This window comes from Kitasatospora sp. NPDC048298 (assembly GCF_043201465.1).
Classification (GTDB): domain Bacteria; phylum Actinomycetota; class Actinomycetes; order Streptomycetales; family Streptomycetaceae; genus Kitasatospora.
In genome coordinates this window covers 1-115,343 of the sequence record NZ_JBICYZ010000017.1, presented here as the reverse complement: position 1 = coordinate 115,343, position 115,343 = coordinate 1, and the positions used below count along the sequence as shown (strand labels likewise).

The window sequence follows — 115,343 nt, the reverse complement described above, 5'->3', positions numbered from 1 at the left end:
TCGTCCAGGAGCCCTCCGCCGCCGCCTGCACCGGCCTGCGCGCCGTGCTCTGCTCCGGCGAGGCCCTGCCCGCCGAGCTGCGCGACCGCTTCCTCGACCTGCTGCCGGACGTGCCGCTGCACAACCTCTACGGGCCGACCGAGGCCTCGGTGGACGTCACCGCCTGGGACTGCCGCACCCCGGCGGCCGGCGCCGGCGTGCCGATCGGGCGCCCGGTCTGGAACACCCGGGTCCACGTGCTGGACGGCGCGCTGCGGCCGGTGGCCCCCGGGGTGCCGGGAGAGCTCTACCTGGCCGGCGTGCAGCTGGCCCGCGGCTACCTGGGCCGCCCCGGCCTGACCGCCGAGCGCTTCACCGCCGACCCGTACGGACCGGCCGGCTCCCGGATGTACCGCACCGGCGACATCGCCAAGTGGACCGCCGGGGGCGCGCTGGTCTTCCTCGGCCGGGCCGACGACCAGGTGAAGATCCGCGGCTTCCGGATCGAACTCGGCGAGATCGAGGCCGCGTTGGCCGCCCACCCGGACGTCGCGCACGCCGCCGTCGTGGTCCGCGAGGACCAGCCGGGCGAGTCGAGGATCGTCGGCTACCTCGTCACCCGCGCCGGGGAGATCGAGCTCGCGGGCGTCCGCAAGCACCTCGCCGCCACCCTGCCCGAGCACATGCTCCCCGCCGCACTGGTCGTCCTCGACGCCCTGCCCGTCACCGCCAACGGCAAGCTCGACCGCCGGGCCCTGCCCGCCCCCGCCCTGAGCGCGGACCCGGCCGGACGCGCCCCGCGCACCGAGCGCGAGGCCCTGCTGGTGGCGCTGTTCGCGGAGCTGCTCGGCGTGGACGGCATCGGCATCGACGACGGCTTCTTCGACCTCGGCGGGCACTCCCTGCTGGCCACCCGCCTGGTCAGCCGGATCAGGACCGTCCTCGGGGTGGAACTGCCCGTCCGCGAGCTGTTCGAGGCACCGACCGTCGCCGCCCTGGCGGAGCGGCTGGACCGCGCCCGGGCGGCGCGCCGTCCGCTGCTGCGCGCCGAGCGGCCGCAGCTGGTGCCGGTCTCCTCCGCGCAGCGCCGGCTCTGGTTCCTCAACCGCCTGGAGGCGGGCGCCGCGTACCACATGCCGCTGGCCGTCCGCCTGACCGGACCGCTGGACCCCGCGGCCCTGGAGTCGGCGCTGGCCGACGTGGCCGGGCGCCACGAGACGCTGCGCACCGTCTTCGTCGAGGGACCGGACGGCTCGCCGTACCAGCGGGTGCCGGCGCGGGCCGCCGTACCGCTGGCCTTCCACCCGGCCACGGAGAAGGAGCTGCCGGGCGCCCTGCGCGCCGAGGCCGCCCGCGCCTTCGACCTGGCCGCCGAACCGCCGCTGCGCGCCGCGCTGTTCGCACTCGGCGCGGAGCAGCACGTGCTGCTGCTGACGCTGCACCACATCGCCGGTGACGGCTGGTCGCTGGCGCCGCTGGCCCGCGACGTCTCCGCCGCGTACGCCGCCCGGCTCGTCGGCACGGCCCCGGTGTGGCAGGAACTCCCCGTGCAGTACGCCGACTTCGCGCTCTGGCAGGAGGAGCTGCTCGGCCGCGAGGAGGACGCCGACAGCCTGCTCTCCCGGCAGCTGGACCACTGGCGGCAGGCCCTGGCCGGCCTGCCGGAGGAGCTGGCCCTGCCCACCGACCGGCCGCGCCCGCCGGTGGCGAGCCACCGGGGCGAGCCGAGCGCCGTGGAGATCCCGGCCGAGGTGCACGCCCGGCTGGTGGAGGTGGCCCGGGAGCACGGCGTCACCGTGTTCATGGTGCTGCAGGCCGCCCTGGCCGCGCTGCTCACCCGCCTCGGCGCGGGCGAGGACATCCCGCTGGGCACGCCCGTCGCCGGGCGCACCGACGAGGCCCTCGACGAACTGGTCGGCTTCTTCGTCAACACCCTCGTGCTGCGCACCGACACCAGCGGCGACCCGAGCTTCACCGAACTCCTCGGCCGCGTAAGGGAGGCCAACCTCGCCGCCCACCAGCACCAGGACGTCCCCTTCGAGCAGCTGGTCGACGCCCTCAACCCGACCCGCTCGCTGGCCCGCCACCCGCTGTTCCAGATCATGCTGGCACTGCAGAACAACACCCGGGCCGTCCTCGACCTGCCGGGCCTGGAGTGCGAGGTCCAGCCGGTCGCGGCCGACACCGCGATGTTCGACCTCTTCCTCAACCTCTCCGAGCACACCGGCCCCGACGGCCGCCCGCAGGGCATCCGGGGCGCCGTCGAGTACGCCACCGACCTCTACGACCGCGCCACCGCCGAGACGCTGACCACCCGCTGGGTCCGGCTGCTGACCGCGCTGGTCGAGGCGCCGCAGCGGCCGATCGGCGAGGCCGAGCTGCTGACCGCCGCCGAGCGCTCCCGCGTCCTCGCCGACTGGAACGCCACCGGGCGCACCGTCCCGGCCACCCCGCTGCCGGAGCTGTTCCGGCGGCAGGCCGCCCGCACCCCGCGGGCCGTCGCCCTCTCCTGCGAGGGCGCGGAGCTGAGCTACGCCGAGCTGGACGCCCGGGTCGAGCGGCTCGCCCGGCTGCTGGCCGCCCGGGGCGCCGGGCCGGAGCGGCGGGTCGCGCTCGCGCTGCCGCGCACCGCCGAGCTGGTGGTGGCGCTGCTCGCGGTGCTCAGGTCCGGTGCGGCGTACGTCCCGGTGGACCCGGAGTACCCGGCCGAGCGGATCGCCCATGTGCTGGAGGACTCCGCCCCGGTGCTGGTCCTCGCCACCGCCGGGACCGCCGACCGGCTGCCCGCCGGCCTCTCCTGCCCCGTCCTGCTGCTGGACCGCACGGACGAGGAGCCCGTCGAGGCCGAACTCCCCGTGCCGCTGCCCGCGCACCCGGCGTACGTCATCTACACCTCCGGCTCCACCGGCCGCCCCAAGGGCGTGGTGCTCTCGCACGCCAACCTGGCGAACTTCCTCGCCGACATGGCCGAGCGCTTCCCGCTCACCGGGCGGGACCGCTGGGCGGCCGTCACCACGGTCTCCTTCGACATCGCCGCGCTGGAGCTGTACCTGCCGCTGATCTCCGGCGCCCGGGTGGAGCTCGTCCCGCGCGCCACCGTGCTCGACCCGGGCGCGCTGGCCGCCCTGCTCACCCGCTCGGGCGCCACCGTGCTGCAGGCCACCCCGTCGCTGTGGCGGGCACTGGCCGAGCGGGCGGGCGAACTGCCGCCGCTGCGGGTGCTGGTGGGCGGCGAGGCGCTGCCCGCGCCGCTGGCCGCCGAGCTGTGCCGGATCGGCGAGACCGTCAACCTGTACGGCCCGACCGAGACCACCGTCTGGTCCACCACCGCGCCCGTCACCCCGGGCACGGACCCGACCATCGGCCGGCCGATCGCCAACACCCGGGCGTACGTCCTGGACGACCGGCTGCGGCCCGTCCCGCCGGGCGTCGCCGGGGAACTCTGCCTGGCCGGTGACGGCCTGGCCCGCGGCTACCACGACCGGCCGGCCCTGACCGCCGAGCGCTTCACCGCCGACCCGTACGGCCCGGCCGGCTCGCGGATGTACCGCACCGGCGACCGGGCCCGCTGGAACGAGCGCGGCGAGCTGGTCTTCCTCGGCCGCGCCGACGCCCAGGTGAAGATCCGCGGCCACCGGATCGAGCCCGGCGAGGTCGAGGCCGCGCTGCTGGCCCACCCCGCCGTCGGCCAGGCCGCCGTGGTGGCCCGCGAGGACCTGCCCGGAGACGTCCGGCTGGTCGGCTACGTGGTGCCCGCCGCCGGTGCGGCCGACCGCGACCGGGGCCGGGAGGCCGAGCAGGTCGGCGGCTGGCAGCAGGTCTTCGACGCCGAGTACCGGCAGAGCGCCGGGCAGGCGCTGGGCGCCGACTTCGCGCTCTGGAAGAGCGGCTACGACGGCCTGCCGATCCCGGCCGAGCAGATGGCCGAGTGGCGGGACACCACCGTCGCCCGCGTCCTCGGGCTGCGGCCGCGCCGGGTGCTGGAGATCGGCGTCGGCAGCGGACTGCTGCTGGCACAGCTCGCGCCGCACTGCGAGGCGTACTGGGGCACCGACGTGTCCGGCGGCGTGATCGGCTCGCTGCGCGCCAAGGTGGCGGCCGAGCCGTCCCTGGCCGGGAAGGTCGAGCTCACGGCGCAGCCGGCGCACGTCCTGGACGGCCTGCCGACCGGGTGCTTCGACACCGTCGTGATCAACTCCGTCGCCCAGTACTTCCCCGGCGCCGACTACCTGGTGGACGTCCTGCGGCAGGCGCTGGAGCTGGTGGTGCCCGGCGGCACGGTGTTCCTGGGCGACCTGCGGGACCTGCGGCTGCAGCGCTGCTTCCAGACCGCGGTCCGGCTGGGCCGGGCGGCGGACGACACCGACCCGGCGCAGCTGCGCCGGGAGGTGGAGCAGGCGGTGGCCGGCGAGGAGGAACTGCTGGTCGACCCGGCGCTGTTCGCCATCCTGGCCGGCCGGCTGCCCGAGCTGGCCGGCGTCGAGGTGCTGCTGCGGCGCGGACGCCACCACAACGAGCTGAGCCGCTACCGCTACGACGCGGTGCTGCGCCGGCGGCCGGCCGGGGGCGGCTCCCCCGCCCCGACCCTGCGCCACCGCTGGGCGGGCGAACTCGACGGGATCGCCGCGCTGTTGGACGGGCAGCGGCCCGAGCGGCTGCGGGTGACCGGCGTCCCCAACGGGCGGATCGCGGCGGAGCTGGCGGCGCTGCGCGTCCTGGACGGCGGCGGATCCGTCGCCGCCGCGAAGGCCGCGGCCGCCACCGGGTCCGCGCCGGATCCGGAGGAGTTCCACGCGCTCGGCGAGCGGCTCGGCTACCGGACCGCCGTCACCTGGGCGCCCGGGGACCCGGGCGCCGTGGAGGTCGTGTTCTCCGCCCCGGGCGTCACCCCGGAGGCCCCCGAGGCCTGGGCGGCCCCCGAGGCTCCCGCGACCTCCGCGGCCCCCGAGGCCGCCGCGGCCTGGGCGGCCGCCCCCGCCGCCGTCTTCACCAACGTCCCGGCGGGCGCCCGTGACCTCGCGGCGCTGGTCCGCGAGCTGCGCGACCACCTCGCCGGGCAGCTGCCCGCCCACCTCGTCCCGAGCGTCCTGATGACCGTCGACGCGATGCCGCTGACGCCCAACGGCAAGCTGGACCGCAAGGCGCTGCCCGCCCCGGACGCCACCGCCGCCGCCACCGGCCGGGCGCCCCGGAACGAACGCGAGGAGCTGCTCTGCGCGGTCTTCGCCGAGGTGCTCGGGCTGGCCTCGGTCGGCATCGACGACGGCTTCTTCGAGCTCGGTGGGCACTCCCTGCTGGCCACCCGCCTGGTCAGCCGGGTCCGCGCCGTCCTGGGCGCCGAACTCGCCATCCGCGACCTCTTCGAGGCACCCACCGTCGCCGCCCTCGCCACCCGCCTCGACCACGCCGGCACCGCCCGCCCCGCCCTCCTCGCGGGCGAGCGCCCGGCCGCGCTGCCCGTCTCCTACGCCCAGCGCCGGCTCTGGTTCCTCGACCGGCTGGACACCGCCGGGACGGCCTACCACCTGCCGCTGGCCGTCCGGCTGCGCGGTCGCCTGGACGCACGGGCCCTGGAGGCCGCGCTGGGCGACGTGGTGGCCCGGCACGAGGCGCTGCGCACCGTCTTCGCCGAGGGCCCGGACGGGGAGCCGCTGCAGCGCGTCCTCACCGAGGCCGCCGTCCCGCTGACCGTCCACCCGGCGACGGAGGAGGAACTGCCCGCCGCGCTCGCCGCCGAGGCCGCCCACCCCTTCGACCTGGCCGCCGAACTCCCGCTGCGGGCCGCTCTGTTCACCGTCGGCACGGAGGAGCACGTACTGCTGCTGACCGTGCACCACATCGCCGCCGACGGCTGGTCGATGGCCCCGCTGGCCCGGGACGTCTCCACCGCGTACGCGGCCCGGCTCGACGGCTCGGCCCCGGCGTGGACGCAACTCCCCGCCCAGTACGCCGACTACGCGCTGTGGCAGCGCGCCCTGCTGGACGGCGGCACCGCCGAACGGCAGCTGGACCACTGGCGGCAGGCCCTGGCCGGCCTGCCGGAGGAGCTGGCCCTGCCCACCGACCGGCCGCGCCCGGCGGCGGCGAGCCACCGCGGCGGCGCCGTCCGGCTCACCGTGCCCGCCGAACTGCACCGCGCCCTGGCCGAGTTGTCCCGGAGCCACGGTGTCACCCTGTTCATGACCCTACAGGCCGCGCTGGCCGCACTGCTCACCCGCCACGGCGCGGGCGAGGACATCCCCGTCGGCACGCCCGTCGCCGGGCGCACGGACCAGGCGCTGGACGAGCTGGTCGGCTTCTTCGTCAACACCCTCGTGCTGCGCACCGACACCGGCGGCGACCCGAGCTTCACCGAACTCCTCGGCCGGGTCCGGGAGAACAACCTCGCGGCCTTCGCCCACCAGGACCTGCCCTTCGAGCAGCTGGTCGACGCCCTCAACCCGACCCGCTCGCTGGCCCGCCACCCGCTGTTCCAGATCATGCTGACCCTGCAGAACAACGCCGAGGCGGTGCTGGAACTGCCGGGCGTGCGGGGCACGGTGGAGCCGATGCCCGCGCCGGACAGCAAGTTCAACCTGTCCCTGCGGCTCGCCGAACTGCCCGGCGGCCAGGGCCTGGAGGGCGCGCTGGAGTTCGCCGCCGACCTCTTCGACCGGGAGACCGTCGAGCGGCTGGCCGAGCGCTGGCTGCGGCTGCTGGCCGCCGTCGCCGCCGAGCCCGCGCGGCGGATCGGCGAGGTCGAGCTGCTGGACGCCGCCGAGCGCCGCCGCATCCTCACCGAGTGGAGCACCGGCGCCCCGGCCTCCGCCCCCGGCGGCACCCTGGCCGAACTGTTCGAGCGGCAGGCCGCCCGCACCCCGGAGGCGACCGCCCTGCTCGCCGCCGGCCGGGAGCTGAGCTACGCCGAGCTGAACGCCCGCGCCAACCGCCTGGCCCGGCTGCTGATCGCGCACGGCGTCGGCCCGGAGCGGATCGTCGCCCTCGCCCTGCCGCGCACCCCCGACCTGGTGGTGGCGCTGCTCGCGGTGGCCAAGGCCGGCGGCGCCTACCAGCCGGTGGACCCGTCCTACCCGGCCGAGCGGATCGCCTACCTGCTGGCCGACGCCGCACCGGTGCTGCTGCTCACCGACCGGGCCACCGCCTGCGTCGTCCCGGCCGGGGCCACCGTGCCGCGGCTGCTGCTGGACTCCGCGTCCACCGTCGACCGGCTCGCCGCGCTGCCCGACACCGACCCGGCCGACGCGGAGCGCACCGAGCCGCTGCGCCCCGGCCACCCGGTGTACGTCATCCACACCTCGGGCTCCACCGGCCGCCCCAAGGGCGTCGTGGTCGAGCACCGCTCACTGGTCAACTACCTGCGCTGGAGCGGCCCGTCCTACGCCGCCGCGCGGGGCACCGCCCTGGTGCACTCACCGGTCTCCTTCGACCTGACGGTGGTCGGCCTCTACACCCCGCTCACCACCGGCGGCACCGTGCACCTCGCGGCGCTGGAGGAGGACGAGGCCACCCTGCGCGCCGTCACCGCGCACCCCACCACCTTCATGAAGTGCACCCCCAGCCACCTGCCGATGCTGGAGGACCTCCCGGCCGGGTACTCGCCGACCGGGCAGCTGCTGCTCGGCGGCGAGGCGCTCACCGCCGAGGCGCTGGCCGCCTGGCGTCGGCTCCACCCGCGGGCCGAGGTGGTGCAGCACTACGGGCCCACCGAGGCGACCGTCCACTGCACCGAGAAGCGGATCGCACCCGGCCGGGAGCTCCCGCCCGGCCCGGTGCCGCTGGGCCGCCCGATCGCCGGCGCCCGGCTGTACGTGCTGGACGACCGGCTGCGGCCCGTCCCGGCCGGTGTGCCCGGCGAGCTGTACATCGCCGGGGCCGGGCTGGCCCGCGGCTACCTGGAGCGGCGCTCGCTGACCGCCGAGCGCTTCACCGCCGACCCGTACGGCCCGGCCGGCGCCCGGATGTACCGCACCGGCGACGTGGTCCGCTGGACGGCCGAAGGCGAGCTGGTCTTCCTCGGCCGGGCCGACGACCAGGTGAAGATCCGCGGCTTCCGGATCGAACTCGGCGAGGTGGAGGCCGCGTTGGGCCGCCTGCCGCAGGTGCGCCGGGCCGCGGTGGTGGTCCGCGAGGACCGCCCGGGCGACAAGCGCCTGGTCGGCTACGTGGTGCCGGCCGAGGGCCCGCGGCCCGAGCCGGCGGCGCTGCGCCGGGACCTCGCCGCCGGACTGCCGGAGTACCTGGTGCCGGCCGCGATCGTGGTACTGGACGCCCTGCCGACCACCGGCAACGGCAAGCTCGACCGGCGCGCCCTGCCCGCTCCCGACTGGTCGGCCGGCGCCACCGCCGGCCGGGCGCCGCGCACCCCGCGCGAGGAGGTGCTCTGCGCGCTGTTCGCCGAGGTGCTCGGGGTGTCCGAGGTGTCCGCGGAGGACGACTTCTTCGCCCTCGGCGGGCACTCCCTGCTGGCCACCCGCCTGGTCAGCAGGGTCCGGGCCGTGCTGGGCGCCGAACTCGCCATCCGCGACCTCTTCGAGGCACCCACCGTCGCCGCCCTCGCCACCCGCCTCGACCACGCCGGCACCGCCCGCCCCGCCCTCCTCGCGGGCGAGCGCCCGGCCGACCTCCCCGCCTCGTACGCCCAGCGCCGGCTCTGGCTGCTGGACCGGCTGGGGAACGGCGGAGCCGCCTACCACCTGCCGATGGCCGTCCGGCTCTCTGGGCCGCTGGACGTCGCCGCCCTGGCAGCCGCCGTCGGCGACCTGGCCGACCGGCACGAGGCGCTGCGCACGGTGTTCACCGAGGGCCCGGACGGGCTCCCGTACCAGCGGATGCTCGCCGAGGCCGCCGTCCCGCTGACCGTCCACCGGGTGCGGGAGGAGGAGCTGCCCGCCGCGCTCGCCGCCGAGGCCGCCCGCCCCTTCGACCTGGCCGCCGAACCGCCGCTGCGCGCCGCCCTGTTCGCCCTCGGCGAGGGCGACCACGCGGTGCTGCTCACCCTGCACCACATCGCGGGCGACGGCTGGTCGATGGCCCCGCTCGCCCGGGACCTCTCCACCGCCTACGCGGCCCGCGCCGAGGGCACGGAACCCGCCTGGGCGCCACTGCCGGTGCAGTACGCCGACTACGCGCTCTGGCAGCACGGGCTGCTCGAAGGCGACCTGACGGGACATCAGATCACCTACTGGCGCGAGGCACTGGCCGAACTGCCGGAGGAGCTGGCGCTGCCCGCGGACCGGCCGCGCCCGCTGGAGGCGAGCCACCGCGGCGCCACCGTCGCCTTCACCGTCCCGGCCGAGGTCCACCGCGGCCTGGCCGAACTGTCCCGCGCCCACGGGGTCACCCTCTTCATGGCCCTGCAGGCCGCTCTCGCCACCCTGCTCTCCCGCCTCGGCGCGGGCGAGGACATCCCGCTCGGCACCCCCGTCGCCGGGCGCACGGACCAGGCGCTGGACGAGCTGGTCGGCTTCTTCGTCAACACCCTGGTGCTGCGCACCGACCTCTCCGGGGACCCGAGCTTCGCCGAGCTCCTCGGCCGGGTCCGGGAGTCCGATCTCGCGGCCTTCGCCCACCAGGACGTCCCCTTCGAGCAGCTGGTGGACGCGCTCAACCCGACCCGCTCACTGGCCCGCCACCCGCTGTTCCAGGTGATGCTGGCACTGCGCAACAACGCCGAGGCGGAGCTCGCCCTGCCGGGCCTGACCGCCACCACCCTGGCCCCCCAGGGCGGTTCGGCCAAGTTCGACCTCTCGCTCTTCCTCACCGAGGAGTTCACCGACGAGTTCACCGAGGAGTTCACCGAGCGCCCGGGCGAGGGCCGCACCCCGGCCGGGCTGCGCGGCGAACTGGAGTACGCCACCGACCTGTTCGACCACGCGAGCGCCGAGCTGCTGGCCGAGCGCCTGGTCCGGGTGCTCGCCGCCGTCGCGGCCGACCCGGCGCAGCGGATCGGCGCGGTGGAGGTCCTCGCCGAGGAGGAGCGCGAGCGCATCCTCACCGGCTGGAACGACACCGCCGGCGAACTGCCCGACACCACCCTCCCGGCGCTGTTCGAGGCCCAGGCCGCGCGCACCCCGGAGGCGACCGCGCTGGTCGTGGAGGGCGTCGAGCTGAGCTACGCCGAGCTCAACGCCCGGGCCAACCGCCTCGCCCACCTGCTGGTCGAGCAGGGCGCCGGTCCGGAGCGGACGGTGGCCCTGGTGCTGGAGCGCTCGACCGACATGGTCGTCTCACTGCTGGCCGTGCTGAAGTCCGGCGCGGCCTACCTACCCATCGACCCGGAGTACCCCGCCGACCGGATCGGCTACGTCCTGGCCGACGGCGCCCCCGCCCTCGTCCTCACCACCACCGCGACCGCCGCCGTGCTGCCGGGCGGTGTCGAGGTGCCGATCGTGGCCCTCGACCGGGCCGCGCTCGACGAGTACCCGGCCACCGACCAGGCGACCCGGGCCCGCCCCGACCACCCGGCGTACGTCATCTACACCTCGGGCTCCACCGGCCGCCCCAAGGGCGTCGCCGTCCCGCACCGCGGGGTGGTCAACCGGCTCGCCTGGATGCAGGCCGACCACGTGCTGCGCCCGGCGGACCGGGTGCTGCAGAAGACCCCGTTCGGCTTCGACGTCTCCGTCTGGGAGTTCTTCTGGCCGCTGCTGACCGGCGGCACCCTGGTGCTCGCCAAGCCCGGCGGGCACAAGGACCCGGCCTACCTGGCCGAGCTGATCCGCCGCGAGCGGATCACCGTCACCCACTTCGTGCCCTCGATGCTCCAGGCCTTCGTCCAGGAGCCCACCGCCGCCGCCTGCACCGGCCTGCGCGGGGTGTTCTGCTCCGGCGAGGCCCTGCCGGCCGAGCTGCGGGACCGCTTCTTCGGCGTCCTGCCGGGCGTGCCGCTGCACAACCTGTACGGGCCGACCGAGGCGTCCGTGGAGGTCACCGCCTGGCACTGCGAGCCGGGCGCGGACGGGGCGGCGGTACCGATCGGCCGCCCGGTGGCCAACACCCGGGTGTACGTGCTGGACGGCGCGCTGCGGCCGGTGGCCCCCGGGGTGCCCGGGGAGCTCTACCTGGCCGGTGTGCAGCTGGCCCGCGGCTACCTGAACCGTCCCGGCCTGACCGCCGAGCGCTTCACCGCCGACCCGTACGGACCGGCCGGCGCCCGGATGTACCGCACCGGCGACGTGGTCCGCTGGACGGCCGAGGGCGCGCTGGTGTTCGTCGGCCGGGCCGACGACCAGGTGAAGATCCGCGGCTTCCGGATCGAACTCGGGGAGATCGAGGCCGCGTTGGCCGCGCACCCGGACGTCGTGCACGCCGCCGTCGTGGTCCGCGAGGACCGCCCCGGGGACAAGAGGATCGTCGGCTACGCCGTCACCCGGACCGGGGAGCTGGACCAGGCGGACGTCCGTACGCGGCTCGGCGCCACGCTGCCCGACTACATGGTCCCGAGCGCCCTGGTGGTGCTGGCGGCGCTGCCGCTCACCGCGAGCGGCAAGCTGGACCGCCGGGCGCTGCCCGCGCCCGACTACTCGGCGGCGGTCACCGAGCGCGCCGCCGCCGGCGGACGCGAGGAGCTGCTGGCCGAGCTGTTCGCGGAGCTGCTCGGCCTGGAGCGGGTCGGCGTCGACGACGGCTTCTTCGAGCTGGGCGGCGACTCCATCACCTCCATCCAGCTGGTCGCCCGGGCGCGCGCCGCCGGTCTGGTGTTCACCGCCCGGGACGTGTTCACCCGGCAGACCGTCGCCGAACTAGCGCTGATCGCCGAGGAGGCCGGACAGGCCGTCACCGAGGACGACGGCACCGGCGACCTCCCCGCCACCCCGATCATGCACTGGCTGCGCGAACGCGGCGGCCCGGTCGACGGCTTCCACCAGGCGATGCTGCTCCAGGTGCCCGCCGACCTGGGCCCGGAGCGCCTCACCGGCGCGCTGCGCGCCCTGCTGGACCACCACGACGCGCTGCGCGCCCGGCTGGTGGTCGCCGAGGACGGCGGCTGGAGCCTGCACGTCCCGCCGCGCGGCAGCGCCGAACCCCGGATCGCCCGGGTCGACGCCACCGGCCTGGACGCCAGCGCGCTGCGCGCCCGCTTCGAGGAGCAGGCCAGGGCCGCCCAGGCCCGGCTCGACCCGGCGGCCGGCGAGATGGTGCAGCTGGTCTGGTTCGACGCCGGACCCGACACCCCCGGCCGACTGCTGGTGATGATCCACCACCTGGTCGTGGACGGCGTCTCCTGGCGCATCCTGCTGCCCGACCTCGCCGCCGCCTGGCACGGCGAGGCCCTCCAGCCCACCGGCACCTCCTTCCGCCACTGGGCCCACCTCCTCCAGCGGGAGGCCGGGGAGCGTGCCGCCGAACTGCCGTACTGGCGTGACACCCTGGCCGGCCCGGACGCCCTGCTCGGCGGCCGCCCGCTCGACCCGCGGCGGGACACCCGGGCCACCGTCGGCCACCTGGAGCTGGCCCTGCCGCCCGAGCTGACCGAGCCGCTGCTGACCACCGTCCCCGCGCTGTTCCACGCCGAGGTCAACGACGTACTGCTGACCGCCCTCGCCCTGGCCGTCCAGCGGCAGCGCGCGGAGTCCGGCGGGGTGCTGGTCGAGCTGGAGGCGCACGGCCGCGAGGAGTTCACCGACGGCGTGGACCTCTCCCGGACGGCCGGCTGGTTCACCGTCGCCCACCCCGTCCGGCTGGACCCGGGCGCCCTGGACTGGGCCGAGGTCACCGAGGCCGGGCCCGCCCTCGGCCGCGCGCTGAAGGCCGTGAAGGACCAGCTGCGCACCATCCGGGACCACGGCCTCGGCTACGGGCTGCTGCGCCATCTCAACCCGGAGACCGCCCCCGTACTGGCCGAACTCCCGGCCCCGCAGCTCGGGTTCAACTACCTCGGCCGCTTCGCCACCGCCACCGCCACCGGCGGCGGCGAGGACTGGGGCCCCGCGCCCGAGCTCGGCGCGATGTTCGGTGGCGCCGACGACGCGGCCCCGCTGGCACACACCGCCACCGTCAACGCGCGGACCGAGGACCGCGCCGACGGCCCCCACTTCGTCGCCGCCTGGTCCTGGGCCACCGGGGTGCTCTCCGAACCGGAGGTGCGCCGGATCGGCGAGTCGTGGTTCGAGGCGCTGACCGCCCTGGTGCGGCACGCCGGCAACGACGGCGTCGGAGGTCTGAGCACCTCCGACGTCTCCCTGGTCGAACTGAGCCAGGACGAGATCGACCTGTTCGAAGACGAGTTCGCGGATTGGGACCTGTAAGCACCATGGTTAACGCACGTATCCAGGACATCCTCCCGCTCTCGCGGCTCCAGGAAGGGCTGTTCTTCCACAGCCGGTTCGAGGAGGAGGGCGTCGACGTCTACTCCTCCCAGCTCACCCTGCAGTTGGACGGCCCGCTGGACGCGGCCGCGCTGCAGGCCGCCGGGCTCGCCCTGCTGGAGCGCCACCCGAACCTCAAGGCGGCCTTCCGCCAGGCGGATTCGGGCAAGGCGGTGCAGGTGATCCCGCGCCGGATCAAGCTGCCCTGGCAGGAGGTCGACCTCACCCACCTGCCCGCCGGCGAGCAGGCCGCCGAGGCCGAGCGGCTGCGCGCCGAGGACCGCGAGCGCCGCTTCGACCTGGCCAAGCCGCCCGCGCTGCGCTTCCTGCTGCTGAAGCTGGCCGCCGAACGGCACGTGCTGATCCTCAACCACCACCACATCCTGTGGGACGGCTGGTCCAACGCCCTGCTGATGGGCGAGCTGTTCGCGCTCTACCAGAGCGGCGGGGACGCCACCGGACTGCCGCGGGTCGCCCCGTACAAGAGCTACCTGTCCTGGGCGGCCGCCCAGGACCGCGGCGCCGCCGAGACGGCCTGGCGCTCGGCGCTCGCCGGGCTGGAGGAGCCGAGCCTGGTGGCGCCCGCCCAGGACCGGGACGAGCGCGCCGCCGTGCTGCCCGGGCGTGTGAAGCGCGACCTCGCCGAGGCGACCACCGCCGAACTGGGCGCGCTGGCCCGCCGCCTGGGCGTGACCGTCAACACCGTGGTGCAGGCCGCCTGGGGCCTGCTGGTCTCCCGGCTGACCGGCCGCGCGGACGTGGTGTTCGGCGCGACCGTCTCCGGCCGCCCGCCGGAGCTGCCCGGCGTGGAGCGGATGGTCGGCCTGTTCATCAACACCCTGCCGGTGCGGGTGTCCACCGCCGCGGCCGAGCCGGTCGCCGCGCTGATCACCCGGCTGCAGGCCGAGCAGTCGGCGCTGCTGGCGCACCAGCACGTCGGCCTGTCCGAGGTGCAGCGCTGGGGCGGGCTGGGCGAACTCTTCGACACCAACGTGGTGTTCGAGAACTACCCGCTGGACGCCCAGTCGCTGTCCACGGCCTCCTCGGCGGTGCGGGTGACCGCCGCGGACAGCCGGGAGGCCACCCACTACGCGCTCAACCTCGCGGTCGTCCCCGGCGCCCGGCTCAGCCTGCGGCTGGACCACCGGCCGGACCTCTTCGACGAGCCGGCCGCCCGCCGGCTGCTCGCCCGACTCGCGGACCTGCTCGGCGACTTCGCCGCGGACCCGGAGCAGCCGGTGGGCCGGCTGCGGCTGCTGGACGCCGAGGAGGAGCATCGCCTGGTCGTCGCCTGCAACGAGACCTCCGCCGAACTGCCCGGCCGCACCCTGGCCGAGCTGTTCCAGGCCCGGGTGGCCGAGACGCCCGACGCCGTCGCCCTGCTCTTCGACGGCGGCGAGCTCAGCTACCGCGAGCTGGACGCCCGGGCCAACCGCCTGGCCCGCCACCTGGTCGAGCGGGGCGTGCGCCCGGAGACCGGCGTCGCGCTGCTGCTGCGCCGCTCCCCCGACCTGGTGGTGGCGATCCTCGCCGTGGTCAAGGCCGGCGGCTTCTACGTGCCGCTGGACTCCCGCTACCCGCTCGCCCACCGCCGGCACATCCTCGCCGAGACCGCCGCCCGGGTGCTGCTGACCGACCGCGCCCTCGCCGAGGAGGCCCGCGGCCTGGACGAGAGCGGCGCGCTGCCCGTCGTGGTGGTCGAGGAGGTGCCCGCCGAGGGCGACGCGAGCGCCCCGGACGTCCCGGCCGCCGGGGACCGGCTCGCCTACGTGATGTACACCTCCGGCTCCACCGGCCGCCCCAAGGGCGTGGCCGCCACCCACGAGGGCGTGGTCGCCCTCGCCACCGACCGCCGCTTCCTCGGCGGCGCCTACGAGCGCGTGCTGCTACACGCCCCGTACTCCTTCGACGCCTCCACCGCCGAGCTGTGGGTGCCGCTGCTGGCCGGCGGCCGGCTGGTCGTCGCCCCGGACGGCCTGCTGTCCGCGCAGGACCTGGAGCGCCTGCTCGGCGAGTACGGCGTCACCGGGGTGTTCGTCACCGCCGGCCTGTTCGGGCTGGTCGCCGAGGAGCGACCGGAGTGCTTCCGGGGCGTGCGCGAGATCCTCACCGGCGGCGACGTGGTCTCCCCGACCGCCGTCGCCCGGGTCCGCGCGGTGAGCCCGGAGACCTCGGTGGTGATCGGCTACGGCCCGACCGAGGTCACCATGCTCGGCACCACCCACCTGGTGGACGGCACCGAGCCCGGCGCCATGCCGATCGGCCGCCCGCTCGACAACACCCAGGCGTACGTGCTGGACGCGGCGCTGCGGCCGGTCCCGGCCGGCGTCACCGGGGAGCTGTACCTCGCGGGCATCGGTACCGCCCGGGGCTACCTGAACCGGCCCGCGCTGAGCGCCGAGCGCTTCGTCGCCGACCCGTACGGCCCGCCCGGCTCCCGGATGTACCGCACCGGAGACCTGGTGCGCCGGGAGCCGTTGGGGTCCCCCCAGCCGGAGGCCGGGGGAGGCGTGCTGGCCTTCGTCGGCCGGGCCGACGAGCAGGTGAAGATCCGCGGCTTCCGGATCGAACTGGGCGGCGTCGAGGCCGTCCTGGCCGCCCACCCGGCGGTGGCCCGGGCCGTGGTGGTGGTCCGCGAGGACCGCCCCGGGGACAAGCGCCTGGTCGGCTACGCGGTGCCCGCGCCGGGAGCCGCCGTGGACGCGGCCGAGCTGCGCGCGCACCTCGGCGAGGCGCTGCCCGAGTACATGGTGCCGAGCGCGGTCGTGCTGCTGGAGACCCTCCCGCTGACCCCCAACGACAAGGTCGACCGCCGCGCCCTGCCCGCCCCCGACTTCGGCCCCGCCGCCCCCGGCCGCGGCGCCCGCACCGCCCGCGAGGAACTGCTCGCCGGTCTGTTCGGCCAGGTGCTCGGGCGCGCCGAGGTCGGCATCGACGACGGCTTCTTCGAGCTGGGCGGCGACTCCATCACCTCCATCCAGCTGGTCGCCCGCGCCCGCAAGGCCGGGCTGGTGTTCAGCGCCCGGGACGTCTTCACCCGGCAGACGGTCGCCGAGCTGGCCCAGGTGGCGCGCGGCGCCGAGGAGGCGGTGGCCGCCGACGGCGAGGCCGCGCTGGGCGAGGCGCCCGCGCTGCCGATCCTGCACGCCCTGCGCGAACGCGGCGGCGAGGTGGACGGCTTCCACCAGGCGGTGCTGCTCCAGGTGCCCGCCGACCTCGGCCCGGAGCGGCTGACCGCCGCCGTCCAGAGCGTGCTCGACCACCACGACGCCCTGCGCGCCCGGCTGGTCACCGCCGCCGACGGCACCTGGGCGCTGCACGTGCCGCCGAGCGGCGAGGTGCGGGCCGCGGGCTGCGTCACCCGGGTCGAGGTGACCGGCGCCGGGCCCGAGGAGCTGCGGGCCGCCGTCACGGCCCAGGCCCGGGCCGCCCGGGCCCGGCTGGCCCCGCGCGCCGGGGTGATGCTGCAGGTGGTCTGGTTCGACGCCGGCCCCGACACCCCCGGCCGCCTGCTGGTGACGGCCAACCACCTGGTGGTGGACGGCGTCTCCTGGCGCGTCCTGCTGCCCGACCTGGCCACCGCCTGGCAGGGCGGCGAGCTGCAGCCCGTCGCCACCTCGCTGCGCGGCTGGGCCCGGCTGCTGACCGCCGAGGCCGACCGCCGCACCTCCGAACTCCCCTACTGGCAGGGCGTACCGGCCGCGGAGGAGCCGCTGTTCGCCCAGCCGGCGCCGGGTGCCGCCACCGCCGGCCGGGTGGAGCTGACCCTGCCCGCCGAGCTCACCGCGCCGCTGCTGACCACCCTGCCGGCGCTGTTCCACGCCGAGGTCAACGACGTACTGCTGACCGGCCTCGCGCTGGCCGTCAACCGGGTGCGCGAGCGCACCGGCGGGGTGCTGATCGAGCTGGAGGGCCACGGCCGCGAGGAGTTCGCCGAGGGCGTCGACCTCTCCCGCACCGTCGGCTGGTTCACCACCGCCTTCCCGGTCCGGCTGGAGCCGGGCACCACCGAGCCGGGCGCCGCGCTGAAGGCCGTCAAGGAACAGCTGCGCGCCCTGCCGGACCACGGCCTCGGCTACGGGCTGCTGCGCCACCTGAACCCCGCCACCACCCCGGTCCTGGCCGAACTCCCCAAGCCGCAGCTGGGGTTCAACTACCTCGGCCGGATCTCCGCCGGCCACCCCGCCGGCGCCGACTGGTCCCCGGCCCCCGAACTCGCCGCCGAGGGCGTCGAGCCGGGCGCCGCCGCCCACGCCGTCACCGTCAACGCCTGGACGCAGGACTGCGAGAGCGGCCCGCGGCTGACCGCCGCCTGGACCTGGGCCGAGGGCGCGCTCACCGAGACCGAGGCCCGCGCGCTGGGCCGGGCCTGGTTCGACGCGCTGGCGGCGCTCACGGAGCACGCCCGGCAGCCGGGGGCGGGCGGGCTGACGCCCTCGGACGTCCCGCTGGCCGGCGTCACCCAGGCCGACCTCGACCACCTGGCCGGCGTCACCCAGGCCGGCCTCGACCACCTGGCCGCCGGGCACCCCGCCACCGGGCGGGCGGCCGTCGAGCCGCTCGCCGACGTCCTGCCGCTGGCCCCGCTCCAGGAGGGCCTCTACTTCCACGCCCGCTACGACACCGAGGGCCCGGACGTCTACACCACCCAGCTGGCCCTCGGCCTGGACGGCCCGCTGGACGCCGCCCGGCTGCGCGCGGCGACCGCCGCCCTGCTGGAGCGCCACCCGCAACTGCGCGCCGCCGTACGGACCCTGCCGGACGGCCGGGCGGTGCAGGTGATCCCGCGCGAGGTCGAGCTGCCCTGGCGGGAGGTGGACCTCACCCGCCTCGACGAGCCGGCCCGGGAGGCCGCGCTCCAGGAGCTGCGCACCGAGGAACGCGGCCGCCGCTTCGACCTCGCCACGGCGCCGCTGCTGCGCGTCGTCCTGGTCCGGCTGGCCGAGGAGCAGCACGCCCTGATACTGACGAACCATCACATTCTGTGGGACGGCTGGTCGGTGGGCGTCCTCGTCGAGGAGCTGTTCACCCTCTACCGGGCGGACGGCGACGCCGATCTGCCCCGGGTCGCGCCGCTGCGCGACTACCTCGCCTGGGCCGCCGCCCAGGACGCGGACACCGCCCGCGCCGCCTGGCGCACCGCGCTCGCCGGGGTCGAGGAGGCGACCCTGGTGGCGGGCGGCGACCACGGCCCGGCCGTGCTGCCCGAGCGGCTGCGGACCCTGCTGCCCGCCGAGCTCACCGAGCGCCTGACCGCCGCCGCCCGCCGCCGGGGCGTCACCGTCAACACCGTGCTGCAGGCCGCCTGGGGCCTGGTGCTGGCCCACCACACCGGCCGCGAGGACGTGGTCTTCGGCGCGGTGGTCTCCGGCCGCCCGGCCGAACTGCCCGGCGTGGAGCGGATGGTCGGCCTGCTGATCAACACCCTGCCGGTCCGGCTGCGCACCACCCCGGCCGAGCCGCTGGGGCGGCTGATCGACCGGCTCCAGCAGGAGCAGTCCGTCCTGCTGGCGCACCAGCACGTCGGCCTGGCCGAGATCAGCGGCTGGACCGGCATCGGTGAACTCTTCGACACCGCCCTGGCCTTCGAGAACTACCCGGTGGACGCACAGGCGCTGGCCGCCCCCGCCGACGGGCTGCGGATCTCCTCGGCCGGCATCCAGGACGCCACCCACTACCCGCTCACCCTGGTGGTGATCCCCGGCCCGCACCTGGACCTCCGGCTCGCCTACCGGCCCGACCTCTTCGACCGGGCCGGCGCCGAACAGCTGTCGGCCCGGATCGAGCGGGTGCTGTCGGCCTTCGTCACCGACGCCGAACTGCCCACCGGGCGCCTGGAGTTGCTCACCACCGCCGAGCGCGCCGCCGTCCTGCCGGCGACCCGCCCGCAGGCCGCGCCGGACCCGGCCACCCTGCCGCGGCTCTTCGAGGCCCGGGCCGCCCGCACCCCGTCCGCCGTCGCCGTCACCTGCGAGGGCCGCGAGCTGACCTACCGGGAGCTGAACGCCGCCGCCAACCGGCTCGCCCGCCGCCTGGTCGCGCTCGGCGCCGGGCCCGAGCGGACCGTGGCACTGGCCCTGCCGCGCTCCGCCGACCTGGTGGTCGCGCTGCTCGCCGTCCTCAAGTCCGGCGCCTGCTACATCCCGGTGGACCCGGACTCCCCGGCCGAGCGGACCGACTACATCCTCGCCGACGCGGCCCCGGCCCTGCTGCTCACCGACGCGGCCACCGCCGACCGGCTGCCCGCGTCCGCCGTGCCCGTCGTCCTGCTCGACGCGGACAGCCCGGACGGCCCTGACAGCCCGGGCCGCGCGACCGACGCCGACCTGACCGACGCCGAGCTGCGCTCCCCGCTGCTGGCCGCGCACCCGGCGTACGTCATCTACACCTCCGGCTCCACCGGCCGCCCCAAGGGCGTCACCGTCCCGCACCGCAACGTGGTCCGGCTGCTCACCACCACCGAGCCGCTGTTCGGCTTCGGCCCGCAGGACGTCTGGGCGCTGTTTCACTCCTACGCCTTCGACTTCTCGGTCTGGGAACTCTGGGGCCCGCTGCTGCACGGCGGCCGGCTGGTCGTCGTGCCCCACCTGGTCAGCCGCTCCCCCGCCGAGGTGCTGGAGCTGCTGCGGCGCGAGCGGGTGACGGTGCTCAACCAGACCCCGTCCGCCTTCTACCAGCTGCTCGACGCCGAGCGCGAGCACCGCACCGGCGCGATCGCCGGCCTGCGCACCGTCGTCTTCGGCGGCGAGGCCCTCGACCCGGGCCGCCTGGCGGACTGGTACCGCGAGCACCCGGCGGACGGCCCGCGCCTGGTCAACATGTACGGCATCACCGAGACCACCGTGCACGCCACCCACCACCCGCTCGACCCGGCCCGCGCCACCGCCGCCGACGCGGTCAGCGCGATCGGCCGCGCCCTGCCGGACCTCGACCTGTACGTGCTGGACGGCGCCCTGCGGCCGGTCCCGGCCGGTGTGCCGGGCGAGCTGTACGTGGCCGGGCCCGGCCTGGCCCGCGGCTACCGCGGCCGACCCGGGCTGACCGCCGAGCGCTTCCTCGCCGACCCGTTCGGCGCGCCCGGCACCCGGATGTACCGCTCCGGCGACGTGGTCCGGCGCACCGCCGACGGCGGCCTGGAGTACCTCGGCCGGGCCGACGAGCAGGTGAAGGTCCGCGGCTTCCGGATCGAGCTCGGCGAGATCGAGGCGGCGCTGCTGCGCCACCCGGCCGTCCGCCAGGCCGCCGTGCTGGTCCGCGAGGACCGCCCCGGGGACAAGCGCCTGGTCGGCTACCTGGTGCCGGCCGAGGGCGCCGACCCGGTGTCCGTCCACGAGCAGTCCGTCCGGGAGCGGTCCGTCCAGGAGCAGTCCGTCCGGGAGCGGTCCGTCCACGAGCAGTCCGTCCAGGAGCGGTCCGCCCGCGAGCAGTCCGTCCGGGAGCACTTGGCCGCCACCCTGCCCGGCTACATGGTGCCCGCCGCCCTGGTCGAGCTGGCCGCGCTGCCGCTGACCGGCAACGGCAAGCTGGACCGCCGCGCCCTGCCCGCGCCCGAGCTGCCCGCCGGCCCGGCCGGCCGTGCGCCGCGCACCGAGTGCGAGCGGGAGCTGTGCACCCTGTTCGCCGAGGTGCTGGGCCTGCCCGAGGTCGGGGTGGACGGCGACTTCTTCGCCCTCGGCGGGCACTCGCTGCTCGCCACCCGGCTGGTCAGCCGGATCCGCTCGGTGCTCGGCGCCGAACTCGCCGTCCGCACCCTGTTCGAGGCGCCGACCGTCGCCGCGCTGGCCGAGCGCCTCGCGCAGGAGTCGCCGCAGGCCGGCCAGGCCGTCCGCCCGGCCGTCCGCCGCGCCGCGCGGCCCGAGCGGCTGCCGCTGTCCTTCGCCCAGCAGCGGCTCTGGTTCCTCGGCGCGCTCGAAGGCGTCAGCGCCGCCTACAACATCCCGCTGGCCGTCCGGCTCACCGGCCCGCTGGACCGCGCGGCGCTGGGCCGGGCGCTCGACGACGTGCTCGCCCGCCACGAGGCGCTGCGCACCGTCTTCCCGCAGGGCGCCGACGGCACGCCGGAGCAGCTGGTCACGGACGCCCCGGTCGGGCTGGAGGTGGTGGAGACCACGGCGGAGCTGCTGCCGGGCCTGCTCGCCGACGCGGCCGGGCGCGGCTTCGACCTCGCCCGCGAGCTGCCGCTGCGCGCCACCCTGCTCGCCACCGGCCCGCGGGAGCACGTGCTGCTGCTGACCGTGCACCACATCGCCGGCGACGGCTGGTCGATGGGCCCGCTGGCCCGGGACCTCTCCGCCGCCTACGCCGCCCGGCTCGCCGGCACGGCCCCGGCCTGGGCGCCACTGCCCGTCCAGTACGCCGACTACACGCTGTGGCAGCGCGAGCTGCTGGGCTCGGCGCAGGACGGGGAGAGCCTGCAGAGCCGCCAGCTCGACTACTGGCGGCAGGCGCTGGCCGGCGCCCCGCAGGAGCTGGAGCTGCCCACCGACCGGCCGCGTCCCGCCGTGGCGAGCCACCGCGGCGAGCGGATCGGCTTCGCCGCCGACGCCGCGCTGCACCGGGCGCTCACCGAACTGGCCGCCGAGCACGGCGCGACCGTCTTCATGGTGGTGCAGGCGGCGCTGGCCGCCCTGCTCTCCCGCCTCGGCGCGGGCGAGGACGTGCCGCTCGGCACCCCGGTCGCCGGGCGCACCGACGAGGCGCTGGACGAGCTGGTCGGCTTCTTCGTCAACACCCTGGTGCTGCGCACCGACCTGAGCGGCGACCCGAGCTTCGCCGAGCTGATCGGCCGGGTGCGGGAGTCCGTTCTGGGCGCCTACGCCCACCAGGACGTCCCGTTCGAGCAGGTGGTCGAGGCGGTCAACCCGGCCCGTTCGATGGGCCGGCACCCGCTCGTCCAGACCATGATCGCCTGGCAGAACAACGCCGGGCCCCGGCTGGAGCTGCCCGGGCTGCGGGCCGAGGCGGTGGCCACCGGCGCGGTGGCGGCCCGCTTCGACCTCTCGGTCAGCCTGGGCGAACTCACCGCCGAGGACGGCAGCCCGGCCGGCCTGGAGGGCAGCTTCGAGTACGCGACCGACCTGTTCGACCGCGCGAGCGTCGAGCTGCTCGCCGAGCGCTTCCGCCGGCTGCTCACGGCCGTCACCGCGGCGCCGGACACCCCGATCGGCGCGATCCAGCTGCTGGACGGGCCCGAGCGCGCCCGGCTGCTGGACGGCTGGGGCACCGGCGGCGCGCCGCTCGCCCCGGCCACCCTGCCCGAGCTCTTCGCGGCGCAGGCCGCCCGCACCCCGTCCGCCGTCGCCGTCGCCTGCGAGGGCCGGGAGCTGACGTACCGGGAGCTGGACGCCGCCGCCAACCGGCTCGCCCGCCACCTGGTCGGGCTCGGCCTCGGCCCCGAGCAGCGCGTCGCCATCGCGCTGCCCCGCTCCGAGCGGTTCCCGGTGGCGCTGCTCGCCGTGCTCAAGGCGGGCGCGGCCTACCTCCCGGTGGACCCGGCGTACCCGGCGGAGCGGATCTCCTACCTGCTGACGGACTCGGCCGCGGCCCTGCTGCTGACCGACGGCGCCACCGCGCTGCCGGCGCACGACGTCCCGGTCCTCGACCTGGACGCGCTCGACCTCGCGGACGTGCCGGCCCACGAGCTGACGGACGCCGAGCGCCGCACGCCGCTGCTCCCCGCGCACCCCGCCTACGTGATCTACACCTCGGGCTCCACCGGCCGCCCCAAGGGAGTCGTGGTGCCCCACCACGGTCTGGCGGGCCTGGCCGCCGCGCAGATCGAGCGCTTCGCGGTGACGGCCGGCAGCCGGGTGCTGCAGTTCGCCTCGACCAGCTTCGACGCGGCCGTCTCCGAGCTGGCGATGGCGCTGCTGTCCGGGGCCACCGCCGTGATCGCCCCGCAGGAGCGGCTCGCCCCGGGCACCCCGCTGGTGGAGCTGGCCGCCGAGCAGCGGATCACCCATGTCACGCTGCCCCCGGCCGCCCTCGCCGCGCTGGACCCGGCGGACCTGCCCTCGGTGACCACCCTGGTCACCGCCGGCGAGGCCTGCCCGGCGGGCCTGGCCGAGCGCTGGTCCCGCGGCCGGCGTCTGGTCAACGCGTACGGCCCGACCGAGGCGACCGTCTGCGCCACCATGAGCGAGCCGCTCACCGGCGCCGGCGCCCCGCCGATCGGCCGCCCGATCCGGGGCACCCGGGTGTACGTGCTGGACGCGCGGCTGCGGCCGGTGCCGGCGGGCGTGCCCGGGGAGCTGTACCTGGCCGGTGACGGTCTGGCCCGCGGCTACCTGGGCCGGCCCGGCCTGACCGCCGAGCGCTTCCTCGCCGACCCGTTCGGCGCCCCCGGCAGCCGGATGTACCGCACCGGCGACCTGGTGCGCTGGACGGCGGACGGCGCGCTCGACTACCTGGGCCGCACCGACGACCAGGTCAAGCTGCGCGGCTTCCGGATCGAACTCGGCGAGGTGGAGGCCGCGTTGGCCGACCAGCCGGCCGTCCGGCAGTCGGCGGCGGCGGTCCGCGAGGGCCGGCTGACCGGGTACGCCGTCCCGGCCGAGGGCGCGGCCCTCGACCCGGCCGCGCTGCGCGCAGCGCTGGCCGAGCGGCTGCCGCAGCACCTCGTCCCCGCCGCGGTGGTGGTGCTGGCGGCGCTGCCGCTGACCCCGAACGGCAAGGTGGACCGCCGGGCGCTGCCCGCGCCCGACTTCGCCGCGGCCGCCTCCGGGCGCGCCCCCGGCAGCGAGCGGGAGGAGCTGCTGGCCGCGCTGTTCGCGGAGCTGCTCGGCCTGGAGCGGGTCGGCGTCGACGACGGCTTCTTCGAGCTGGGCGGCGACTCCATCACCTCCATCCAGCTGGTCGCCAGGGCCCGCGCCGCCGGTCTGGTCTTCTCCGCCCGGGACGTCTTCACCCGCCAGACCGTCGCCGAACTCGCTCTCGCCGCCCGGGAGGTGGACTCCGCCACCACCGGGGACGACGGCACCGGCGACCTCCCCGCCACCCCGATCATGCACTGGCTGCGCGGGCACGGCGGCCGGATCGACGGCTTCCAGCAGGCCATGCTGGTGCAGCTGCCGCCGGGCGCCGACCTCGACCGCCTGACCGGCGCGCTGCGCACCCTGCTGGACCACCACGACGCGCTGCGCGCCCGGCTGGTCACCACCGAAGGCGGCGACTGGACCCTGCACGTCCCGCCGCGCGGCAGCGCCGAACCCCGGATCACCCGGGTCGACGCCACCGGCCCGGACGCCGCCGACCAGCCGGGGCTGCTCCGGCGCGAGGCGCTCGCCGCCCAGGGCCGGCTCGACCCGGCGGCCGGCGAGATGGTGCAGCTGGTCTGGTTCGACGCCGGCCCCGACACCCCCGGCCGAATGCTGGTGATGATCCACCACCTGGTCGTGGACGGCGTCTCCTGGCGCATCCTGCTGCCCGACCTCGCCGCCGCCTGGCACGGCGAGACCCTCCAGCCCACCGGCACCTCCTTCCGCCACTGGGCCCACCTCCTCCAGCGGGAGGCCGCCGAACGCACCGCCGAACTCCCCTACTGGCAGGCCGTTTCGGCCGAACCGGACGCCCTGCTCGGAAGCCGCCCGCTCGACCCGGAGCGGGACACCGCGGACACCGCGGGCCGCCTCGACCTCGCGCTGCCCGCCGAGGTCACCGCCCCGCTGCTGTCCCGCGTCCCGGCCCGCTTCCACGCCGAGGTCAACGACGTCCTGCTGACCGCCCTCGCCCTCGCCGTCCGGCGCCGGCGCGGCCACGGCGGCGGCCTGCTGGTGGAACTGGAGGGCCACGGCCGCCAGGAGTTCACCGGAGGCGTCGACCTCTCCCGTACGGTCGGCTGGTTCACCACCGCGCACCCGGTCCGGCTGGACCCGGGGGCCGGCGGCCTCGGCGAGGCACTGAAGGCCGTCAAGGAGCAGCTGCGCTCCGCGCCGGACCACGGTCTCGGCCACGGCCTGCTGCGTCACCTCGACCCGTCGACCGCCGCTGTCCTGGCCGAACTGCCCACCCCCCAGCTCGGGTTCAACTACCTCGGCCGCTTCGGCGACGCCCCGGACGGACCGGCGGCGCCGTGGTCGGCCCTGCCGGTCGGCACCGAGCACGGCGGCCTGGACCGGCACGCCCCGCTGGCCCAGGCGCTGACCGTCAACACCCGTACCGAGGACCGGCCCGAGGGCCCGACCCTGGTCGCGGCCTGGACCTGGGCCACCGGCGTCCTGGACGAGGCCGAGGTCCGCGAGCTCGGCACGCTCTGGTTCCAGGCGCTGCGCGACCTCGTCGCCTACGCCGAACAGCCGGGCGCGAACGCGCTCACCCCGTCCGACGTGCCCCTGGCCGGGCTGACCCAGGCCGAACTGGACGCGCTCGCCGTCGAACCGCTCGCCGAGGTGCTGCCGCCCGCGCCGCTCCAGGAGGGCCTGTACTTCCACGCCCGCTACGAGGAGCGCGGCCCGGACGTCTACACCGCCCAGCTGGCGCTCCGGCTGGCCGGGCCGCTGGACGCCGCGGCGCTGCACCGGGCCGCCACCGGCCTGCTGGAGCGGCACCCGCACCTGCGGGCGGGCTTCCGGCAGTCCACCCAGGGCCGGCTGCTCCAGGTGATCCCGCGCGAGGTCGAACTCCCCTGGCGGGAACTCGACCTGAGCGGCCTGCCGGAGTCCGAGCAGCAGAGCGCGCTGGACGGGCTGCGGGCCGAGGAGCGGGCCCGCCGCTTCGACCTCGCCGCGCCGCCGCTGCTGCGCCTGGCCCTGGTCCGCCTGGCCGCCGAACGGCACGTACTGGTGCTGACCAACCACCACATCCTCTGGGACGGCTGGTCGATCGGGGTCCTGATCGGCGAGCTGGCCGAGCTGTACCGGGCCGGCACCGGCGGGTCCGGGCTGCCCCGCCCGACACCGCTGCGCGACTACCTCGACTGGCTGGCCGGGCAGGACCGGGCGGCCGCCCGGGCGGCCTGGCAGGTCTCGCTGGCCGGGGTCGAGGAGCCCACCCTGCTGGCCGGGGCCGGGCGCCCGACCGGGGCGGAACTGCCCGAACAGCTGCACGAGCGGCTGTCGCCGCAGCTCACCGCCGCCGTGGAGGCCGCCGCCCGCCGCCTGGGCGTGACCGTCAACACCGTGCTCCAGAGCGCCTGGGCCCTGGTGCTCGCCCAGCTGACCGGCCGCGAGGACGTCGTCTTCGGCGCCGTGGTCTCCGGCCGCCCGGCCGAACTGCCCGGCGTGGAACGGCTGGTCGGCCTGCTGATCAACACCCTGCCGGTGCGCCTGCGGCTCGACCCGGCAGAACCGCTGGCTGCCCTCCTGGCGCGGCTCCAGCGGGAGCAGTCGGCGCTGCTCGCCCACCAGCACCTGGGCCTGGCGGAGCTGCAGCGCCTCGCCGGGGTCGGCGAACTCTTCGACACCACCTACGTGTTCGAGAACTACCCGGTGGACCCGTCCGCGCTCGCCGAGGCCCCCGGCGGGGGCCTGCGGATCACCGGCGCGGACGGCCTGGACGGCACCCACTACCCCGTCACCCTGGCCGTCCTGCCCGGCGAGCGGCTCGGGCTGCGGGTGGACCACCGGCCGTCGCTGGTCGACCGGACCACCGCCGAACGGATCCTCACCGGCCTGCGCGCGGTGCTGACCGCCCTCGCCGCCGACCCGCTGCTCCCGGTCGGCCGGCTGGCCCTGCTGGACGAGGCGACCACCCGTACCGTGCTCACCGCCTGGAACGACACCGCCGCCGAGACCCCGACCGGCAGCCTGCCCGAGCTGTTCGCGGCGCAGGCCGCCCGCACGCCCTTCGCCCCGGCCGTGGTCTGCGGCGAGGTCGAACTCGGCTACCGGGAGCTGGACGAGCGGGCGGACCGGCTCGCCGAGCGGCTGCGGCTGCTCGGCGTCGGCCCGGAGAGCCCCGTCGCCGTGCTGATGGACCGCTCCGCCGACCTGGTGGTGGCCGTCCTCGCCGTGCTCAAGGCGGGCGGCTGCTACGTCCCGCTGGACGCACGCTACCCGCTGGCGCACCGACGGCTGATCCTCGACGACACCGGCACCGGGGTCGTCCTCACCGACCGGGCGCTGCGCGCCGAGGCCGACCTGCTCGGTCTGCCGACGCTGCTCGCCGACGAGGTGCCGGACGGCCCGGCCGCCCGCCCGGCCGCCCCGGTGCCGCCGGACGCGCTGGCCTACCTGATGTACACCTCCGGCTCCACCGGCCGGCCCAAGGGCGTGGCGGTCACCCACCGCAACGTCGCCGAGCTGGCCGCCGACCGGCGCTGGCAGGGCGGGGCGCACCGGAGGGTGCTGCTGCACTCCTCCCCCGCCTTCGACGCCTCCACCTACGAACTGTGGGTGCCGCTGCTGTCCGGCGGCACCGTCGTGGTGGCGCCGCCGGAAGCACGCACCCCGGCCGAGCTGGCCGAGGTGCTGGCCGCCCACCGGGTGACGGCGCTGTGGGCGACGGCCGGGCTGTTCGCGCTGATCGCCGAGGAGCGGCCGCAGGCCCTGGCCGGAGTGCGCGAGGTCCTGGCCGGCGGTGACGTGGTGTCACCGGCGGCGGTGGCCGCCGTCCAGCGGGCCTGCCCGGGCACCCGGGTGGTGATCGGCTACGGCCCGACCGAGACGACCACCTTCGCCACCCGCGCCGCCCTGGCCCCCGTCACCGACCCCGGCGCGGCGCTGCCGATCGGCCGCCCGCTGGACAACACCCGGATCCGGGTGCTCGACGGCGCGCTGCGCCCGGTGCCGCCCGGCACGGTCGGCGAGCTGTACGTGGCCGGCACCGGCCTGGCCCGGGGCTACCTGGGGCGCGCCGAGCTGACCGCCGAGCGCTTCGTCGCCGACCCGTACGGCCCGCCCGGCGCCCGGATGTACCGCACCGGCGACCTCGCCCGGTGGACCGGGCAGGGCGAGCTGCAGTTCGCCGGCCGCGCCGACCAGCAGGTGAAGCTGCGCGGCTTCCGGATCGAACTCGGCGAGGTGGAGGCCGCGTTGACCGCCCATCCGGCGGTGGCCGGGGCCTGCGCCGTGGTCCGCGAGGACCGGCCCGGCGACCGGCGCCTGGTGGCCTACCTGGTGCCGGCCGAGCAGGAGCGGCCCGACCCCGGGGTGCTGCGCAAGCAGCTCACCGAGGACCTGCCCGGCTACCTGGTGCCGAGCGCGCTGGTGCTGCTGGACGCGCTGCCGCTGACCCCGAACGGCAAGGTGGACCGGCGGGCACTGCCCGCCCCGGAGGAGGGCCCGCGCCCGGCCGGACGCGAGCCCGCCGAGGGCGTCGAGCGGCAGCTGTGCGAGCTGTTCGCGCAGGCGCTGGGCCGGCCGGAGGTCGGGGTCGAGGAGGACTTCTTCGGCCTCGGCGGCGACTCCCTGCTCGCCACCCGCCTGGCGGGCCGGCTGCGCGCGCTCGGCCACCGGGCCGGCGTCCGCGACCTGTTCGAGGCGCCGACGCCCGCCGCGCTGGCCGCCCGACTGGGCGCGCAGGAGCCGCAGGCACCGTCCGCCGACCCCTTCGACGTGCTGCTGCCGCTGCGCACCGGCGGCACGCTGCCGCCGCTGTTCTGCGTCCACCCGGGCTTCGGCCTCGGCTGGTCCTTCCGCGGACTGGCCGGGCACCTGCCGGCCGAGCGGCCGCTGTACGCCCTCCAGGCGCGCGGGCTGCGGGAGACGGACGGCCTGCCGGGAAGCGTCGAGGAGATGGCCGCCGAGTACGTCGCCCGGATCCGCGCGGTGCAGCCGAGCGGCCCGTACCACCTGCTCGGCTGGTCCTTCGGCGGCGCGGTCGCCCATGCGATGGCCACGCGGCTGCAGGCGGCGGGCGAGCGGGTCGACCTGCTGGCCGTGCTGGACTGCTACCCCGGCACCCCGGTGGCCCGGCCTGACACCGCCGAGCTGCGCCGGGAGCTGCTCGGCACGCTGCTGCGGACGCTCGACGGCCCGGCGGGCGAGCAGGTGCGGGACGAGCGTTCGTCGGACGAGCGGGCCCTGGACGAGCGCGAGGCCGCCGCCGTCGTGGAGACCTTCGTCCGCAGCACGATTCTGCTGGACAAGTTCACCCCGGCGACGTTCCACGGCGACCTGCTGTTCTTCACCGCCGATCATGGTCGGTCGGACACCGCGCCCACCGCCGAGGTGTGGCGGGACCACTGCACCGGGCGGGTGGTCGACACGGCCGTCGCCGCCGACCACCACGGCATGACCCTGCCCGCCCCCCTGGCCGTCATCGGCCGGGCCGTGGCGACCGCCCTCGACGCGGCCGGCGACGCGCCCGGCGGCACGGCCGCGGTGAACGGCTGACCACCCGCCGCCCGTACGTACACCGGAACACCCAGAGAAAAGGAAGACACCCCATGGCGAACCCCTTCGAGGACGCGGACGGCACCTACCTGGTGCTGGTCAACGACGAGAACCAGCACTCCCTGTGGCCCGCCTTCGCCGAGGTACCGGCCGGCTGGACCGTCGCCCACGGCCCCGACACCCGCCAGGCGTGCCTGGACCACGTCGAGGCCAACTGGACGGACATGCGGCCCGCGAGCCTGGTCCGCGCGATGGCCGAGGCCGGCTGACCGGCCGCACCGCTCCAGGGGCCCGGGACACCGGGCCCCTGGACACCGGAACCCCTGTTCGCCGGGCCCCTGTTCGCCGGGCCCCTGGACACGGCTAGCGCGCCTCGACGCGCCGGGCCTCCAGGTACTCCTCGCGGATCTCCCTGGGGCCGAACGGCCAGGCGCCCTCGACCTTCGACCAGACCAGGTAGGCGAGGCCGCCGAGGCCGACCCAGGCCAGCGACCACTCGATGGGGTGGACACCGTCGTTGGCCTTGTCCGCATAGCCGTAGATGACCAGCCAGCCGACGGCGGCCAGGATGCTCGGCAGCGGGTAGAGCACCATCTTGTACGGGCGGGCGAGGTCCGGCTGCCGCTTGCGGAGCACCGTGACGGCGGCGATCTGGGCGAGCGCCTGGACGATCACCATGACGCTGGTCAGCAGGGCGATCAGGACGCTGAGCGGCGGGTGCGCGGCGGAGCTGCCGACGTGCCGCGCGAACAGGAAGCCGGCGGCGGTGACGGTGCCCATGGCGACCAGGCCGAGGACCGGGAAGCCGTGCCGGGGGTGCAGCCTGGCGAAGGAGCGGAAGAACATCCCGTCGCGGGCCGCGTCATAGGGCACCCGGGAGCCGCCGAGCAGGCCCGCGAAGACGGAGGCGAAGGCGGTGACCAGGATCAGCACCGTCACGGTGTCGGCGGCGCCCTTGCCCCAGGTCCGCTCCAGGACGGCGGAGGCGACCGACGTGGAGGCGACGTCGTCCGGGTCCAGCATCGAATGCCAGTCGATCACGCCGAGGACACCGATCTGCATCAGCAGGTAGATGGCCATGATGGCGAGGATCGAGAAGACGATGGCGCGCGGCATGACCCGGCCGGGGTTCCTGATCTCGGCGCCCAGGTAGGAGGCCGTGTTGTAGCCGAGGTAGTCGTAGATGCCGATGGTCAGTCCGGCGGCGAAGCCGATCCAGAACTGCCCGTGGGTGAGTTCGACGGCGTGGGCGGGCCAGGTGAAGGCCAGCGAGGGGTGGAAGTCGGTGAAGGAGGCGAGGATCACCGCGCCGACCGAGACGATCATCACGCCCCACATGACGACCGTGATCCTGCTGATGTCCTCGACCCGGCGCCACAGCAGCAGCACGACCAGGGCGAGCACCGCGACACCGACGACGTCGCCCTGAAGGGTCGTCATGTCCGGCCACAGGTAGGCGAGGTACTGCACCAGGCCCTGCACCCCGGTGGACATGATCAGCGGGATGAAGAGCATCGCCGTCCAGACGAACAGGAACGGCATCAGCCGCCCGGTGCGGTACTGGAAGGCCTCCCGCAGGTAGACGTAGGTGCCGCCGGAGCCGGGCAGCGAGGCGCCGAGCTCGGCCCAGACCAGGCCGTCGACCAGGGCGAGCAGCGCGCCGGCCACCCAGCCTATGACGGCCTGCGGACCGCCGAAGGCGGCGACCATCAGCGGGATCGTCACGAAGGGCCCGATGCCGCACATCTGGCTCATGTTGATCGCGGTGGCCTGGAACAGGCCGATTCTTCGGGTCAAGCCTGAGGACACGGGTGGCTCCATGAGGTGGGGGACGAACCATGGGGAGCGGGAACGCGGGGATCAAGTTAAGGACCGTAACTTACTCCGTCAAGGGAGCGCGGGCCTCTTGCGGGACTCATTGACGCAACGATCCGGCGGCTCTACTCTCCGGCTCCTGGTAAGGAAGCTTTCCTAACCATGAGTCGCTCACCACCGGAGGACGGTCGGCATGATCGGCACGACACGACGCCCAGGGCTTCCGCGGAGCCGTCCAACTGGCCGCCGGCCAGTACCACTTGGCGGGAACCCTCGCCATCACCAGCAGTGGCGTCGTCCTGCGCGGGGCCTCCGCCGACGCCTCCGCCACCACGCTCGTCGCCACCGGCGCCACCGCCCGGACACTCGTCACCGTCGGCGGCAGCGCCTCGTACACCGTCCAGGGCGCCCAGCAGCCGGTCACCGACGCCTACGTCCCGGTCGGCGGCACCGCGCTCACCCTCGGCAGCACCTCCGGGCTGGCGGTCGGCGACCAGGTCGTGGTGGAGCGGCCGACCACCCAGGCGTGGATCGACGCGCTCGGCATGACCGGCCTGTGGAGCCCCAACTGGAGCCTGCGCGCGGAACGCAGGATCACCGCGATCTCCGGCAACCGGATCACGATCGACGTCCCGCTCACCACCGCCCTGGAGAAGCGGTACACCCAGGCGCTGGTCTACAAGTACGCCTACCCGCGGATCGACCACGTCGGCATCGAGAACCTCGGCGCCGACGGCCAGGCCATGACCGCCGACCCGAACTACGCCACCACCTTCTACAACTCCGCCTTCTCACAGGTCAACGCCGTCGAGGACGGCTGGGTGAGCAACGTCTTCACCCACCACTTCGGGCAGAACGGCGTCACCGGCCTCGGCGCCGCCAGCCGCCGGATCTCCGTCCTGCACACCGGCGCGCTCGACATGGTCGTCAACACCGCCACCTCGGCCCGCTCCAACGGCTACACCCTCCAGGGCCAGCAGAACCTCGTCCGGGACTGCGCCCTGACCGGCACCAAGCTGCACGCCTTCGAGACCGAAGCCCGCCAGTCCGGCCCCAACGTGTTCTCCCGCTGCACCGCCACCCTCACCGAGGTCACCTACGACTCCGGCGGCCACCAGCGCTGGGGCGGCGGCACCCTCTACGACGACCTGGCCATCGACGGGTCACTGAACATGACCAACTACGGCAGCCAGGGCACCGGCCACGGCTGGGCGGACGCCAACAGCACCGCCTGGAACTGCACCACCCGCAGCTACCTGGTCAAGAGCCCGCCCACCGCGCACAACTGGGCCATCGGCTGCACCGGCACGGTCACCGCCGGCAGCGATGGCGAACTGCAGGACGCCGGTGCCCACGTCCTCCCCGAGAGCCTCTACGACCAGCAGCTCGCCGAGCGCACCGGCGGCGGCGTGCCCGCCGACGACTTCTCGCTGGCCCTCTCCCCCGGCTCGGGCACCGTCACCGCCGGGGCCGGCACCACGGCCGCACTCTCCACCGCCGTCACCTCCGGCTCCGCCCAGGGCCTCACCCTGACCGCCACCGGGCTCCCGGCCGGTGCCACCGCCGCGTTCAGCCCGGCCGACGTCACCGCCGGGGCCGGGTCCACCCTCACCCTCACCACCGGCCCCGCCACCCCCACGGGCGCCTACCCCGTCACGGTCACCGCCACCGGAGCGGGCGCGAGCCACACGGCCGTCTACACCCTCACCGTCACCGCGGGCACCACCGCCCGCGCGTACGTCAGCGCCGCCTCCGGCCGCTGCCTCGGCGACGCCGGGGCGAGCGCGCCGTCCGGCACCCTCGAAGTCATCTGGGACTGCGTGGGCTCCGCCGACCAGCAGTGGACGTACCACCCGGCCACCGGGGAACTCACCAGCGGCAGCCGCTGCCTGGACGCCTTCGGCGCCGCCACCACGCCCGGTACCAAGGCCGACCTGTACACCTGCAACGGGCACGCCAACCAGCGGTGGAACCTCAACGCCGACAGCACGATCACCGGAGTTCCCTCCGGCCTGTGCCTCGACGTGATCGGCAACAAGACCGTCAACGGCACCGGCGTCGACCTCTGGACCTGCAACAAGCAGAACAACCAGAAGTGGACGGCTTCCTGACCCGCCCGGGAACGCTCCCCGGGGCGGGCCGCGCCCGGGGAGCGCGCGTCAGGCCCGCGGTGCGGGCGGCTCCGTGCGGGTGAAGTGCCCGCCGATCAGACGGGCGTCGACGTGGCCGGGATCGAGCTCGCCGTGCTCGGCCAGGACGGCCGGTGCGTACGCCTCGGCGTCGTCCCGGGGGCGGTAGCCGAGGGCGCGGGCGGAGGAGAGGTCCCACCAGGCACGGGTGTTGGCGCTGATGCCGTTGACCACGGTGTGGCCGACGTCCGGTGCGGTGAGGGCCGCGTGGACCAGTCGCGCGCAGTCGTCGGGGCTGAGCCAGGTGGCCAGCATCCGCACCGAGCGGGGGCGGGCGAAGCAGGAGCCGATCCGCAGGGAGACCGTCTCCACGCCGTACTTGTCGGCGTACAGGGCGGCCAGGTTCTCGCCGAACGCCTTGGAGAGGCCGTAGTAGGTGTCCGGGCGGGCCGGGATGTCGGAGCCGATCGGGGCCGTGCCGGTGAGCGGGTGGAAGCCGACGGCGTGGTTGCTGCTGGCCAGCACCACCCGGGGCACCCCCTCCTGCCGGACGGCTTCGTAGAGGTGGTACGTCCCCCGGATGTTGGCGTCGAGGATCGCCTCGAAGCCGTCCTCGACGGAGATCCCGCCCAGGTGCACGACGGCGTCCACGCCGCGCACGGCGGCCCGGACCGCCTGCGCGTCACGCAGGTCGAAGCGCAGCGCGTCCGGGGCGCCGGGCACCGGCAACAGGTCGGCGGGGACCAGCCGGTGGCCGTAGGCGGGCAGGCGCTCGCGCAGGAAGGTGCCGACACCGCCCGCGGCGCCGGTGAGCAGGACGGTGCCGGTCATCGTGCTCCGATCTCGGAGGCGGACGGCGATCGGGGCGCGGGCGCCGGTTCGGGCGCCGGTTCGGGCGCCGGCCGTTGCGGGTCCGCCGGGGCCGCCGGAGCCGCCGGAGCCGCGCGGAACTCCGCGGCGAGGACGGCCGCCAGCGGCAGCCGGTCGGCCGGGGCCAGGCCCAGGTGGTAGAGGCTGAGCCGACTCGCCCCGGCCGCCCGCAGGCGGCGGACGTGTCCGGGCAGCCGCGCCGGGTCGGCGGGCGGCAGCAGGGTGACGTAGGCGTCGACCACCGGGTGGCGCAGCGCGGCGCGCCGCAGCAGCTCGGCGCTTTCCGCGCCGGTGGGCCAGCAGGGCACCAGGACGGCGTCGACCTCGGCGGCGGCGACGGCCGTGAGCCCTGGCGAGGGCCCGGTGGCCCAGGGGTCGGGGTGGGCGTGCAGCGTGACGGGCACCGCGGGCAGGGCGGCGCGGGCGGCGGCCACCGCCCCGCGCCGCAGGGCGTCGGCGGCCGCGTGCCGTACGGCGAGCACGGCCTCGCCCGTCCCGGCGGGCAGCGGGGCGCCGTCGGCCGCCGCCCGGCGCAGCTGCCGGACGACCTCCGCGGCGTCCAGCCCCGCGGCCCGCCAGCCCTCGCGGCAGGCCCCGCAGCAGCAGACGGACAGGGCGCGCAGCGTCTCGGGTCCGTACGCGCCGTCGGTCTTCTCGTGGCAGTCGGCGTGCACCGCGCCGAGCTGCCCCGCGGACTCCAGCGACACGCCGTGCACCGCGCCGGCGGGCAGACCGTGCAGGGCCTCCGCGGTGAGGGTCGCGCAGTGCTCGCGGACCTCGGGCCGGGCGGGGCACAGGGCGTACGGGTAGGGCTCGCCGAAGCAGTTGACGACGGTGAGGTCGGGGTGGCGCCGGCCGAGGCGGCTGTTGTGGGCGAGCACGATCCAGGCGGTGACGGGCAGTCCGGCCTCGGCGAGGGCGGCCACGGCGGTACCGGCCGGGTCGGGTTCGCGCAGCCAGTCCGGCCCCAGGGGCACGAGTCGGCGGCCGGCCCAGGCCGGTGCGCGCACCGGCCGGTAGAGGGCGGTGCGGTGGGCGTCGACGTAGCGCCGGTGCGGGTGGTGCGGGGTGGCGGCCCTGGTCGCGTGGTAGCCGATCGCCAGGGTGACGGAGTCGGCGCCGCAGGCCCGGGCCCGGGCGGCGAAGCCGGGGTCGCCGAGGACGTCCCAGGGGTAGGCGTGCACGGAGACGTGCGGCCTCGGGCTCACCGTCGGGTTCAACGTCGGACTCACCGCCGGGTTCGGCGTCGGACTCACCATCGGGGGCGCCTCTTTCGGTAGCCGGGTTCGAAGCGGGCGCGGTAGGCGGTGTCGTCGCGTTCGCGGATGCCGCAGCGCCGGTAGTTCTCGTGCAGCCGGGCGAGCGCGTCCGGGTCGAGCCGGACGCCGAGGCCGGGGCGGTCGGGGACGCGGACGGCCCCGTCGGTGATCGGCAGCGGGTCGGCGACCACGTCCACGCCGCCCTGCCAGGGGGTGTGGGTGTCGGCGGCGTAAGTGAGTTCGGGCAGGGCGGCGCCGAGCTGGGTCATCGCGGCCAGGCTGATGCCGAGGTGGCTGTTGGAGTGCATGGAGACGCCGACGCCCCAGGTGCGGCAGATGGCGGCGAGCTCGGCGGAGCGGCGCAGCCCGCCCCAGTAGTGGTGGTCGGCGAGGACGACGCCGACGGCGCGGGCGCCGAAGCCGGGCGGGAGGTCGTCCGGGGCGACGACGCACATGTTGGTGGCGAGCGGCATGGGGGCGCGCCTGGCCACCTCGGCCATGCCGGCGATGCCGGGCGTCGGGTCCTCCAGGTATTCGAGCAGGCCGTCGGTCCGCTCGGCGACCTCGACGGAGGTCTCGACGCTCCAGGCGGCGTTGGGGTCCAGTCGCAGCGGGTGGTCGGGGAAGGCGGCGCGCAGGGCGCGGACGGCCTCGATCTCCTCCTCGGGCGGGAAGACGCCGCCCTTGAGCTTGAGGGAGCGGAAGCCGTACCGGTCGACCAGTTGCCGGGCCTGCGCCACGACTCCGGCCGGGTCGAGGGCTTCCGGGTACGGGTCGGCGTCCCGGTCGGGCAGCGGTGCGGGTGGCTGGGTACCGGGAGCGGGGTGGCCGGGGTGGCCGGCCCAGCGGTAGAACAGGTAGGCGGCGTACGGGACTTCGTCGCGGACCCGGCCGCCCAGCAGGTCGGCGACCGGGCGGCCGGTGAGCTGCCCCTGGAGGTCGAGGCAAGCGACCTCGAAGGGGCTGAGCACCTTCAGGGTGGTCCGCTCGGGGCCGGGAGCGCCGGTGAGGCCGTGCCGGTCGGGTGCCTCGGCGGCGCCGAGGGCGGTGCGGACGCGGCGCAGCAGGCCGTTGGTGTCGAAGGGGTCGAGGCCGGTGAGGGCGGGGGCGGCGCGGCGCAGCAGGTCGAGGTGCGGGGCGTCGCCGTAGGTCTCGCCGAGGCCGGTCAGGCCGTCGCCGCAGCGCAGTTCGACGATGGCGCGCAGGGCCCAGGGCTGGTGGAGGCCCGCCGAGTTGAGCAGCGGGGGGTCGGGGAAGGCGACGGGGGTGACGACGGCCTCGCGGACGCGCATCAGGCCTCCCCGTTCGGCGAGGCTGCGTTCTCCGAGGCTGCGTTCGGCGAGGTTGCGTTCGGCGGGGCTTCGTTCAGGGCGGCGAGCGCGGCCCGGCCGCGGGCGAGGATCGCGGCGAGCTGTTCGACGTGCTCGGGGGTGGCGTCGACCAGCGGGGGCCGGACCGGACCGAGCTCCAGGCCGCTGAGCCGGGCACCGGCCTTGACCAGGGCGACGGCGTAGCCGGGCACCCGGTCCCGCAGGGCGACGAAGGGGAGGTAGAACGCGGCGAGCAGGGCATGGACGACGTGGTCGTCGCCGCTCTCCACGGCGCGGTGGAAGGCGGTGGCGAGGTCGGGGGCGAAGCAGAGGACGGCGGAGGAGTAGCAGTCGACGCCGATCGCCCGGTAGGCCTGGACGGAGAGTTCGGCGGTGGGCAGCCCGTTGAGGAAGCCGAAGTCGGCGGCCCGGGGGTGTCCGCTGGTTCGGACGGCGGTGACCAGGCGGAGCATCGCGTCCACGTCGCCGAGGCCGTCCTTGAGACCGGTGACGGTCGGCACGTCCAGCAGGGCGACGGCGGCGGCCGGGTCGAGGACGGCGTTGGCGCGCTGGTAGACGATCAGCGGCAGCTCGGTGGCCTCGGCGACATAGCGGATGTGCCGGACGAGTCCGGCGGGGGTGCCGGTCACGAGGTACGGCGGGAGGAGGAGCAGGCCGTCGGCGCCGCAGCCGGCCGCGGCGAGGGCGAACTCGCGGGCCAGGCGCGGCCCGCCGCCGCAGCCGGCCACGACGGGGACCCGGCCGTCGGCGACCCGGACGGCGGTGGCCACGACGTCCCGGTACTCGTCGGGGCCGAGGGCGGTGAACTCCCCGGTGCCGCAGGCGACGAAGAGGGCCGCGGGGCCGGCGGCGAGCTGCCGTTCGAGGTGGTCGGCGTAGACGGCCAGGTCGACCTTGTCGTCGGTGGTGAAGGGCGTGAGCGGGAAGGAGAGCAGGCCGTGCAGGCGCATGGGGTTTCCTGTCTGACGATCCGATGGTCGGGGGTCCGGCGGTGCGGGAGGATGATCGGTTCTCAGCCCTTGACGGCACCCGAGGTGAGGCCTCGCAGGAACTGCCGCTGCATGGCGAGGAAGGCGAGCACGCTCGGCAGCAGGGCGAGCAGGGCGGAGGCCAGCAGCACGCCGATGCCGACCTCCTCGTCCGCGCGCAGGGTGCGCAGCGCGAGCGGCAGGGTGAACTGCCGGGCGTCGGTGGCGACCAGCATGGGCAGCAGGTACTGGTCCCAGATCATGGTGAAGCCGAAGATGCCGATCACGCCCAGGGCGGGGCGGCACAGCGGCAGGATGACGGACCAGAAGATCCGCAGGTCACCGGCGCCGTCGAGGCGGGCGGCCTCCTCCAGCTCGACCGGGATCTCCTTCATGAACTCGGCGGTGACGAGGATCGAGAAGGCCCAGGCGCCGACCGGGAGGACCATCCCGGCGAGGGTGCCGATCAGGTCGAGGTCGGAGAGCACCAGGGAGAGCGGGATGGCGAGGACCTCCTCGGGGAGCATCATCGTGCCGAGGATCAGCAGCAGGACGAGCTGCGCGCCCGGGAAGCGCCGGCGGGAGAGGGCGTACGCGGCGGAGACGCTGACGGCGATCTGGAGCAGCAGGCCGCCGCCGACCACGACCAGGGAGTTGGCGAGGTAGCGCAGCACGTCGCGGTCGAGGGCGGCGCGGAAGTTCGCCAGGGTCGGACGGGTGGGCAGCAGGGAGAGCGCGGTGGGGTCGGTGACCTCGGAGAACGCGCCGGCCAGCAGGGCGAGCAGCGGCCCGGCGAAGACCAGGACGAGCAGCGCGTACAGGGCGGTGCGGGCGAGCGCGGCGAGCGGGCCGCGGCGGGCGGCGAGCCCGAGCGCGGTGTCGGTGGCGACGGCGGTGCCGCGCCTCGTCGCGCCGCTCGTCGGGCGTTTCGTCGCGCCGCTCGTCGGGCGCCTCGTCGGGCCGCTCATCGGGCCGCCGCCCTTCCGGTGGGGCGGCCCCCGCCGCGCCGGGCACGCAGGGCCAGGGTGAGGACGACGGTGGCGCCCAGCAGCACCATGGAGCCGGCCGCGGCCACGCCCAACTCGTTCCGTTCCAGGCCGAGTTTGTAGACGAGAGTCATCAGGACCTCGGTGGAGCCGTTGGGCCCGCCGTTGGTGAGCAGGAAGATCTCGGTGAAGACCCGGAGCCCACGGATGGCGGCCAGTGTGAGCAGGACCGCGAAGGCGGGCCGCAGGGCGGGCAGGGTGACGTGCCAGAGCCGTCGCGGGGTGCCGGCGCCGTCGACGGCGGAGGCCTCGTACAGGGTGCGGTCGACACCGGCCAGCGCGGCCAGGAAGATCATCATGTCGTACGGTGCGCCCCGCCAGATCCCGACGCCCATCACCGACCAGAGCGCGCTGTCCGGGCCGTTGAGGAACTGGGAGGGGCCGAGGCCGAGCCAGCCGAGCAGGGTGTTGACGGCGCCGCCGGCGGCGGGGTGGTAGAGGATTCGCCAGACCTCGGCGACCACCGCCATCGCGGTGACGACGGGCAGGAAGACGGCGGTGCGCACGATCCACAGGTGGCGGGCGGTGCCCTCCAGCAGCAGGGCGAGCAGCAGGCCGAGGACGAGCGAGCCGCCGGTCTGGCCGACCGCCAGCAGCACGGTGTGCCCGATGGCCGCGAGGAAGGCGTCGTCGGTGACGACCTGCTGGTAGTTGGCGCCGCCCACCCAGCGGTCGCCGAGGTACGGGCGCACCTGCTGGAAGCTCATCTCCAGGGCACGGGCCATCGGCAGGAACTTGAAGAGGCCGAAGAGCAGCAGCGCGGGGGCGAGGAACAGCCAGGGGGTCAGCGCGCCGGTCGGGGACCGCCGCCCGGCCGGCCGCCCGGTGCGCCACGGCCGGGGCCGCACGCCGGACCGGGGGCCGTCTGCCGGGGCACCGTCCGCGGGTGGCGACGGTGCGTCGCCGGCCGGGCCGGCGGTGACCTCGGCGGCCGCCATCAGGAGCCGGCTCCCTGCTTCTCGAGTTCCGCGGCGAAGGCGCCCGCGAGCTTGCCGAGCGCGGCCTTCGGGTCGGTGCCGCAGTCGGCGGCGAGCGAGTTGAGCGCCTCGGCGGAGGCCTGCCGGAACGGCGTCCACTCCGGCATCACGGGCACGTACCGGCCGGCCTCGCGGTAGGCCTTGTCGAACACCTGCCAGCGTTCGTCGGTCCGGACGGCGGCGAGGTCCACGTCCCGGTTGACCGGCAGCCGGACCACGTTGCCGTCGGTGTCGCCCATGCCGAGCCGCTGGCCGTCGACGCCGATCAGGTACTCGGCGAACTTCCGCTGCCCGGCGGGGTTGTGGGAGCCGGCCATCAGGTAGACGTTCTCCCCCTCGGCGAGGACGGCGGGCTTCCCGGCCGGGGCGGGGCCGGGCGGCAGGGCGACGATCTCGTACTTGTCCCGGCCGAGGCTCTTGTCGAAGCGGGCCAGGTTGTACGGGCCGGTGAAGTAGATGCCGCCCTTGCCGGTCTCGAACAGCGGGTGCGCCTGGGTGGTCTCGGTGGTGACGGCGCCGGGCACGACGCTCTTGTCGGCGCAGAACTGCTTCTGCAGCCAGCGGGCGGCGGTGAGCGAACCGGGGTTGTCGACGGCGGGTTTCGGGTGGTCGGGCGAGCCGGTGAAGTAGTCGCCGCCGGCGGCCCAGAGGAAGCTGGAGAAGTACCAGTCGAGGTAGCCGCGCTTGGTGCTGCCGGGGACGACGTAGCCGTAGGTGTCGGGTTTGCCGTCGCCGTCCGGGTCCCGGGTGGTGAACGCGGTGGCGAGGGCGTCGAGTTGGTCCCAGCTGGTGGGCACCGGCAGGCCCAGCCGCTCGCGCCAGTCGCGGCGGATGAAGAGCGCGAAGGTCTGGGCGGAGAACGGGACTCCGTAGTACCTGCCGTCGGCGCCCTTGGCCGCGTCCCAGGCGGCGGGGACGAGCCGGTCGCCGCCGGCCAGCGCGGCCCGGTCGACCTCGCGCACCAGGCCCTGCTTGACCAGGGTGCCGAGCTGGGCGGTGTCGTTGACGATGAGGTCCGGCAGCTTCTTCTGGGCGGCGGCCTGCTGGAGTTTGGTCTCGAAGTCGTCGAAGAGCGCGGTGACGTGGGTCGGCACGCCGGTCGCGGCGGTGAACGCCGCGGCGAGGCTCTGATGGGTCTTCTCGGTGTTGGAGCCCGGGGGCTTGCGGACCCAGATCTCCAGCGGGGCCTTGTCGTTCGAGGCGGTCGATCCGCTCGAACCGCACCCGGCGAGGGCGGTCAGCGCGAGCGCGGCGGCCAGAGCGGCCGTCCGGAGGCGTGCGATTCTGCTGAGCATCGGAATCCCGTCTACATATATGGACAGAATCTCTGGACATGGCAGCGCTTCAAGGAGAAGTTAACGTTCGCTACCATGACCGTCAACACTCCTGAAGCACCCAACGGGACGGTGGACATGAGCCCAGCCCAGTCGGACGTCGCCACGGTCAAGTCGGCCGAGCGCACGGTGCGCATCCTGGAGGCCCTGGCCGCCTCCCCCACCCGGCTGACCCTCTCCGAGCTGCAGGAACGGCTCGGCTACCCGAGGAGCAGCCTGCACGCCCTGGTCCGCACGCTGCGCGAGCTCAAGTGGGTCGAGGCCGACGAGGGAGGCTCCGCGTTCGGCGTCGGCCCGCACGCGCTGCTGGCCGGTACTGCCTACCTGGACCGCGACCCGGCCCTGCCGTACGCGCTCGACGCGCTGGAGGACCTGCGGGCCGAGATCGGCTTCACGGTCCACTTCGCCCGGCGCGACGAGGCGTACGTGCTCTACCTGGCCAGCCGCGAGTCACGCGACAGCATCCGGGTGATCTCCCGGGTGGGCCGCCGGCTGCCCGCGCACATCACCGCGCTGGGGCAGGCCCTGCTCGCCGAGCTGACCACCGGGGAGGTGGACGCCGTGCTCCCGCGGAAGCTGGCGGCCTTCACCGAGGAGACCATCACCGACCGGGACCTGCTCCACGCCGAACTGGCCGAGGTCCGGGACCGCGGCTGGGGGCTGGAGGTGGAGCAGGGCACCGAGGGCATCGCGTGCATCTCCGCCCCGGTCCCCTACCGGATCCCCGCCACCGATGCGATCAGCTGCTCGATGCCGGCGGACGCCGCCACCTTCGAGCGGGTCGAGACGGTGTCGAAGGCGGTGGTCGCGCACACCACCGCCCTCGCGGCGACCCTCCGCCGGCACGGGATCAGATGACCCGACCGGTGGCCGGTCCCGGTCGGCCCGGCGGGTCCACCGGGGCCGGCCGGGCCGGCGGGATCAGGGCGTGGCGGGATCAGGGCGTGACCGGGATGTTCGTCAGCCCGGAGACCGCCCCGGTCACCGTGTTCGAGGCGTACACCACGTTCGGCCGGCCCGCGCAGGCCGAGGTCGAGGTGACCTTGACGGCATAGGCACCGACGCCGCCGAGGTCCGAGGTGTTGCCGCGCCAGACGTTGCCGCAGCCGTTCGCGAAGGACGGTGAGGTGGACGGGTTGTGGGTCTCGTACCCGTTGGCGAAGACCCCGGGGCCGGCGAAGCTCCCCCGGTTGCCCTCGATCCGGTAGCCGCTCCCCTTGACGTCCACCCAGGAGTCGGCCGAGTTCTCACCGGAGATCCCGCGGCCGTCGAAGGTGTTGCCCCGGATGATCCCGTCCGCGGTGCCCTCCTTGACGTCGACGGCCTCGGCCGCGACGTACGGGCCGATCCGGTTGTTCTCCACCAGCACCCGGTCGGAGCGGTCCACTCCGCCGGAGTTGCCGTGGCAGGCCCAGTTGGAGCCGGCCGAGCCGAGGTAGACGCCCTCGCCGTAGCCCGGCTGCACCAGGCCGGTGTACTCGACCACCGAGTTGCGGATCACCCCGTCGGCGGAGGAGCGGCGGAAGTGGACGCCCTCCTCGTCGATGTGGTGGACGTACAGGCCGTCGATCACCACGTGCGGGGAACCGTCGAGGACCACGCCCTTCTTGGAGTCCTTCACGGTGAAGCCGGTCAGGTTCCAGTAGGGCGCGTCGGAGAGCCAGAGCCCGTAGCCGGAGTCCCAGCCGGCGGTGGGCGCCGGGCAGTCCGGGGCGTCACCGGAGGGCCCGTCGTTGACCAGCACGGCGGTGCGCGGACCGGTCAGGGTGATAGGCGCGACGGCCGTCCCCGCCCGCCGGGTCAGGAAGGCGCCGTGGTACTCGCCCGGCGCCAGTCGGATCGTCTGCCCGGGCGCGGCGGAGGACAGCGCGGCGCTCAGCTGGGCGGCGGTGGCGACGTCCACCACCTCACCGGTCGGGCCGGTGGGCGTGGCGGTCGGGGTCGCGGTCGGGCTCGACGTCGGGGTCGCGGTGGGCGTGGCCGTGGGCGAGCCCGTCGGGGTCACCGTCGGCGTCACCGGGCCCGAACCGCCGTCGCAGGGCGCGCCGTTGACCGTGCAGCCGGACGGCAGGCCGAGGCCGGCCGCGTTGAAGCCGAAGTCCTCCTCCTGGCCGGGGCCGATGTCCTGGTTGTAGGCGACGTTGGTGAAGGTGTGGCGCTGCCCGCTCTGCGTCCGGGTCGAGGACCAGCTGCCGGAGACCGTCGTCCCGGCCGGCAGGTCGAAGGCGACGGCCCAACCGTGCGTGGTCGTCGAGCAGTTGTTCTTCACGAAGACGTTCATGCCGTAACCGCTGTCCCACACCGAGGTCCGGACCGTCCGCGCGGTCAGGCAGCCGCCGGGCGTTCCCGTCGGGGAGGCCGTCGGGGAGGCCGTCGGGGACGGGCTCCCGGTCGGCGAGGCGGTGGGCGAGGCGGTCGGGGACGCGGTCGGGGACGCCGTGGGCGAGGCCGTCGGGGACGGGCCGCCCCCGGCCACCGACTTGAGGAAGAGCGACTCCGCGGTGTCCGTCCGGGTCGCGTCGACCCCGTGCCCGCCGGTGTAGTCCAGTTGCTCGCGGCCGGCCCAGTCGGGGATCGGGGTGCCGCCCTGGTCGAGGTGCCGGAACGCCGTGCCCGTCCAGCCGAACTGGTACACCCGGTGCCGGTCCGGGTAGTACGCCGTGTACCCGGCGCCCGCCGTGGCCTGCTTGGACATCGCGTTGTTGAAGAAGACGTTGCGCGGTCCGGTCGAGCCCGACCACTTCACCGCCTTCTTCCCCGCGCCCCACCAGATCGGGAACCAGGTCGACGCGTCCGGCCCGCCGCCGCCCTCCTCGCCGCAGTTGGAGCGGCAGTTGGCGGAGCGGTGCTCGTACGGCACGGTCACCGTGTTCAGCTCGACCAGGTTGTTGCGCTCCCAGCCGCCGTGCAGGTTGACGTCCGAGTCGAAGTCGTTGCCGATCGCGACGTTCCCGGAGGCCGACCACTGGAAGGTGAAGTGCCGCAGGTTCCGCGAGGTGTTGCCCGCGTACAGCGAGTCCCAGACCCGGGAGCCGCGGAAGTAGCCGTTGCCGCCCTTGCCCTTGTTCCAGGAGCCGTCCAGCTGGTTGCCGACGATCTGCAGGTGGTAGGCCTCCTCGGTGACGATCGGGTGCGAGCCCGTCATCTCGGTGCGGATGCCCCTCACCCAGGAGTCGGCCGCCCACTTGAAGACGATGCCGTGGATCTCGTCGGCCGGTGACATGTTGCCGTAGTCGTGCACGGCGTCCGCCGGGTCGAGGCCGGGCATGTCCTGGGTGAGCGAGAATCCCTCGAAGCCGACGCCGACCACCGGGTCGACGAGCGGCGCCGCCTTGGAGTCGTACACCGCGCCGTCGATCGGGCCGGAGCCGTCCGAGACCGAGGTGACCGGGACGTCGTACTCCAGCGGTTTGTCCAGGGTGACGGTCCGGTTGGAGGTGTCCACGGCCTTGACGGTGAAGATCTGCTGGCGCATGTGCATGTTGAGCAGCGGGCCGTCCACGGGCTGGATGTCCTGCTGGGCGTAGAACTTGAGGGAGTTGGCGGCCCGGATGTTGACCAGGCCGCCGACCTTGAGGTCGGTCAGCGCGCCCGAGGCGGCCAACGGGACCACGGTGTCCCCGGTCCGGGCGGCGAAGCCGGGGTCGCCGGTCTTCTCCCGCAGCTTCACCCCGGCCTTCCAGTGCACGTTGACGGTGCCCTCGAAGAGGTCCTTCCGGTTGGCGGGCGCCGCCGCGTAGTCGGAGGCGTAGCTCTGGTGGACGGCACGGGACTGGACGCGGAAGACGCCTCGGCCGGGCCAGATCCAGCCGCCCTTGCCGGCGCCCGAGGTCATCGCGTCCTCGTCCCAGTCGGAGCCGTCCGGGGTGAGGGTGTCGTAACGGGTGTTCGCGTCCGGGTGGAAGACGATTCGGGTACCGCCCGCGCCGCTGCCCGCACCACGCAGGATCAGGTAGTCGGCGTCGACGCCGATCTGCCGGGAGAGGTTGAGCGTGCCCGCCGGCAGGGTGATCAGTGAGAGTCTGCCGTAGCCCGCGCTCGGCGAGCAGGTGACGCGGACGGCGTCGATCGCGGCCTGGAGGCCGGCCGAGTCGTCCGCCCCGTCGTCCGGCTTGACACCGTACTTCGAGGCGAGCGTCGCCGGGGTGATCCGGCAGGCGGGGTCCGTAGTGGTCTCGGAGTCGCCGGGCAGGTCGGCACCGCCGCGGTAGCCGGCCTTCGACCAGTCGTAGAGACCGGCCACGGGGGCCCGCCGGTTGGCCTTCGACAGGTCGAGCGCGGTCCGCGCCGCGCCCGCCGCGGCCTGGGCCGGGGCCCCGGCGGGAGGGGACGCGCCGGCGGCGACGGCGATGACGCCGGACGCCAGCAGCAGGGCCGTCGCACTGGTCAGTGCGACGAAGGGTCGTGTGGACAAGGGACCTCCAGAGCAGTGGGGGGAGAGGTACCGGGTGCCGCCCAACATGGTGATGACAGGCGTTCACCAGGTCAATGGCTATCCAAAAACACGAATAGATTCCACATATGTGGACACGTTCAGGGCGTGCGTCGCCACCTTCACCGGCGACACGGCCGACACAGCCGACACCAGCGACACAGCCGACAGTCGACAGGCGACACCGCCGAGCCCGACAGGAGGCACGGCCGCGGGCGCCCCACCGCCCACGGCCACCGGGGCCGCCTCAGCCCTGGTACTGGACGACGATCTTGGTGAAGTCGTACGGGGACTGCGCGACGCCGCTGCACGCGTCGGCGTCCGTGCCGGAGCCGCAGGCGCGGTCGCGGTTGACGGACCAGAAGGAGAAGCGAGCGAGGTGGTGCTGCTGGGCGTAGCCGAGGATGGCCCGGAAGTCGCCGGTGGTGACGGTCTCCCCCGCCTCGTCGGTCTTCCCGTTCATCGAGGAGACGCCGATGTGCCGGTACGCCACGTCGTCGGTGTAGCCGTAGGCGCTCTTGACCGCCGCCTTCAGCCCGTCGAGCGCACTGACCGTGGCCTGGCCCATGGTGCCGCTGTGACCGCCGAAGTCGAAGGGCATCACCACCCAGCCGTCGTTCGCCAGGCCCGCGGCCGCCCCCCGCTTGATCAGGTCCTTGCCGTTGGCGTCCGGGCCGGTCGGCGTGGTGCCCAGGGTGACGTAGGTGACGATGCCGGGGTTCCTGGTCTTGACGATCTTCAGCGCGTCGACCACCCGCTGACGGACCGTCGCGTTGCCGAACTCGGTGTTCTCGATGTCGATGTCGAGCGCCTTCAGATGGTAGGCGTCGATCACCTTCTGGTAGGCGCCGGCCAGCGCGCTCGCGCTGGAGCACTTCTCGCCGAGCTTGTTCCCGCTCCACCCGCCGACGGAGATCACGACGTCACCGCCGGCCGCCCGGATCGACTTGATGGCGGCCTCGTCGGAGCCCCCGGTGAGCGCCCGGCTGCCGTCCCACTTCGGGTTGCACCCGCCGTCGGAGAGGATGAAGGCCAGGGTGAACCACTTGACGCCGGTCGCCTTCATCACGTCGGTCGGCTTCTGCGGGTTGCCCCAGCCGAGGTACTCGTACGGCGCGGCGGCCATCCCGGGCACGGCCGCCGCGGCGAAGGCCGAGGGGGCCGCCGTCGCGGAGCTCGCGGGGGCCAGCAGGAGGGCGGCCGGGCCGAGGGCGGCGGCCAGCAGCGGGGCGGTGAGACGGACTCCAATGGTCGTGCGCACGCCAACTCACTTTCGTCGATCCGTCAGATGCCTCACAGAATCAGGGCACCGGGCGCCAGGGTCAATGAGTTTGGTTAGGAAAGTTTCCCAATGGTGCGCCGACAGCATCGACGGCACCGACAGCACCGGCAGTGCCACCGCCCGCCGGGCTGACGACTTTTGGAAACTTTCCTAACTATGACTATTGACGCGCTCCCGTCGGGTCGCGATCCTGAACCGCACTCCCCCGCACGACCAGAGAATCGAGCAGACATGCGTCGACTCAAGAGTGCCCTCGCCACCGCCGTGCTGGCCCCCACCGTCCTGGCCCTGCTGCCCGCCGCGAGCGCCGCGAGCGCCGCCGCAACGACTGCCACCACGACCGCCGCCGCGACCCGCTACGAGGCCGAGAACGCCTTCGTCTCACAGGGCGCCGTCGCCACCAACCACACCGGCTTCTCCGGCAGCGGCTTCGTCGACTACACCAACGTTGCCGGCAGCTACGTCGAGTGGACGGTCACCGCCGCCACCGCCGACCCCGCCACGATCACCCTCCACTACGCCAACGGCACCACCGCCGACCGCCCGATGGAGATCCGGGTCAACGGCGCGGTCGCCGCCGCGAGCCAGTCGTTCCCGGCGACCGGCAGCTGGGACACCTGGGCGAACGCCACCCTCACCGTCCAGCTCACCGCCGGCGCCAACACCGTGCGCGCCACCGCCCTGAGCGCGGGCGGCGGCCCCAACGCCGACTACCTGGACGTCACACCGCAGTCCACCTCCGGCGGCCCGGGCGTCCCCTTCGGCAGCCACACCTTCCCGTACGCGGCGGGCACGCTGCGCCCGAGCGGCGCCCAGGCGACCATCGACCAGCAGGTGATCGACAAGTACAACGCCTGGAAGTCCGCCTTCCTGAAGCAGAACTGCGGCAACGGCTGGTACCAGGTCATCTCCCCCGACGCCGACCACCCGTACGTGGCCGAGGGGCAGGGCTACGGCATGGTGATCACCGCCCTGATGGCCGGCGCCGACGCCAACGCGAAGACCGCCTTCGACGGCCTGGTGAAGTACATGCTCGCCCACCCGTCGGTCAACAACGCCAACCTGCTGGCCGCCGAACAGGACGCCTCCTGCAAGAGCGTCAACGGCTCCGACTCGGCGACCGACGGGGACCTCGACGTCGCCTACGGGCTGCTGCTCGCCGACCGGCAGTGGGGCTCCACCGGGACGTACGACTACAAGGACCTCGCGGTCAGGCACATCAACGCGATCAAGGCGAGCGAGATCAACCCGACCACCCACCTGACGCGGCTCGGCGACTGGTCCGGCTCCGGCGACTCGCTGTACTACGTCACCCGCTCCTCCGACTGGATGATCGACCACTTCCGCGCCTTCAGGACCGCGACGGGCGACAGCGCCTGGGACACCATCCGCACCGCCCACCAGAACCTGATCACCTCCCAGCAGTCCACGTACGCCTCCGGCACCGGCCTGCTGGCCGACTTCGTGGTCAACACCAACACCACCCCCAAGCCCGCCACCGGGCAGGTCCTGGAGAGCCCCAACGACGGCGACTACGGCTGGAACGCCTGCCGTGACCCGTGGCGGATCGGCGCCGACGCCGTGACCAGCGGCGACCCCGCCTCGCTCGCCTCGGCGCGCAAGCTGAACTCCTGGATCAGGACCAAGACCGGCGGCAACGCGGGCAGCGTCGTCACCGGCTACCACCTCAACGGCTCGGCCTTCGACACCGGCAAGGACATGGCGTTCACCGCGCCGTTCGCCGTCACCGCCATGACCGACCCCAACTCCCAGGCCTGGCTCGACGCCCTGTGGGGCAAGCTGGTCTCGACGCCGATCGACTCCTCCCTCTACTACGGGAGCAGCGTCCAGCTCCAGTCGATGATCGTGGTCTCCGGCAACTACTGGCTGCCGTAAGCCCGTTGGCCCCCGGTGACGGCCGGCCCCTCCCCGCGGGGGCGCCGGCCGCCGCCCTCCCCCCGCCGCCGCCGTGAACGGCCCGATAAGGTGCAGGCCCGAGGGGGGCCGAGGACCGACAAGACCACAGGTGCGACGTGCGGATTCTGCTGCTGGGACCGTTGGAGCTGCGGACCCCCGAGGGCGCGGCCGTCCATATCGGAGGCGCCCGGCGCCGCGCCGTGCTGGCCGCACTCGCCCTGGACGCCAACCGCGTCGTCCCGGTCGAGCGGCTGCTCGACCTCGCCTGGGACCACGCCCCGCCCCCCACCGCCCGCGCCGCACTGCAGGGCCACGTCGCCAGACTGCGCGCCCTGCTCGGCGACGGTCTGCACCTGGAGACCCGCGCCCCCGGCTACGTGCTGCGCGCCGACCCCGACCTGATCGACGCCCACCGGCTGGACCGGCTGCTCGACCGCGCCCGCACCGAAACCGCCGACGAGGCGGCCGTACCGCTGCTGCGCGAGGCGGTCGCGCTGCGGCGCGGCCCGACACTGGCCGACTGCGGCTCCACCACGCTGCGCGAGGGCGCGGCCGCCCGGCTGGAGACGCTCAGGATCGAGGCCCTGGAACAGCTCGCCGAACGGCTGCTGCGCACCGGCGGGGCCGCCGACCTGACCGGCGAACTCACCGAAGCACTGGCCGGGCACCCGCTGCGCGAGTCGCTGGTCCGCCTCACCATGCTCTGCCTGCACCGGGAGGGCCGGACCGCGGAGTCCCTCGCCCTCTACGAGGCGACCGCGCGGCGGCTGGCCGAGGAGGCCGGGATCGACCCCGGCACCGCACTCCAGGAGGCCCTCGCCCAGATCCGCCCCACACCGCGGCCGCGGCCCGTCGCCGCACCGGCCCGACTGCCGCGCGAGCCCGGCCGCTTCGTCGGACGGGACACCGAACTGGCCTGGCTGGGCCGCCAGAGCGGCGCGGACGGCGGCCCGACCACACCGGCGGACGGCGGACGGCGGCTGCTGCTGGTGACCGGCCCGGCGGGCGTCGGCAAGACGGCGCTCGTCCTGCGCTGGGCGCACCGCAACGCCGCCGCCTTCCCGGACGGCCGGATCGGCGTCAACCTCCGCGGCTTCGACGAGACCGCGCCGCTGAGCCCCGAGGAGGCGCTCACCGAACTGCTGCGGGGCCTCGGCGCCGAGGACGGCGCCCTCCCGGCCGACCGGGAGGAGCTGCTGGCCGCCTGCCGGACGCTGCTGGCCGGCCGCCGGGTGCTGCTCGTGCTGGAGAACGCCCGGGACGCCGAGCAGGTGCTCCCGCTGCTGCCGGCCGAGCCCGGCTGCGTCGTGGTGGTGACCAGCCGCCACCGGCTCACCGGGCTGCTCGCCGTCGAGGGCGCGCGGGCGCTGTCCCTGGAGTCGCTCCGGGCCGAGGAGGCCTTCGGGGTCCTCGCCGGGGTCGCCGGCCGGCCGAGACTGGAGGCCGAACCGGAGGCGGCGGAGCAGGTGGTCGGCCTGTGCGAGGGGCTGCCGCTGGCGCTGCGGATCGCCGGCTCCCGGCTGGCGACCCGGCCGCACTGGCGGGTCGCCACCCTGGCGGGCGAACTGTCCGACGAGCGCTCCCGGCTGGCGGCGCTGGCCACCCAGGGCGCGCTGAGCGTCGCGGCCGCCCTGGAACTGACGGTCCGCACGCTGCCCGAGCCGGCCGTCGCGCTGTTCCGGCTGCTCGGCGTCCACCCCGGCCAGCAGGTCGACACCGCCGCGGCGGCCACCCTGGCCGGCACCGACCGGCGGACGGCCGCCGCCGCGCTGGACCTGCTGCACCAGGCCCACCTGGTCGAGGAGAGCGCGCCCGGACGCTTCGAACGCCACGACCTGGTGCGGCTGCACGCCCGGCAGGCCGCCGAGGAACTGCCCGACGCCACCCGGGAGGCCGCCCTCGCCCGGCTGGTCGACCACTACCTGGCCGCCACCGCCGCCGGACTCGTCCTCGCCCGGCCGGACGCCCGCCACCACCTCCCGGCCCACCCGCCGACCGGCGGCGCCCCGCGGTTCGCCACCTCGGCGGACGCCCTGGCCTGGTTCCGGGCCGAGGAGCCGGCCGTCCGCGCCCTGATCGCCCTGGCCTGCCGGTGGGACGCCCACGAACACGCCTGCCGGCTGGTCGAGAACGCCGGCTACCTCTACCTCGACGCGGGCCTGTTCCGCGCCTGGGAGGAGGCGGCCCGGCAGGCGCTGACCGCCGCCGAGAGCGCCGGCACCGCCGCGAACTGGCCGCACCTGTACTCCAACCACAGCCTCTCGCTGGGCTGGCTGGGCCGCAGACCGGAGGCCCTGGAGCAGTCCGCGCGCGCCGTCGCCGTCGCCGACCCGCAGAGCCTGCCGGTGCTGCGGCACCGCTACCTCAGCATGCGGACGAGCTTCGCGGACGACCACGGCGAGCCCGGCACCGCCCTGCCGGGCTTCGCCGAGACGGTGGCCCACGCACGCGAGTTGGGCGATCCCCGACTGCTCTCCCAGGCGCTCAACAACCTGGCGCACACCCTGTACCGGGCGGGCCGGGCCGCCGAGGGCCTGGAGCCGATCGAGGAGTCCCTGGAGCTGCTGGCCGGGCGCGAGTCCGACCCGTACCTGGTGATCTCGACCAAGACCTACGCCCAGGTGCTGCGCGCCCTGGGCCGCACCGACGAGGCCGTCGAACAGATCCACCGGGCGCTGGAACTCGGCCGGGCGCAGGGCAACCAGGCCCACGCGGAGTTCGACTTCGCCGACTTCATGGGGCAGGTGATGGACGACCGGGGGCTGGTCGCCGAGGCGCGCCGGCACTGGGAGCGGGCCCTGGAACTCGCCTCCGAGCAGGGGCGGATGACCCGTCAGGTGGAGCTGGTGCAGGCCAGGCTGGCGCGCCTGCGGCCGTGACCGGGGTCGGGGCCGGTCAGCCCCAGGGCGTGGTCGAGGCGGTCGACGTCGTCGAGGCAGTCGTGCGGGGCGCGGTGGCCGGCTGGGTCGTGCCGCCCGTGGAGGTGATCCGGCCGCCCGGGGCGGCGGGCCGCAGGAAGTCGGCCCCGTAGCCCGAGGCGGTCGTCCGCACGCCCGGGGCCGTCGAGACCGCCGGAGCGTTGTGCGCGGCGCTGGTGCGGCGTACGGCGGGGGCGCCCGGCACCGCCGAGGGGTCGTCGCCGTCCGGCTCGACCCGCTCGATCCGCAGTACCAGGTTGCGGTCCTGGCGGTCACCGGCCTGGTCGCGGTTGCGACTGTGCACGACCTGCGTCAGCACGCCCCGGATCTCCTGCCACCGGCCCTGGACGGCACGGACGTTGGGGCACCAGCCGCCCTGGTCCCGGTGCTCCAGGTCGAGTTCCCAGCGGTCCGCCTCGACGAAGTGGACGGCACCGACCTCACCGGGGATCTCCACCGCAGCGGCACCCCGGACGGTCACCACCGCCCGCTGCGGGAACCGCCCCTCCACCGCCGTCACCGTGATCCGGCTCGACCCCTGGTACCAGGCCATCGCTGTCCTCTTCCTCGTCCGTCCTTCGGGCCGGCTGCCGACCGGCCTCAGTCGGTAGCACGGACGGCACCCCCTCCCGGGTTCGACCCGCCCGCGTCCGGTCTGAACCCGGCGGGCCACGGCTTCCGTTCAGCGTGGCGAATCCCGGCCCGCACACCGCTGCGGCCGCCCGCATCCGGCCCGAACGGGAGTGACGAACGTGACCAGTACGGTGAAACGGCGGCGGACCACCCTGGTCTGCACCGCGGCGGCCCTCGGCCTCGCCGTGGCCGGAGCCCTCGCGGTACTGGCCCCACCGCCGTCGCCCAACCCCGTCCAGGCGCACCCGGTGGAGCGGACGGAACCCGCGGTGGCGTACGACCCGGCGCAGCGGCCTTCGGGCACCTCACGCAGCGGGGTCCGGGCACTGCTGCCCGGAGCGGGCGCCCCGGCCGACGCGGCCCTCCTCGCGGACGGGCAGGGCCCGCGGTGACCGAACAGCACAGCGGCTCGCCCGACACCCCACCGCCCGCCACCGGCCTGCAACTGCCGTGGGTGAACGCCGAACCGGTCGCCCCCTCGGGCCCGGGCTCCGCCGAACGGCTGCGCACCGCCCTGCGCCAGGCCAGGCAGCGCGCCGCCGGGCTCGGCACGGCCGCCCGCACCGCGGCCGCCCGCCGGATCGCCACCCGGCCGGCGCTCCGGCTCCCGGCCCGCCGCCCACTCGGACCGGGCACCCGCAGGCCCTGGGACGCCCGGCGCGTCACCATGGTGGCGGCGATGGGCTGTGGGGCGGTCCTGCTGCTGCTCGCCCCCTTCCTCAAACCCGACGCCACCCCCGGCGACCCCGCCGCCGCGACCGCACCCGACGCCAGCTCCTCACTGGGCAGCCACGGCCGGCACCGCCCCGCCCCCACCGACCCGCCCACCACGGCCGGCGTCACGCCCACGGAAACCCCCAGCCCCACGGCCACCGAGTCGACACCCCCCTCCCCGACGGCCGACCCCACCACGACACCGCCGCCCCCGGCCACCCGACCCACCACCAGCGCCGCCCCGCAGGCCGCCCCGCCCCCGGCCCCGGCCGCACCACCCGCCGCGCCCGCCCAGCCCGCACCCGCCGCACCGGCCCCGCAGCCCGCCTTCCAGGCCGTGGCCGGCTTCGGCTGCTCAGGCCCCGGCGGCCACTTCCAGGAGGTCGGGGCGTTCCGCCAGGGAACGGACGGCTGGGTGACCGTCAACAGCGGCGGCCTCACCGGCGACTCCTGCGACGGTCGCTACGAGGCGGTGCCCATGTCCGGTGACAGGAACAAGGACGACAACAGCACCTACGCCCTGTGGACCTTCGACGTCGGCGCGGCGGCCACGAGCTGCGGCGTCTCGGTGTACGTCCCCGCCTCCGGCTCCATCCAGCAGGTCGGCGGCGCGCCCGCCTACTACACGGTGGCCGGGACCGCGGGAGCCGACCTGGGCTCCTTCACCGTCGACCAGATCGGCCACCGCGGCAGCTGGGTCGAGGCAGGAACGTTCCGCCCCACCGGCGGCTCCCTGGTCATCCGCCTCCACAACCGCGGCCAGGACTGGACCGGCTCCGGCCAGCCCACCCACGCCCACATCGCCGCCGCCCCCGTACGCGTCACCTGCCGGCCGTGACCTGAAGAGGCCGCCCCGGCCGCGAAACGGCCGGGGCGGCCCGTGCAGTCACACCGCGCCGAACTCACCACTACGAACGGCGGCGACGAAGGCCGCCCAGGCCTCAGCCGGGAAGACCAGAGCCGGCCCCCCGGAATCCTTGGAGTCACGGACAGGGACAACGCGGACAGAATCGACCAAGTTGCCCGCAACCTCGACGCAATCGCCGCCGTTGCTGCTGTACGAGGATTTGAACCAACTCGGTTCGGCGATCACGGCAGTTCCTCTCTTAGCTGGCTGATCCGGGCCACAGACTCCGCCTGCGAGAGTGCGAGGGCCTGTAGCTGATAGTAGGCCGTGAGCGTAGGCCGAACCGCGTCGCTGTCCCGCTCCAAGTGCCCCTGCTGTGCAGACTCCGCGTAGGACATCAGGGATCGGTTGGCGAGAGTGAGGATGTTCACCGGAAGGTCGAACGGCCTTGCTTCGCCTATGGCGTACGGAGCCACCTGGAGCACCGTGTGCGGCATCCTGGCGAACTCCACCAGGTGATCCAGTTGAGCGGCCATCACTTCAGCCCCGCCTACCGGACGCCGGATACAGCTCTCGTCCAACACCGCATGAATCACCGGTGAGGGTTCGCGGCGGAGGTTTGCCTGTCGCCGAGCCAAGTACGCCACCCTCTCGTCGGCCTGCTGCTGAGTGATGTTGTCCCGTTCAACGGCAGCCGTCGCGATGGCTCGTGCATAGGCCATGGTCTGGAGCAAGCCCGGCACGATGCCGAGCGTGAACAACCGCACCTCGGTGGCCTTTGACTCCTGCGCGACATAGTCGGGGAAGCCTTCGAGAATCGCCGAGTCCTTGTAATCGAGCGCCTTCCGCGCAAAGACCCGGTCCAACCCAAATGCCTTGTCAAGTTCGCGTGCAAGGCGAGCGGTTGGGGGGCGCCGACCAGTTTCCACGGCTGACACATGCGTTGGCGAATAACCAATCGCAAGTGCCACGTCGTCCTGGGTCCAGCCTCGCTCCTCGCGCAAGCCTCGAAGAAAGATGCCGAACTTCGCCGAAGGGCCAGAGTCGGGGCTCAGCTCAACCTTGTTCACAGGCACCTCTCCAAGCACGTCTGACAGGTTGAAGGGATCCCAAGCCTAGAGGACAGTTGGCGCTCACGGTAGCCGTTTCACTACGGAGAGGAGCGGGCGTTGATGTCGCGCCGGAACCAAGTCGAGGTCGCCCCCAAGGACACCGAGCGCTTCACGGTGGTGATCTACCTCGCCAAGACGAGTGTCGCGTTCCCCGAGTTGGAGATGCGGAGCTGTGAGGACTACGCGCTCGCCTTCGGATGGCAGGTCTCCCTGACCATCGTGGACGACGATTTGGAGAAGTGCCCGGAGCAGCGCCCCCTCCTCCGGGCCGCGCTGCAGACCATCAAGGACAAGAGCGCCGGTGCGATCCTGATCGCGTCCCAGGCGACCGTCTCCCCCATCGACGGCGAGTACCGCGAGTTCGCCAGGCAGGTCGAGAGGGCCGGCGGCTTCGTCCAGGTGACCCGCCGATGAGCACCGAACCGACGCCCCGACAGGAGCGCTACGAAATCCACCTGATCGACGCCAAGAGCCCGCACTTCCGTCTGCTGGAGTGCTGGGCCCTCTGGGACCGCGACCGGCACCAGCACGTTCATGTGCCGGGTTCCTCGGAGCGGATCATGCGCTTCTACACCCAGGCCGCCGCCGAGGCGTTCCTCCGCTACGCGCCCGATGACGCGTTCTGAACGGCCCGAGGGCACCCGGTCTCGGGCCCGTCCCGCGACGCGCGGGGCGGGGCCGCTCCATTCGTCCCCTTCTGCGCGCCAACCTGCCGCTATATACCCCGAGTCGAGCACCGGTGCCCCTTGCTACGGTGGCCAGATGGCATCGGTCAGGAACTTCCAGGTCACCATCGACTGCACGGACCCCGTGCGCCTCGCCCACTTCTGGGCCGAGGTGTTGGGGTACGTCGCGTCGCCTCCGCCGGAGGAGTCCGAGGAGCCGGTGAACTGGTTCGCCTGTACCGATCCGTCAGGTGTCGGCCCGCGAGTGCTCTTTCAGCGCGTTCCCGAGGGCAAGGTCGTGAAGAACCGGGTCCACCTCGACGTCCGGGTGGGCACCGGGCTCGTGGGCGAGGAGCGGCTCGCCGCGCTCGAATCCGAGTGCGCCCGGCTGGTCGCCCTCGGCGCGGTGCGCGGCACCCTGCTGCTGGCCGACGGCCAGAACGAGTCGTGCCAGGGGATGCAGGACATCGAGGGCAACGAGTTCTGCCTCGACTGAGCAGCACCCCTGCCGGTTTCGGCCCCGTCCTGCGATCCGCGGGACGGGGCCGTTCGATGTTGCCGGTCCTCCAGCGATCATGGCCGACATGAGCGACCGGTTCGAGAAGGACAGTAGTGATTCCCCGCCGAGGTGGGCCGAGGAGGTGAGCCTTCGGACCGTGGACCCGGACGGCGTCCTTCGGCCCGTCGTCATTCGCCTCGGTCCGCCGGCCGCCACCGTCGTCGCGCTGCTCGACGACGGCTCGCCGACCGAGATCAGCGGGACCGACTACCTTGACTGCCTCACCCGGATTCGCCGCCGACTGGAACAGGACGGCCGGCTGCTGTGCTGCCAGGGGGCCCGTCCCGGTGTCCACGCTTCCGGGCAGCTGCGCCAGTTCACCAGCGGGCGGAGGCGTACGTCCACGATCCGAACGCCAGGGGCGCGGCCCTCACGACCGTCGACGTCTTCGATCCGGCACGGCCCGAGGAGGTCGTGAGTCTCGACGAGCAGCGCGCGGCCTTCTTCCGCCTCTGGAAACTTCCCAATCCCGGTGTCAAGCAGGTCTAGGCCCTGTTGGGCCGATCTCGGAGTGTGGGATCATGCCATCCATGACTTGCATCCGAAGGGGCCGTGCCGCGTAGAACACCAGCTGCGCTTCGGCCGCGTGCACGCGACTGGGGAAGGCCTTGGGTGCGGTATCGCGATGTCCCAGGTCTTTCGGGAGCGGCGAACGCCGCAGTCCGTGTGCTTGAGCGGGAGCGGTTGTCTCCGGGCATCGTGTCGGTGGCGCTGAGCGTGTGGTCCGTACGCGTCTACGGCACCCAGCGCCGGTGGAGGCAGTGGGAGGCCGAGTTCACCTGCCCGTGCTGTGGTGCGGGGTGGGCTCGCGACATGCTGGAAGCGGCTCTGTTCATGCTTCCGCCACGAGCTGCTGGCGAGCTCCGGGTGCAGACGGATCGCCTGGACGCGGTGCTTCTCGGACGAACGCATCATGAGCCGACGTCAGACTCAGAGTTGGCGTGGTGGCATCGCAGGTGCTGACGGGACCGTGGCGTTCGAGCAAGATCACTCGCCAAGACGAGCGGGATCAACAAGCTGTTGCTGAACGGGGGAGGCATGGCTTGGAAGGGCAATTTGTCCCGGATCATGGCCCACAGAACGTTCGTCCGACGTCGGGCGAGAGCGAGTACGGCCTGCTTGTGTCCCTTCCCTTCACCGCGCTTTCGGTCGTAGAACGCCTTCGACACTGGGCAGAAGAAGACGGCCACCTGCGCGGACAGGTAGAGGGAGCGTTGGAGGCCCCGGTGGTAGCGCCGGGGCCGGCGGAGGTTGCCGCTGACGCTGCCGGAGCCCCAGGGGACCGGCGCGAGGCCGGCGAAGCCGGCCAGTCGGTCGGCGCTGCCGAAAGCACTCAGGTCGCCGCCGGTCGCGGCGATGAACTCGGCGCCGAGGGTGGGGCCCATGCCGGGCAGGCTCAGGATCACCTCGGCGTCCTGGTGCTGGCGGAAGCGGGCCTCGATCCGGGCGTCCAGCTCGGCGACCTCCGCGTTGTGGGCCTCCACGATCTTCGCCAGCCTGGCCACGAGCTCGGCCGCCAGCGCCTCGCCGGGCAGGGAGGTCAGCGGGGCCTTGGCGGCTTCGACGGCCCTGTGCGCGAGCGCGGCGGCGCCCCGGATCTTGCGGTCCCTCAGCCAGGTCTCCAGCCGCTTGGCGCCCAGCCGGCGGATGGCGGCCGGTGTCTGGTACTCGGTCAGCAGGGCCACGGGGCCCTTCTTGGTGAGGTCCAGGGCCCGTTCCAGGGCGGGGAGGCGTCCCCGGTATCGGCGGCCCCGTCCTGCGGATCGCAGGACGGGGCCGCCGTGTCCTACTGCGACTCCTCCGTGGTGCGGCGGCGACGGCCGCCGACCATGCCGAAGCCGCCGCCGATCAGCAGCAGCGCGCCGGCTCCGGCGACGATCACGCTGGTGGCGCTGCCGCCGCCGGTGGAGGCGAGGGGCTGGCCGTGGGCGTCCGTGCTGGGGGTGGGGGTGGCCGCGGGTGCGGCGGCCACGGCTGCGGCCGCGGGGGTGGTCGGTGCTGCGGTGGGGCTCGCCGCCGGTGCCGCGGTGTCGGCGGGCGACGCGGGGGCCGTGTCCGCCGTGGTGGGGGTGGTCGCCGGTGCCGGGGCCTGGGTGGTGGGGGTCGCCACCGGTGCCGGGGTGCGGGTCTGGGGCGGGGCCGACGTCGGGGCCTGGGTCGGCTGTTGGGTCGGCTGCTGGGTGGGGCGCGACGTGGTCGGCTGGCCGGTCGGCGCCGAGGTCCCGGTCGCGGCCGGAGTGGTCGCGGTCGCCGTGACCACCGGGGCGGCCGTCGGGGAGCAGTCCGCCGTGGGGGTCTGGGTGCCGGTGGCGGCCGGGGTCGTGGGCTTGGGGGTCTTGGTCTTCGACTTGGTGGGTGACGGGTGCTCGGTGGGGTCGGCGGGCTGGGCGGTGGTGACCTTCGGCGCCGGGCTGTCGTCGCCGGAGTCGTCCGAGTCGTCGGAGCCGTCCGCCGGTGCCGTGCCCGTCGCGTGCTTGGCCTCCACCGCCGTCTGGCGCCGGCTCTCCGAGGCGCTCGCCTCAGGCGAGGCGGGCGTGCGCGTCTCGGCGTCGCGCCGCGTGCTGGCCGACGGCGAGGCGGTGGCCGTGGCCGTGGCCACGACGGTGGCCGTGGGCACCGGGCTCGGGCACTGCGCGGCGCCGTCCGAGGGCTTGGAGTCGAGGTGGTACCCGGCCACGATCCTGGTGAACTCGTACGGGCTCTGCTGGATCCCGCCGCACTTGGACGCGGCGTCCTTGGAGAACGCCCCGCCGCAGGCGCGGTCCCGGTTGACGGCCCAGAAGGTGAAGCGGGCGAGGTGGTGGGCGGCCGCGAAGTCCCGCATGGCCTGGAAGTCCGCCGGGGAGACGACCTCGTCCGGGGAGTCGCTGTGCCCGTTGATGGAGGACAGCCCCGCGTGCCGCCAGGCGGTGTCCTGGTCGTAGCCGTAGGCCTTGACGAGGGTCTGCTGGAGCCCGGTGAGGGCGGCCTTGGTGGCGTCGACCATGGTGCCGTTGTGGCGGTCGAAGTCGAAGGGCATGACCACCCAGCCGTCCACCTCCAGACCGGCCTTGGCGGCCTTGGCGATGAGGTCGGTGCCGTCGGCGTCGGGGCCGTTCTCCTCGGCACTGAAGGTGACGTAGACCTTCAGGCCCGGGTTCTTGGTCTTGACGGTCTTGAGCGCGTCGACGACCCGCTGCCGGGATTCGGCGCCGGTCAGCTCGGTGCTCTCGATGTCGACGTCGATCGCCTTCAGCTGGTAGGCGTCGATCACCTTCTGGTAGGCCGCGGCGAGTTGGGCCGCGTCGGCGCACTTCTCGCCGAGCTTGGCGCCGTCCCAGCCGCCGAAGGAGGCGACCACGTCGCCGCCGGCGGCGCGGATGGCGCGGATCTTCGTCTCCTCGTCGCTGCCGGTCAGCGCGCGTTTGCCGTCCCAGGCGGGCTCGCAGCCGCCCTCGCCCGCGAGCAGGAAGGCCAGGGTGAACTGCCGGATGCCGGTGGCCTTCATCACCTCGACGGGGTCCTGGGCGTCGCCCGAGTCGCCCCAGCCCAGGTACTCGTAGACGGCGTTGAGGCCGACCGGGTCGGTGGCGGCGGCCGGGGCGTCGTTCTGGGCGACGATCAGGACACCGCCGGCCGCGAGCGCGGTGGCGGCGGCGGCGATCCGCCGACGGCGGCTGAGCCGGTGTTTGGACATGGCAGGGATCTCCTGGGCTGGGAAGCGGACGGGGCCGAGAGCGGACGGGGCCGGCCCCGCCGCCGTTGCCCCGGTCCCGCCCGGGGCCGCGGGTGCGGGGCCGGTTCGAGGCGCCCCCGCGTACGGCGGCGGGTGCACGGCCCCTGGGCCCCAAGGGTCACCGCCTCGTGCAGGGGGTCCTCGGCGAGGGACACGGAATGGCACCCCCGCCCGGTTCACCGCGGCGTCGACCGGTCCGGCGTCCCGTCAACTGCCGGGCGCCCTGCAGCTCTGGGCCCCCTACGGAGACCAGGGACAAGGGCGGCGCGGCTCACGCGTCCGCCGCGATCCCCTGCCTGGGTATGCCCGGCCGCCCGGTCCGGGCGTCGGCGGCCGTTCCCTGCCGGGGGACGCCCGGGCGCGGCTCCGCGGGGGCGCCGTGCACCAGTTCCTCCAGCAGCCGGTCCAGGGGGTCCGCCGTCACGGGCTCGGCGGCCGGCGGTTCCCCTGCCGCGGGCTCTGCCGCGGCACGGTCGGCGGCCTCGCCCGAGGCCTCGTTCCGGAAGCCTTCGAGGGTCCGGCTCAGCCGGTCCACCAGCCGGGCCCGCCCGGAGTCCGCGGCCCGCTCGACGTCCACGGCCGGTTCGACGTCCACGGACTGCCCGGACTGCCCCGAGAGCCCCGAGAGCCCGGAGAGCCCGAGCCGCCCCGCCGACCCGGAGTGCGCCCCCTGCTCGGGGACGGTCGGCTCGGGCACCTGACGGACCAGTTCGTCGACGAGTCGGCGGGCCAGCTCCAGTGCCTGCCCGGCGGTCTCCAGCGCGCGGGCGGAGACGCCCTGCACCGGGACGGCGACCGTCACGCAGTCCAGGGCCGCGCCCGCCGCCCGCACCACGTGGTCGAGCAGCCGCCGGGTGGCGGCCATCCGTTCCGGGCAGGGCAGTTCGGCGGCCAGTTCGACGGCGTAGAGGCGGGCGAGGCGATCGACCTGGAAGAGCCCCGGCAGGGCCTCCAGGACGAGGTGCGCCGCGTCCAGCTCGGCGAGCAGTTCGCGGGCCCGGGCGGGCGAGGCGCCGGTCAGCGCCGCGGCGTCGCCGCTGTCGAGGGTCTCGCCGGGGTGCAGTCCGGACAGGGCGAACAGGCGCCGGGCGTCCTCGGGCAGGACGCGGACGCTGCGGCCGAGGGCCGTCGCCATGCCGAGCGCACCGCCGGTGGCGAGTGCGGCGAGGCCGGTGTGCCGGTCCGACATCTCCTCGGCCAGGTCGTTCAGCGACCAGGCGGGCCGGGAGGCCAGCCGGGCGCCGGCGACCCGGAGGGCCAGCGGCAGCCGGTCGCACAGGGCGGCGAGCCGCCGGGCGGCGCACGGCTCGGCCGCGACGCGCTGCGGTCCGGCGACCCGGGCGAGGAGGTCGACGGCCTCGTCCTCCGGCAGGCCGGCGAGGGGCAGCGGGATGGCGGCCTCGCGCACCACCAGGTCGGTCAGCCGGGAGCGGCTGGTGACGACGACCACCGGCTCGGGCGCCGCGGGCAGCAGCGGCTCGACCTGTTCGGCGGAGCGCGCGCCGTCGAGGACGAGCAGCAGCCTGCGCCCCTCCGTCAGGGTGTGGAAGAGCTCGGCGGCCCGGGAGGTGTCCTCGGGCACCTCCTCGGCCGGGACGCCCAGCGAGCCGAGCAGGGTGGCGAGCGCCTCGGCGGGGGTGAGCGGCTCCTCCTCGCCGAAGCCCCGCAGGTTCAGGTGGATCCGGCCGTCGGGGAAGCGGTCGGCGTGGGCGTGCGCCCAGTGCAGGACCAGGCTGCTCTTTCCGGCTCCGGCGACCCCGGTGACCAGCACCGGCCGGCCCTCGGCGCGCAGCGTCGCCTCGTCCAGCTGCCGCAGTTCCGCGGCGCGGCCGACCAGGCCGACGCCCAGCCGCGGCAGCGCGCCACCGCGCGGCAGGGCGCCGTGCCGCGGACCGCCGTACGGCGGTGCGCCGTGCCGCAGTGCGCCGGCCAAGACCGTGCCGGCGCCGCCAGTGCCGCCGGTGCCGCCAGTGCCGCCGGTGTCGTCGGCGCCGCCGGCCACCGCGTCCAGGGCTTCGCCCGCCTCGCGCAGCGGCCGGCCCGGGGTACGGCCGTGGGCGGCGAGCCGGGCCAGGGCCCGCTGGTGGGCGAGCCGGGCGTCGGCGGTGCGGCCGGCCTGGTGGAGGCAGCGGGTCAGCAGGGCGGCGGCCTCCTCCCGCAGCGGGTCGGCGGTGACGGCGGCCTGTAGGTCGGTGAGGGCTTCAGCGCCGCGGCCCGCGGTCAGCAGTCGCCCGGCGAGGGCTTCGGCGGCGCGGATCCGCGCGGTGTCGAGCCGTCGGCCGGTGGTCTCGGTGAGGGTGCGCGAGCCGCAGTCCGTCAGCGCCGGTCCGTCCCACAGGTCGAGGGCCTCGCGCAGCAGTCCGATGGCGCGCTCGGCGTCGGCGGCCTCCTCGGCGGCGGCCGTCAGGCGTTCGAAGTGGGTGGCGTCGACCGACTCGGGCTCGCCGACCAGGACGTAGCCCTGGGGCCGGGTCAGCAGGCTGAGGCCTTCGCCGAGTCCGCGCCGGACGGCGGAGACGTGGCCCTGGAGCGCGGCCCGGGCGGTCGGCGGCGGTGCGCCGTCCCACACCGTGTCGAGCAGCCGGTCGACGGCCACGGGGTGGTTCAACTCGCTCGCGAGCAGGGCGAGTACGGCCCGGCGGCGGGCGCCGGCCACGACGACCGGGCGCCCTTGTTCGCAGCGGACTTCGACTCGGCCGAGCAGCCGGACGCGCACACTCTCTCCTGACCGCCTGAGGACTGGGTGGGGCGGGACGGGCTGGCCGGAACCAGACGGACTGGGTGGGACTGGCCGAGGATATGAAGGTGTTCGATCTTCGTCCAAGCCCCCGGAGGGAATGGTAAGGAAACCCAACTAGCATGCCGCGCTTCGGTATTGACTACCGGAACCACCGGTGGGCAATACCCAAGCTTCGTGCGGAGTTCACCCACTGCTCATCATGGACACGGCATCCCCGCGACCCGGAAGGCCTCCGGACACCTCTAGTGACGCGCGTAGAATTACCGTATGTAAGGAATGATTAAATAGCCGCTCGGCGAAACCGCCGGTCGTCGAACCCATGGGGAGCACATGCGCATCCGGCTGCTCGGGCCCACCGAACTCAGGGCCGCCGACGGCCGGACGATCCCCGTGTCGGGGGCCAAGCGCCGGGGCGTACTGGCCCTGCTGGCCCTGGAGTTCGGCCGCGTCGTGCGCGTCGAACGCTTCTACGACCTGCTCTGGGACGAGACCCCGCCCGCCCAGGCCAAGGCCGTGGTCCAGGGTCACGTCGCCGCGCTGCGCAAGCACGTGAACGGCACCTCCCTCACCCTGGAGACCCAGGCCTCCGGCTACCTCCTCAACGGCGACCCGGAGGCGGTCGACGTCCACCGCTTCCGCGCGCTCACCGCCCGGGCCGGCGAGGAGCCGGACGGCGCGACGGCGGCCGCCCTGTTCGGCGAGGCCCTCCGCCTCTGGGAGGGCGACGCGCTCGCCGACCTGCCCGACACCGAACTGCGGCGCGACCTGGCGGACCGGCTGGACCGCGCCCACGAGCAGGCCGTGCACGACTGGGCCGAACGGCTGCTGCGCATCGGTCAGGGCAGCGCCGCCCTCCCGGTGCTCGAACAGCTGCTGCACACCGAATGGCTCCAGGAGCCGACCGCCGCCCTGCTGGTCCGCTGCCTGCACCAGGCCGGGCGCCCGGCCGAGGCCCTGCGGCTCTACCACCGGGCGCGCAGCGGGCTCGCCGCCGAACTCGGCCTGCGTCCCGGCCCGGCGCTGCAGGCCGCCCTGGCCACGGTGCTCGCCGACGAACGCGCCACGGCGGGCCCCGGCCGCGCCACGGAGCCCGGCCGCGTCCCCGAGCAGGGCCGCACCCCCGAGCACGGCCACGCCCCGGACCGCCTGGAGCCCACCCGCCGCCAGGACCGGCCACCGGCCCCGCCCGCCCCGGCCGTCAGCGCCGACACCGACACCGACACGGACACCCCCACCGCCGCCCGCCCCGCCGTGAGCCCGCTGCCCCGCCGCACGCCCGGATTCGTCGGCCGGGCCGCCGAGTTGGACTGGCTCGACCAGGCCTGCGGCACCGAACGCCCCGACCACGCGCTGGCCGTGGTGGTGGGCGCGGCCGGCGCCGGCAAGACCGCCACCGTGGTGCGCTGGGCCCACACCGCCGCCACAGGCTTCCGCGACGGCCACCTCCACCACGACCTGCGGGGCTTCGACCCGGCCTGCCCCAGCGACCCGGCCGAGGTGCTGGGCCGCTTCCTGCGGGCGCTCGGGCTGGCCGAGGCCGAGATCCCCGAGGACCGCGTCCGGCGCGGCGCGCTCTACCGGGCGCTCACCGCCGACCGCGAGCTGCTGGTGCTGCTCGACAACGTGCGCAGCGCCGCCGACGTCACCGAACTGCTGCCCGCCGGGCCGCGCAGCGCGACGGTGGTGACCAGCCGCAACACCCTGGAGGACCTGGTCGTCTCCGAGGGGGCGGCCCTGCTGCGGCTGGAGGCGCTGCCCGAGACCGACGCGCTCGACCTGCTCGGCCAGGTCCTCGGCGAGCGGCGGCTCGCCGAGGAGCCGGCCGCCGCCCGCCGGCTGGCCGAGCTGTGCGACCACCTGCCGCTCGCGCTGCGGATCGCCGCGGCCCGGCTGGCCGCCCAACCGGCCTGGACCGTCGGCCACCTGGTCGCCGAGGTCGAGGACGAGCGCACCCGGCTGCCGGCCCTGGACGCCCACGGCGGTGTGAGCGTGCGCTCGGCGCTCAACCTGACGCTGCGCCTGCTGCCGCCGGCCGCGGTCCGGCTGGTCGCCCTGCTGGCCGTGGCGCCCGGGCCGGAGATCGACGTACCGACCGCGGCCGCGCTGCTCGCCGCGCCGCCGGGCGAGGCCCGCCGGGCGCTCGGCACCCTGACCGCCCATCACCTGCTCACCGAGACGGCCCCGGGCCGCTACGGCCGCCACGACCTGATCCGGCTCTACGGCCGGGAGCTGCTGGACGCCGATCCGCCGGCGAACCGGCACCGGGCGCTGGTCCGGCTGCTCGACTACTACCTGGCCGCCGCCATGGCCGGTGCCTGCCTGCTCCAGCCGCACCTGACCGAGTTCGAGCGGCCGGTCGGGTTCCCGCCGCCGGTGCTGCCCGACCTGCCGGACGTGCGCTCGGCCCTGGAGTGGTTCCGCGCCGAGGAGCCCGCCGTCCGCGCGCTGGTGGCCGCCGCCACCGGGGCCGGCGAGGACGAACGGGCCTGGCAGCTGGCCTTCCTCGCCAACTGCCTCTACTTCGGGTCGGGCCGGCTCACCGACCGGCTCGACTGCCTGCGGCACGGGCTGTCCGCGGCCACCCTGACCGGGGACCCGGTGGCGACGGCCCTGCTGGAGGCCGCCACCGCGCGGGCGCTCAGCGGCAAGCGGCGCCCGGCGGAGGCGCTGGTCCTCGCCCGCCGGGCGCACGACCGCACCCGCGACCACGACGGGGCCGCGCAGATCTACACCATGGGCGTGCTGGTGGTGGCGCTCGCCGACCACGGCGACCTGGCCGACGCCCGGCGGCTCTCGGAGGCGACCGTGCGCCGGATGGGCGAGCTGGGCCTGGACCAGGCCGGCGCCACGGTGCTGAGCAACGCGGCGACCCTGGCGAACCTCGGCGGCGACGGGCGGACGGCGCTGCGCCACGCCCGCGAGGCCCGTCGGCTGCTGGCCCCGCACCCGCACGCCACCTTCCACCTGCTCGCCCTCGTCGAGGAGGCGCAGGCGCTGCGGCTGCTCGGCCTGGTCGAGGAGTCGGAGCAGGCCTGGAGGGAGGCGGCGGCCCGCTGCCGGGCCAGTGCGGCCCGCCACCTGGAGGCGGCCGTCGAACAGCGCTGCGCCGACTTCCTGCTGTCCACCGGACGGCCGGCCGAGGCGGCGGCGCGGCTGCGCACGGCCGTGGCGCTGTACGGGGAGCTCGGCGACACCGGGAGCGTCGCCGAGCTCGGGGCGCGGGTCCGCGTGATCGAGGCGGAGCTGCCGCCGCGGGACGGGCCCGACGGGGAACTCCCGCCCCGGAGCGCGCCCGAGGGGGAGTTCCCGGCTCAGACCGCGACCGGGAGGATCCCCCGGGCCGCCAGGATCGGCCGCAGCGCCCGCACCGCGTAGAAGTTGCGGGACTTCACCGTCCCCACCGGCACGCCGAACGCCGACGCCACCTCGGCCGTCGAACGGCCGTTCAGGTGCAGTTCCACCAGCACGTCGCGGTGGTGCGGCTGCAGCTCCGCCATGGCCGTCGCCAGGTCGCGGGCCGCGATCACGTCCTCGTACGGGTCGTGGGTCCCGGCGTACTCCTCGACGGAGCCGGTCCCGACCTCGCGGGCCCGCGCGGAGGCGGTCCTGAAGTGGTCGATGGCGATCCGCCGGGCCACCGTGAACAGCCACGGGCGGCTCTCCTCGACGCCGCGTTCGATCGCGGCCGGGTTCTGCCAGGCCCGCAGGAAGGTCTCCTGCAGGATGTCCTCGGCCTTGCCCCGGTCACCGCTGGTGACCCGGAGCATGGCGCGCAGCAGGCCCGGCCCGTGCACGCGGTACAGCTCCGCCAGGGTGTCCTGGTCCAGGGTCGGGCGGCCCTGGACGGGGTGTTCGGCGCGCTGCTGGGCGCCTTCGGGTGAAGCGGCGGCATCCTCGGCCACGGCGCTGTCCTTCGCTCCGGTACGACGGCATCGGCGGGCAGCCGCGGGGACTTCTTCGTGGTGGGCCCCGGTGCCCCGCCCTGACGGGAGAACCGTCCCAGCCGCCGCCAACGTCCGCCCAACGGCCGCGGCGGCTCCCGCGTTGGCGGTCGTTGGTACCCGTTGGGTCCCGTTGGGTCCCGTTGGCGTCGGAGAGCGCCGGTGGTTCAGACCCGGGCCGCGAGTGCCGCGGTGAGCCGCTCGACGCCCTCCTCGCCGAACCGCAGCACCAGGATCGCGACCCACTCGGCCAGTTCGGCGCGCTCCCGCTCGGACCAGGTCGGGGCCGAGGGGTGCTCGTCGACCACCAGGACGCGGGCCAGCACCAGGTGGTCGGCGCCGGGCGTCGGCCGGGCCCCGGCCAGTCCGCGCAGGGCCAGCCGCCGGGCGGTGGCGACGACCTCCCGGGCGGCGGCCTCGGGGACGACCCACGCGGCCGGGAGGGCCGCGGCGGGGCGCTGGGCGCCGGTGGACGGGACGGCCGCCGGCTCGGCCTCGTCGGCCAGCCAGGAGGCGATCAGCCGACGGGCCGTCGCCTCGTCGTCCCGCCCCTGCCCGTCCTGTCCGTCCTGCCCGTGCCCGCCTCGTCCGTACCCGTCCCGACCGTCCGTCATGGCCCAGAGTCTCTCACCATCGCGGTCCACCAGCGTGGTTGCCATCGGAGTCCACCTCACCCGTCCGCCCGGGTCCTGGACCCGGGCCGCTCACCTGTCGTGTGGTTGAACGGAAAACGTGCTCGCAGATGTTCAACCCGGCGACACATTCCCTTACGGGACGTCCTGCGGGCCGGGCGGCGTACGCCCGCGGCGGGCCGTCAGCCGGCGGCGCGGCCCGCCCGGCGGTGGCCGAGCCGCGCGGTCAGGCCGCCGAAGGCCACCAGCAGGACCACGCCGGTGCTGCCGCCCGCCACCGCGAGGGCCCGCCAGGCCCTGGAGCGGTCCGGCCCCGGATCGACCCGCACCGGGGAGCCGGGGTCGGCCGCCCGGGCGCCGGCGGGCCAGGAGGCGGTGACGGCGGCGACCGGGTCGACCACCCCGTACCCCACCGCGGCGTCCGGCAGCCGGGTGCCGGGGTGGTAGGCGGTCGCCTCCAGGCGCCGGGTCAGCTGCTCCGGGGTCAGCTCGGGCCGCAGTGCCAGCACCAGGGCCGCCGCACCGGCCACGTGGGCGGTGGCGCAGCCGGGGCCGGAGGCGGTGAACAGGCCGCCGCCGGGCCCGGTGGCGGTCACGCCCTCGCCCGGGGCGGCCAGGTCGACGCGCCCCTCCAGGCCGCCGCCGGACGGGCCGTTCGGGCCGGTGGAGGCCACCGCGAGCACCCCCGGGTAGGAGGCGGGGAACACCGGCGAGCTGGTGCTGCGGCCGTCCGGGGCCGCGGGGGCGACGACCAGGGCGCCGTGCGCCGCCGCGTACTTGACCGCCTCGCCGAGGGCGTCGCCGGGCCCCGGGACGGGCACCTCGACGGCGATCACCCGGGCGCCCTTGTCGACGGCGGCGCGGATCCCGCCGCCCAGCAGGTCGGGGGTGGTGGCGCCGGCGTCGTCGGTGACCGCGACCGCCAGGACGCGGGCCTCGGGGGCGAGGCCGGAGGGGCCCGTGTCGGCGGTGCGGCGGCCCGCCACCAGGGCGGCGGCGAAGGTGCCGTAGCCGACGCAGTCGCGGCCCGCGTCGCCGGTGCCGTAGAGCCGGGGCCCGAGCTGCAGCCGCCCGGCCAGGGCGGGCAGCGCCGCGTCCACCCCTGAGCCGACCACCGCGACCGTGACGCCGGCGCCCCGGCTGAGCGGCCAGGCGTCCTCCGGGCGCAGCGCGGCCTGGGCCCAGCCGGCCGTGTCGGCTGGGCGCTCGGAGGGCTTCAGGCAGCCGTTCTTCTGGACGTCCTGGCGGGTCTGGGCGAGCAGCGGCGGCGGCTCCGCAGCGGGCGCCGCCGGGGCGCCTGGCACCGGGGCAGCGGCCGGCGGGGCACCGGGTGCCGGGGCGCCGGGCGCCGGTGTGGCCGCCCCGGCGGGCGGGGCGGCGCAGGCCAGCAGCGCGCCGGCCAGCGCGGCCCCCGCCCAGCGACGCCCGGTCATACCGCGCTGCCCGACCGCGCCGGGGCGAGGTCCTGCGGCAGGAGCAGGCTGAGCTCGGCCAGGTCGGAGACGTCGAGCCGGCTGAGCCGGCCGGCCTGCCGGGTGATCATGCCCTCCAGGGTCTGCCGGGCGGTGCGGCCGTTGCCGAAGGTGCGGTCACGGGGCATCCCGGCGAAGGCCGCGCCGAGGGCGTCGACGGTCTCCGGGGCGAGGACGTAGCCGGCCTTCTCGGCGTGCAGCCCGACGATGGTGACCAGTTCCTCGTCCGTGTAGTGCTCGAACTCGACCTGCCGGGAGAAGCGCGAGGCCAGGCCCGGGTTGGAGGCGAGGAAACCGCGCATCTCCTCCTCGTAGCCGGCCACGATCACCACCACCTCGTCGCGGTGGTCCTCCATCAGCTTCATCAGGGTGTCCACGGCCTCCTGGCCGAAGTCGTTGCCGGCGCCGCCCCGGGGGGTGAGGGTGTACGCCTCGTCGACGAAGAGCACGCCGCCGCGGGCCCGCTCGAAGGCCTCCTTGGTGAGCTGCGCGGTGTGGCCGACGTACCGGCCGACCAGGTCGGCGCGGGCGGTCTCGACCAGCTGGCCGCCGGGCAGCACGCCCAGTTCGGCCAGCAGCCGCCCGTACAGCCGGGCGACGGTGGTCTTGCCGGTGCCGGGCGGGCCGGCGAAGACCAGGTGGTGGCTGATGGCGGCGGTCGGCAGCCCGGCCTCCTCGCGGCGGCGCACCTGGGTGATCAGGTTGACGAGGTCCTCGACCTGCTCCTTGGCGGCGGGCAGGCCGACCATGGCACGCAGCTCGTCCAGGATGACGGCGCTGTCCGCGGCAGCCCGCGGCCCGGCGGCCTCCTGCCCGGTGTCCTCGGCGACCAGCACCGCGAGGTCGGCGTCGGTGATCTCGGGCAGCCGGGCCAGCCGGGTGGCCTGACGGTCCACCATCTCCTCGAAGACCTTGCGGGCGGCGCGGCCGTTGCCGAAGTCGGCGCCCTTGGGCATCCGGTCGAACAGCTCGGTGAGCGCCTCCCGGGTGCCGTCGGCCAGCTCGTAGCCGTGGCCGACGGCGGCCCGCTCGACGATGGTGACCAGTTCGTCGACCTCGTAGTTGGCGAACTCGACGGTCCGGCTGAACCGGGAGGCCAGACCGGGGTTGGAGGCCAGGAAGTCGGTCATCTCGGCGGAGTAGCCGGCCACGATGACGACGATGTCGTCGCGGTGGTCCTCCATCAGCTTGACCAGGGTGTCGATCGCCTCACGGCCGAAGTCCGGGCCGCTGCCGCCGGAGCCGGCGGAGAGGGTGTAGGCCTCGTCGACGAAGAGGACGCCGCCGAGCGCCTCGGTGAACACCTCGGTGGTCTTGATCGCGGTGCCGCCGATGATCGAGGCGACCAGGTCGGCCCGGGCCACCTCGGTCAGGTGGCCGCTGCGCAGCACCCCGAGTTCGGCCAGGATGCTGCCGTAGAGCCGGGCGACGGTGGTCTTGCCGGTGCCGGGCGGCCCGGCGAAGATCAGGTGGCGGCTCATCGGCAGGGCGGGCATGCCGGCCAGTTCGCGGCGCCGGGCCAGCTTGTTGAGGTTGACCAGGGTGGCGACCTGCTCCTTGACGGCGGTGAGGCCGACCAGCGACCCCAGCACCTCCAGCGGCCCCTGCACCGCGGGCTCGGCCGGTGCGGGGTGCTCGGCGGGCTCGCCGGGCTCGCCCGGCCGGGCCGCGGCGGCGCCCGTGGACGGGGCTCCGGCGTCGGCGCTCGCCGAGCCGTGGGCGTCGGGGCTGTGGTTCTCCGCGCTGTGCAGGTTCTCCACCGAGAGCCGGGTGCTGGGGACGGTCTGGCGCAGGCCGGAGCCGCGGTTGCCGGTGACGGTGCAGCCGGTGACCCGCACCGCGTCGGCGGAGTCCACGCGGATCCCGTCGCCGGTGTTGTCCAGCGCCTCCAGCTGGGTCAGGACGGCGCGGGCGCCGGCGCCGATTCGGGCCCCGTGCCGGCGGTTGCCGCGCGCCCGCACCCGGGTGCAGGTCAGGTCGCCGCCGTCGTCGACGGCCACGCCGTCCGCGGCGGAGTCGACCACCTCGCAGTCCCGCAGTACGGCCACCCCGGCCTCGGCGACGTGGATGCCGGAGCCCTGGGCGTCCCGTACGGTGGTGCCGCCGACGAAGGTGTTGGCGCCGTCCGCGATCAGGACGCCGGCCCGGCCCGCGGCCAGCACCTCGGAGTTCTCCAGCCTCCCCCGGCCGTCCCGGACCACCTCCACGCCGTTGCCCCGGGCGTCGGTGACGACGGCCCGGCGCAGCAGCGGGTTGGCGCCCTCGCCGATCCGCACCCCGGCGCCGCCGACGTCGCGGACCTCCAGCCGGTCGAGCTCGGGGGTGGCCTCCCCCGTCAGCTCGACCCCGGTGTCGCCGCAGTCGCGCACGGCCAGCCTGGTCATCACCGGGCCGGCGGAGTCCTCGACCCGCACGCCGACCGTCTCGGCGCCGCTGACCTCGCACTCCTCGAAGGTGCCGCGCGAGCGCGCGGTGACGTGGATGCCGTGGCCGCGGGTACGGACGGTGCGGCAGCGGCGCAGCAGCGGGTCGGTGCCGCCGCCCAGCACGATGCCGTGGCCGGCGGTGGCGGTGAAGGTGCAGTCCTCCAGCGTCACCCGGGAGGCGGAGCTGATGTAGGCGCCGACGGGGGCGTCCCGGACGGCGGTGCGCAGCACCCGGGTGGTGCTGTGCTCCTCCAGGGCGATCGCGGGCTTGTCGGTGGTGGAGATCTCGCAGCCCTCGACGGTGCCCCTGGCCTCGCCGTTGGCGCACACGCCGTTGCCCCGGGCGTCGCGCATCACGCAGTTGCGCACGACCGGGTTGGCGCTCTCGCCGATCACCAGGGCGGAGGTGCCGAGGTGCTCGATGACGCAGTCCTCGATGACGCTGGCGCCGGTGGAGGTCTCCACGATGCCGGCGCCGGCGGAGTTGACGACGCGGCAGCCGCGCATCGCCAGCGCCCCCTGCTGGCGGGTCAGCACGGCCGTCCAGGAGTTGCCGACCACCTCGCAGTCCTGAAGGGCGGCCTGGCCGCGGGGGACGTCCACGGCGGGCAGCTCCTCGTCCTGTCCGTGCAGGACGAGGCCGGTGAGCTGGACGGCCTCGGCGACCACCTGGACCACGCAGCCGCGCCGCGGGGTGATCTTCACCGTGCCACGGGCCTCCTCGGCGGCGATGGTGACCATCTTGGTGATCACCAGGTTCTCCTCGTACCGCCCGGGGCGCACGGAGATCACCGCCCCGCTGCGGGCCGCCTCCAGGGCCTCGCCGATGGTGCGGTAGCTGCCGCCCACCCGCTGGTCCTGGCACACCGTCAACACGTGGCGCGACATGGCTCGGGTTCTTCCCTTTCGTTCTGCTGGTCTGTCACTCGGTGCCCGGTCCGCTCGGCGGCGGTCCGCTCGGGCCCGTCCGCTCGGCGGCGGTGCGCTCGGGGCCCGTCCGCCGCGGGGCGGGTCATCCGGTGCAGTCGGCCTTGACGGTCGAGGCGGCCAGGTGGGCACCGGCCGTGCTGCCCCAGTCGATGCCCCGGGTGTGGAGCACGACCGCGATCCGGCCGCCGCTCACCGGGAAGGTGCCGGCGCTCACCCACCGGCCGAGGTTCTGCGGCTGGTTGACCGAGAACGAGCCGAGGGTGGCGCCGCCGTCGCCCTGCTGCACGGTGTAGTAGGCGGGGACGCCGCCGACCGCCTTCAGGTCGCCGTTGTTCGGGATGTAGACGGACAGCCGACAGCTGCCGGCGGAGACCTGGCCGGTGCTGAACGTCCACACCACCGAGTTCTCGTCGTCCTTGTTGCGGTCCCCGGACATCGGCACCGAGGTGAACTGGCCGCCGCAGCCACCGCCGCCGTCGGAACGGGTGACCCAGTCCTTGGAGCCGGAGGACCGGCCCTTCTCCGCGTAGCCCGTACCGGCCGAGGAGCAGCCGGGGCCGGCCACCGCGGAGTAGGACGGCGGGGCCGGCGGGGCCACCACCGCGGGCGGCTTCGGCTGGGGAGCCCCCGGCTGGGCCGGGGCGGGCGCCGGGGCAGGGGCACCGGGCTGCGCCGGGGCCTGCGGCGCGCCGCCGGCGACGGGCAGGGCGGCGGCCGCCCCCGCACCGGAGCGGGCGACGGGCGCCTGGCCGGCGGGCTGGGCGGCGGGCGCCGCACCGGCCTGGGCGGGGGCCACGAGCGGCTGGTCGGGCGTGCCGGGGGCGGGCGCGCCCGCGGCCGGAAGACCGGCGGCGGCCGGGTCGGCCGGCGCCCCGGCGGGAACCTCGGTGGGGGCGGCACCGGCCGACGGCGTCCCGGCGGGACTCTCGGCCGACGGGACGGCGGCGTCCGGCTCCGGCACCCCCGCGTCGGGTCGGCTCGTCCCGGGGGCGCCGAGCGACTCGACCGGATCGGCCCCGCCGTCTCCCCGGCCGAGCACCAGCGGCAGGCTCATCAGCACCACGCCCACGGCGGCGGCCGCGACCGCCGGGCGGGGCAGGCCGCGCAGGCGGCCGCCGCGCTCCTCGGCGGCGGGCTCGGCCGGCCCGGCCGTGTCGACGGCCTCGGGACCGGGCGCGGCGGCGGCGCCGACGGGGACGGCCGAGGCCAGGGTGCGCGCCGCACGGGCGGGGGCCTGGACGAAGGCCCGCCGCAGCGCGTTCAGCCGGGCGGCGCCGACGGCCCCGGTGCGGCCCGCCGGCTGCTCGGTCTCCGCCGTGGCCTCGGGGGCACCGGGCGCGGACGACGGGGCGGGCGACGGCTCGGGCTTGGGCGCGGGCGCGGCCTCGGGCTTGGGGGTGCCGGGCCGGGACGCCGCCCCGGCGGCGGGCCGGGGCGCGGCGGGGGACTGGGGTGCGGCAGCGGGCTGCGGTGCGACGGTGGACTGCGGTGCGACGGTGGACTGCGGTGCGACGGTGGACTGCGGTGCGACGGTGGACTGCGCGAAACGCGGCCGCGCGGTGGCGGCGGGGCCGCCCGCCGGGGCGGCGGGTGCGGCGGTGGGCGCCGGACCGAATCCCGCCGCGCCGAACCCGGTGGCCCCGCCGACCGCGGCGGAGGCGGCGGGCGTCGTGGGCGCGGTGGGAGCGGCGGGGGCAGCACCGGCGGGCTCGGGCTCGGCGCCCTCGGCGGCCCCGACCGCGGACGGCGCGGACGGCGCGGACGGGAAGCGGCTGCGCCCCGCCGGCGCCACCGGCCCCGGCCCCGCCGGCCCGGGCACGGCAGCGGGCGCCGCGGCCGCAACGGGCGCCGCAACGGCGGCGGGCTCCGCCACGGCCGCCTCGTCGCCCTCCTCCATCAGCCAGGCGACCGCCGGCAGCTGGTACCCGGCCGATCCGCCGCCGTTCACGTTCTGGCCCGTGCCCACCACAGCTCCCTGGGTTCCGTTGAGGTTTCCGCTTCCACCGGGTGTCCGACGGGACTCCACCGAATCCACCCGCACACAGCACGGACGCCGCGCGCCCAGGGTTCACCGCCCCGGCCGATTCCTTCGGACGGCGGGCACCCGCCACCGTGCTCCCGGGCTCCTCGGAGGTGAACCGCCGGGCCGGGCCGGGGCGTTCACACTGTCGACCTTTTTCAGGTCCCGACCGAGGAGAGCCCATGCCCCAACACCGCGCCCGTCGGCGCACCGCCCTGCGAGCCGCCGTCGCCGTGTCCGCGCTGGCCGGACTCGGCGCCGCCTGGGCGGCACCGGCGGCCCTCGCCGCCGACCCGCGGCCCAACCCCGGCAAGGCCGCCCCCGACGCGACGGACTGGCTGAAGCTCGCCGGCGGGCGCCTGGTGTACGGCCAGGACGCGCAGGGCAACCGGATCCCCGACTTCAGCTACGCCGGCTACCGCAACGGCACCCAGCCGCTGCCGACCGCCAAGGTCGCCGTCACCCTGGACCCGGCCCCGAACGGCGACGACAGCGACCGCATCCAGCAGGCCCTCGACAAGGTCGCCGCCCTGCCGCAGGGCCAGGACGGGCTGCGCGGGGCCGTCCTGCTGACCGCCGGGACGTACCGGGTGGGCAAGCCGCTGCGGATCAAGGCCTCCGGGGTCGTGCTGCGCGGCGCGGGCAGCGGCACGGGCGGCACCAGGCTGGTGGCCTCCGGCCAGCCGCGCCCGCTGGTGGAGCTGTCCGGCGAGGGCGCGCCGCAGAAGAGCGGCGCCGAGCACGCCGTCACCGACGCCTACGTCCCGGTGGGCGCGACCACGCTGACCCTCGACTCGGCCGCCGGGCTGAAGGTCGGGCAGAGCATCGTGGTCCAGCGGCCGCAGGAGGACGCCTGGATCAAGGCGATCGGCATGGACCGCATCCCCGACCGCGACAACGGCACCGCCTCGAAGCCCTGGACCCCCAACGACGGCCTGCAGTTCCAGCGCACCGTCACCGCGGTCGACGGCAACCGGATCACCCTGGACATCCCGCTGACCAACGCCCTGGAGAAGGAGTACACCCACGCCAAGGTGTGGGCGTACGACTTCCCCGGCCGGATCGGCCAGGTCGGCGTCGAGGGCTTCAGCGCCGACGGTTCGGCCTTCGTCCAGACCCCGGGGTACGACGAACACGGCTACTCCGCCTCCCGGTTCGTCCACTTCGCGGCCGTCCAGGACGCCTGGGCCCGGGACATCGCCGCCGACGGCTTCGGCGCGGGCATCGGCTCGATCGGTTCCACCGCCTCCCGGGTCACCGTCACCGACACCTCCGCGACGGGCATGGAGAAGGCGATCCCCCAGCGCGCGCCCTTCGCCCAGCCCGGCGCCTACAGCATCGACGGGCAGCAGAGCCTGGTGGTCAACTGCAAGGTGAGCGGCAGCAATCTGCACGCCTGGCTGACCGGCCCCCGGGTGGCCGGGCCGAACGTGTTCTCGCACTGCACCTCGGACAACGTCGGCGGCTTCCGCCTGGACGCCGGCCCGCACCAGCGCTGGGCCACCGGCACCCTGTACGACAACATCACCATGCTCCACTCGCGGGGCCCCAACGACGACCTCGCCCTGACCAACCGCGGCAACGCGGGCTCCGGGCAGGGCTGGGCCGGCGCCAACCAGGTCATGTGGAACGCCAACGTCGGCTACTACGGCGTGGAGAACCCGCCCACGGCGCACAACTGGGCGTTCGGCACCCGCGGCACCCCGGTGGAGGGCCGGCAGAGCGGCGTCCTGGTCTCCACCGGCACCCCGGTGCAGCCCGAGAGCCTGTACGCCCAGCAGCTCGCGGAGCGCGGCGGCGCGGCCCCCGCCCCCAAGCCGGCGCCGACCTCGGCCCCGGCCACCACCCCGGCGGCGGCCCCGAGCGGCAGCCCGACGGCCAGGCCGACCTCCGGCACCACCCCCGGCCCGACCACCGCCCCGGCGACCACCCCCGGCGGCACCGCCACGCCGTCCGCCGGCGGCAGCAGCACCTCGGCGGCCGCCGTCGTGGCCGCCGCCCAGCCGCCCGGCAGCAGCCTGGCCGCGACCGGCTCCGGCGACCTCTCCACCGCGCTGACCGTCGCCGGCGGCGCGCTGCTCGCGGGCGGCCTCGCGGTCGGCATGGCCCGCGAGCGCCGCCGCGGCCGGCACACCGGCTGACCCCGGCACGGCACGGCCGACGGCCCCCGGGCGGTGGATCCCCACCGGCCGGGGGCCGTTCTCATTTCGTCAGCTCCTGGAAGATCAGGTCGGCCAGCCCGCCCCCGGGTCGGTCGTCGACGAGCGGGGGTTGCGGCTGGAGCTCGGGCTGCGGCTGCGGCTCAGGTTCCGGCGCGGGCTGCGGCTGCGGCGCGGGCTCAGGTCCCGGCTGCGGCTCAGGCTCAGGTTCCGGCTGCGGCTGCGGCTGCGGCTCAGGCTCAGGTTCCGGCGCGGGCTGCGGCTCCGGCCGGGCGTCGGCGGGCTCGTCCGTCGCCGAGGGCTTCGGCGCCGGCTGCGTCCCGGTGTCCTGGTGGGCCGTCTCCAGCAGCTTGGTGCCGGTGTGCCGCCCGTAGTCGTCGAAGCTCTCCAGCCGTACCGTCCCGTCCCGATCGGCCAGCAGCAGGTCGACCGGCGCCATCAGCATGTCCGCCGTCTGCTGGGCGACCCAGACCGGATCGTCCCCGAGCGAGCCGTGCTCCGCCCGAAGCACCACCCGTAGCGACCTCGGGTCAAGCTCCGACAACTTCGGCGCCAGCTTCTGCAGCAAGTCGTCCGACGTCAGCGGCCCGCCATCGGACAACTCACGAACGTCGAACCGCAGCGGGTCACGCCCGTCCCCGGGAGCCTCGTAGCGCACCGAGTCCCAGGACGTCGGCGCCGACTGCGTCCCGGTGTCCTGGTGGGCCGTCTCCAGCAGCTTGGTGCCGGTGTGCCGCCCGTAGTCGTCGAAACTCTCCAGCCGCACCGTCCCGTCCCGATCGGCCAGCAGCAGGTCGACCGGCGCCATCAGCATGTCCGCCGTCTGCTGGGCGACCCAGACCGGATCGTCCCCGAGCGAGCCGTGCTCCGCCCGAAGCACCACCCGCAGCGACCTCGGGTCAAGCTCCGACAACTTCGGCGCCAGCTTCTGCAGCAAGTCGTCCGACGTCAGCGGCCCGCCATCGGACAACTCACGAACGTCGAACCGCAGCGGGTCACGCCCGTCCCCGGGAGCCTCGTAGCGCACCGAGTCCCAGGGCACCGTGTTCCCGTCGCCGTCGGCCGGGGTGCGCGCGGGAGCCGACTTGTCGGAGTCGATCCCGTAGAAGTCCCGCAGCTGCGCGTCGCTGAGGAGGGACGACTCGACCGGGCGGAGCTTGGACGCGAGGTTCTCCTCGGTGAGCGGCAGCCCCTCCTTGAGGACGTCCCCGACGGCGTCGGCCACCGACTTCAGGTGCTCGGTCGTCACGAGGTCGACGCCGCCGTACAGGTGGTCGGCGTAGTTCGTGACCGCCGTGACCGTCGGCAGTCCGGGGAACATCCCGTTCGCGAGGTCGGCCAGCTGCCGGACCGCGTGGAGCTGCCGCACGCCGGGCGCGTCCAGGGTCGGGGCGCCGGAGCCGTGGATCGAGCGGTCCAGCCGGACCACGTCGAGCACCTTGTGGTGCAGCACGGCGGCGTCCCCGGGCAGGTCGCCCGACGTCAGGCCGAGGGCGTCCGCGAACTGGGCGATCACCTGGTCGCCCGGGCCGGCGGGGGTGTTGAAGAGGTCCCCGTCCGCTCCGGCGACGAGCCGGTCGAACCTCGCCATGCCCTCGACCAGGTGGTCGGCGATCTCGTGGGCGGTGTAGCCGCCGAGGAACAGCTCGAAGGAGTTGGTCAGGACGGCGGGCTTGAAGCCCTGCTCGATCAGGAACTTCTGCATCAGGACGCTGACGTTCACCCGGCTGTTGGCGTCGGAGAACGGCTGGACCATCTGCAGCGCACGGGTCACCCGGCCGATCGCGACCAGCTTGCCGTGGTCGTCGCCGGCCGCCGCGACCTCGGCGTAGTAGTGGTCCAGTACGGACTGGACGTGGTCGGGCGCGGTGCCGTGCGGGTAGTTGATCGAGATCATGCCCTCGCGGGCCTTCCCCCGGGTGAACAGCACCAGCGGCACCTTCTCCTCGTACGCGGGGACGCCGCTCGTGAAGTCGGCCACCAGCTTGTGGCCGCCGAAGCGCTCGTCGGCGAGGTCGGAGGCCAGGGTGGTGCGGCCGGTGCCGCGCATGGTGGTGAACGTCCCGTCCTTGGTGCCGGACCAGATGGTGGCGACGTTCTTGCCGGAGCCCTCGACCAGGTGACGGGTCGCGAGGTCGTGCAGCTGCTCGTAGGAGCGCTTGTCGATCCGCGACCAGTCACGGGTACCGGACCGGCCGTCCAGCACCTCGCGGAAGAGCTCCGTCATGCCCTGGCGGAAGCCCGGGTACTTGGTCCGGTCCAGGTGGCTCGCGGCGTCACCGCCCGATTCGGTCAGCGCCTCCCCGTGGACGTTGGCATCGGTGAACAGCCGCCACCAGGAGGACTCGGGCATGAAGTCGGACAGCTTCGGGCCGGCGGGGGCCGGATCGGGTGCGGGACTCGGCTCGGAGTTCGGCTCGGCGTTCGGCTCGGCGTTCGGCTCGGAGTTCGGCTCGGCGTGGAGGGAGTCGGACACCTCCTCGGCCGGCTTGCCGGTGGCGTCCGGCTTCGGCTCGGGCACGGGCTTCGGCTCCGGCGCGGGCTCCGGCTCCGCCTTCGGCTCAGGAGCCTTCTCCGGCTTCGGTTCCGGCGCGGGCTCCGGCTTGGGAGCCGGCTCCGGCTTCGAGGCGGGGGTCTTCTCCGGCTTGGGCTCAGGAGCCGCCTCCGGCTTCGTGCTCGTGTCCGTGTCCGGAGTGGCGGCGGCGGGCTTCGGGGCCGGGTGCTTCGGCGTGGAGAGGCCGTTCGGGCTGTCCTCGCTGAACGTCAGGACGTGGTCACTCATCACCTTCGCGTCGGCGGTCTCCCGCTCGGGGATGTCGATGGTGATCGGGATGACACCCTTCTCCACCACCTCCTTGTCGCCCTTGAAGAAGACGACCTCGACCTCCGCGAACCCGTCGTAACGCGCCATCGGCGTGTTGAACTTCGCGTGCGAGACGACCTGGCCCGTGTTGCCGAGCGACAGGCCGTCGCGGCTGCGGTGCGATCCGCCGACGATGCCCTGGAACGTCCCCTCGACGGGGCCCAGTTCGGCCTTGACGCCGCCCTGGACCTGGCCTCCCCACATCGACCAGTCGAGCCTGGTCTTGGTGGCGCTGGTCGAGGTGGCGTTGGAGGGGCTGAGCTCGACCTTGCCGTCGGTACGGTCGTACTCCAGCTGCAGGACCTTGAGGTTCACCTTCACCCCGCCGTCCGACACCAGCAGACGCCGACCCGGCGAAGGCGTGGTGATCTCCTCACCCCGGGTCGCCGTACCGAAGTGGCTGGAGAGCTGGGCGTGATCGGTGGTGTTGCGGGCCAGGCTCTCCATCCGGTCCCAGGTACGCGACCCGAAGAACTCACGGCCGCGCAGTCGCAGGATGTCCTGCACACCGGAGGAGTCGCCGAGCCAGCGCATCACGTCGATGTCGCGCAGGCCCTCGCTCCAGACCCGGGCGGGCGGTGCCTTGACCACCTTCTCCACCGGCGGCTCGGTGGGAGCCGGGGCGGGGGCCTGGCCGGTGCGGTGCTCGGGCGCCTCGAACGCCGTGGGCTTGCCGTTCTTGGCCCCGCGTCCCTCCCCCGCCTCGACTGCTGCCTCGAAGCCGATCTTCGCCGTGTCGACGCTGTGGACGGTGGTACCGAGCTTGCGCACCTCCCGCCAGGCCTGCCCGGCGGCCGACTTGACGTGCTCGAACGCCGTCCCCGGAACGTGGTTCCCGCCCGGCTCGACCAGCCGGTTCGGGTCCCCGAGGGGGACCAGCGGACGCCGCTCCATCCGGAAGTACAGCGTCGCCTCACCGGTGTAGACACTGCCAGGAAGCTTGGCCTTGGTCGCCGCACCCGCCGTGGTGCGCTGCGCCTGGACGTCCAGCTGGTCGTGGCCCCAGGAGTGGGTGACGGAACCACCGGCCGTGACGGCGGGGCCCACGGGCAGCGGGTTGCTCGTCCCCTGGAGCGAGGCGGTGACGGTGTTGCCGCGCCCGGCGCCGTAGCTGGTGACGCCATCGGAGCTGGCGAAGGTCCGCTGGACCTGGGTGCCGGTGTTGAACTCGGTCTGCGAGGTCTCCCCCGTGTGCTCCAGCCGGGAGACTCCCGCCGTGATCCGTACGGTGCTGCGACCGTGCTTCACCACGATCTCGTGCCCGGACATCATCGACTTGAGCTGCGGCTGGAGCTTGGTGACGTCGAGCTCGGCGAGGAGCTTCTCCCGCATCCCGCCCCAGTCCGAACCGAGCGCCTTGGCGCCCCGCCCGCCGATCCGCTCGACGGCGCTCTCGCCGACGGAGCGGTGGTCCCCGTCGCCCGCCGGGTGCGGGCCGGTGCCGGTACCGCCGCCGGTGTCGCCGCCGTCGCGCGGGCGCAGCGGGTAGACGTCGGTCACGACGTCCGAGGAGCCGAGGCGGTGGGTCTTCTCGACGCGGGCGGGCGGGTCGAGCGGCTTCTTCAGCGGCGCCGTCTCGGTGCTGCCGTGCAGCGGGGCGTCACGCAAAGGCACGGCGACGGTGGTGTCCACCGGCACGTGGACGTCCGGTGCGGTGACCTTCTGGCCCAGCCGCTTCGCCTCGATGTGGACGGTGAAGTTGGCGGTGCCGCTGAACAGGCCGGCCGGTTCGACGGTCTTGCCCTTGCTGACGGTGGCACCGGTGGTGTCCACGGTCGAGCCGTGGGCGAAGTCGTTGCGGCGGGCGAGGTTGAGGCCGAGGTCGACGAACGGGAGCTTGAAGCGGGTGGGCAGGGAGAGCGCGTCACGGATGCGCCGGTCCTTGCTGACGCCCGAGGTGACCCGGGTCTGGGTGCCCAGCTCGAACTCGAACTTGTCGACGGTGTCGGTGTGTTTGAAGTCCTTGTCGAGGCCCGCCCTGACCGTGACGGTGGTGTCCCAGCCGTGGACGGACAGGTGCTCGGTGAGCTTGGCGCCGCGGGTGAGCTTGGACAGCTGCGGCTTCAGCGCGAACGGGTCGAAGCGGTTCTTCACCTTCATCAGCACGTCGTCGGGCACGGAGCCGAACTCACGCTTGAGGGTGTTCTCGATGTTCTTGAGCACCTCGATGTCGCCGCGGCCGAGGCTGTGCACCACGTCGGAGGCGCTCATGGCGCCGCGGTCGGTGATGCGGTGCGGCGGGTCGTGCTGCTCGCCGGGGCCCTTGTGGGTGACCGGGGTGCCGGTGCCGGGGCCGGTGAAGTGGGCGAGGCCGTCGGCGCCGACGGTGTACTTGCCGGTCTCCTTGCCGTCCAGGCTGACCTCGGCCCGGATCGGGACGGTGACCTCGTGGTCCTTGCCGTCGACGGTGAGCTTCACCCGGACGGCGAGCCCGGCGTCGTAGATCTCCTGCGGGCGGGCGTACTTGCCGTTGGCGTACACCTTCTGCGAGTTGCCGTCCCGCCAGCCGTCGCGGTCGCGGACCTGGCGCGAGTAGCCGCCGCTGATCTCGGCGGTGTTCTTCCCGCCGAGGCCGACGGTCCCGCCGCCCGAGCCCTGGACGGACTTGGTGTCGGAGATCAGCCGGCGGCCGGCCTTGAAGGAGGTGGTCTCGTCGACCGGGTTGAGCTCCGCCTTGGCGTTGGGCCGCTTGTAGTCCAGTTCCGTGATGTGGGCGGTGGCGGAGACCTTGACGCCGTGCTTGAGCAGGGTGGCGGCCAGCCGCTCGGGGGCCTCCAGCGGGACGCCGCGGGTCATCGAGGTCAGGTGGGAGGCGACCATCGGGTGGCTGAAGAGCTGCTGGACGCCGTCCTTGACGTCCTTCCAGGAGCCGCCGAGCACCTGCTTGCCCAGCTCGTCGACGCCCTGGTGCAGCGGCTGCACGGTGGGCAGGTCGCGCACGGTGGTGGTGTCGCCGAAGCCGCCACCGGTCCTGTCCGGGCGCTGCCAGAGGCCGTCGGGCGGGCTGGGCACCGTGCTGCCGGGCTCGAAGGTCTTCGGCCTGCCCGGGCCGGGCTCCTCGGTGGCGACGAAGAGGGTCGGGTCGCCGGTGTCCTCGTGCTTGACCGGGCGGGTCTCGCTCTGCTCGATCAGGGCCCGGAAGTCGACCGCGGTCTTCGCGGTGTCGGTGGCCGTCCCGAGCGGCGACTTCCGTTCGAAGGTGAGGGTGAGCTCGCTGCGCCCCTCGTAGACCACGCCGGGGCCCTTGGTCTTGGTGGTGAGCAGGACCTCCTGGCTGCTGCCGGAGATCTGCACCTTGTCCCGGATGAGCTGGAGGCCACCGCCGCCGGCGCCGATCGACTTGTCGGCCCCGCTGCCGGACACGACGCCGGGCAGCGGCAGTTGGAGGCCGTCGCTGCTGGTGTCCTGGACGCTGCGGACGCGCTGGACGCCGGTGCCGACGTTGAACTCGGTCTGCGCGGTCCCGCCGACCTGCCGCATCGCCTGGACGGAGGCGGTGATCTCGACCGAGCCGGTCACCAGGCCGGTGTCGTCGACGACCTCGATCCGGGTCGGCTCGCCGGACATCATGCTCTTGAGGTCCTGCTGGAGGCGGGTGAGGTCGAGCTCGGCGGCCATCTTCTCGCGCAGCTTCGGCCAGATGCCGCCGAGCACCTCCGCCGCCTTGTCCTCGACGCCGTCGAAGACCTCCTGCATCGGCCGGTCGGAGTCGGGGCGGCCGTGCCGGTGGGTGGAGACGTCGAGGACGATGTCGGAGCCGCCGAGCCGGTGGCCGTCCACGACGCGCTGCGGCGGGGCGAAGAGCTTCTCGCGGTCCAGCGGCACCGGCGCTCCGTGGGAGTCCAGGGTGTCGCGGACGGGGATGCCGACGGTGGCGCCGATGTCGAGCCGCTGGACCCGCTCCCCGCCCTCGGGGACGACGGGCCGGCCACGGTGGTTGAGCTCGGTGAAGTCCAGGGCCAGGCGCAGCTTGCCGGCGAACAGGGCGCCGGGCTCGACGGTCTTGCCGCGGGCGATGGAGCGGCCGACCTCGGCCGACACGTTGCCGTGCATCTCGTCGTGCTGGTAGCCGAAGGTCCCGGTGACGTCGACCTTGCCGATCTTGGCCTTGGCCTGCAGACCGGCGTTGAAGCGGTTCAGGCTGTCGTCCTGGAGGCCGATCGAGGCGTGCCGGTCGGAGCCGTTCTCGAACTCGACGCCGGGGGCGGTCTCCTGGTGGTGCAGGTCCTCGACGTCGACCCGGACGGAGATCTTCCCGGACCAGCCGTTGGTCTCGAACTTCGCCTCCCAGACGTCGCCGCGGGAGAGCGCGGCCAGCTTGGGGCGCAGGGTCGCGGGGTCGAAGAAGTCCTTCGCCATCGTCCGGGCGGCGGGCAGGTCGTCCTTGAACCTGTCCTCGAAGAGCTTGGTGATGTGCTGGAAGACGGTCGTGTCGTCCTGGTGCAGGCCGACCACGAGGTCGGAGGCGGACAGCCTGCGGTGGTTGGTGACACGGGCGGGCGGCAGGCGCAGCTCGTCCGGGCCGAGCGGCTTCTTCGGCGTGAACGCCGGGTCCTGGAGGTGGGGGCCGGTGGACTCCGTCGAGAACACGGACATGGCGAGGACGGACGCCGGCGGGGACGGCGGCGGAGAGTCGGGCGCGGGGTGGAGCAGCGGATCGTGCGCCGGCTCGGTGACGACGATGGTCGGCACCTCGGGGCGGTGGGGTGTGGGCTTGGGTTCGGGCTTGGGTTCGGGATCAGGCTTGGGCTCGGGCTTCGGCGCGGGCTCAGGCTGGGGTTCGGTCACGGGCTTCGGCGCCGGGGCCGACTCCGTCTTCGCCTCGGCCTCGGGCTTGGCCTTGGCCTCGGGCTTGGCCTTGGCCTCGGGCTTGACCTCGGCTTCGGGCTCGGACACGGGCTTCGGGGCCGGGGCCGACTCCGTCCTGACCCCGGGCCCGACCTCGGGCCCGGCCTCGGGCTTGGGCGCGGGCAGCGGCTCCGCCACGGCCTCCGGCTTCGGCGTCTCCGCCGACGGGCGGGGCCGGTCGTGGCCGCTGACGGTGGGCACGCTGTGCGGGGCGGGCGGGAGCACCGGGCCGTCGTGCCCGGCCGGGTGGACCGGGGGCGCGGTGGTCACCGGCGGCGCCGCCACGGGCGGACGGCTGGCGTCGTAGTGGTTGGAGCCGTTGTAGTACACCGTCACCTGGTGGCCGTCCTGGGGGCCGTACCGCAGGTACTCGGTGTGGCCGCCGAGGCCGTCCGGGCCGAGGATGCGCAGGCGCAGGCCGAGGGCGTCGGCCAGCAGCGGCGGGAAGGTCTCGCCGTACCCCTGCCACCAGGAGTGCTCCCAGTTCTTGACGGCGTCCTGGAGGCCGGCGAACTCCGCGGGCGAGAGCGGCGTGTCCGAGATGGTCCGGTGCCAGACCTGGAGGTCGGCCAGGCCCGCGTCGGAGAGGTCGTGCAGACCGATCTGCTCGGGGCGGCCCAGCAGGAACTCGAACTGCTCCTCGGGGCCGACGGAGCCGTCGGCGAAGTTCCAGCCGACCTGGTGCTCGACGGTGTCGCGGTCCTCGCCCCGGGCGACCCGCTCGTCGACGTACTGCCGGCGCAGCTCGTGCGGTGAGGTCGCGGGTTCGAGTCCGTGGTCGCGCAGGTACTTCTCGGCGGCCCGCTGCTCCTCGGGGCTCTTGAACTTCCAGCTGACGTTCCGTTCGGCCTGTGCCCGGGCGGCGGCCGGGTCCCCGCCGGGGCCGGCGAGTTCGTGGGCGAGGGCGGTCACGTAGCGCTCGCGCAGCAGCGGCGCGGGGACGACCTCGTGGGTGGTGACGCCGGCGACGCCGAGGTCCAGCAGGCCGTTGAGCAGCTCGGGGCGGGTCTGCTTGGCGAGCTGCCTGCCGAGCTCCTGGGTGACGATCTTGCGGTAGCCGCGGGTGACCTCCGGCGGCAGCTTCTCCGGGCCCTGCTTGAGCAGGTGCTCGCCGACCGCCCGCTTCATCGCCTCGGGCGTCGAGGGCACGGCGTCGGGCCGGCTGGTGGCGACGGAGTTGAGCAGGCAGAGGCCATCGCCGTCCACCCGGACCCGCTCGCCGGGCGGCGGGAAGGCTTCGACGGGCCCGGTGCCGGACTCGGTGCTGTGCTCGGCAACGGGCTCGGTGACATGGTCGGCCACGTGCTCGGTGACATGGTCAATGACATGGTCGGTGACGTGCTCGGCAACGGACTCGGGGGTGTGCGGGGCCGGGTGCGCCGGACCGTCCGTGCCGGTGAAGGCCTCGGCGGGGGTCGGCCGGGCCGACCGCTCGTCCGGGTGCAGCGCGGCCGCGTTGAAGCCGCCCTCGCCGCGGACCGGCCGGTTCTCCGGGTCGAGGGTGATCGCCCAGACCCTGGTGACGTCCTGCGGGAGCGGGCGGTCGCCCGGGGAGTGCAGGCCCTGCTGGGCGTCGACCCAGACCAGGCCCTCGCCGGGGACGTTGGCGAGGTTCCAGGCGTGGCCCCGGCCGTCCTCGGTCCAGGCGAAGACCAGCGCGGCCGAACCGGGGCCGCCCTCGGTGACCCTGCGGGCGACCTCGTTCAGGCCGGTGCCGCCGAGGCCGAGGTACTCGGCGGGGTGGCCGGTCCAGTTCTGGGCGTCGGTGACGGCGCCGAGGTGGCGCTGCGACAGGGTGAGGGCCGTCTGCGGGTCGCCGTGGAAGGTGGCGTGGAAGGCCATCGCGGCCGCCACGCAGTTGACGTCCCCGAGCAGGCTGCCCTCGCCGTCCTTGGGGTTGACGAGTCGGACGAACTCCTCGGGGTGGGCGAACTTCTTCGGGCCGTCCGGGCCGGCCAGTGCCTGCTCCAGGGCGTGCCGGGCCGCCGGGTGGGCCGTGCCGTAGCCGCCGTCGGAGAACTCGTGGAGGAAGGAGTCCAGCGGGCGCAGCGGGTGCGGGGCGTCGCGGTCCGGGTCGAAGGGCGGGCGGCCGTCGGGGGTCTGCTGCTGTTCGGGCCGGGGGCGCTTGGCGGCCGGTTCCGGGGTGTCCGTGCTGTCCGGGGTGTTCGGGGCGGACCGGCCGGGGTCGCCGTGGTCGCTCGCGCTCTCGCTCTCGTACTCGTCCCGGCCGCGGCGTCGGGACGGCGGCTGCGGGGCGGCGTGGTCGTCCTGGTGCCGGACGGGCGGCGGGTCCTGGTGCTGGGTGGACGGGGTGTCCTGGTGCCCGGCCGGCGGGGTGCCGTGCTCGGGGCGGGGGATGTCGGCTCCGCCGAGGTGGCGGATCTGCCAGACCCGGCCGTCCTCGACGCCGATCGCCAGCCGGACGCCGTCGACGGTGCCCTCGTGCAGGATCAGGGCGCCGCTGGGGCGTTCCGGGTCGGGGTAGCTGCGGTCGGGGTGCTGGAGTACCTGGTGGGCGGCGGCGGCGAAGTCGGTGTCCGTCCAGTGCGGCAGCGCGCCCTCGGGGAAGTCCGTCTTGATCCACCAGGGCGCCAGCCACTCCTCCGTCCGGTCGGGGTCGAAGCCCTCGGGGCGGGCAGGCTCGGGGCGGACAGGCTCCGGCCGGCCCGGCTCGGGCCGGGGCGCGGGCTGCTGGTCCGGGGTGCCGCCCGAAGTGCGGGGCGGGGTCGGCGGCTTGGGGTCCGGGCCGCCGGCCGAGCCGGTGGCGACGGCGTGGTCCGTCTGCTGCCCCCCGCCGACGGTCCGGCCCGGGCGGGCGGGCCGCACCGGCTCGTCGACGAGGGTGGTGCCGCCGGTGTCGGTCCGGACGGGCGCGGGGCGCTCCGGGGCGGGCCTGGCGCCGCCCTCGGTCTGCACCGGGCTCGGACGGCCGACCTTGCCGCCGTCGGAGGTGTCCACCTTTCCGGAACCCGTCGCGGGGTCGGACTTACCGGAGGTCGTCACCGGGTCGGGCTTGCCGGTGGTCGTACCGCCGGCACCGGCGCCGGACACGGTCGTCACCGGCTTGGGCGCCGGGTCGGCGAACAGGGTCTCCAGGTCCGCCCGGCCGAAGGCCTTGGCGAACAGCGCCGCGTACTCGACGTCCGGCGCCTCGCCCGTCCCGCGCGAGTAGCCGAGGACGTGACCGGCCGTCACCTCCTCGTGGTGCGGCCCGAGTCGGGGCACCGGGAACGGCGCCGGGTGGCCGGCGAGGTTGCTGAACAGCGAGAGGACGGTCATCGGGTGCAGGGGCGGGAAGTAGGCGCCCTTGCCGGCCTCGATCTCCTTGAACTGGACGTTCTGGACGTACGAGACCCACTTGTCGCCGACGCCGAGCTTGTGGAAGGCGGCGTGCAGGCCCTTGCCGAGCAGGCCCATGCCCATGCCGGCGCCGAAGGTGGCCGCGCTGGTGGTGAACTTGTGGCTGTCGTCGAAGATGAGGTTGTAGAAGCCCTCGGAGAGGTTGCCCTGCACGCCCTCCATCAGCTGGGAGCCGATGGCGAAGCCCAGGCGGTAGAGCTTGTTGCCCTCGCCCATGGCGGCGGCCAGCTTGGGCAGGTGCTCGGCGAGGGCGGAGATCCCGTGTTCGCCGAGCTCGGAGCCGCCGTGTTCCAGGACGGAGCGCAGCACGGTCCCGAGCGACTCGTTGCCGGCGCCGTGCTTGGTCCAGCCGGCGACGAAGGCCTCGGCGTACTCCTGGCCGAGCTTCCTGGCGGCGTCCTTGCCCAGCTGGGTGCCGAGGTGCTTCTCGAAGGAGCCCGCGAGGTTCTCGGTGAAGCGCTCGGCGACGCTGCCGGCGCCGGCCTTGCCGAAGCCCTGCTTCAGCCACGGCTCGACGCGCTGCATCTGCCGCCCGAGCGACTCCGAGAAGGCCTTGGCCTCCTCGTCGGTGAGCAGTTTGCGGACCGCTCCGCCGCCGCCCTTCCCGGCGCTCTCCAGGGCCGAACTCCCGGCCTTGCCGATGGACTTGGCACCGGCCTTCTCCAGGTTGTCCAGCGCCGAGCCGCCGACCTCCTTGGTGACGGTGTCCAGGAGGTGCTTGAGCGCCTCCTTGTCGCCGCCCTTCATGACGTTGGTCAGTTCCTTGGAGAGGACCTTGCCCGCGTTCTTCCCGATCAGGTTGCCGATCAGCTTGCCCAGGCCCATGCCGAGCAGGTTGATCGGCCCGGCCAGCGCACCGCCGATGACGCCGTTCAGCACGCTCTGCTTGAAGGAGCCGTCGAGGTCGAACTTCTTGCGGTCGCCGTGGGACATCTGGATGCCCTGGATGATCGAGTCCATCAGCATGCCGGTCACGATGCCCGTGAAGGTGTGCATCAGGATCGACTTGATCAGGAACTTCAGCAGCATCCACAGCGCCTGCCGGGTGAAGAAGTACGCCAGCGACAGGCCGGCGAAGCTCTCGCCGAAGGTGAAGGGCGCCCACAGGGTCGCCATGGTGATCTCGAAGACCAGCTGGATGAGCTGGGCGATCGCCATCCACTTGGTGTACTCGACCGAGTTGGCCACGTCACCCGCGCAGTCGGCGAGCGCCTGGGCGGTGTCCGCGGCCTCCTTGACCTGGTCCGTGCCGTCCTTGCCGCCCCCGATGCCGATGTAGGCGTTCATCGCGTCGCTGAACGACCGGGCGGCCTCGCCCTCGAACTCCTGGCGGGCCTTGATCGCCACCGTCGCGATCAGTTCGTGGAGTTGCGGGATCTCCTTGGCGAGCACCTCGTACGCGTCCCGGACGTCGCGCAGTTCGCCTTCCTTGACCTGGGGCCAGGGCATGCCGGCCAGCGCGCCGAAGAGGTTGGCCAGGAAGTCGCCGGGGTCGAGGGACGGGTACGACACGGGGTGCTCTCTCCTACATGCTGCTCATGATGTCCTGGGCGGTGTCCTCCGCGTAGTCGAGGTCGGCGACCAGGTTGATGCCGTTCTCGCCCGCCTGTCTGACCGTGTCCTTGATGTTGGACATCAGGGTCTCCAGGTCCTTGGTGGCCTTGTCCACCTGCTCGTGGTACTGCTTGCCGATCTCGTCGTCGCCGCCGACCTTCTTGTTGAGGTCGTTGACGGTCTTGACGTCGGAGATCACCTTGTCGATCAGGGAGGACAGCTCGCCGAACTCGGCGAACCGCTTCTTGAGTTCCTGGGTCTTCGCGAAGACGTTCTCGCTATTCACGGAACTCCTCCTGGCGGCCGGCCCGGCGGCGCTGCGCCTCCTCGTCGGCGTCGTGGCCGGGCCGCATCGAGCGCAGCGGCTCCAGCAGCTGGTCCAGGTTGCTGCCGCCGCTGAGTCCCAGCCGCAGCATGTCGCCCACGCCCTCGAACTGCTTCATCGCCTGGATGACCTGATCGCCCATCTGCGCCCGGGCCTCGTTGAGGAGGTCGGTGAGCAGCCTGCCGAGCTGGGCGGGGGCCATCTCCTGGTAGCCGGTGGTGTGGAAGGTGAGCGCGAGGACCTGCCCCTGGGGGCCGACCTTGACGGTCACCATGCGGTCCTTGGAGGTGACGGTGGCGGAGGAGCGGGCGAGCTCGGCCTGGACCTCCTCGGCCTTCAGCCGGTGGGCCCGCATGGCCTCCATGGCCTGCTCGATCTCCTCGCTCATCGAGCCGAACAGGCCGTCGGGGCCGAACGGGTCGGCGGTCGTGGGCATCGTCGTTCCTTGTCTCCGGCGGGCCGGGGTGTCACGGGGCGGTACGCCGGGGTGTCGCGGGGCGGTACGCCGGGGTGTCCTGGGCGGTGCGCGGGCGGGCGGTGTGGGGCGGGGGCGGTGAGGGCGGGTGGTGCGGGGGCGGGTCAGCGGCCGATGACGCCGGCGACCGCGGTGCTCTCGGTGCCCCACACCTCCTCGTCTTCCGCCAGCCAGGTGGTGCGCTGGCGGTCCTTGTCCTTCTGGTTGGGCGCGGCGCCGGCGCCCGCGCCGGGCGGCATCATCGGCGGCATGCCGCCGCTGGTGGACATGCCCTTGCCGGTCAGCGCGTTCTTCTCGGCCTCGGCGGCGGCCCTGGCCGCGGCGGCCTTCTCGGCGGCCTCGGCCGCCTCCGCCGCCGCCCTGGCCTGGGCGGTGTTCGGGTCGCCGCCGTTGGCGAGGGCCTTCGCGCTGAGGCCGCTGCGGCCGCCGGGCATCAGCCCGGTGCCGGAGTAGCCGCCGAGGCCGTCGGAGTCGCCGGAGCCGCCGAAGGACGTGCTGCCGGGGTGGTAGGAGTAGCTGCCGGAGCCGAACCCGCCGCCGCCGAGCAGTCCGTCACCGCCACCACCGCCGAAGCCGTTCTCGAAGGCGTGCCGCTGGTCGGCCAGCAGCTGGGTGACCTCGGAGACCGGCCGGCCGTCCGGGTCGAGCAGGGTGCCGTCGGCGTCGATCCGGGAGCCGGGCTCGACGACGATCGGGTTGCCGTTGCGGTCCAGCACCGGCTGGCCGTCCGGGCCGATCACCCGGCCCTTGTCGTCGACGTGCGAGCCGGGCGGCACCTTCATGTGGTCGCCCGGGCCGGTGCCGACGGTCGCCCCGTCGGGGACGGTGATGGGCTTGCCGTCGGGGCCGAGCACCGGCTTGCCGTCCGGGCCGATCACCTGGTGGGTGGTCGGGTCGATGTGGCTGCCGGGCGGCACGGTGACCGGGTTGCCGTGGCTGTCGAAGACCTGCTTGCCGTTCTGGTCCAGCACCGGGACGCCGGAGCCGCCGCCGCTGGGGAAGCCCGAACCGCCACCGCCGATCCCGGGGAGGCCGGAGCTGCCGCCCCCGGGAAGGCCCGAGCTGCCGCCGCCGATGCCGCCCGGCCCTCCCGTCACCGGGCCGGGGCCCGAGCCGGGGCCGACGCCGGGGCCGAGGCCGCTCGGGCCGCTGGTGAGGTTCTTGAAGTTGTCGCTCATCCCCTTGAAGTTGTCGCTGATCCCCTTGTTCATGTCGGTCAGCGAGTCGTTCATGTTCTTGTTCATGTCGCTCAGGTTCTTGCTGAGCTCGGTGTACGGGTCGCTGTTGCCGCCCAGCGGGTCGTCCTGCGGGGCACGGTAGGGCGCCTTGGGCGTCTTCACGTGGATGCCGTCGCCCAGGCCCTGGATCGCGGGGACGTAGGCGGCGTCGAGGATCCTGACGGCGTCGGCGGCGGCCTTGTCGAGGATGTCGGCGACGTTCTTGAGCCAGACCTCCTTGGCCCGCTTCTCCGCCTTCTTCCAGAAGTCGTCGCCGTGCGGGTCACCCCAGGCCGTCATGACCGAGAAGGAGACGTCGGTGCCGGCCACCGCGCTGCCGTCGCTGGTGGTGATGAGGCCCTCGGAGACGGTGACCTTCGCCGTGGACATCCCCTCGAGCAGGGCGTCGAGGAGCGGGTTGACCGGCCAGGCGTTGCGGCTGTTGCGGTAGGTCTCCTGGCCGTTCCACATGGTGCCGATCGCCTGCTGGGTCGCGTCCCGGCCGGTCTTGAGCAGGGTGTCGACGTGCTTGTCGGCCAGGGCCTTGGCGAGCCCCTCGACCTTGTCGCCGAACTGGCTGAGCATGGTCTTGAACACGCCCGCCGCGGTGCCCTGCCAGTCCGCCCCCGGCGCGTTGATGTCGCCGGCCCAGCCCCGGACGGTCGGTGCCCAGGTCTGCAGCAGTTGCCGGGCGCCGGTCAGCGTCGACACGGCGGTGTCGAAGCTCCAGGGGCTCATCACGTCGTTCTCGTACGGCGAGTGGGCGAGCGGCATGAGCACGTCGTAGCCCTGCCGGATCCACTTGCCCAGCTCGGTGGTCTCGTCCGTGAACTGCTTCCAGTTGAGGTTGCAGCCGATCACGTGGCTCCAGGGGTGGCCGGAGCTGTCCGTGTAGTTGTACGACCACCAGCAGTCGTAGCCCTCGTTGCCCCCGGTCTGCTTGAAGTAGTTGAGGGTCTCGTACTTGTGGCCGGCGATCCACTGGACCTTGTCGTCACCGCTGACGGCACTGCGCTGGGTGAACTGCGTCCGGTCGGAGGACGCGAACACCAGCAGGACGGATTCCCAGTTGGTGGTGGCCATCGGTGTCACAGCTCCAGGGGCTCGGGTGTGCGCGGGGCGGGCCGGAGGCGGGGTTTCGGCCCGCCCCGCGGTCACGGGTGACGGCGGGGGCGCCGTCGGGCGTGGGGTCGGTGCGGAGCACCCGGTCGCGGGCTAGCGGACGCCGCCGCCACCGAGGACGTCACTGACCAGGTAGATCATCTCGGCGGCCGCGAGGGCGTCGTCCCCACCGTGCTTGAGGGCGGTCTGGGCCGACTCCAGGTCGTCGATCATGGCCTGGACCTGGTCCTCCAGCGTCTTGAACTGGGTTTCCAGGGCGGAGCAGTACTTGGTGAAGGCTTCCTGGAGCGCCTTGGTGCTCGGCAGCACCGCGGGGCCGCCGCCGGGCAGGAGCTTCGCGTAGTCGCCGGAGAACTTGCCGCCGCCGATGCCGAGGACGAACTCCTTGAGCGCCACCCGCGTGGGGTGGGTCTTCAGGTCCTCCAGCATCTTGGCCAGCTTGGTGTGGGCGAAGTCGAGCAGGTAGTTCTCGGTGACCTTGAAGCTGTTGGCGTCGTCCTTCTCCTTCTGCTGCTGCTTCTCCCTACGCTCCTTCTCCTTCTGCTTGCGCTTCTCCTCCTCCTGCTTCTTCCATTCCGCTTCGGCCTTCTCGTCCTCGGTCACCGCGACTCACCGCGCCTAGTGGAGCTGAAACTTGGAGCCGGCGGTGCGGTCACCGTCGCGGATCAGGCCGTGCACCTCGTCCAGGGCGGCGGCGGCCTTGGCAATGTCGTCGGTCATGGCCGTGTCCGCGGACGACAGGATGTCGGCGTAGCCCTTGCCCTGGTCGGCGTACTCGCCGTGGAGCTCGTGGCCGAGGCCCTGGGTGAGGAAGGTGCGGGTCTGCTCCATCATCTCGTGCATGAGGGCGCCCTGCTGGCGCAGCATCGCCGCGGCCTCGTCGATCTGCTGGTGGTGGAGTTCGATCCTGCCGTCTGACATCGCTGGTCTCCTTCGATCGGCTTGGTGGTCCCGGTCCTGACCCGGACCGGCGGGTGTGCCGGCGGTCTCGCCCGCCGGCCGGCGTCAGCCGCACTGGTGTCGGCTCCGGACCGGTGTCGGTCCTGCGCCGGTGTCAGTCCTGCGCCGGTGTCAGCTCAGGCCCTTGAGGACGTCCTCGCCCGCGCCGAGGCCCGAGACGATCTGGACGGAGGCCTGGCCCTCCTGCTGGATCAGGCCCGAACCGCTGCTGAGCAGGCCGTGGAAGGTGAGGTACTTCTGGCGCACCTGGTCGTACCTGACCTGCCAGTCCTGCATCTTGTCGCAGAAGACCCTGCTGGCCGCAGCGTCGAAGTGCGTCTTGATCTCGTCGACGATGGCGTTGATCTGACGCTGGGTCTCCTGCATGTGGGCGTCCTGCGACTCCACGGTGGTCAGCACCTGCTGGACGACCACCGGGTCATTGAGCATGCTGTTGCCGGCCATGCGAGTTCCCTTCTCTGGGGCGGGCGCCGGCCGGTCGCCGGTGCCTCCGGGTGGGTCGGGGTCCGCGGCCCGGCACACTGAACGGACGCGCGGTGCCCCGGGGTTCAACCCCCGCAGGGGTTCGTGTTCACGGGGTTCGCGGCGGGGTTGTCGACCACGCCGCCGCCGGTAAGGGCGGCCGGGTCGAGGCTCGGCCCGGTGGGCAGCAGGCCGAGCAGCCTGGTAGGGACGGCCGCCGGGGCGGCCTTGGTGTAGCCCAGGAGCCTGGCGGTCGCGGGCGAGGGCAGCGGGTACTTCACCCCGGTGTCCGTGACCAGGTAGAGGGTCGATCCGGTGCCCGCCCCGGTGACGGCCCGCGCCAGCGAGCCGCCGCCCGGCCGGACCACGATCCGGTCGGCCCCGTTGCAGGCCGGGGCGACCCCGGGCTGGGCGGCCGGGGGCTGTCCGGCGACGGCGGCGGCGTCCAGCAGGCCGACCGCCACCGCGGCCGGCCCTGCGCCCGGCCGCAGTTCGGCGCAGGGCACCTGCCCCTGCCCCATCGCCGCCAACTGCGGTGGCCGGGGCGGCAGTTCGCTGCCAGCCCAGGGGGCGGCGGCGGGGGCGGGGGCGAGGTGCGCCGCGAGGTCGGCCGGGCCGACCGGCCCGGGGGTGACGGGTGCCCCGCCGTACGCCTCCTGCTGGATCCGCGGATCGCCCTGGACGAGCTGGAACAGCGTCTCCGCGAGCGGGACGAGCCCCTCCCCGGCGAGCAGGTAACGCTCACCGCCGGGGCCGGTGAACAGCTGGCCGATCCGGGTGGGCCGGCCGGCCAGCGCGGGGCCGGCCGTGCCGCGCCCGGGCAGTTCGGGGGCCCTGAGGTCGGGGCCGACCGGGAGGGTGTCCAGGAAGCCGGCGGTCACCGGGTACGGCGTGGCACCGCCGTACCCGAGGGCGCGCAGCCCGCCGTTGCCGGTGTCCACGCGCAACCGCCGCCCGCGCCAGACGAGTTGGGGAACGCCGTCCGGTCCGGCCAGCAGCACGGCCTGCTCGTCGGTGAGCGGCCGGCCGCCCTGGCGCAGGCCGATCGCCAGGGACAGCTGCGGCACGGCCCGCGCACCCGGCGCGGCCTGGCCTCCGGTCTGTCCCCCGGTCGGTCCGCCGATCGGTCCGCCGGCCTGGACCGCGCAGGCCGACCAGTCGGCGCCCTGGCCCAGGTCCCGGTCGGCCGGCAGGCCGTCGGGGGCGCCGACGAGGCCGACCACCGCCCCGCGCGCGACGCCGTCGAGCGAGGCCGAGCTGACCGTCACCGAGCGGAACTGCTCCCCGGCGAGCAGCCGGGCGCTGGCCTGGTTGAGCACCGGGCGCAGCTGCCCGCCGGCGTACAGGTAGCGGGCGCCGCTCTCCTCGACCACCACCAGGGTGCCGGGCTTCTTCCAGCCGGTCGCCCCGCCGGGTTTGACGAGGCCGTAGACGCCGGCGCCGACCCCGATCAGCAGGCCGATGGCGAGCCCGACCGCGGCGCCGCGGGTGGTCCGGGCGACGGGGGTGTCGGGGGCGTCCGGCTCGGCGCGCAGCATCCCGGAGGCGACCCGGCTCATCACGAACAGGTGGGCCTGCACCTGGTCGCGTCTGGACTGCATGGGAGCTCTCCCGGGGTCGGTGGTGCGGACGGGCGGGGCGTGGGGCGGTGCGCGGGCCGGGGGTCAGCCGGCCAGGCCCCGCATCAGGTGGTAGAAGCCCAGCGTCTGCAGGGCCAGCGGCAGCAGGGCGAAGGCCGCCAGGGAGTGCAGCAGGTCGGCGGCGCGCCCCCAGTAGGGCAGCAGCCGGCGCCCGGGCACCGTCCAGGCGACGACCAGCAGCACCGCGGCGACGCCGAGCAGCACCGCGACCAGGGTGAGCCGGTCCTGCCAGCCGCCCCGCAGGCCGAGCCCGCCGGCCAGCAGCACCAGCCCGTACAGGCCGGGCAGCAGCACGGCGAGGCGCTGCCAGAGGCTGCCGATCTCCCGGGCGTGCAGCAGGAGCAGCACGGAGAGGTCGGCGGCGGTGGCGGCCGGGCCCCAGCCGTCGGCGTCCGACAGCAGGGTCAGGCAGGCGGCGCAGACCAGGCCGATGCTGGCGAGGAAGCCGGTCAGGTAGCCGTCCGCGACGTCGCCGCGGGCGAGGACCTCGGCGGCCGGGAACGGCTCGATGTCCTCCTGGAGCTCCTCGGCGTTGCGCGGCAGCGCGGGCACCCGGAGCCCCGCGATCTTGAAGGCGAGGCCGGGGGCGAACGCCCCGGAGAGCACCGCGACGCAGGCCAGGATCGCCGCGGAGTGCCCCGGCGGCACCTCCCGCAGGGCGAGCACGCCCGCCGCCAGGGTGACCAGGGCGGCGAACAGGACGGAGAGGAAGAACGGCGCCGAGGCGCCGGCCACGGCGAGGGCGAGCACGGTGGCGCCGGTGGCGGCGGCCCCGCCGGACAGCAGCCGGTCGGCGCCGTCGAGGCCGGGCACCAGGGCGGCGGCGGCGACGGCGTAGCCGATCGCGGCGGCGCCCAGGGCGGTACCGGCGGCGCCGTCGCCGACCGTCCGGGTGGCGCCGCCGGCCCCGACCAGGAGCAGCACGGCGACCACCGCGGCCGCCGCGCAGCGCAGTTCGGCGGGGCCGGGCAGGAACAGCAGGGCCAGGCCGCCGGCCAGGGCGACCAGGGCGGCGGCCACCGCGAGGTGGTGGGTGAGCGCCGGGCGCCAGGAGTCGCGGCGCTCCAGCATGCCGCTGCGCACCCCGTCGACCAGGTCGTCGAAGTGGACGGGCGGGAGTTCGGCGGTGCGCGGGCGCAGGAAGAGCTCCTGGCCGTCGCGCAGTCCGAGCGCGTCCAGCGTCAGCTCCTCGTCGAGCGGCTCCTCGCCGACCCGCTGCAGGACCCACCCGGAGTGCTCGGCGCCGGCCTCCTCGGTCTCGGCGCCGGCGTGCGCGAGCACGGCCGGCACGAGGTCCGCCAGGACCACGTCGGACGGCACGACCAGCTCGAACGCCGACTCGGGCGCACGGAACCTCAGTCTGCACAGGCCGGCCACGGCACCGCCGCTCATGCGTTCCCTCCTCCGGTGTGCGGGTCAGGGCCTGCGGATCACGCCCTCGTCGCCCGGCTGCACGGAATCACCGGGGCCCGCGGTTCACCGGGATCGGCACGGATTCGGTGAACCTTCCGGCGCCGCGCTCCGTGTCAGGGGGCGGACGAGGTCCGCGCACGTGTGAGGAGAGGCCCGTTGAGTCAGGTCGTGGTTGAGCGTCCGCCCAGGCGCTCCGGGCCGGAGATGCCGGACGGCGACATCCAGTTGCAGGAGCCGCCCGGTCTGCCCGAGTCGCAGAGCGGGCTGTCCACCATGCTCACCATGGCGCCGATGGCGCTGAGTTCGCTGTCGATGGTGTTCATCTTCCTCAACCCGAACTCCGCGGGCGGCCCGCTGACGTACGTGGCGATCGGCATGATGGCCCTGTCCGCCGTCGGCATGCTGGTCACCCAGATGATCCGGGGCGAGAGCGACCGCAAGCGCCAGCTGCGCGGCGAGCGCCGGGACTACCTGCGCTACCTGTCGCAGATCCGCCGGCAGGTCCGGCGGCACACCGTCAAGCAGCAGCGGGCGCTGGCCTGGCGGCACCCGGAGCCCGCCGCGCTGGCCTCGATGGTGCGCACCTCGCGGCTGTGGGAGCGCCGGGCCGCCCACCCCGACTTCGGCGACGTGCGGATCGCGGTGGGCGCGCAGCGGCTGGCCGTACGGCTCGCCCCGCTGGCCACCAAGCCGGTCGAGGACCTGGAGCCGCTGAGCGCGCACGCGCTGCGGCGGTTCATCCACGCCTACGGCACGCTGCCCGAGCAGCCGATCGCGGTGCACGTGCGCGGGTACGCCCACGTGCTGCTGCGGGTCGACGCGGGCGAGGAGGCCGAGGGCGAGGCCGGGGCCGTGGACGCCACCGGGGCCGCGCGGGCGCTGGCCCGGGCGATGGTGGCCCAGCTGGCGTTCTTCCACGCCCCCGACGAACTGCGGATCGCCGTGGTGGCTTCGGCGGAGCGGCGCGCCGACTGGGACTGGCTGAAGTGGCTGCCGCACGCCGTGCACCCGAACGAGACCGACGGGGCCGGCCCCGTGCGGCTGGTGGCCTCGTCGATGGTGGAGCTGGAGCAGCTGCTCGGCACCGAGTTCGCCGCGCGCGGCCCGTGGGAGCCGGACGCCCAGCCCGGCCGCGAGGAGCCGTACACCGTGATCGTGGTCGACGGGGTGCGGCTGCCCGCCTCCGGCCGGGCCGCGCTCGCCGGCTACCGCAACGCCACCGTGCTGGACGTGGACGACGCGCTGGAGTGGAAGCACGGCAAGCACCGGCTGCGGCTGCGGATCACCGCGGACGGCGTGCTGGAGATGGTCGGCACGGACCGCGACCGCAGGGACAGCGTCACCGTGCTCGGCCGCCCCGACGCGCTCGCCGCGGCGGCCGCCCGGCGCTACGCCACCGTCCTCGCGCCGCACCGGCTCGGCGACTCCTCCGACGGCGCCGAGCCGCTGGCCACCGACTTCGACCTGACCTCGCTGCTGGGGATCAAGGACCTGCACCGGCACGACGTCGGCCGGGCGTGGGCCGAGCGGCCCCGCGAGCAGCGCCTGCGGGTTCCGCTCGGCCTGGGCTCCGACGGCACCCCGGTGGACCTGGACATCAAGGAGTCCGCGCAGGGCGGCATGGGCCCGCACGGCCTGCTGATCGGCGCCACCGGCTCCGGCAAGTCCGAGCTGCTGCGCACCCTGGTGCTGGCCCTGGCGCTGACCCACTCCTCGGAGACGCTCAACTTCGTGCTGGTCGACTTCAAGGGCGGCGCGACCTTCCTGGGCCTGGACCGCCTCCCGCACACCTCGGCGGTGATCACCAACCTGGCCGACGAGGCCGCCCTGGTGGACCGGATGCGCGACGCCCTGCACGGCGAGATGATGCGCCGCCAGGAGCTGCTGCGCTCCGCGGGCAACTACACCTCGCTGGTGGACTACGAGGCGGCCCGGTCCTCCGGCGTCAAGCTGGACCCGCTGCCCACGCTGTTCGTGGTGGTCGACGAGTTCTCCGAACTGCTCGCCGCCCACCGGGACTTCATGGACCTGTTCATCATGATCGGCCGTCTCGGCCGCTCCCTCGGCGTGCACCTGCTGCTGGCCTCGCAGCGCCTGGACGAGGGCCGGATGCACGCCCTGGAGTCCCATCTGTCGTACCGGATCGGCCTGCGCACCTTCTCCGCGATGGAGAGCCGCGGCGTGCTCGGCGTCCCGGACGCCTTCCACCTGCCCTCGCAGCCCGGCAACGGCATCCTGCGCAGCGACATCGCCACCCTCAGCCGGTTCAAGGCCGCCTACGTCTCCGGGCCGTACCGCCAGCAGAAGCCCAGCACCGAGCGGCAGGCGGCGGTGGCCGGGCAGATCGTCCCGTTCGGCACCGAGTACGTGGCGCCCCGCCACCAGCCGGTGGTGGAGGAGCCGGAGCCCGCGGAGGAGACCGAGTCGGAGTCGGCCGCCCGTACCCTGCTGGACCTCGCCGCCGAGCGCCTCACCGACGCGGGCCCGCCGGCCTACCGGGTCTGGCTGCCGCCGCTGGACGTCCCGCCGACCCTGGACGAGCTGCTGCCGCCGCTGTCCCCGCACCCCGAGCACGGGCTGACCACGGACGGGTGGCAGCTGCGCGGCGGGCTGTCGGTGCCGGTCGGCGTCGTCGACCGCCCCTTCCAGCAGCTGCGCGACCTGCTCACCGCCGACCTGTCCGGGGCCGGCGGGCACGTCGGCATCGCCGGCGGCCCGCAGAGCGGCAAGAGCACCCTGCTGCGCACCCTGCTCACCGGCCTGGCGCTCACCCACTCCCCGCGCGAGGTGCAGTTCTACTGCCTGGACTTCGGCGGCGGCGGTCTGTCGGCGCTGCGCGACCTGCCGCACGTGGGCGGGGTGACCGGCCGGCACGACCCGGAGCGGGTCGGGCGCACCATCGCCGAGATCAACGGCATCATCGCCCGCCGGGAGCAGAGCTTCGCCCGGCTGGGCATCGACTCGGCCGCCACCTTCCGCCGCCGCCGGGCGGCCGGGGACCCCGAACTGGCCGACGACCCGCACGGCGACGTCTTCCTGGTCGTGGACGGCTGGAACACCGTGCGCCAGGAGTTCGGCGAGCTGGTGCAGATCCTCGGCCTGGTCGCCGGACGCGGCCTCAACTACGGCGTCCACCTGGTCGTCACCGCGACCCGCTGGGCCGAGGTGACCAGCGCGCTGCGCGACCAGCTCGGCACCAAGTTCGAGCTGCGGCTGGGCGACAACGTGGACTCCATGATCAACATGCGGGCGGCCGCCACCGTCCCCCGGATCCCGGGCCGCGGCCTCACCGACGAGGAGCTGCACTTCCTCACCGCGCTGCCCCGGATGGACGGCGTCGGCGACACCGGCGACCTCGCCGACGCCGTGGCCGACCTGGTGGAGGCCGTCAACGAGCACTGGAGCGGCCCGCGCGCCCCGCAGGTCCGGATGCTGCCGCTGCTGCTGGAGGCCGCCGAGCTGCCCGCCGCCGAAGGCCGGCTGAAGGTGCCGCTCGGCCTGGAGGACCGCCAGATCGCGCCACTGTGGCACGACTTCGAGGAGACCCCGCACCTCGTGGTGATCGGCGACAGCGAGTCCGGGAAGACCAACCTGCTGCGCCTGCTGGTCGACGGCATCACCTCCGCCTACACCCCGGCCGAGGCCCGGATCATGCTGATCGACTTCCGGCGCGGCCTGTTCGACTTCGTCCCCGAGGAGTACCGGCTCGGCCACGCCGTCGCGGTGGACGTCCTCAAGCAGGTCGTCCAGGGCGCGGCCCGGGCCATGGAGGGCCGGGTGCCCGGCGAGGACATCACCCCCGCCCGGCTGAAGCTGCGCGACTGGTGGACCGGACCCGAGCTGTTCATCGTGGTCGACGACTACGACCTGATCACCGCCCCGATCACCGGCCACCCCTTCGCGCCGCTGCTCGACCACCTCGCCCAGGGCACCGAACTCGGCCTGCACCTGATCGTGGCGCGCAGCGCCAACGGCGCCGGCCGCGCCATGGGCGACCCGCTGTTGCGCCGGCTGCTGGACGTCAACACCCCGGCGGTGCTGCTGTCCTGCCCGCCCAGCGAGGGCGTGCTGTTCGGCAGCGTCAAGCCCCGCGAGCTGCCGCCCGGCCGGGCACTGCACATCAGCCGGCGGCGCACCGTCCAGCTGCAGACCGCCCGGGTCCCCGAGCCGGAGGAGGCGGCGGGCGCCTGAGCCCACCTCGGCGGGGATTGCCGGGTGCCCGGTGAACCGGGTGCCCGGCAATCCCGTGTAGCTGGGCGAGGTCCGCCCGTGCGGGCCCTGACGACCGACCAGGGAGGCAGACGCCAATGGCCGAGGGGGAGCCTCGCCGGACATCCGCCGGAGCCGTCCGGAGGCCGCGATGAGCGCGGCCGGGAGCGCCGAGGGCGCCGCGGCGGACGGGGACGCACCGGCCCCGCGGCGCTGGTTCGGCCGCCGCGCCACCGCGCCCGCCGCCGCCCCCGCCCGCCGTGGCGCCGGCCGCTCGATCCTGCGCGTGCTCGGCCCGCACTTCGTCATCGCCCCGCCCGAGGTGAGCGACGACGAGCTGTCGGCGGCCATCGGCGCCCTGCGGCCGGTCCCGAACGCGCTGGTCGTGGTGGCGGCGGCGACGGACGCGGCGCCCGTCCTGCGCGAGCAGATGGCCGAGCTCGGGATGATCGCCCGGGCCCGCGGCGCGTCCAGCCTGATCCTGGCCGCCTCCGGGCTGGCCGCCGTCGGCCCCGGCGGCCGCCGCCCCGCCGAGGTGGTGGCCGACAAGGCGGGCATCACGGTCGTCGCCCCGGACGGGATGGTCGCCGTCCAGCCCGACGGCACCCTCAAGGTGACCGCCCCGGACGGCTCCGCCGAGCCCGCCACCTGGTGGAGCTGCCCGCCGGGAGGCCGGGCCCGCCGGCTGCGCGAGACCGTCGCCGCCACCGCCCTGGTCGACCCCGGGCCCGCGCTCCCCGCGCCCGGCCCGCCGTCCGACCACGGCCCGCTGGCCGCGGCGGGCGCCGGACGGGCCGTCACCCCCGCCGGGACGGGCACCCTGCCCGCCTCGGTGTCGGTCCACCGACTGGCCACCGGCTTCTGGCTCAACCACGTCACGGCCCGGCCCGAGGGCCCGATGCCCTTCCTGCAGCAGCTCGCGACACCCCCCGGGACGACCCCCCTGCTGGTCGGCACGCCCGCGGCGCCCGTGCTGGACCCGCAGGAGTTCACCGAGGCCGCGCTGTCCCTGCCGGTCGGCTCCGAGCAGCTCATGGTCAGCGCGCCGTGGGCCGACCCGGGCGCGGCCGCCCTGCTGTCCGGCAGCCTCGCCGAGCGGCTGGGGCGCCCGGTCCACACCGCGGTCGGCCTGCCGGTCGCGGGCGGCAGCGGCTACACCACCGCCGTGCTCGACCACCGGGGCGCCGCCTCCTGGGAGCCGTACCTGCTGCGCCTCAGCTCCTCCGGCCGGCACGAGGCCGTCAGCTCCGCGTGGCGCAAGGGCGCCGCCGGCTGGGAGACGGTCGGGCCCGGGCTGTTCCGGGCGTTCCCGTTCTGGTGCCTGGAGGCCGTACCGGCCGGGCTGTGGCTGCGTCCGGAGCCGCCCTACGCCTGGGCGCCGCGCTACCTGCGCCCGGACCCGGCCCGCCCGACGATCATCGTCGGCGAGCAGGCCAGGCTGATCCCGCACCACGTCTGGGAGGAACTCGGGGCCATCCTCGACGAACTGCCGGCCCCCGGCGCCCGGGGGTACGGGCTGCTGCTGCACGGACTGCTCGACGCCGCGTCGGCGAGCAGCGCCCGGTTCTTCGCCCGGATGCACGGCCTGGTGTGGCTCAACCCGCCGACCCGGCCCGCCACCGGGGACCCGGCCGGACCGCTCGGCGCCGGCGGCGCGGCCCACGCGCCCTACGCGCTGGACGGTTCCTGGGCGGGGGCCGTCCCGGTGCCGACGGCCGAGCGGTTCGCCCTGTCCGCGCCCATGCCCCAGCCGGTGCAGGCGCCGCCGACGCCGCAGCCGGCGCCCCAGCCGGTACCGCAGCCGACGCAGGCCGGTGCGGCGCCCGGGTTCACCGCCCCGGCGGCCACCGGGACGGGCACCACGACGGGCACCGACCCCGGGCCCGCCACCGAGGCGGCCCTCCCCGCCGAACCGCCGGTCGGGCTGCCGACCGCGCCCGTGGGCCTGGCCACCAGCGGTGGCATGCCGGCCGGCGGTGCGGGCGAGGCCCGCCGGCCCACCACCGGCGGAACACCCGAACCCGCCTCCACCGGCGGGGAGTCCACCGCCACGGCCCCCGGCGGGCCGGTGTCCGCCGGACTCGGCACCGAGCCGCCCACCCGCCGCCCCGCCACCGACGGGACCCCCCAACCGGACTCCCCGGGACGGGAGTTCACCGTCGAGGCGGCGACGCGGAGCGTGCCGACCACGGCGACGGCCGCCGAGCGGCCTGAGCCGCGGGCGGCGGAGCCCGTCCCGCCGCCGGCGCCCTCGCCTCCGGTCGCCCCCGCCAACCCGGAACCCGAGCCCGAGCCCGCATCCGAACCCGAGGCGGAGCCCACGCCCGCCTCCGAGCCCGTCTCCCCCGCCGTCGCCGCCCGGTACTTCACCCCCGCGGACGTCCTGCCGCTGCCCCCGGTCAGCGCCGCGGAGGACCGGGACGCCCTCCGGCTGCTGCTCGGCGAGCACTACCACCGCTGCGCCGGGCGGGTGGAGCCGGCCGTCACCCGGCTGCCGGGCCTGCGGTCGACCGGTCAGGACGACTTCAAGTCCGACCTGGTGGCCGTGCTGCTGCACCACGAGGACTCCGGCGTCCCCGCCGACCGGGCCGCCCTGCTCGCCGAGGCCCGCGGCGGCGCCGCCGGCCCGCTGCGCCCGTACCTCGCCTGCCTGGGGTCGGGCCTGCGCCGACTGCCGAGCCACCACGGCGCGGTGCTGCTGGGTGCCGACCTGGCGCCGGAGGCGCTGGAGGCGTTCCCGGTCGGCCTGGCGCTCCTCGAGCCGGGGCCGGTCGCCGGCCTGGCCTCGCCCTCGGCCGAGTTGGGCGCCCCGGTCGAGTTCGTCGTCTGGTCCACCACCGGCCGGCGGACCGCCGCCTTCGGCGACGACCGGGAGGTGCCCCAGGTCTCCTTCCCGCCGGGGACCGGCTTCGTGGTGGTCGACGTCGCCCCCGGGGACGGCGTGGCCCGCCCGGCCCGGGTGCTGCTGCGCGAGGCCGCCGGCCCGGCGGCCGGCCCGGACGCCGAACGTGACCGCAGCGCACGGGACAGGCTGCGCACCTGGCTGGAGCGCCGGGACAAGGTGGCGCCGGCCGACCGCCGGACGGTCCCCCGCCCCGAACGCTTCCGCCTCACCCCGGGCGCGCTCCTCCCGGAGCCGCCCGCCCCCGCGGCGCCCGATCTCACGGCGCCCGATCCCGCTTAGCCCGGGCCGGAATCCGCCGGACACCGGCCCCGCCCAGCCCACCGAAACCGGAGAACGCATGCCACCCGCACACGCCCGTCCGACCCGGCCCCGGGCCCTGCACATCGCCATGGCCGCGGTGCTGATCACCGCCGTCACCGCCACGGTCGCCAACGCCCGTCCGCACCGCACCACCCAGCCGCCCGCGCCCGGGTCCAGCTCCTCCGCCTCCGCCAAGTCCGACACCGGGAACGGCCTCGACGACCCCCACCTGAAGGACATCGCCCAGCAGATCGTCTCCAGCGCGGAGAACTCCTCGCTGGACTGGAAGGCCCAGTTCGCCTACATCGAGGACATCAAGGACGGCCGCGGTTACACGGCCGGCATCATCGGCTTCTGCTCGGGCACCGGCGACATGCTCGACCTCGTCGAGCACTACGAGAAGCTCAAGCCCGGGAACCCGCTCGGCAAGTACCTCCCGGCGCTGCGCAAGGTGAACAACTCCTCCTCGCACGCCGGCCTCGACCCGGACTTCGTCGGGGAGTGGAAGAAGGCGGCCCAGGACCCGGTGTTCCAGCAGGCCCAGACGGACGAGCGGGACCGGGTCTACTTCAACCCGTCCGTGATGCAGGCCCAGACCGACGGGCTGCACGCCCTCGGGCAGCTGATCTACTACGACGCCATCGTCATGCACGGCCCCGGCAACGAGCCGGTCAGCTTCGGCGGCATCCGGGCCGCCGCCATGAAGAAGGCCAGGACCCCTGCCCAGGGCGGCGACGAGAAGGCCTATCTGGCCGCGTTCCTCGACGCCCGCCGGGCCGCCATGAAGACCGAGGCCGCCCACGAGGAGACCGACCGGGTGGACACCGAGCAGCTGGTCTTCCTCAAGGCGGGCAACCTCGACCTCAAGCCCCCGCTGGCGTGGAAGGTCTACGGCGAGTCGTTCAGGATCGACAGCTGACGGGCACGGGGGCGGCCGCACGCGTGGCCGCCCCCGTCGTCGACTCCGCCGTCACCAGCCGGTGGTGGCCCTCCCCGGCTCGTACGGAACCGTCCGCTCGGCCGGCGTCTCCCGCCGCGGCGCCGCCCACCGGCCGTCGGACCCGGGATCCGAGCTGGTCCTGACCAGCGGCGTCGAGGCCGGGCCGATCGCCCCGGCCCGCTCCCGCCGCGGGGCCGGTGCCTCGGCACCGAGCGCGTCGAGGCGCAGCACCAGGTTGCGCGGCAGGTCGTCGGCCGGGACGCCCGGCCAGTGGCAGTCCCGGGCGCGGACCTCCCGGCTGCGCAGGCCGCCGGTGACGGTCACCGGGCCGGGCACCACCTGGACGTCCGGCCGCCATCCGCCGCCCGGCCAGAGGTGCTCCAGCCGCAGTTCCCAGGTGTCGGCGTCGACCACGAGCGACTCCCCCACCCTGCCGGGCAGCACCAGGGTGCCGTACGGGGCGACCACCACCGCCCGCTGGTCGAAGTCGGCGTCCTTGCCGGCCACCGTGATCCGCCAGGATCCGTCGACGAACATCTCGCTCCCCAATCCGAGTACGGGCCCTGAACCGCGGGGCGCCGGACCGGGTGGGTACCCGGCCCGGCGCCCCGGGCCACTTCATGACGATGCGTCAGGCACGCTTCCTGGCACCGATCCTGCGCGCGGCGAAGACCAGGCCCGCACCGGCGGCCAGGACGGCGCCGCCGGCCACGGCGAGCGGGGTGTTGTCCCCGCCACCGGTCTGGGCCAGGGCCGGCGCGCTGCTCGTCCCGGCACCGGGCGTGGCGCTCGGCGTGGCGGCGGGCGCGGCCGGGGTGGTCGCCGGAGGCGTGGCGCTCGGCGAGGCGGGGACCGACTTGGTCGGCGTCGGCGCCGGAGTGGTCGGGGCCGGGGTGGCCGGGACGGAGGGCGTGGTGCTCGGGGTCGGGGTGGCGGAGGGGCAGAGCGGGACGTCCGCGACCTTCTTGTCCACGTGGGTGTCCGCCAGGGTGTAGCGCCAGGTGTCGCCCTTGCCCGAGTAGCCGACGGTCACCTTGACGGTGGCGTTCGCCTCGATCCGCCCGTGGTACTGCTCGGTGCCGCCGACCAGGCTCAGGGTGTAGTCGCCGGCGGCCTTGTAGTGGTTGCCGAGGACGAGCTCGACGTGGCCGGCGTCCGCCCGGCAGCCGATCTCCAGCGAGGCGTCGCTGGGCTTCCAGGCGAAGGCGGTCCCGGTCCCGGCCAGGGCGAGCGCGGCGACCGCGCCTCCGGTGACCGCTGCAGCCCGGCGTACGTGCTTCATCTGTGCTTCTCTCCCAGGGAGTTCGTGGTGGGGGTATCGCCTCGCGCGCCCCCGAGGGGGGAGACGGGAACGCGCGAGGCGGTGAGCCCGGACCGCCCCCGCCCGCCGTGGCGGCGGCGAGGGAGGGGCGGTACGACGCGGCTCTCTCCCTCGAACACGGACGGCGCGCCCGTCCGGTTCACCGCTCCCGGAATCCCGCCCTCATCCGCCGTCGCCCGCCCAGGCGCGGTAGGCGGCCACCGCGGTGGGCAGGGTGGGGAAGATCCGGTCGGCGCCGACGGACTCGCTCAGGCCGTACGCGTCGAGTTCGTCGCGCAGGTCCCGCTTGACCCGGGCGAGGGCGAAGACGATTCCGCGCTCGGCGAGTTCCAGCCGCAGGGCGTCCAGCGCGTCCAGCGCGGTGATGTCCACCTCGACGTTCGCCTCGGTGTTGAGGACGAACCACCGTACCGGCTCCGGCTGTTCGGCCAGGGCGGCGAGCGCCCGCCGGTGGAGGTCCTCCGCGTTGGCGAAGAACAGCGGGGAGTCGTAGCGGTAGACGAGCAGGCCGGGGACGGTCCGGGCCTCGGGGTAGTCGTCGACGTCGTGCATCCCGGCCACGCCCGGCACCAGGCCGAGCACCGCGTCGTGCGGTCTCGCGACCCGGCTGAGCAGCTCGGTCACCGACAGCCCGACCGCGACCAGGACGCCGTAGAGGATGTCCAGGGTCAGCACGCCGACCATGCACCCGAGCGCCAGCAGCAGTTCCCGGCGCCGGAACGAGGCCAGCCTGCGGAACCCGGCGAGGTCGATCATCCGCAGTGCGGCGAACACGACCAGGGCCCCCAGGACGGCGTCCGGCGTGTCGTGCAGCAGCGGGCTGAGGAACAGCAGCACCGCGACCACGCCGACGCCGGCGGTGAGCGCGTACAGCTGGCTGCGGCCTCCGGCCGACTCGGCCAGGGCGGTGCGGCTGGCGCTGCTGCTCACCGGGAAGCCCTGGAAGAACCCGGCGCCGAGGTTGACCGTGCCGAGGCCCAGCAGTTCCTGGTTGGCGTCCAGCCGCCGCTCCTGCCCGGGCTTCTCGAAGGCCCGCGCGGTGAGGATGAAGTCGGTGTAGCCGACCAGCAGGATGCCCAGCGCGGGCAGCAGCAGCCGGTTCAGCTCGCTCAGGTCCGGCAGCGCCGGGCGGGGCAGCCCGGCCGGGATCTCGCCGATCACCGCGAGGCCGTGGTCCTTCAGCGAGAACGCCGCCGAGATCGCGGTGCCGAGCACGACGGCCAGCAGCGGTCCCGGCAGGCGCGGGAGGAGGCGGGCCACCAGGAGCAGGAAGAGCAGGGTGGCGGCGCTGAAGGCGACCGTCGGCAGGTGGGCCTCGGTGATGTTCGACGCGAAGGACGTCAGCTGCGGGAAGAACCCCTCCCCGCGCACGTCGATCCCGGTGAGCTTGGACAGCTGGTCCACGATCATGGTCAGTGCCACGCCCGCGAGGTAGCCGATCAGCACCGGCCGGGAGAGCAGGTCGGCGACGAAGCCGAGCCTGGCCAGCCAGGCCACCACGCACAGCAGGCCGACCACGACGGCCAGGCTCGCGGCCAGGACGGCGTACCGGGCGGTGTCGCCGCCGGCCATCGGGCCGACCACGGTGGCGGTCATCAGCGCCGTGGTCGACTCGGGCCCGACCGACAGCAGCCGGGACGAGCCGACGAGGGCGTACAGCACGATCGCGGGCAGGATGGCCCACAGCCCGGTGACCGGCGGCAGGCCCGCCACACTCCCGTACGCCATCACCTGGGGCACCAGGTAGGCCACCACCGTGGCACCGGCCACCAGGTCGCCCCGCAGCCAGGCGCGCCGGTAGCGGCGGAGCACCGCGAGTCCCGGCAGGGCCGGCACGACGCGGCGCGGGCCTCGGTCGGGGGCACCGGCAGCCATGCGTCTCCTCAGGGGCTCCGGAACGCCGTCACGGCCGGGGGTCGGGCGCCGCGGTACGGGCGGCCGGCGTTCCGCGGGCCGCGAACTTGCCCAGTTCCCACAGCAGCAGGAGGGCGACGGCGGCCAGCAGGGCCCAGCCGAACTGCCGGGCGTCGATGTCGGTGGTCCCGAGGATGCGGTGGAAGGCGTCCATCTGGGTGACCAGCACCGCCAGGACGAACTCGCCCAGGGCCGCCAGGTTCATCTGCCTGCTGTCGAAGGTGCGGACGGTCAGCGCGGTGGCGCGTTCGCTGCGGCACTCGTAGGCCGCCACGATCAGGCAGAGCGCGAAGGCGGTGAACGCGATCGAGTTGCCGACGTGCGCGCTGTGGTAGCGCGCCTCGCCCAGCTTGCTCAGTCCGAGCAGAGCCACCGTGATCGCCAGCCCGGCGAGTCCGACGGTGACCATCACGGGCCTGGTCAGCACCGTCTCGCCGCGCGGGCGCGGGGTGCGCCGCATCAGGCCGGGGCTCTCCTGGTCGAAGCCCAGGGCGAAGCCGAACGGGGCGTTGACCACGAAGTGGACCCACAGGACCTGCGCCGGGGTGAACGGCTCGCCCGCGGCGATGTTCAGGATCGTGGCGCCGAGGAAGGTCAGCACGAACGTCACCAGCAGCACCAGGACGAACCGGATGTACTTGGTGAGGTTGTCGTAGAGCTTCCGGCCCTCCGCCACGGCGTAGACGATGGTGGCGAAGTTGTCGTCGGCGAGGACCATGCGGCTCGCGTTCTTCGCCGCGTCGGTGCCGCTGCCCATGGCGATGCCGATGTCGGCGGCCTTGATCGCCGGCGCGTCGTTGACGCCGTCGCCGGTCATCGCGACCACGTCGCCCTTCTGTTTGAGCGTGGCGGCGAGCAGCACCTTGTGCTCGGGCGCGACCCGGCCGACGACGCCGATGCCGTCGATCCGGGCCAGTCGCTCGCGCTCCGGCAGGGCGGCGAAGTCGGCGCCGAGGACGGCCTCCCCCTCGATGCCGAGCTTGCGGGCGATGGCCGCGCCGGTGGTGACGTCGTCGCCGGTCACCATCCGGACCCGGATGTGGGCGGCCTGCGCGCTGGCGACCGCGGCCCGGGACTCCTCGCGCGGCGGGTCGACCATGGCCACCAGGCTGGTCATCCGCAGGTCCCGGACGTACGCCAGCAGGTCGCCGTCCGGGTCGAAGTCCGCCGGTTCCAGGTCGCGGACGGCCCCGGCCATCACCCGCAGCCCCTCGCCGCCCATCCGCTCGGTCTGCGCCAGGGCGCGTCCGCCGAGGTCCGCGTCCCAGGGGACGACCACGCCGTCCGAGACGGCCGAGGAGGCGCGGGCCGTGACCGCGGGGGCCGCGCCCTTCACGAAGCACCGCACCACCGCCCGGCCGTCCGCGTCCTTCGCCTCGTTGAAGCTGGCCATCAGCTTGTAGCTCGGGTCGAACGGCAGCGTGGCGAGCCGGGGGAAGCGCTCCCGGGTGCCCTCGATGTCCAGCCCGGCCTTGTGGCAGAGGACGAGCAGGGCGCCCTCGGTCGGGTCGCCGACGACCTCGCCCTCGACCAGTTTCGCGTCGTTGGCGACCAGGTAGGGCAGCACGGCCTCCTCGATGCTCGGGGCGGAGCCCGCCGCGTGCTGGATCCGCCCGTCGAGGCGGTAGCCGGTGCCGGAGACGGTGTAGCGGTCGGTGGGGCTGAGCACCTCCACGACCGTCATCTGGTTCATCGTCAGGGTGCCGGTCTTGTCGGAGTTGATGGCCGAGGTGAAGCCGAGGGTCTCGACGGACGGCAGCTCCTTCACGATCGCGTTGCGCTTGGCCAGGTTGAGGCTGCCGACGGAGAGGATGACCTGGCTGACCGTCGGCAGCGCCTCCGGGATGGCCGCGATGGCCAGCGAGACCGCGCTGACGAAGAGGGCGTCCCACGCCTGGTCGCGGCTGCGGCCGAGCACGAACATCACGACCATGGTCAGACCGGCCGCCGCCGCGATCCACAGCGTCAGCGTGTCGAGTTGCCTGGTGAGCGGCGACTGCTCCTTCTCGGTCGCCGACAGCATCCCGGAGATCTTGCCCAGTTCGGTGCCGGCGCCCGTCGCGGTGATGACGAGCAGCCCGCTGCCGTGGGTGACCGGGGTGTTCATGAACGCCATGTTGGTCTGGTCGCCCGGACCCAGCGGCTCGGCCGGCAGGGTGCCGGCGTCCTTGGCGGCGGGGACGCTCTCGCCGGTCAGCGCCGACTCGTCGATCTGCAGCGCGCTGGCCTCGACGATCCGTCCGTCCGCCGGGACCTCGTCGCCCGCCCTGACGAGCACCACGTCGCCCACGACCAGCTGCTCGGCCGGGATCTCCGCCTCCGTGCCGTCCCGCCGCACCCGCGCGGTGGCCTTCATCATCGATCTCAGCGCGTTCATCGCGCTCTCGGCCTTGCCCTCCTGGCGCAGGCCGACCACCGCGTTGAACAGCGTCAGGACGATCAGCAGGACCCCGGTGCTCCACTCCTTGATCGCCAACGAGACCACCGCCGCCGCCAGCAGGATGATCTGCATGTAGCTGCGGTACTGGTCGAGGAAGCGCAGCCAGTCCGGCCTCGTCTTCTCCTCGGGCAGCGCGTTCGGCCCGTCGGCGGCGAGCAGTTCGGCCGCCCGGGCGGCGGTGAGCCCGGCCGCCGGGTCCACCCCGAGCGAGGCCGCGACCTCCCGGGGCGGCCGCGCGTACCAGGGGGCCGGGGCCTCCTGCGGGCCGGACGGCCCAGCCTGATCCGCCATTCTTCACTCCTCAGGGTCCGGGAACGGCAAGGTCCGTGGATGTCGGGGTCCGCGCGTACGGGTCACCCGCGGGCGTCCCCGGGGGCCTCCGCCTCCAGCCGGCGCTTGGCCGCGCCCAGTCCCTTCCGGGCCTGCTCGTCGAGCGTGGGGAACTGCGGATCGATCCCGATCAGGGTGTGCGCGAGCACCGCCGCCGCGCAGATGCGCGCGAACCACTTGCGGTCGGCCGGCACGACGTACCAGGGGGCCCACGGCGTGCTGGTGGCCGACAGCATGTCGGAGAACGCCTCCTGGTAGGCGTCCCAGTACTCGCGCTCGCGGAGGTCGGCCTCGGAGAACTTCCAGTTCTTCTCGGGCAGGTCGATCCGCGCCAAGAAGCGGCGGCGCTGCTCCTCCTTGGAGAGGTTCAGGAAGATCTTCACCACCTTGAACCCGTTGTCGGTGAGGTAGCGCTCCCAGTCGTTGATCTCCCGGTAGCGGCGGTGCCAGACGCCCGGGCCCTTCGCGTCCTGCGGCAGCTTCTGCCGGTCGAGGTTCTCCGGGTGGACCCGCACCACGAGGACCTCCTCGTAGTGCGACCGGTTGAAGATCCCGATGTCCCCGCGCGCCGGGAGCCGCTGGGCGTACCGCCACAGGAAGTCGTGGTCGAGCTCCTCCGTGGAGGGCACCTTGAAGCTGCTCACGTGCACGCCCTGCGGGTTCACCCCGCTCATGACGTGACGGATCGTTCCGTCCTTCCCGCCGGCGTCGAGTGCCTGGAGGCAGAGCAGCACCCCGTAGGTGTCCTGGGCCGCCAGCCGCGCCTGGTACTCCGAGAGCAGCGACACGCCGGTGCGCAGCAGCTCGACGCCGTCGCGCTTGCGCATGCCCGCCTTGTACCGGGGGTCGAAGTCCTCCACGAGGTCCACCCGCGAACCCGGCTTCACCCGCAGCGGCTTGATGAACTTCGCGATGCGCCTGGCCGTCTTTCCGTCCGACATCGTCCGTACCGGTTCCTCTCGGGTCCGGCGGGCATCACGAGGCCCGCCGTGCCGTCCCCGTCCGCGTCGGTGTCGTCGACACGGCGGAACCGGGACCGACCAGGGCGGGAGAAGTGCTACCTGCCACGCTGTGGCCCCCTGACGGCGGTGTCAATCCGGCGGTGTCCTTCCGGGGAGACGCCGTGGCAGCCCCGCCGTCGGCCACTGCCGTCGGCCACTCCCGGCGGCGCACGGCCGGGTTCCGGCCGATCCGCCGGGGCGGGGTTGACGGCCACATTGGTCTATGCCACTTTCTGATCGCGCGGCCCGCCACCTCCTCCCCCACCGCCGAGGTGGGACCGGGCTCCCCTCCGCCGGAGCCGCGCGCCGACCCCCACGTCAGGAGAGGAACCCCCCATGGACACCCGAAGCAGCCGCCGGCGCCCCCGCGTCCGCGCGGCGCTCGCCGCCGCCGTCGCCGCCGGGCTCGGCGCGAGCCTCCTCGGCTCCCTGCCGGCCGCGGCCGCCGGCGAACCGCTCACCGTGCGGTACCGCAACGGCGGCAGCGGCAACGCCCAGGCCTCGCCGTGGCTCAAGGTCGTCAACACCGGCTCCGCGCCGGTCGCGCTGAGCCAGGTCAAGCTGCGCTACTACTTCACGGCGGACGCCCCGCCCGCCGGCTACCGCTTCGCCTGCGACTGGGCCGTCCGGGGCTGCGCCAACGTCACCGGCACCTTCGGCACCGTCACCACCCCCGGTGCGGCCGCCGACCGCTACCTGGAGATCGGCTTCACCGCCGGCGCCGGGACGCTGGCCCCCGGGGCGGACAGCGGGGACCTGCAGCTGCGCTTCCACCGCTCCGACTGGCAGCCGGTGGAGCAGGGCGACGACTACTCCTTCGGCGCCGAGCAGACCGGGTACGCGGACTGGGCCAGGGTCACCGCGAGCGTCGCCGGCGTCCAGGTCTGGGGCACCGCCCCCGGGGGTCCCGGCGTCCCGGCCGGCCAGGTGCTCTTCGACGACCTCGACTACACCGGCCACGACGACCCGGCGCTCGCCGCCCACGGCTGGAACGCGCGCTCCGGCGGCGGCGGACCGGGCGTGGGCGGGGCGAGCTGGGCGACCGAGAACGTCACCTTCGCCCGGCAGGCCGGGAACTCGGTGATGACCCTGCGGACCACCACCGCCGGGACGGCGGAGTCCACCCGGCAGAGCGAGTTCCACAGCCGGGCGACGAAGTTCCGGTACGGCACGTACGCCGCCCGGGTCCGCTTCGCCGACGCCCCGGTGACCGGCCCGGACGGCGACCACCTCGTGCAGAGCTTCTTCGCGATCAACGACCTCAGGGCCCCGATGGCCGACGACTACTCCGAGTACGACTTCGAGTACCTGCCCAACGGCGGCTGGGGCGAGCCGTCGAACATCTTCTTCGCCACCTCGTGGGAGACGTACGGCCCCGAACGCTCCGACAACGTGTACACCACGTCCCGGAGTTCGTTCGCCGGCTGGCACGACCTCGTCCTGACCATCGACGCCGGCGGCATCGTCTACCACGTCGACGGCGTCGAGTTCGCCCGCCACGACGCCCGGTACCTCCCGGAGCGACCGATGGTGATCGCCTTCAACCAGTGGCTCACCGACCTGGCCGGCCACGCCGGCACCGAGGAGCGCGCCTACGAGGAGCAGGTGGACTACGTCCTGCACGTCAAGGACCAGGTGCTGAGCCCCGCCCAGGTGAACGGCGCCGTCGCCGCCTACCGCGCCGCCGGGACCTCCTTCACCGACTCCGTCCCCGCCTCCTGACGACCGGGGGCCGGCCCCCGGGGAACGGGGTCCGGCCCTCGGGGCAGGACACCTGACGGATAGTCAACCATCAGTGCCGGTACCGCGCGGCCGGGTGGCTCGCCGGCAGCGCCCGGTCGGACGCGCCGGTCAGCCGCTCGCGCAGCGACTCCCCCTCGGTGTACTCGCCGCGGAGGACGCCGCGGGCGCGCAGGACCGGCAGCACCGACTCGACGAACTCCGCGGTGGAGGCGGGCTGCACGGTCGGCGAGAGCAGGAAGCCGTCCAGGTCGGCGCCCTCCGCCAGGGCGCAGATCTCGTCGGCGATCTCCTCGGCGGTGCCGACCACCGGGCGGGCGCCGACGCCGTGGGTGTGCCAGTCGGCGAGCACCTCGCCGACGGTCCGGTCCGCGAACCGGGCGACCTGGGTCCGCGACAGCTCGGTGGACAGCTCGGACATCGGGGTGTCCGGCGGGTACGAGGACAGGTCGAGGCCGGTGAACATGGCGTAGCTGGCGACGGCGACCTCCGGGCGCTGGGCGTCCAGGACGCGCTGCCAGCGGCGTTCGGCGTCGGCGGTGGTGGCGCCGAGCACACAGGAGAACGCCGACATCACTTTCACCTCGTCGGCGCGCCGGCCCGCCCGTACGGCCTCCTCGCGGATCGCCGCGGTGTGCCCGGCGAGCTGCTCGACCGTGCCGCTGCCGACGAACATGCACTCCCCGTGCCGCCCGCCGACCCGCCGCCCGGCCGGGGAGGCGCCGGCCTGGAACAGCACCGGGGTGCCCTGCGGGGAGCGGGCGGTGTTGCCGTAGCCGTGCGAGCGGAAGTACGGGCCCTCGTGCTCGACCGGGTGCACCTTGGCCGGGTCGGCGAAGCGGCCGGCCTTGTCCTTCTCCAGGGCGCCGGGTTCCCAGGCGCCCTCCCAGTACTTGTAGACGAGGTCGAGGAAGTCCTCGGCCATCCGGTACCGGTCGTCGTGCGCCACCATGTCCATGCCGAAGGCCTTGACCGCGGTGTCGGCGGTGCCGGTGGTGACGATGTTCCAGCCGATCCGGCCGCCGGACAGCTGGTCCAGGGTGGCCAGCCGGCGGGCGAACGCGTACGGCGGCTCCACCAGCACCGAACCGGTCACCACCAGGCCCAGGTCGGTGGTGCTCGCCAGCAGCGCCGAGGCGATCACGAACGGGTCCAGGCGTGGCAGGTCGAGGGCCTCCTCGGTGGCGATCGGCGGGCGCACCCCGTCGATCTCCGACCAGCCCCAGGCGTCGGCCAGGAAGAGGAAGTCGAGCTTGGCGTCCTCGCAGAGCCGCGCGATCCCGCGCCAGTACCCGAGGGTGTCGAACAGGTGCCGGCGACTGTCGGGGTGACGCCAGGTGGCGGTGCCGCTCGCGTTGGTCTGGGCGTTGTCGAACAGGCCGAGCCTGAGGGTGCGCATGGGTGTTCTCCGTTGCACTGGTGACGCCGGGACTGCCGGGTCCCGTCAGGGTGCTACGGAAACGGTGGGGCGTCGAGCAGGCCGACGGGCGGGGGGGGGGGGGCCGCGGGCCCCCCCGCCCCCCCCCCGGGCCGCCGGGGGGGGGGCGCCCCCGGCCCCCCCCCCCCCCACGCCCGCCCCCCCGGGCGGGCGGCGACGCGCCCGC

General features: G+C 74.8%; 52 protein-coding genes and 2 pseudogenes (1 of these 54 running past the window's edge). 18 read left to right on the top strand and 36 right to left on the bottom strand.

Features of this window, described 5'->3' with window-relative positions:
• The 3 genes in view from ACGF0D_RS16085 to ACGF0D_RS16075 are tightly spaced (at most 53 nt apart) and all read left to right on the top strand, a layout consistent with a single transcriptional unit that may run on beyond the window.
• On the top strand, positions 1 to 13,226 hold the 3' portion of the coding sequence (locus ACGF0D_RS16085) for a non-ribosomal peptide synthase/polyketide synthase (protein ID WP_392916547.1). 5,407 nt of this gene lie to the left of the window's left edge; 13,226 of the gene's 18,633 nt are visible here — the last part of the coding sequence; its start codon lies beyond the left edge, outside the window; the stop codon is at positions 13,224 to 13,226.
• 5 nt (positions 13,227 to 13,231) lie between these two features.
• The gene (locus tag ACGF0D_RS16080; RefSeq protein ID WP_392916545.1) at positions 13,232 to 29,557 is read left to right on the top strand and encodes an amino acid adenylation domain-containing protein; all 16,326 of its coding nucleotides are present in this window, start codon (positions 13,232 to 13,234) and stop codon (positions 29,555 to 29,557) included.
• 53 nt (positions 29,558 to 29,610) lie between these two features.
• Complete coding sequence (locus tag ACGF0D_RS16075) at positions 29,611 to 29,826, top strand: MbtH family protein (RefSeq protein ID WP_392870786.1); 216 nt, start codon at positions 29,611 to 29,613, stop codon at positions 29,824 to 29,826.
• 94 nt (positions 29,827 to 29,920) lie between these two features.
• Here ACGF0D_RS16075 and ACGF0D_RS16070 read toward each other — a convergent pair whose 3' ends face one another.
• Positions 29,921 to 31,378 (bottom strand): APC family permease, encoded by a 1,458-nt coding sequence (locus tag ACGF0D_RS16070; protein ID WP_392916542.1) that lies wholly within the window; start codon positions 31,376 to 31,378, stop codon positions 29,921 to 29,923.
• 254 nt (positions 31,379 to 31,632) lie between these two features.
• Here ACGF0D_RS16070 and ACGF0D_RS16065 point away from each other — a divergent pair, with 254 nt between their 5' ends.
• A complete protein-coding gene (locus ACGF0D_RS16065) occupies positions 31,633 to 33,483 on the top strand; it encodes a ricin-type beta-trefoil lectin domain protein (RefSeq protein ID WP_392916539.1) in 1,851 nt (616 codons plus the stop codon).
• 48 nt (positions 33,484 to 33,531) lie between these two features.
• On the opposite strand, the gene ACGF0D_RS16060 is transcribed toward ACGF0D_RS16065, so the two are convergent.
• From ACGF0D_RS16060 to ACGF0D_RS16030, 7 genes are all read right to left on the bottom strand, one after another.
• Positions 33,532 to 34,332: an NAD-dependent epimerase/dehydratase family protein gene (locus ACGF0D_RS16060; RefSeq protein WP_392916536.1), complete on the bottom strand. Its 801-nt coding sequence runs from the start codon at positions 34,330 to 34,332 to the stop codon at positions 33,532 to 33,534.
• Complete coding sequence (locus ACGF0D_RS16055) at positions 34,329 to 35,630, bottom strand: hypothetical protein (protein WP_392916534.1); 1,302 nt, start codon at positions 35,628 to 35,630, stop codon at positions 34,329 to 34,331. Before ACGF0D_RS16055 ends, ACGF0D_RS16060 begins: the two co-directional genes overlap by 4 nt.
• Entirely contained in the window at positions 35,624 to 36,922 is a 1,299-nt protein-coding gene (locus tag ACGF0D_RS16050) for a glucarate dehydratase family protein (protein ID WP_392916531.1), read from the bottom strand. The genes ACGF0D_RS16055 and ACGF0D_RS16050 overlap by 7 nt, the downstream gene beginning before the upstream one ends.
• Positions 36,922 to 37,911 (bottom strand): 5-dehydro-4-deoxyglucarate dehydratase, encoded by a 990-nt coding sequence (locus tag ACGF0D_RS16045; protein WP_392916528.1) that lies wholly within the window; start codon positions 37,909 to 37,911, stop codon positions 36,922 to 36,924. The genes ACGF0D_RS16050 and ACGF0D_RS16045 overlap by 1 nt, the downstream gene beginning before the upstream one ends.
• Before the next feature lie 62 nt (positions 37,912 to 37,973).
• Positions 37,974 to 38,897, bottom strand: coding sequence for a carbohydrate ABC transporter permease (locus tag ACGF0D_RS16040; RefSeq protein ID WP_392916525.1), 924 nt, complete (start codon positions 38,895 to 38,897; stop codon positions 37,974 to 37,976).
• Positions 38,894 to 39,913 carry a carbohydrate ABC transporter permease gene (locus ACGF0D_RS16035; RefSeq protein WP_392916523.1) on the bottom strand — a complete coding sequence of 340 codons (1,020 nt, stop codon included), beginning with the start codon at positions 39,911 to 39,913 and terminating at the stop codon, positions 38,894 to 38,896. Before ACGF0D_RS16035 ends, ACGF0D_RS16040 begins: the two co-directional genes overlap by 4 nt.
• Entirely contained in the window at positions 39,913 to 41,247 is a 1,335-nt protein-coding gene (locus ACGF0D_RS16030; RefSeq protein ID WP_392916520.1) for an extracellular solute-binding protein, read from the bottom strand. Before ACGF0D_RS16030 ends, ACGF0D_RS16035 begins: the two co-directional genes overlap by 1 nt.
• 75 nt (positions 41,248 to 41,322) lie before the next feature.
• Here ACGF0D_RS16030 and ACGF0D_RS16025 point away from each other — a divergent pair, with 75 nt between their 5' ends.
• Positions 41,323 to 42,144, top strand: coding sequence for an IclR family transcriptional regulator (locus tag ACGF0D_RS16025; RefSeq protein ID WP_392916517.1), 822 nt, complete (start codon positions 41,323 to 41,325; stop codon positions 42,142 to 42,144).
• Between the two features lie 79 nt (positions 42,145 to 42,223).
• On the opposite strand, the gene ACGF0D_RS16020 is transcribed toward ACGF0D_RS16025, so the two are convergent.
• Together ACGF0D_RS16020 and ACGF0D_RS16015 are read right to left on the bottom strand one after the other, a co-directional pair.
• Positions 42,224 to 45,700: a cellulose binding domain-containing protein gene (locus ACGF0D_RS16020; RefSeq protein ID WP_392916514.1), complete on the bottom strand. Its 3,477-nt coding sequence runs from the start codon at positions 45,698 to 45,700 to the stop codon at positions 42,224 to 42,226.
• Between the two features lie 265 nt (positions 45,701 to 45,965).
• Complete coding sequence (locus ACGF0D_RS16015) at positions 45,966 to 46,979, bottom strand: chitinase (protein WP_392916511.1); 1,014 nt, start codon at positions 46,977 to 46,979, stop codon at positions 45,966 to 45,968.
• Positions 46,980 to 47,231: 252 nt separating this feature from the next.
• Here ACGF0D_RS16015 and ACGF0D_RS16010 point away from each other — a divergent pair, with 252 nt between their 5' ends.
• A complete protein-coding gene (locus ACGF0D_RS16010) occupies positions 47,232 to 48,896 on the top strand; it encodes a glycosyl hydrolase family 8 (protein WP_392916508.1) in 1,665 nt (554 codons plus the stop codon).
• A gap of 137 nt (positions 48,897 to 49,033) precedes the next feature.
• Positions 49,034 to 51,796: a BTAD domain-containing putative transcriptional regulator gene (locus ACGF0D_RS16005; protein ID WP_392916505.1), complete on the top strand. Its 2,763-nt coding sequence runs from the start codon at positions 49,034 to 49,036 to the stop codon at positions 51,794 to 51,796.
• Between the two features lie 16 nt (positions 51,797 to 51,812).
• Here the strand turns inward: ACGF0D_RS16005 and ACGF0D_RS16000 are convergent, their stop codons facing one another.
• Entirely contained in the window at positions 51,813 to 52,388 is a 576-nt protein-coding gene (locus tag ACGF0D_RS16000) for a hypothetical protein (RefSeq protein WP_392916502.1), read from the bottom strand.
• A gap of 199 nt (positions 52,389 to 52,587) precedes the next feature.
• On the opposite strand from ACGF0D_RS16000, the gene ACGF0D_RS15995 reads away from it, so the two are divergent.
• Both ACGF0D_RS15995 and ACGF0D_RS15990 read left to right on the top strand, forming a co-directional pair.
• Positions 52,588 to 52,860: a hypothetical protein gene (locus tag ACGF0D_RS15995; RefSeq protein WP_392916499.1), complete on the top strand. Its 273-nt coding sequence runs from the start codon at positions 52,588 to 52,590 to the stop codon at positions 52,858 to 52,860.
• Positions 52,857 to 54,020 (top strand): hypothetical protein, encoded by a 1,164-nt coding sequence (locus tag ACGF0D_RS15990; RefSeq protein ID WP_392916496.1) that lies wholly within the window; start codon positions 52,857 to 52,859, stop codon positions 54,018 to 54,020. The genes ACGF0D_RS15995 and ACGF0D_RS15990 overlap by 4 nt, the downstream gene beginning before the upstream one ends.
• A gap of 48 nt (positions 54,021 to 54,068) precedes the next feature.
• Here the strand turns inward: ACGF0D_RS15990 and ACGF0D_RS15985 are convergent, their stop codons facing one another.
• On the bottom strand, positions 54,069 to 54,275 hold the full coding sequence (locus ACGF0D_RS15985; RefSeq protein ID WP_392870763.1) for a DUF397 domain-containing protein: 207 nt from the start codon (positions 54,273 to 54,275) through the stop codon (positions 54,069 to 54,071).
• On the bottom strand, positions 54,272 to 55,099 hold the full coding sequence (locus ACGF0D_RS15980; RefSeq protein ID WP_392870760.1) for a Scr1 family TA system antitoxin-like transcriptional regulator: 828 nt from the start codon (positions 55,097 to 55,099) through the stop codon (positions 54,272 to 54,274). The genes ACGF0D_RS15985 and ACGF0D_RS15980 overlap by 4 nt, the downstream gene beginning before the upstream one ends.
• 102 nt (positions 55,100 to 55,201) lie before the next feature.
• Here ACGF0D_RS15980 and ACGF0D_RS15975 point away from each other — a divergent pair, with 102 nt between their 5' ends.
• From ACGF0D_RS15975 to ACGF0D_RS15965, 3 genes are all read left to right on the top strand, one after another.
• On the top strand, positions 55,202 to 55,555 hold the full coding sequence (locus ACGF0D_RS15975) for a hypothetical protein (protein WP_392916494.1): 354 nt from the start codon (positions 55,202 to 55,204) through the stop codon (positions 55,553 to 55,555).
• Positions 55,552 to 55,767, top strand: a complete 216-nt coding sequence (locus ACGF0D_RS15970; protein WP_392916492.1) for a hypothetical protein — start codon at positions 55,552 to 55,554, stop codon at positions 55,765 to 55,767. Before ACGF0D_RS15975 ends, ACGF0D_RS15970 begins: the two co-directional genes overlap by 4 nt.
• Positions 55,768 to 55,903: 136 nt before the next feature.
• Positions 55,904 to 56,302, top strand: a complete 399-nt coding sequence (locus ACGF0D_RS15965; RefSeq protein ID WP_392916489.1) for a VOC family protein — start codon at positions 55,904 to 55,906, stop codon at positions 56,300 to 56,302.
• 1,121 nt (positions 56,303 to 57,423) lie between these two features.
• Here the strand turns inward: ACGF0D_RS15965 and ACGF0D_RS15960 are convergent.
• The 3 genes and pseudogenes from ACGF0D_RS15960 to ACGF0D_RS15950 form a co-directional block, all read right to left on the bottom strand.
• Positions 57,424 to 58,101 (bottom strand): annotated as a pseudogene (locus ACGF0D_RS15960) (transposase); the annotation flags it as partial.
• Positions 58,102 to 58,151: 50 nt separating this feature from the next.
• On the bottom strand, positions 58,152 to 60,041 hold the full coding sequence (locus ACGF0D_RS15955; RefSeq protein WP_392916486.1) for a hypothetical protein: 1,890 nt from the start codon (positions 60,039 to 60,041) through the stop codon (positions 58,152 to 58,154).
• 310 nt (positions 60,042 to 60,351) lie between these two features.
• Positions 60,352 to 62,796: a BTAD domain-containing putative transcriptional regulator gene (locus ACGF0D_RS15950; protein ID WP_392916483.1), complete on the bottom strand. Its 2,445-nt coding sequence runs from the start codon at positions 62,794 to 62,796 to the stop codon at positions 60,352 to 60,354.
• Positions 62,797 to 63,150: 354 nt separating this feature from the next.
• On the opposite strand from ACGF0D_RS15950, the gene ACGF0D_RS15945 reads away from it, so the two are divergent.
• The gene (locus ACGF0D_RS15945) at positions 63,151 to 66,195 is read left to right on the top strand and encodes a BTAD domain-containing putative transcriptional regulator (RefSeq protein ID WP_392916480.1); all 3,045 of its coding nucleotides are present in this window, start codon (positions 63,151 to 63,153) and stop codon (positions 66,193 to 66,195) included.
• Here ACGF0D_RS15945 and ACGF0D_RS15940 read toward each other — a convergent pair.
• From ACGF0D_RS15940 to ACGF0D_RS15920, 5 genes are all read right to left on the bottom strand, one after another.
• Complete coding sequence (locus tag ACGF0D_RS15940; RefSeq protein WP_392870736.1) at positions 66,132 to 66,722, bottom strand: sigma-70 family RNA polymerase sigma factor; 591 nt, start codon at positions 66,720 to 66,722, stop codon at positions 66,132 to 66,134. The two genes, ACGF0D_RS15945 and ACGF0D_RS15940, sit on opposite strands and share 64 nt — an antisense overlap.
• Before the next feature lie 206 nt (positions 66,723 to 66,928).
• Positions 66,929 to 67,420 carry a hypothetical protein gene (locus ACGF0D_RS15935; RefSeq protein WP_392916479.1) on the bottom strand — a complete coding sequence of 164 codons (492 nt, stop codon included), beginning with the start codon at positions 67,418 to 67,420 and terminating at the stop codon, positions 66,929 to 66,931.
• Positions 67,421 to 67,575: 155 nt separating this feature from the next.
• The gene (locus ACGF0D_RS15930; RefSeq protein ID WP_392916476.1) at positions 67,576 to 68,826 is read right to left on the bottom strand and encodes a S8 family serine peptidase; all 1,251 of its coding nucleotides are present in this window, start codon (positions 68,824 to 68,826) and stop codon (positions 67,576 to 67,578) included.
• The gene (locus ACGF0D_RS15925; protein WP_392916473.1) at positions 68,823 to 72,179 is read right to left on the bottom strand and encodes a right-handed parallel beta-helix repeat-containing protein; all 3,357 of its coding nucleotides are present in this window, start codon (positions 72,177 to 72,179) and stop codon (positions 68,823 to 68,825) included. Before ACGF0D_RS15925 ends, ACGF0D_RS15930 begins: the two co-directional genes overlap by 4 nt.
• 124 nt (positions 72,180 to 72,303) lie before the next feature.
• On the bottom strand, positions 72,304 to 74,187 hold the full coding sequence (locus tag ACGF0D_RS15920) for a hypothetical protein (RefSeq protein ID WP_392916470.1): 1,884 nt from the start codon (positions 74,185 to 74,187) through the stop codon (positions 72,304 to 72,306).
• Positions 74,188 to 74,423: 236 nt separating this feature from the next.
• On the opposite strand from ACGF0D_RS15920, the gene ACGF0D_RS15915 reads away from it, so the two are divergent.
• Complete coding sequence (locus tag ACGF0D_RS15915) at positions 74,424 to 76,382, top strand: hypothetical protein (protein ID WP_392916468.1); 1,959 nt, start codon at positions 74,424 to 74,426, stop codon at positions 76,380 to 76,382.
• A gap of 61 nt (positions 76,383 to 76,443) precedes the next feature.
• Here the strand turns inward: ACGF0D_RS15915 and ACGF0D_RS15910 are convergent, their stop codons facing one another.
• From ACGF0D_RS15910 to eccD, 9 genes are all read right to left on the bottom strand, one after another.
• A complete protein-coding gene (locus ACGF0D_RS15910; RefSeq protein WP_392916465.1) occupies positions 76,444 to 88,983 on the bottom strand; it encodes a toxin glutamine deamidase domain-containing protein in 12,540 nt (4,179 codons plus the stop codon).
• Positions 88,984 to 88,996: 13 nt separating this feature from the next.
• Positions 88,997 to 89,311: a hypothetical protein gene (locus ACGF0D_RS15905; protein ID WP_392916463.1), complete on the bottom strand. Its 315-nt coding sequence runs from the start codon at positions 89,309 to 89,311 to the stop codon at positions 88,997 to 88,999.
• Positions 89,304 to 89,786, bottom strand: a complete 483-nt coding sequence (locus tag ACGF0D_RS15900; RefSeq protein WP_392870713.1) for a YbaB/EbfC family nucleoid-associated protein — start codon at positions 89,784 to 89,786, stop codon at positions 89,304 to 89,306. The genes ACGF0D_RS15905 and ACGF0D_RS15900 overlap by 8 nt, the downstream gene beginning before the upstream one ends.
• Before the next feature lie 143 nt (positions 89,787 to 89,929).
• Entirely contained in the window at positions 89,930 to 92,125 is a 2,196-nt protein-coding gene (locus ACGF0D_RS15895; protein WP_392916460.1) for a hypothetical protein, read from the bottom strand.
• A gap of 132 nt (positions 92,126 to 92,257) precedes the next feature.
• Positions 92,258 to 92,767: a hypothetical protein gene (locus ACGF0D_RS15890; protein WP_392870709.1), complete on the bottom strand. Its 510-nt coding sequence runs from the start codon at positions 92,765 to 92,767 to the stop codon at positions 92,258 to 92,260.
• A gap of 15 nt (positions 92,768 to 92,782) precedes the next feature.
• The gene (locus ACGF0D_RS15885) at positions 92,783 to 93,085 is read right to left on the bottom strand and encodes a hypothetical protein (RefSeq protein WP_392870707.1); all 303 of its coding nucleotides are present in this window, start codon (positions 93,083 to 93,085) and stop codon (positions 92,783 to 92,785) included.
• Between the two features lie 150 nt (positions 93,086 to 93,235).
• Positions 93,236 to 93,568 (bottom strand): hypothetical protein, encoded by a 333-nt coding sequence (locus ACGF0D_RS15880; protein ID WP_392870705.1) that lies wholly within the window; start codon positions 93,566 to 93,568, stop codon positions 93,236 to 93,238.
• Between the two features lie 104 nt (positions 93,569 to 93,672).
• A complete protein-coding gene (gene eccB, locus ACGF0D_RS15875) occupies positions 93,673 to 95,187 on the bottom strand; it encodes a type VII secretion protein EccB (RefSeq protein ID WP_392916457.1) in 1,515 nt (504 codons plus the stop codon).
• Between the two features lie 63 nt (positions 95,188 to 95,250).
• Entirely contained in the window at positions 95,251 to 96,618 is a 1,368-nt protein-coding gene (gene eccD / locus ACGF0D_RS15870) for a type VII secretion integral membrane protein EccD (protein ID WP_392916454.1), read from the bottom strand.
• A gap of 225 nt (positions 96,619 to 96,843) precedes the next feature.
• Between eccD and eccCa the strand changes: the two genes are divergently transcribed.
• From eccCa to ACGF0D_RS15855, 3 genes are all read left to right on the top strand, one after another.
• On the top strand, positions 96,844 to 100,830 hold the full coding sequence (eccCa, locus tag ACGF0D_RS15865) for a type VII secretion protein EccCa (protein WP_392871645.1): 3,987 nt from the start codon (positions 96,844 to 96,846) through the stop codon (positions 100,828 to 100,830).
• A 169-nt stretch (positions 100,831 to 100,999) separates the two neighbouring features.
• The gene (locus tag ACGF0D_RS15860; RefSeq protein WP_392916452.1) at positions 101,000 to 104,032 is read left to right on the top strand and encodes a hypothetical protein; all 3,033 of its coding nucleotides are present in this window, start codon (positions 101,000 to 101,002) and stop codon (positions 104,030 to 104,032) included.
• Between the two features lie 58 nt (positions 104,033 to 104,090).
• Entirely contained in the window at positions 104,091 to 104,972 is an 882-nt protein-coding gene (locus tag ACGF0D_RS15855) for a chitosanase (RefSeq protein ID WP_392916449.1), read from the top strand.
• Positions 104,973 to 105,023: 51 nt separating this feature from the next.
• Here the strand turns inward: ACGF0D_RS15855 and ACGF0D_RS15850 are convergent, their stop codons facing one another.
• The 5 genes and pseudogenes from ACGF0D_RS15850 to ACGF0D_RS15830 form a co-directional block, all read right to left on the bottom strand.
• A complete protein-coding gene (locus tag ACGF0D_RS15850) occupies positions 105,024 to 105,530 on the bottom strand; it encodes a hypothetical protein (RefSeq protein ID WP_392870693.1) in 507 nt (168 codons plus the stop codon).
• A 94-nt stretch (positions 105,531 to 105,624) separates the two neighbouring features.
• Positions 105,625 to 106,275, bottom strand: a complete 651-nt coding sequence (locus ACGF0D_RS15845; protein ID WP_392870691.1) for an LPXTG cell wall anchor domain-containing protein — start codon at positions 106,273 to 106,275, stop codon at positions 105,625 to 105,627.
• Between the two features lie 201 nt (positions 106,276 to 106,476).
• On the bottom strand, positions 106,477 to 108,189 hold the full coding sequence (locus tag ACGF0D_RS15840; RefSeq protein WP_392870688.1) for a SulP family inorganic anion transporter: 1,713 nt from the start codon (positions 108,187 to 108,189) through the stop codon (positions 106,477 to 106,479).
• A gap of 28 nt (positions 108,190 to 108,217) precedes the next feature.
• Complete coding sequence (locus ACGF0D_RS15835) at positions 108,218 to 110,959, bottom strand: cation-translocating P-type ATPase (protein ID WP_392916446.1); 2,742 nt, start codon at positions 110,957 to 110,959, stop codon at positions 108,218 to 108,220.
• A 10-nt stretch (positions 110,960 to 110,969) separates the two neighbouring features.
• A pseudogene (locus ACGF0D_RS15830) lies at positions 110,970 to 111,939 on the bottom strand (polyphosphate kinase 2 family protein).
• 396 nt (positions 111,940 to 112,335) lie between these two features.
• On the opposite strand from ACGF0D_RS15830, the gene ACGF0D_RS15825 reads away from it, so the two are divergent.
• Positions 112,336 to 113,721: a cellulose binding domain-containing protein gene (locus ACGF0D_RS15825; RefSeq protein WP_392916444.1), complete on the top strand. Its 1,386-nt coding sequence runs from the start codon at positions 112,336 to 112,338 to the stop codon at positions 113,719 to 113,721.
• A gap of 70 nt (positions 113,722 to 113,791) precedes the next feature.
• Here the strand turns inward: ACGF0D_RS15825 and ACGF0D_RS15820 are convergent, their stop codons facing one another.
• Entirely contained in the window at positions 113,792 to 115,138 is a 1,347-nt protein-coding gene (locus tag ACGF0D_RS15820) for an NtaA/DmoA family FMN-dependent monooxygenase (protein ID WP_392916441.1), read from the bottom strand.
• Positions 115,139 to 115,343 lie beyond the last annotated feature (205 nt).

What these genes read in the sequence shown, in the direction of transcription:
- ACGF0D_RS16080 (WP_392916545.1), top strand. Translation starts at nt 13,232, where the DNA reads ATGGTTAACGCACGTATCCAGGACATCCTCCCGCTCTCGCGGCTCCAG.
- ACGF0D_RS16075 (WP_392870786.1), top strand. Translation starts at nt 29,611, where the DNA reads ATGGCGAACCCCTTCGAGGACGCGGACGGCACCTACCTGGTGCTGGTC.
- ACGF0D_RS16070 (WP_392916542.1), bottom strand. Translation starts at nt 31,378, where the DNA reads ATGGAGCCACCCGTGTCCTCAGGCTTGACCCGAAGAATCGGCCTGTTC.
- ACGF0D_RS16060 (WP_392916536.1), bottom strand. Translation starts at nt 34,332, where the DNA reads ATGACCGGCACCGTCCTGCTCACCGGCGCCGCGGGCGGTGTCGGCACC.
- ACGF0D_RS16055 (WP_392916534.1), bottom strand. Translation starts at nt 35,630, where the DNA reads ATGGTGAGTCCGACGCCGAACCCGGCGGTGAGTCCGACGTTGAACCCG.
- ACGF0D_RS16050 (WP_392916531.1), bottom strand. Translation starts at nt 36,922, where the DNA reads ATGCGCGTCCGCGAGGCCGTCGTCACCCCCGTCGCCTTCCCCGACCCC.
- ACGF0D_RS16045 (WP_392916528.1), bottom strand. Translation starts at nt 37,911, where the DNA reads ATGCGCCTGCACGGCCTGCTCTCCTTCCCGCTCACGCCCTTCACCACC.
- ACGF0D_RS16040 (WP_392916525.1), bottom strand. Translation starts at nt 38,897, where the DNA reads ATGAGCGGCCCGACGAGGCGCCCGACGAGCGGCGCGACGAAACGCCCG.
- ACGF0D_RS16035 (WP_392916523.1), bottom strand. Translation starts at nt 39,913, where the DNA reads ATGGCGGCCGCCGAGGTCACCGCCGGCCCGGCCGGCGACGCACCGTCG.
- ACGF0D_RS16030 (WP_392916520.1), bottom strand. Translation starts at nt 41,247, where the DNA reads ATGCTCAGCAGAATCGCACGCCTCCGGACGGCCGCTCTGGCCGCCGCG.
- ACGF0D_RS16025 (WP_392916517.1), top strand. Translation starts at nt 41,323, where the DNA reads ATGACCGTCAACACTCCTGAAGCACCCAACGGGACGGTGGACATGAGC.
- ACGF0D_RS16010 (WP_392916508.1), top strand. Translation starts at nt 47,232, where the DNA reads ATGCGTCGACTCAAGAGTGCCCTCGCCACCGCCGTGCTGGCCCCCACC.
- ACGF0D_RS16000 (WP_392916502.1), bottom strand. Translation starts at nt 52,388, where the DNA reads ATGGCCTGGTACCAGGGGTCGAGCCGGATCACGGTGACGGCGGTGGAG.
- ACGF0D_RS15975 (WP_392916494.1), top strand. Translation starts at nt 55,202, where the DNA reads ATGTCGCGCCGGAACCAAGTCGAGGTCGCCCCCAAGGACACCGAGCGC.
- ACGF0D_RS15970 (WP_392916492.1), top strand. Translation starts at nt 55,552, where the DNA reads ATGAGCACCGAACCGACGCCCCGACAGGAGCGCTACGAAATCCACCTG.
- ACGF0D_RS15965 (WP_392916489.1), top strand. Translation starts at nt 55,904, where the DNA reads ATGGCATCGGTCAGGAACTTCCAGGTCACCATCGACTGCACGGACCCC.
- ACGF0D_RS15955 (WP_392916486.1), bottom strand. Translation starts at nt 60,041, where the DNA reads ATGTCCAAACACCGGCTCAGCCGCCGTCGGCGGATCGCCGCCGCCGCC.
- ACGF0D_RS15945 (WP_392916480.1), top strand. Translation starts at nt 63,151, where the DNA reads ATGCGCATCCGGCTGCTCGGGCCCACCGAACTCAGGGCCGCCGACGGC.
- ACGF0D_RS15935 (WP_392916479.1), bottom strand. Translation starts at nt 67,420, where the DNA reads ATGGCAACCACGCTGGTGGACCGCGATGGTGAGAGACTCTGGGCCATG.
- ACGF0D_RS15930 (WP_392916476.1), bottom strand. Translation starts at nt 68,826, where the DNA reads ATGACCGGGCGTCGCTGGGCGGGGGCCGCGCTGGCCGGCGCGCTGCTG.
- ACGF0D_RS15925 (WP_392916473.1), bottom strand. Translation starts at nt 72,179, where the DNA reads ATGTCGCGCCACGTGTTGACGGTGTGCCAGGACCAGCGGGTGGGCGGC.
- ACGF0D_RS15915 (WP_392916468.1), top strand. Translation starts at nt 74,424, where the DNA reads ATGCCCCAACACCGCGCCCGTCGGCGCACCGCCCTGCGAGCCGCCGTC.
- ACGF0D_RS15900 (WP_392870713.1), bottom strand. Translation starts at nt 89,786, where the DNA reads ATGCCCACGACCGCCGACCCGTTCGGCCCCGACGGCCTGTTCGGCTCG.
- ACGF0D_RS15895 (WP_392916460.1), bottom strand. Translation starts at nt 92,125, where the DNA reads ATGGCCACCACCAACTGGGAATCCGTCCTGCTGGTGTTCGCGTCCTCC.
- ACGF0D_RS15885 (WP_392870707.1), bottom strand. Translation starts at nt 93,085, where the DNA reads ATGTCAGACGGCAGGATCGAACTCCACCACCAGCAGATCGACGAGGCC.
- ACGF0D_RS15880 (WP_392870705.1), bottom strand. Translation starts at nt 93,568, where the DNA reads ATGGCCGGCAACAGCATGCTCAATGACCCGGTGGTCGTCCAGCAGGTG.
- eccB (WP_392916457.1), bottom strand. Translation starts at nt 95,187, where the DNA reads ATGCAGTCCAGACGCGACCAGGTGCAGGCCCACCTGTTCGTGATGAGC.
- eccD (WP_392916454.1), bottom strand. Translation starts at nt 96,618, where the DNA reads ATGAGCGGCGGTGCCGTGGCCGGCCTGTGCAGACTGAGGTTCCGTGCG.
- eccCa (WP_392871645.1), top strand. Translation starts at nt 96,844, where the DNA reads ATGCCGGACGGCGACATCCAGTTGCAGGAGCCGCCCGGTCTGCCCGAG.
- ACGF0D_RS15860 (WP_392916452.1), top strand. Translation starts at nt 101,000, where the DNA reads ATGAGCGCGGCCGGGAGCGCCGAGGGCGCCGCGGCGGACGGGGACGCA.
- ACGF0D_RS15855 (WP_392916449.1), top strand. Translation starts at nt 104,091, where the DNA reads ATGCCACCCGCACACGCCCGTCCGACCCGGCCCCGGGCCCTGCACATC.
- ACGF0D_RS15850 (WP_392870693.1), bottom strand. Translation starts at nt 105,530, where the DNA reads ATGTTCGTCGACGGATCCTGGCGGATCACGGTGGCCGGCAAGGACGCC.
- ACGF0D_RS15845 (WP_392870691.1), bottom strand. Translation starts at nt 106,275, where the DNA reads ATGAAGCACGTACGCCGGGCTGCAGCGGTCACCGGAGGCGCGGTCGCC.
- ACGF0D_RS15840 (WP_392870688.1), bottom strand. Translation starts at nt 108,189, where the DNA reads ATGGCTGCCGGTGCCCCCGACCGAGGCCCGCGCCGCGTCGTGCCGGCC.
- ACGF0D_RS15835 (WP_392916446.1), bottom strand. Translation starts at nt 110,959, where the DNA reads ATGGCGGATCAGGCTGGGCCGTCCGGCCCGCAGGAGGCCCCGGCCCCC.
- ACGF0D_RS15825 (WP_392916444.1), top strand. Translation starts at nt 112,336, where the DNA reads ATGGACACCCGAAGCAGCCGCCGGCGCCCCCGCGTCCGCGCGGCGCTC.
- ACGF0D_RS15820 (WP_392916441.1), bottom strand. Translation starts at nt 115,138, where the DNA reads ATGCGCACCCTCAGGCTCGGCCTGTTCGACAACGCCCAGACCAACGCG.